Raw genomic sequence first — 82,154 nt, forward strand, 5'->3', positions numbered from 1 at the left:
ATGCAATATCGAAATCAGACCCTTGAAGCCCTAACCGCCTAGAATTAAACCAGTCCAACTTTCGGGGGGCAGTTCACACATTCACGCGGGGGACGGTTCAGCGATTGAGTCCTTTTACTTCGTGGCGTCCGCCAACGGCTGCTCGATCTTATCCAGCAGGTAGTCCAGACTCAGCACTGTTTGCCATCCAAAGGCTTTTTCTAGGTCGCCTTCCAAGTAGACACTGTGCCCATCCTTCACAGCGGGTAGCTTGCTCACGATTGGATCCTCGGTAACAGAAGCCTTGTCCTGCGTCGGAGCGTAGGACAACTGATCCCACACCAGTACGTCAGAATCAACCTGATCAGCGTTCTCCTTGGAGACCTCGCCGTAGAATTTATCCTTGGTGATTGCCGCGTAGGCGGGGTTGATCTTGAACCCCAGCTCGGTAAAGAAGCGGCTGCGCGGATCTTCTTCAGCAAAGACGGCCAGGCTGTCGGCAGAGACGGTGGCCACACCGAGTTCCTTCTCGGCCCACTCTGGGTGACGGTCCTTTAGGTCTGCAAACTTCGCTTTAACCTGCTCCACCTGATGTTTTGCCTCTTTAGGCTTGCCTACGGCTTGTCCAATCTCTTCCGTAGTCACGTCCCATGGCTGCTGCAGTTCTTTATATTCACCCTTTTGCACAACGACAGGGGCGATATCGGACAGCTTCTTGTATGTATTTTCATCAATATCCGAGTACACGGCAACGATGAGATCTGGCTTGTCCTTAGCGATAGCTTCCGCATTGACCTCTGTGTCTTTGTCGATTCGAGGAGTATCGCCCTCGATCTTGTCGTTAGACCAGTTGCCCGCAGCCTGCCCGTCTGGGGTCATGCTATCCCAATACTTCACGGAAACCGGCGTGATTCCGAGCGCCAGCAGCGCGTCCTGATCCGTATACCCTAGGGAGACCACGCGCTGCGGGACTTCCTTGATTTCGGTGGAACCATAGCGATGCTCGATGGTGGTGGGGAATGCACCTTGCTCGGCGTTGACCGCCTGGGAGTCTGCAGAGTTTTCGGATTGGTCATCAGTCGAACACGCCGTCACCGCGGTGCCCAGAGCCAACACAGTAGCAGTACCGACAAGAATTTTCTTGAATGTCATTTTTCTCCGTTATTACTGGTGACGGATCTCAGCGCAAGGCCTAGCCCGTTCACGAATGGGGAAAGGTCAGAATATTTGGTTGGTTATACCCAAATGGGGGGGGCAACCAAGTTCCCCAATCGTTGGAGACAATGACATATTCTCGCACGTTAAAAGGATAACTTAGGCTTGCCTAAATAATCAATGTTACGCTGGTCACCAAAAGATTTCCAGGCACCGCCTATGCGATGCACATGCAGCACACTCAACTTTGAGACAGGCACTACAAAAGGTGCCGCATAGAGTTTCACCTAAATAGTGGGCGCCTAGGGCCAGTTGCGATGACTTGCAGCCCTTCACTTTTACAGTCTTTTAATTAAATGAAGGCTTACCTTACATGAAAACGGTAATATGCTTGTCCATGATTGACAATCACACCCAGCAACTGCCTGAGCCACGCCTCGGGCGCAGCTCCTCTCCCCGCCCAGCGGGAGTAGCTAGGTACCTGTCTCCACCCCGCGGCTCAGGGATTCTCATCGCTACCTGTGAGCCGAAGCTCTCCAAGGCAACCCGCCGCAGCGCCGGTGCTCGCTGGGCACTATTGGCTGGGAGTGGGGGCATCGGCAAGCGGCAGCAGCGATTGGAGGCCACGCCATGAGTGTGCGCACTACCCGCCTCCTGGGCCTAGGAGCTCTGCTCTTGCTGGTCCTCGTTGGCACTATCTGCAGTTTGCTGTATGGCGCCCGCTCCATTCCTGCGGAGGACGTGTGGGCCGCGCTGCGGGAACTGCCGGCCGCACGCGGTGCCCAGGACGAAGTTTCCACCAACCAACGCGTGGTAGCTGAGCTGCGGCTGCCGCGCACCATCCTGGCCATAATCGTGGGGGCGGCACTGGGAGTCGCCGGTGCTCTAATCCAAGGCCACACCCGCAATCCCCTGGCGGATCCGGGAATCCTGGGTGTCAGTTCCGGCGCGGCGCTAAGCGTTGTAGTCAGCTTCGCGCTATTTGGCATCACCGCCCCGTGGGCCACCGCGGTGATAGCCTTCCTCGGCGCTATCGCTGCCACGGCACTGGTCTTCGGCCTCGCCTCCGCAGGCAAGGCAGCCGTCGATCCCTTGACCTTAGTGCTGGGCGGCGCCGCATTGTCGGCGGTCTTAAGCGCCATCACCAGCGCCTTCGTACTCACCAATGAGAATAACCTGGACCGGATGCGCTTTTGGACCGTCGGCTCCCTCGCCGGCCGGGATATGAACATCGCGCTAGGAATCCTGCCGTTCATAGTGGTGGGACTGATCCTGGCGTTCGCTACCGGCCCGCAGTTGAATATTTTGAACTTAGGCGACGACGTGGCCGCAGGGCTCGGCATCAATACCGCGGCCGCAAGGCTGGCCGGCATGGGCATCATCGCCTTGCTGGCTGGCGCGGCCACGGCTGCAGCGGGCCCGCTAGGCTTCATTGGCCTGGTAGTGCCCCATATCGTCCGGGCTCTTACCGGCCCAGATTATAAGTGGATTTTGCCGTACTCTGCGCTAGCCGGCGCGGCGCTGTTGCTATGTGCTGACGTAGTGGGCCGCCTCATCGCGCGCCCCGGCGAGCTCCAAGTGGGCATCGTATTGGCCTTCGTTGGCGCGCCGTTCTTCATCGCCTTGATCTACCGAAAGAAGGTGATGACGCTGTGATGCGACGAAACAAGGCTGCGCAGGCCGTACAAGATAAACAAAGCGCTTCGTGGCAGATGCCGGGCGGGGTACCATTCCGGGCTGGGCCCATCTCGTTCCTCTGGCGCCCACGGGTGGTGCTGGTATGCATCATCGCCGCGGCGCTCACCGTCTTTTTAGGCGCGCTTTCCATCGGGCTGGGTGACTACCCTATTTCCGTTCCCCGAGTACTAGAGGTGATTTTCCAAGGGCAAGGATCCCGCGTGGAAAAACTCGTGGTCTTGGAGTGGCGCATGCCCCGAGTGGCCACGGCCATCGCGGTCGGCTGCGCGCTGGGGCTTTCCGGTGCGCTCACCCAAACGGTCACCCGCAACGCGCTGGCCAGCCCCGATATCCTCGGCATCACTACGGGTGCCTCGGCCATGGCCGTAACGGTCATCGTCCTTGGCGCCGGCGGCAGTGGATTCGCCGGCTGGCTTGCCGGAATCGGAATTCCCCTAGCCGCATTGCTGGGTGCGATTCTTAGCGCCATGGTGATCTGGGCATTGGCTTGGCGACGCCAAGCTGATTCCTACCGCCTCGTGCTCGTAGGCATTATCATCACCGCGCTGCTGAGTTCCTACATCAATTTCCTCATGGTCCGCGCGGAACTGCGGGATGCAAGCCAAGCACAGTTCTGGCTCACAGGATCCCTGGCCAAGTCGGAGTGGAGCACCACCATTCCCATGGTTGTCCTTGTGCTTGTCTGCGCCCCGTTGCTGGCCTGGATCGCCTACCAAGCACTGGCCACCACTCTGGGGCCCGACCTCGCCCGAGCGCTGGGCCAGCGCGTCAACGCCGTGCAGGTGGCGATGTTGGCATTGGCCGTAGCTCTAGCTGCAGTAGCAGTTTCTGCTGCCGGCCCCATCGGTTTCATCGCCTTTGTAGCACCCCAAGTAGCACTACGGCTGTGCGGGGTACCCAGCCCACCGCTTGCGGCCTCGGCTCTTACCGGCGCAGTGCTACTGCTCGGTGCGGACATCGTGACCCAGGCTGTCCTGCCGGTGGAGCTTCCGGTGGGTATTGTCACCTCCGCACTGGGCGGCGTCTTCCTCATCTACCTACTCGTTCAACGCACTAGGAGCACAGACGCATGACCTCCCCCATCCCCCAGCCAAGCGCAGACCACCCGAATACCGCCGGTGGCGTGGATGCTTCCTCGGTCACCGTGGGCTACGGCCAGCGCACCATCATCCGGGATCTCAGCGCCACTTTCCCAGCCGGCAAAATCACCACCATCGTGGGGCCCAACGGATGCGGTAAATCAACCTTGCTGCGCGCCATGTCTGGCCTGCTCAACCTTGATACCGGAACCGTGAGCGTGGATGGCCAGAATATCTCGGACATGAAGCGCAAGGACGTCGCCCGCATACTGGGCATGCTGCCCCAATCCCCCGTGGCCCCAGAAGGGCTATTGGTCTCCGATCTGGTGGCCCGCGGGCGGCACCCACATCAGGCATGGTTCCGCCAGTGGTCCTCCACGGACGAAGACGCGGTCTTCGAGGCCCTAAAGCAAACCGGTTCTGCGGATCTTGCCAGCCGTACGTTGGATGAACTTTCCGGCGGCCAGCGCCAGCGCGTATGGATCTCTATGGTGCTGGCGCAAAACACCGACATCCTTTTCCTAGATGAGCCAACGACGTACCTTGACCTCGCGACCTCCGTGGACATCCTCGAACTAGTCGATAGCCTGCGCCAAGAGCTTGGCCGAACGGTGGTAATGGTGCTGCACGATCTGAACCTGGCGGTGCGCTACTCCGATTATCTCGTGATTATGAAGGAGGGGCAGGTCATAGCTTCCGGCGCACCCGCAGAAATCATCACCGCAGAGCTACTGCAGGACGCTTTTGATCTGCGGGCGCGGGTCATCGAGGATCCAGAGACTGGAGACCCGCTCATCGTCCCGCTCAGGAAACCGGCTTAGGCCCAAGGCCTAAGCCCACCCACTAGGGTGGCGCATAAGAAAAGGCCCTGACCGGAACTTAATCTGGTCAGGGCCTGGAAGTTGGTAGCGGGGGCAGGATTCGAACCTACGACCTCTGGGTTATGAGCCCAGCGAGCTACCGAGCTGCTCCACCCCGCGTCGAGATGACTTCCATCATCTGCGCTTTAACAGTGCGTTAACACAAAGTGTATTCGCTCTGTCCTGGCGACTCATGTAACTATACATAGGGAAAGGCACCTACCCAAATCCGCTGGGCAGGTGCCTAATCCATCGCGATTATAAGCCGGAACTACTTGTCCGTCTTCTGATAAGACTCCACAGCCTTATCGAGCTCATCTAGGGCGCGTCCGTACTCCTCGAAGGAACCATCGCGTGCATCCTCAAGGCCCTTCAAAGCCTTGTTGATGTCATCGATGGCGCCGGCCTGGTCGGAAGAGGAAGGCGCAGAGGCCGGGGCCGAAGGCTTGTCCTCCTTGGCATCCTTCTTATTCTTGTCGTCCTTGGCGCCATCCTTGTCCTCGGAATCGCCCTCGACTTCCTCAATGTTTTGGGCAGCCTTGGCGTCGATTCCAACTTGTTCAAGCGCATCACCAATAGTCGGAGCGTAGCCTACGCGGCCCTTATAGGACACGAGCACGCGCAACAGCTTCGGGAAGGCAGAGGCCTGGTCCTTGCGCTGCGAGTAGATCGGCTCGAGGTACAGGATTTCGCCGCCACCTACTGGCAGGGCTAGCAGGTTGCCATTGTGCAGGTCGTTAGTGCCCTCCCACAGGGTACGGTCGCGGGCGACCTGGTCGGAGGACATCATCGCATCCTGGGCCTGCTTCGGGCCCTGGGTCTGCGTATTGGTGGGCAGCACTCGCACGGTGATATCGCCGTAGTTTTCCGGATCGGAGGATACGGCCATGTGCGCAGACAAGAACTCGCGGTTGAGGCCACGATAGGACGTGGTCAGCTGGAAGGTCGGCTTGCCGGTCTTCGGATCTGCGGCCATTACGTAGTACGGCGGCTGATTAAGCTGGCGGGATTCCTCCGCAGTGGGGTCATTCGGCACGGACCAGAAAGCATCGTTATTGAAGAAGACGTTCGGGTCATCCACGTGATAGCGGGCCAACAGGTCACGCTGCACCTTGAACATATCCTCCGGGTAGCGGAAGTGCTCGCGCAGCTCATCGGAGATCTCCGCCTCAGGCTTAACGACGTCCGGGAAGACGCCCTGCCAAGCCTTGAGCACCGGGTCATTCTTGTCGAACTCGTAGAGGTCCACTGTGCCGTCATAGGCATCGACGGTGGCCTTGACCGAGTTGCGGATATAACCGACCTTGTCATTGACCAAGCGCTGGGTGGTGCCATCAGGGTTGAGGGTGTCCTGGGTGGCGTCGGAAAGCGAGGCACGCTGGGAGTAAGGCAGGGACTCCAAGGTGGTATAGCCATCCACAATCCACTTCAGGCGGCCATCAACCACTGCCGGGTAGGTAGCAGAATCGGTGGTCAGCCACGGAGCAACCTTTTCCACGCGTTCGCGCGGATCGCGGTCATACAGCAGCTTGGACTCGCTGCCGACGCGATCCGAAAGCAGGAAGTTCAGCTCGCGGTACTTGGCGGCGTACATGGTGCGGTCAAAGATATTGCCAATGTCAACGCCACCCTTGCCGTCATAGGTGTAGGTGGAGCTATCGGTGTCATACTCGACCGGGTTATCGCCGGTCTGGCCGGTGATCGCGTAGTCCATTCCGTCGGCCGCACCGGCAATGACCGGGCCGTAGTAGATGCGCGGCTGATCTACCTTAATGCCAAGGGACTTCTCTGCATCCTGGGTCTCGCCTTCGCCCTCGGACTCGCCGGCCTGAGTCTGTAGGTCAGACACGGTAAAGATGGGGAAACCACCGCGGGCAGAACCTGCATCGCGGGCCACCTCATCGACCTTATTGGCCTGGGCTGCCACGAAGCCGTTGCCGTGGGTGTAGACGGTGTGGCGGTTAATCCAGTCCGACTGATTCTCCCGCAGCTCGTTCGGATCCAGCTCGCGAGCGGCGACGACGAAGTCACGCTCCTTGCCGTCGATCTCGTAGCGGTCCATCGACAACGTCTCTGGGAAGCCATAGAAGTTCTTCAGCTGCTGCATCTGGGTAAAGGTAGGAGAAAGGATCTCCGGATCCAGCAGGCGGAGGTTATTGATGGTGGCGTTATCAGAGGCCACCTTGTCATCGGAGACATCATCCCCGCCCCAGTTGTCTTCATAGGTGACGTGTTCATCCGTGAGCCCATAGGCATAGCGCGTGGCCTCGATATTGCGAGCAATGGATTCTTCTTCCTTAGCCTGGCGGTTGGGCTGGACGGAAAAGCGTTCCATCAGCAGCGGCCATGCCTGGCCAATGACCAGCGAGGACAGCAGCATCAGCACCACGGCCAGTCCGGGGATGCGCAGGTCCTTGATGACAACGGCCATAAACAGGGCCACGGCCACAAAGACGCCAATGATCATCAAGATGATCTTTGCCGGCAGGTAGGCGTGAATATCGGTATAGGAACCACCGGTAAAGAGGTCGTGCTGGGTATTTAGCAGCTCATAGCGCTCCAGCCAGTAGCCGATGACTTGGACTACCATCCACAGGCCGGCGGTAATCGCCAGCTGCAGGCGAGCAGGGCGGGAGATGGAGCCGCGCACACCGGCGGCCTTATTGCCAATGCGGATGCCGCCCAGCACGTAGTGGCCGAAAAGCGCGATGAGGAAGGCCAGGATCAACAAGATGGACAGGGTGCTAACCACCATCTTTAGAACTGGCAACGTGAAGGCATAAAAACCTAGGTCGTGGTGGAACTGGGCGTCTTGTTCGCCGAATTCCTGGCCGTTGAGGAAGAGCAGTACCGTGCGCCAATTGGACTGGCCGATGAAACCGGCGATGACGCCCACGACGGCGGGGATGCCCTTGAAGAAGACGCCCATGGACTTCTCAATGGACTTGCGGTACTGATACACCGGCGAGTTCAGGTCTCCCAGGTCGAGCGAATCCGGGCGCCCGCGCCAGGCAAAGTAGCCGGCGGCCCACACCACTGCAGCGGCAACAAGACCAAAGATGATAAAGAGGACTATCCGCGCAATAATCGCGGTGGTGAAGACGTTCCGGTATTCAATTGCACCAAACCACCTCCAATCCGTGTACATGCCCACGAGCATGGGGCCGAAGAACAAGAGGACGGCAATGATGGCCGCAATGATTGTCGCGACCCTTGGGGGCCGCTTCAACGGGGCGGCTGGTGTGGATGACCCTAAGGACAACGCCAGCTCCAATCAAATAGTGCGAATTTAAAACCTGTAAACTTCTTCCAGCTTAAGGAAGCAATACACAGATAACGAATAAGGATGTTCATGAGTTCCCCCGAATTATCACAGCCAGCTTTAAACCGCGCGATGACCGAAGCCGTGGAATTCGTCCACGCCGAAGGCTGGGACGCTCGGCCCACCATCTTCGCGCTGGTTCCCACCCACTTGGTAGCCGATCAGCTTGCCGCGCTCGATGAAGAGGATGCCGCGCCGCTTACCCTTATCGTGCAAGATAATGTGCCCGAAAACATTGAGCCCGGTTCTGAGCAGCTGGCCGATTATGTCTCCCGCCTGGCCTGGCCGCGGGAGGTCGCCGGCGTCATCTTGGCCCAAGAAATTAAGTTCCGCGATACCTCCAGCGAGGACCCCTCCCCTCGCCCGGCGCGCCTTTATTCCGGTGCGCTGCGCGAGGAAGGCATTGAAACCACGTTGCTGCAGCTGCGCCCCACCGAGGAAGAGCTGGAAGCGGCCGGACCGTTCGCGGAAGATGACATCCAGCTGCGTGGCGGTCCCCAGGTAGCTCCGGGGGTTATTGCGGCCTTGCGCTATGGGCTGAACCAAGACCCGGATGAGCTAGATTAGACTGAAGTGACAATTCTCGCCTGCGACTAAGGAGCATTTTCCTACCGTGCGACGCCTTACTCTCACTCGCCTGACCGCCACCCGCGCCACCGCAGCAGCGCTTCTGCTGGGTGTAGGCGTGAGCACTGCCGCTTGTTCCTCGGACGATGCCGCGCCTGCCGACGCCCCCGTGGAGACCACCGCCGCCGGCGCCGAGACCACCGCCCCTGCGGCGGATACCGCTGAGGAAACCAGCACCGTCTCTAGCTCCTCCACCATTGAGTCCAGCGCTGAATCGAGCGCGGCGGAAAGCTCGGAGGCGTCGGAGGGGGCGTCGGCAAGCAAGGAGCCCGGAACCGAAAAGTTGGAAAAGTCTGTGGCCAAGGCCTATGACATCTTTGCTCCGGTAGCGCCCAAGGAGCTTTTCGCCCTCTTTGACCGCTGCGATTCCACGGGCGGGGACGATTCCTATAACTGCTCTGGGCCAGAGGTAGGCCAGTTCCAGTTCTTCCGCTCGCACTCCAAGGCGAAGCAAACCACGCAGGTGCTTACCGAGCTGCGCAGCTCGCAGGTCATTGAGGATGACGGCGACCGCGTCGTAGGCTGGTCCACCTTGGGAACCACCGCGGTCATTACCGTAGTGGACAATAAAGAAGGCATGGTCATGCAACAGATGATCTCCTCCGACCAGGAAGACCCGGAAGAGAAGATCAAGGAGCTGGGCCTCGCTAAGTAGGCCGGCTACTGGCAGGTTTTAATGTCCTTGCCGTCCGCGAAGTCCTTCATTGTGGACACTGCCTCTTCCAAGGTGGAAACTGCCGCGATGGGCATATCGCCGTGATCGCTCGCGGCGGCCTCGGAGCAATTATCCTTCGGCGCGAGGAAGAGCTCCGCACCCGCCTCGTGCGCCGCGGCTATTTTATGTTGGATGCCGCCAATGGGGCCTACCTCGCCGTCTTCCTGAATTGTGCCCGTACCGGCCACGAACTTGCCGCCGGTGAGATCTTCCTCGTTGAGCTTATCGATGACCGCCAGAGTAAACATCATGCCGGCGGAGGGCCCACCAATATCCTGCAGGTTGTATTTGACCTTAATATCGTCTTGCGGGACCGAGAGCATGGCGATGCCCAGCATTGCCTGCCCCTTCTGCTGAGGGTTTTCCCCTAGCTCTATTTCTTCTTCTTGCTTCTTGCCGCCACGCTGGACGGTCAGCGTGGCCTTATCGCCAGGGCTTTTCTTCTTGATGACGTCTTGGACGTCGCCTGGCTCCGAGACCTCCTTGCCGTCTACTGCGGTAATGACATCGTCCTTTTTCAGCGTGCCCTGCGCCGCGCCCTCATCCAAAACTTCCGCGATGGTGATCTTCACCGGTAGGTGGAGGTAATCCATTGCGGCGACGGTCGCGGCAGACTCGGATTGGGTAAAGGCCTGCTTATTGGACTCTTCTACCTCTTTATCGCTCATGTTCTGCGGAATGACGGTATCGATGGGCACGATGGTGTCATCGGTCATCATCCAGCGGCCCAGCGCCTGCGCCAGGGTCATATTGGTGCGCACAGAGACCGTGGTCATGTTGAGGTGGCCGTCGGTGTCATAGGTTTTCGGTGCCTGAACATCAACGACCTGGGTGCCGTCGACCTCCCCCAACGTGTCCACCGTGGGACCGGGCCCCTCAGCGGCATAAGGCACGGTCAAAGACACATCGGTGCCGGGGATATGGTCAAGCGATACCAACGCACCGGTGAGGACGACGGGGATGGCACCCCAGGCGATGGTGCGGACGCGACGGCTAGCAGGAGAATTCACGGATCAATACCCTACAACCTTTGCCGTAGTGTTCGCTGTCAGCGTAGCGGGGATCATGGAAAGTAGCCGGATGGTGCCGGTAGATTAGGACGCATGAGCAACGGATTCGGTTTTTCTTTCCCCAATAACGATGACGACGATAATGACGGACGTCGTGACCAGAACCCGTTCGGCGCATTCGGCGGCGCTAATGGTGGCGGCCTCGGTGACATGCTGAACCAGTTCGGTCAGATGCTGTCCGGCATGGGCTCTTCCATGAACTCGCCGGAAAACTCCGGCCCAGTCAATTACGACATGGCTAAGCGCATCGCCCTGCAGCAAATCTCGCAGTCCAAGGCGGTAAGCGCGGACGATACCAAGGCTGTAGAGGAATCCGTCCGCTTGGCGGAGCTCTGGCTTGATGACGCCACCTATTTGCCCACCGCCTCCGGCACGGCCAAGGCCTGGGATTCCAAGCAGTGGTTGGAAGAGACCATGCCGGCGTGGCAGCGCATGGTCACCCCGGTGGCCGAGCACATGAATGATGCTCAGCTGGATTCCATGCCGGAACAAGCGCGCGAGATGATGGGCCCCATGACCAAGATGATGAACCAGATGTCTGGCATGAATTTTGGCATGCAGCTCGGCCACGCCTTGGGAGATTTGGCCTCCCAGGCGCTGACCGGTTCCGATTTCGGCCTGCCCATCGCCCCAGCCAATACCGTGGCACTGTTGCCACAGACCATCCAGAAGGTCGCCCGCGAGCTTAATGTTCCTGGCCAGGAGGTGCTGGTTTATATTGCCGCACGCGAGGCTGCCCGCCAGCGACTGTTTAAGCACGTGCCCTGGCTGGTAGAGCGCATCGTCTCCTCTGTAGAGGAATATGCCATCGGCCTGGTTATTGATACCTCCCACCTGGAGGAAGTCACCCGCGAACTCAACCTCGAGTCCGGCGATCCACAGGCAATCCAGGATGCGATGAGCAAGTTGCAGGGCATGGACCTCTCCCCGCGCATTACCTCCAAGAACACTGCGGCCGCATCCCGCCTCGAGACCCTATTGGCCTTGGTGGAAGGCTGGGCCGAGCACGTGGTTACTGAGGCACTGGGCGAGCGCATCCCGTCGACCTCGAAGCTCACCCAGGCTTGGGCACACCGCCGCAGCACCGGCGGTTCCGCCGAGAATGCCTTCAGCAAGGTGGTTGGCATCGAGCTCAATGCCCCTAAGGTCTCTGAGGCCGCAGAGCTATGGCGCCGCGCCACCGTGGCCGTGGGCGCAGAAAAGCGCGATAAGGCTTGGGATCACCCGGACTTCCTGCCCACTGCGGAGCACCTCGATAACCCGGCCGCCTTCATCGACTCCCTGCTGGACGAAGGCCCGGATGAGGGCTTCGAAGAAGAGTTTGCCAAGCTGGAGGAAATGCTGAAGAACGGCGAGGATTCCTCTGCCGTGCAGGGCGACGAGTCCACGGATTCCGAGAAGCCGGAAGGCAAAGACGACGAGAAGGACAAGGGCAACGAGGACGGAGAGAACTAGCAGCCCCAGCGCTGATAGGCCTCAAGATAGCCCTTCGCCCGCTCAGCGTGGGGCGCCCTGTCCGCCCACTGCCAAAAATCCCGCCCATGGCGCGGGATGAAGGTGTGGGTGAGCTCGTGAATGATCACTGAATCCAGCACATAATCCGGCACGTGTTGCAGCCGGTCACTGAGCCGAATATCCGCGGTGGAGGTAGTACAGCTACCCCACCGCGTATTTTGGTTGCTCACCCACCGAATAGAGCCGATGGTTGCACGACCATCTAAATACGCCGCGTTGAGCCGCCGCGCACGTTCTTCGAGCTGGGCGTCTGTGCGGCGGCCACTGCCCTGTTTCTTCTCCACCCGCGCCAACATGTCTGCGACGGCATCGCGCTCATCCCGCACGGACATCCACGCGGGAATGCGTACCTCGAGCACCCCGGATACCATGCGCGCCTGCACGGTTTTCTTCCGCTTGGCAGAGCGAATGACTTTGACCTCTGGGGGCTGCGGTGCGGTGGGCTGCGTGCTCGACATGACAGGTGATTGTACCTGTGGTGCAATGGAGACCACATACTTCGGGGGAAGGGGTTAAAAGCGTGGGGATTTCTGCCACCCAAGTGGTCTTGGCGCCAGGCAGCGCCGTGTTGTGCCGCGAGGAAACGGTGATCCAATTTGGCATGGATGCCACCCGCGTTGGGGTTGCGGAAACTGGAAGCGCGCTCACCGTCGCGACGGCTTTCAACACCGCTCGCGAACCAGTGTCCCCGGAGGACTTATCTGAACGACTGCGTGCTGCAGGGCTTGAGAAGGCGGCGGCGCTGAGCCTCATTGAAGACGCGCTGGACTACGGCATCCTCTGGCCACACAACGAGGCCGATGCCAAGGCAGACGCCATTGTCCTCATGGGAGGATCCGCCTTGGCGGAGAGGCTCCGCGCGCGCCTTGAGACGGATGGCTTCCAGGTCCGCATCCCGTTGGAGGAAGACAATGTCTTTTCCTATATCCACGACCTCGACGGCATGTATCCAGTACTTGCTGTGGACCAGCTGCACTGCCCACTGGATTGTGCGAATGCACTCGCGGGCACAGACACTACGTGGATTCCGGTGTCTTTGCTGGACAATCGTGGCGTCATCGGGCCTGTACGGCTGCGGGGCCAAGGACCGTGCCCGTTGTGTGCGCACTTGGCCCGCGTGGATATGGACCCACTGTGGAATATCATCAGCACCCAGCTCACCCACGTGCGCCGCACTCCAGAAGCCGTGGTGCTCGATGCGGTCTCGGCGCACACGCAGGTGACTATAAGACGACTGATGGGGCGGCCGCTGCCGCCAGGCGCACCGACCACAAAGCCGCGCCCCGGACAGCAGTGGGAGGTCGATGTCTACGGACACCATCAGCAGCGCACCGTCATTGCGCATCCACGCTGCCCGGTGTGCTTCGGCGGCAAGACCAACCTGGCTAGCTGCGAACCGAACGAATAACCTCTAGTACTTGGGCGCCGTAGCGCTCCAGCTTGCTAGGGCCTACGCCAGAAATGGAGAGCATCTCTGCCTCATCGGAGGGCAGTTCCTCCGAAATCGCCTGCAGGGTGGCATCGGAAAAGATGACATAGGCCGGAACCTTTTCCTGGCGCGCAATCTGGGACCGCCACGAGCGTAAGGCGGCAAAGACCTCTTCATCGCCGCCGCCTTCACAATCTTCATGGCGGCCTATGACCTTTTCCGCCGGTGTTCCCAGCGGACCAGAGCACACGCGGCAGCGCTTCGGGCGGCGTGAGCGAGACCCACCGCCGGAGGCATCTTCGGCCGCCGGAACGATGCCATCGAGGAAGCGCGTGCGCTCGCGCGAAGCCCGCGAGCCGGTAGTCTTCGCCAGCGCCCATGACAGTGCGAGGTGCTCACGGGCGCGGGTAATACCCACGTAGAAAAGGCGGCGCTCCTCTTCCACCTGTTCGTCGCCAGCCTTGATGGCATGGTTGATGGGCATAAGCTTTTCCGTTAGCCCCACGAGGAATACAGCGTCCCATTCCAAGCCCTTGGCGGCGTGCACGGTAGCCAGCGTAACGCCTTCCATGGCTGGGGCCTGCTTATCGGTAGAGCGCCGGCGCAACTCCCCCAGCACCCCGTTGAGATCGATGCCAGGAGTGGATTCCACAATCTTTTCAATGAGCCCAACCAGTGCGTTGAGGGACTGCCAGCGCTCGCGGGCCTGGGCGCCCTGCGGCTCGGTGGAACTCAAGCCTAGCTCGACAAACGCGGCGCGGGCAATCGCCACTGGGTCATCCGGCAGGTCCTCGCGGCGGGTCGCGGCGATGAGCACGCGGATCGCCTCCAGGATTTCCGGGCGGCGGAAAAAGCCCTCGCCGCCGCGGACTTGGTAGACCACTCCGGCGTCGGCAAGCGCCTGCTCAAACTGCTCCGACTGGGCATTGATGCGGTAAAGGATGGCAATCTCGGAGGCCGGCACGCCCTGATCCAGCAGCGTGAGGACCTGGCCGGCCACCTCCTGGGCTTCAATCTCTTCGGACTCATAGGCTTTAAAGGTGGGCTCGGGCCCAGGCTCGCGCATGCCTTGCAGCTCCAAGCGCGTGCCAGCTGCGCGGCCGGTGGCCTTGCCAATGACCCGGTTGGCCAGGTCCGTTACCTGCGGCGTAGAGCGGTAGTCGCGCTGCAGCTTGACCACGGTGCCATCCGGGTACGTGCGCGAGAAATTAAGCAGATAGTCCGGGGAGGCGCCGTTGAAAGAATAAATGGTCTGGTTAGCATCGCCCACCACGGTAAGGTCATCGCGCTCGCCCAACCAAGCGTTGAGCACCCGCTGCTGCAGCGGGGTAACATCCTGGTACTCATCGACGACAAAGGTGCGGTACTGCTCACGGAAGGTCTCCGCAATCGCCGGCACATTCTCGATGGCACCTGCGATGTGCATGAGCAGGTCATCGAAGTCCAAGTGCATCATGTCCGGCGTGGCCTTGGACTGCTCGTAGCGGCGGAAGGCCTCTGCCACCTTGGCCGGATCGGCCGGCGCACTGCGGTCCGTATTGGCGATCACGGACTCATAATCCTCGGCGCTGACCAGCGCGGACTTAGCCCACTCGATCTCCGCCAGGACGTCTCGAATCATGTCTTTGGAATTATCCAGCCCCACCGAGCGCACCGCGCGGGCAACTAGCGGGAATTTATTATCCAGCAGCTGCCACGGCAGATCTCCTGCTACCTGCGGCCAGAAATACTTCAACTGGCGGCGCGCCGCCGCGTGGAAGGTCTGCGCCTGCACGCCGGCCACGCCCATAGTGCGCAGGCGGTCGCGCATTTCTCCGGCCGCTCGCGCCGTGAAGGTCACCGCAAGCACGCGCTGCGGGCTCACAAAACCCTGGTCCACCAAGTTGGCAATGCGATAGGTAATAGTGCGGGTCTTGCCCGTACCCGCGCCGGCCAAGATGCACACGGGCCCGCGCGGCGCCGTGGCCGCACGCAGCTGATCTTCATCCAGCAGGGACAAATCCGGCTTAGTCACCGTGATACCACTCCATAATCATCGTGTGTGCAATTGAACCCGGACGTGGAAGCTTAAGCTCAGGCAGCTCGGCGCGCTCCACCCACCGGATTTCTTCCAATTCCCCATCAGTATGGCAGGTGGGGTGGACATCAGCCGTGCGCGCACAAAAGCCCAGCATAAGGGAGCCACTCGGTGGCCACGCCTGCGAGCCCCAATAGCGAATATCATCCATCCTGCGCCCGGTTTCTTCCAGGGCCTCGCGCTCAAAAGCTGCTTCCGCGGTCTCGCCCGGCTCAACGTAGCCGGCGATCAGGGAGAAAAAGCTATTGCGGCGGCGATTGCGCGCCAGCAAAATCCGGTCGGTGTCGCTGAGGCGAATAAGCCCGATGACGGCAGGATCTAGGCGCGGGAAGACCATCCGGCGCTCGTCCACAGGATCGCGCCCAACGATTCCCGGTGCTGGGTAGTCCAGCTTGTGACCGGTGCGCGGATCAAAGCGCTGCTCGCGCCGGTTGCGGATCAGCGCAATGGCTTGCAAAATCACCGGCTGGTCCGCAAAGAACGTTGCGCTTTCCAGCCGGCCCAGTTCGCTAGCACCGTCTTCCGGATACGCGCACGCCTGCAGGGTACCTAGGTCCACTACTGCGTGCTTGCCGACGCCCCCGGGAACCTTCTCCACCAGCACCGGCTCCCCCACTGCTGTAACCGGAACCTGGCCGTGAGGGGTTACTGGGAGGAACATTTAATCCTCATCATCATCGTCCATGACCTCGATGGGCTGTTCCATCTCATGCTTAATGTAGAGCAGGCGATCACCCGGCTTCAGCGCGGAGGCATCTGCGGTATCCACGCGGTGCAGCTCGTTATTGCGTAGGACAGCCAGCACGATATCTGCCAGGTGGCGTGGGTTGGAGCCCACCTCGAATTCGCGCACGGCGCGCTCGGCTACGGAGAAACCCTCGTTGGGTGAGAGCAGGTCTTCCATCATCTCCACCACCGTCGGGGTGACGGTGGCCAGGCCTAGCAGTCGGCCGGCCGTCTCAGCGGAGGTGACCACGGAATCTGCACCGGATTGGAGCAACAGGTGACGGTTTTCGGACTCGCGCACCGACGCCACGATCTTGGCCTTGGGCGCAAGCTCTCGCACGGAGAGGCAGCACAGCACCGCGGTATCGTCCGTGGATGGGGTAACGACGATGGAGCTGGCGTGCTCTACCCCAGCGATCTTTAGCACGTCCTGCTTGGTGCCGGAACCAAAGATGGTGACCAATCCGTGGTGCTCGGCGTGAGCGAGGGACGCACGGTTGGTATCGATGACCACGATCTGGGAGGACGGAACATCATCGGCCAGCAGCGCGGCCACGGCTCCGGCACCCTTGGTGCCATAACCGATAACGACGGTGTGGTTACGCAATTGCTTTCTCCAGTTCTGGATTTGGAAAGTACGGCGGGCCTTATCCGTCAACACGGACAAGGTCGCGCCAACCAATAAAACAAGGAAGATCAGGCGGGCAGGGGTAATAAGCACTAAGTTAATGAGCCTGGCCTGCGGGGACACGGGCACGATATCGCCGTAACCCACAGTGGTCAGCGACACCGCCGCATAGTAGGCGGAGTCCAATAACGACATGTCCTCGCTATACCCACCGCCGTCCACATAGACCACGATGGTCACGAAGACAACGATGCCAAAAGCCCACAGCACACGCTTGCCCAGCTGACGCCACGGGCTGGAATTTTCATCCCTCGGCACCGTAATGACATCAATGAGCGCGTGATCCGGCTGCGAGGACAGCTCGACCTGCGGCAAGAAGCGACTTCTAAAGCGTGACTTCATTGCCTGCGCACGTTTTTTGGCCACTAGCCCAGCCTTCTTTTCTGGTCTCGAATGATTGCTCAAGAGATTGCGCGCTTACGCAACCGCCCACATACCTTAGCCCTTGTGGTGCTCAACTGACGATTCAAGGAGTTCCTTCAGCTCTTCCCCACGCGGCAGGCGGGCAGGCTCGAAGGTATAACCATCGTGCACATAATAAAATGCGGCACGAATCTTTTCCCCGCCGTGGATGCGGCGCCAAGCCTCTGCGTAGACCGCTAGCTGTATCTTGGCAGCATCCATGGCTTCTCCCTGGGGTGGGCGGCCGGTCTTCCAGTCCACCACCATCCAGGTGCCATCCTCCAAGCGGAATACCGCATCCATGCGCCCGCGCACCACGGACTCACCAATAGTAATTTCAAAGGGCGCCTCCACGTGCTCCGGTTGACGTTCGGCCCACTCGGAGTTCAGGAAGGCCTGCTTGAGCTCTTCCAAATCAAAGTCCTCCGGTTCATCGATTCCCGGAAGTTCTTCCTCGCCCAATAGCGCCGGGCTGCCGAAGCGGTCCTCCAACCACGCGTGGAAGGCGGTACCGCGCTTGGCATAGGAATTCGGCTTAAACGGCACGGGGCGGCGCTGCCTGCGGGCAAACTGAAGCGGGTCGGCCCGCAGCGCAACCATGTCGGAGGCGGTCAGCTCGCTGGGTAGCTCAACGTCTACCACCGGCTGTTGCAAGGCCTTGTACTCCTCAATGAGAGCGCCAGCTTCCTGCTCCCATAACTCAAAGGTTTCACCCCGGCTCAAATCTGGAAGTTCCTCCATTGCTGCAAGGACTAGGTCCGCACCGGCGACTGCCTCTGGGCTGGCCTCAAGTGCTGGGAATTGTGCGCTCTCTCCAAAATCATCCTCGGAAGGCTCGTCGGGGACGGACCACTCCACCACGTACTGCGGGAATTGCTCTTTCAGGCGCTCTAGGTATTCGTAGGGAACTTTCTTGTTCTTTCCATTGCCGTTATTGGTGCCCGAGCCGGTAACGGTCAGGGTAGATTCGGTACGCGTCAGCGCCACATAAAAAAGGCGCGCCGATTCTTCCGCCTTGATGGCGCTATCTGCTTTCTTAAACTCCTCGCACGCGTTTTGGAAATGCGAGCGCTTTTGGGCATCCTCTGGAACCTCAATATAGTCATCGTCTCCCGGGACCTTATCGATCCTGGACAGGAAGGTCTCTGCTTGTGCGCTATAGCTAGACGAATCCGCATGCACCACGCAGACGTGTTCCCATTCCAAGCCCTTGGCCTTGTGCGCGGTCATAATCTGCACGCGGTCAGTGGCGGCGGGAACCTCGCCGAGGTCTAGGCCATCTTCTTTTTCGAGCGCTAACGCAAAGTAATCCAAGAGCGCATACAAGGAATCACCGTGGAAGCCCGCGACAATATCGGCAAATTTATCCAGATGTGTTGCTCCCCCTGCGCTTCCACGAGCTAGTACCTCGGTGCGGATATTAAACAATGCTTCAATATCGGCGAAGATGTCCACCAGCGGTTTGGAAAGAGAATAAGTGCGCAGGTGCCGCAGTTTGGCAGAAACCTCTTCCATACGGGCGAGGCCTTGCGGGGTATAGCGGTCTCTTTCACCCAAATCTGCCAGGGCGTCAGCAAGGCCGACGCGCTGATCCGGCTCCTCAGCGGTGACATCTTCCAGCTGCGCACGCAAGTATTCTTCCGGGTCCATACCCGGCTCCCAGCGCAAGCGCTCCTCCCTCGCGCCGGCCAGGTTTCGTTGGCGGGAAGCGAGCGCTTGAATATCACTGATTCCCAGGCCACAAATCGGCCCTGCCAGCACCAGCACTGCCGCAGGCAAGTCTTCTGGGCGCACGAGCATGGTGGCAATAGCTACGAGGTCCTGGATTTCTGGCTGCCACAGCAGGCCACCGAGACCGATGATTTCATTGGGTACGCCCGCTTTGTCGAGGGCCGCAGCGATGGGTGCGGAGTGCCTATTTTTGCGCACCAAAACCGCCGCGCTGAAGGTATCTCCCTCGCGCTTTTCCCACTGCTCTTTCAGGTACTCGGCAACGAATTCACGCTCGCGAACCTCGCTGTCGAAGTACGCCAACTGGATATCGCCTTCGCCCTTATGCGGGGCGGCAGACAGCTCGTCCACGGGACGTTCAACGCCTTCGAATACTCCCTCCGCCACTGAGTTAGCCAAATCCAGCGCACCAGAGGGGTTGCGCCAAGAGGTGGTCAACTGGTCCTTCGGGGCGGGTGTGCCCGGCGCGACTGGGAAGTCTTCCACGAAGGCAGTGAGGTTTTCAGAGGTAGCACCACGCCACCCGTAGATGGCCTGCATTGGATCGCCCACGGCCGTAACCGACAGGTCCTCTTGGTCCCCTCCGAATAGGCTGCGTAGAAGCACGCGCTGGGCATAGGAGGTGTCTTGGTACTCGTCTAGCATGATGACCTTATAGCGCTGGGACTGCTGCTTTCCCACCACAGGATGGTCGCGCGCGACGCGGGCGGCGACGGCCATTTGCTCGCCAAAGGTGATGACTTGTCGCTCAGATTGTTCCTTTTTCAGGGCCTCCAGCAGCGGCACGTACTGCACGCGGCGTTCCTGTGTTTGGATATATTCCAGCAACTTTTGCGAGTATTCGGGGCCATTCTTTTGGGATTTATCGAGGTTATCGATGTCCGCCCGAAAATCGCGGGCATGCTGGGCGATGTGACTCGTGTCCTTGAGCCCGTTATCGATATCCTGGCTGAATTTCAGCAAGGTCTCGGTAATCGTGGCTAAGGCGCGATCGTCTTCCAGCTGGCCGGTGTAATTGCGCACCACATCGTAGGCCAAGGAATAGCGCTCGGCCTCGGTGATGATGCGTGCGGTGGGCTCTACTGGAACCAAGAGCCCGTATTCGCGAACGAGTTCTCCCGCGTAGGAGTCATAGGTGGCTACCTTCGGCGCAATGTTTTCTAGCGCTTCTGCCACCTCACCGCCTGGTGGGATGAGGCCGGAATCGCGCAATTTAATCAGCTGCCGGCGGATGCGCTGCTCCAGCTGCTGCGCGGCCTTACGGGTGAAGGTCAGGCCGAGAACCTGCTCCGGGCGCACATAGCCATTGGCTACAAGATAGACCACGCGCGAGGCCATGGTTTCTGTCTTGCCGGCACCAGCGCCGGCAACCACGAGTTTGGGGCTAAATGGGCCTTCGATGACGTGGGCTTGTTCCTCGGTAGGCGGAAAGTCCTTGCCCAAGGCTGCAGCGATCTGCTGTGGGGAAAAATTGCTCTTAGGCATCGGTGGTCATCCTTCCTTCTTCCTGCACGGGGCAGATAGAGCGAATTGGGCATTTATCGCAGTCTTTATTGGTGCGCGCAGTGATGCGCGGGCCACGCATCTCCTCCACCAGCGGGGGTAGAAGTGCGGCGAATTCTTCCAGGGCCTCCGGCGACTTATCGCTTTGCCAAATCTCACCAATCTTTTTGGTGGTCACCCCCGGATACACCAGCACACCGCCCTGGCGCGGCATGCCTTCGCCGTCGTGAACCTGGTGGCCGTCAAATGCGCCGTGGGCAAGCGCGAGCTGATAGGTCATCAGCTGCACATGGTCTTCGCCTTCCTTCTTAGCCGGCGTGCTTCTACCTGTCTTGAGGTCCACCACCAAGTAATTGCCCTCTTCATCGCGAAGCAGACGGTCCATATAGCCGCCGATGCGCACCTCCTCGCTGACGCGTACGCCTACGGGGATTTCCACACCGGCAAGCTCTTGATTGACCTCGGATTGGCGCGCCCATTCCCGGGCGCGGTCCAACAGGGTGGAAAACTCATCGAGCTTGAATCGCAATTGCCACTGCGGTACATCCTGAATGCGCTCGAAAGCCTCCATCACCAATAGCTTGGCCTTTTCCGCGTCCATGCCGCGGCCAAGGGCTTCAAAGAAGGCATGCGCCAAAGTACCGCGGAGCAGGTGCTCCTCGGTGCTTGGGTCCTCGGCCACATTTCCTAGCACGGCCTTGAGCGGGCAGTTGAGTAATGCTTCCACCCGGGAGGGTGACAAACTGCCGCTGGTATGCAGCGGCGTTTCAGCCGCAACGGAGCGCGCAGACCACCACTGCTCCGGGTGGGCGCCAGGGATATCGGCTGCCGCTAACCGAGCGAGCTGGCGCGCTGCTTGTTTGCGCTCGACCTCACCGGATTCCGGATTGGTAACTACGCGGCGCAATTGTGCGACAAAGGCCGGCACGGACAGCACCGCCACATCAAGGGGATCCACTTCGAGCCCATCGCGCAGTGACACGGGTGCGGGTTCGGGCACATCGAGGCCCAGTTCGCGCGGGAGTTGGGTGCGGCGCAGCGCCCGCTTTGCTTGCCGACGCGCAGCTTGACCGGGCACGTCCACGCCTCGGCCAGCGAATTCGCTGATGAAGCGCGAAGGCTCAGAGACCGTATCTCCTTCCGGGTTTTCCACGGCGGCAATGAGCAGGCGCTGTCGGTGGCGCGTGGTAGCGACGTGGAAGAGACGTCGCTCCTCTGCCAAGCGGGAGGCAACGTGGCTGACGGGGGTATCGGGATCAATATCGTGGTCGAGGAGATCGATGAGATCTTCTTGCCCAAAGATGGAGCCGGTCTCCCCTAGCGAAGGCCAGCTTCCTTCCTGTGCGCCGGCCACGATGACGGTATCCCATTCGCGGCCCACGGCGCCGTGTGCAGTCAGGATCTCTACTGCCTGCGGAATGGCGGTGCGGCGGTCACGTACACCGGTGGGAAGTTCCTGTTCGGTGATATGCGTCAGGAAGGCGCGCAGCGAGGAATCAGGGCGGCGCTCGACGTAGTCGCCTGCGGCGTCAAAAAGCGCCATCATTGCATCCAAGTCGCGGTCGGCCTGCGAGCCGGTCGCACCACCGCGCAGCGCCGAAGCCTGCAGCCGGTTATCAAGCTCAGTTGCGCTCCACACGGCCCAGAGGATCTCCTCCACAGAATCCCCAGAGGCGAGTGCGTCCCGGCCGGCACTTAGAACCGCGCGTACACGCTCCAGGATGGAGTATTCGCGCTCAGTGAGTTGTCCATTAAAGTCTGGGAGCTCGCCGTAGAGAAGACCGCGCAGGCTATCGATGCCCCGGGTAGTGGAATCCCAGCGGCGCAATCCACGGATCAGCCGGCGCAGGGTGACGGGATCGGCGCCACCCACGGGACCGGTGAGCAATTCTTCCAACTCTGAGTTTGATAGGTCTTCCTCCAAGGCACGCAGGGCGAGCAGCACGGCGGAAACCAAACGCTGTTCGGCCAAGACGACGTCGGTAGGGCTAATGTGCACGGGCACGCCGGCGGACAAAAGGGTGCGGCGCATCTGGCCGATATCACCGGTTGAACGAACGATGACGGCGATATCGCGCCAGGGCACGCCGTCTTCTAAGTGACGGCGCCGCACGGTATTGGCTACGACGTCACGCAGCCTGCCGCCCGAATCCACGATGGAGATGCACGCCGGAGCGGGTGTGCGGTGAGGCTCGGTAAGCTCAATGTCGTGGTCAGCTGGGAAGTCCCGCAGGAAACGCGAGCTAGCACCACGGAAGGCAAAGACGGATTGATCGGCATCGCCACCCACCACCACGAGATTAGCCTGCGGGGCCATATCGCGAATGAGCTTGCCCGCAGTGGGATCGAGCAATTGCGCATCATCGACAATGATGGTGTGGAAGGGGTGCTCGCGCAATAGCTGGGGGCGCTGAAGAACCGCGGTAACCAATTCCGCAGCGGAATAGGAATGGGCGCGGGAAAGGAGCTGCACGCGTTCGTACTCGCGCAGGAATTCACCCGCCGCGGACCACATGGGGCGGCCGTGCTCGGCACCGAGGCGCTCTAGGTCGCCCGGGCCCAGGCCGCGTTCAATGGAGCGCAAAAGGAAATCGCGCAGCTGCCGGGCGAAGCCCACATATTCCAGTGCGGGCCGCATCTCCGCGGGCCACGAGCCATGCCCGTCTTCTGCTTGGCCAGTAAGCAGCTCGCGGATGACGGCGTCCTGCTCCGCACCGGTAATAAGTCGGAGCTCCTCCTCGGCTGCTGTGCGCAGCAACGCGAATGCTAGGGAGTGTACGGAACGCACCATGGAGGTCTGTGCGGCGTAATCCTCGAGGCGCTCAGAGAGCTCGCGGCGCAGCCGGGCGCCGGATTCCTTCGAGGGAGCGATAACGAGGACGCCGGAGGGATCCGCGCCGGTCTCCCGGGCTTTATCCAAGGCATGAATGACGGTATCGATAAGGAAGCTGGACACGCCGGTGCCGGCGGCACCGGTTACCTTCCAGGTGCCGGATTCGGGCAGGTCAACAGGCCAACTGCGGGTCGTGGCGGACTGGGTACGGGGAACGAGGCGCACCTGCGGGGACGGTGGAAGGACCACTCCCGAACGCGCGGTGGAATGGGGGTCGTAACTCACCGCTCCAGTATGGCAGATGCCCGCGACACCAGATGCTGCTCCACCCGCTCAATGTGCGAACGCGTGTTTGAACGCGACGCGGGGTGCAGGTCATTGACATGACGGCGATACGACACAGCGCGCAATAGCAATTCCGGCATACCGGGTACATGACTAAAGCGCTGGCAGATCCCATCATCGACCGCTTGGCCAATGAGCCCATCCACAATAACCAAAGCGGCCGTCCAGCCGGCTGGGCGTGGGGATCCGCTCGGCACAATGTCCACAATGCCCGGCGGGTTGGAGCCGTGGTAAACCGTAGTGGTGAGAAGAGCGGTGTGGGCGGGGATAAGGGGGACGTCGGCAAGCAGGGCTGGGCGATAAGCCTCGCCCGTTTCCTCCCAGGCGGCGCGCTCTGCACGAGCGAAGGCATCGCTACGCTGCCCGTTGGGAAGGGGTACCTCGGCTATAGCCGCGTCGAGGCGCAACGCCATCTGTGCGGTTTCATCAATTCGCCCGCGTACTTGGCCCGGAATAAACTGGGTAGCTTTCCACCCTGCGGCCGTGTGCCGACCATCGCTAGACAGTACCGGCCGGGAAACGCGGGCCCCCTGCACGCTGAGGCGCTCGCGCACCTTAGCGGACCAGGCGGCAAACGGACCGGCCTGGGAATAGACCACGTCGCCCACCTTGATGCCGTTATCCCACACCGGGCCCAATTGATCGCCCTGCGCGCGGCGGGTACCAGTGGCACCGGTTTCCGCGTGGAAGGCGCTTAAAACATGCTCTGGGGGAAGCGGCATCCTTAACTCCTATTCGGGTTGGTGGGGATCCTTATTATCCGGATTCGGATAAGGCCACGGGTTTGGTGAGCAGGTCACGTCCTCATCAGGATAGACCTCGCTGGGCTTGCGATCGTGCAATTCTTTGTTGTTAAGGTCCAAGGTCTGCTGCATCATGATCGGCGCTAGCTTGCCCTGGCCACCACACGGCTGGTGGGCCGCATAGCCAATGGCATGACCCAACTCATGGTTGATGACATACTGGCGATAATTGCCCAAATCGCCTTCAAAAGGCGTGGCGCCGCGCACCCAGCGGGCCTCATTGATGATCGTGGTGGACTCGCCCGTAATAGTGGTGTGGCAGGAGGTTTCCGTTTCAATCTTCTCGCCGCAGCGCTCTGCGGCGGTGCCGAGCGAAGTCAGCTGGATGCGGGTATCCGGTTCCGCATCAGCGGCCACGTGCTCGAACTCGAAGTCCTTATGCGCGGTCCAGCCGCGCGGGTCAGACAAGGTGGCCTCCACCATGGCGGCAAAAGACTCATCGCCGCCATACGGTGCGGTATTAAGGCCATCTTCTACCTCGATGGAATAGCGCACCTTTTGCTTGCCGCCCTTACCCGTGACGGCGCCAGGCTCACCTACCTCGTGGAAGGTGCCCTTTCCCTGCTTGGTATAGGAACCACCGGGCGGCATCTCGCTGATTTCCCGCTTGACCGCTGCAGAATCGGCAGGATCAGGGCCCATCTTCTCCGTACTCGTTGGGGCAGCCTCGCTAGTGGCTTCCGCCTTTTCTTCAGGGGAATTTCCGGTAGCAATATCGACGATGAACCAAATGGTCAGCGCGATCATGAGGGGGATAGCCACCACGCGCCACCAGCCATATTGACGCGCAAACCGGACCACCGCATTGGGGTCGTCCGGCGAATGGCCCTGGCTCCGGTGGGCGTGGCGAATCTCCCTTTTTTCCATGGGGCCTTAGGTTACCCGCTTGTATTTAAAAAAGCTGAATCAGCAGCCCTATGTGCTCGCCTTAGGCGCCGGCGAATCCCACGGCGTGCTTCTTTGCAATGCCGACCTCGACGTAGACCACGCGGTCAGTGCGCACGAGGTACTTGCGACCCTTGTCATCTTCCAATTCCAAGGTGGAGTTATCCGCTAGGGCACTGTTGATCTTCTGCGTCAGCTCGGCTTGGTCACCTGCAGCGCTAATGACCAGCTCGCGAGCGGTATCCGCGAAGCCAAACTTGATATCCATGAAGATTCCTCCTCTAACTAGAGTTTTATTGTCAATGGCCCCACTATAACCATCCCGGCTACTATCAAGGTGTGTCTGACATAAAATCCCAGCCACCGAGCTTCGCGGAACTCGGCGTTGCGGCCGAAATCTGCGATGGTCTCGCCACTCGTGGCATCACGCGTACTTTTGCAATCCAGGAATTAACCCTGCCCATCGCGCTATCTGGCCAGGACTTGATTGGCCAAGCGCGCACTGGCATGGGCAAGACCTATGGCTTTGGCGTGCCGCTTTTGGACCGCGTCTTTGATGACGCCGATATCGACGAGCTCGATGGCACCCCGCGCGCCCTCGTGGTGGTCCCCACCCGCGAGCTTGCCCAGCAGGTCACCGAGGACCTGCAGGTGGCTGCCGCCCACCTACCCGTGCGCTTAGCCTCCATATACGGCGGCCGCCCCTACGAGGAACAGATCAAAAAGCTCAACAAGGGCGTCGATGTCATCATCGGCACGCCCGGCCGCTTGATCGATCTCCACGAACGCGGCGATCTGCAGCTCGATCGCGTGGCTATCTTGGTGCTCGATGAGGCCGACGAGATGCTGGATCTGGGCTTTTTGCCCTCGGTGGAGGCTATCCTCAAGGCACTCGATGGCAATGCCCACCAAACCATGCTCTTTTCCGCCACAATGCCGGGCGCAATTTTGACGCTCGCCCGCCGGTTTATGGAAAAACCCATCCATATCCGCGCCGAATCCGGCGAGCAGGACTTCACCCATTCCTCCACTCGCAAGGTCACCTTCCAAGCCCATCGCATGGATAAGGTTGCCGTTGTCGCCCACGCCCTGCAGGCCGCCGGCCGCGGGCGCACCATCATCTTTGCTCGCACCAAGCGCGCGGCCGCCCAGCTGGCCGATGACCTGGCCCGGCGCGGCTTCCACGTGGGCGCGGTCCACGGCGATCTGGGGCAGAAGTCGCGCGAGAAGTCGCTGCATGCCTTCCGCACCGGCCAGGTGGACATCTTGGTCGCTACCGATATTGCCGCCCGCGGCATCGACGTTGATGATGTCACCCACGTCATCAACTATCAGGTTCCGGATGATCCGATGACCTTTGTCCATCGCATCGGCCGCACGGGTCGCGCCGGCCATACTGGCACCGCTATCACCATGGTGGGCTATGATGAGCTGGCCAAATGGCAGGTTATTAATGATGAGCTGGATTTGGGTGAGCCGAATCCGCCGCAGTGGTTCTCCACGTCCCCGGAGCTGGCCCAGGCTCTAGATATCCCCGCGGAGGTAGAAGAAACTGTCGGCCCTGAGACCAAGGTCGTGGGCCAGGTGCCTGTCCGCGAAAAATCCCCCACCCGTACCACCGCGCGCCGCGGCAACTCCCGGCGCCGGCGAGGAGGCCGCCGATGACTAAAGCTCCCATTTTGCGCTCGACGCCCGCCGATTGGAAGGCTACCGGCATAATTGCCGTGGTCTGCGCCATCGCGGTCGGCGGGGCGGCTATTACCGCCAATATTAATCAAGCGCATCTTAGCCAAGCGGCCGTCCCGGGGGATAAGGATGCACCCGCGCTTGCCGACGTCCCCGAGACCCTCCACGAGTCCTTCAGCCTCCCCAACGAACCAGTACCCGGCCAATACCGGGCGGTTTCGGCACACGGCCTGACCATCACGCACGCCGATCACACGCTCACCGCCACCAATCCGGACGGCTCCGAGGCGTGGACTTATGAGCGCACAGACGCGGATCTGTGCTCGCTGTCTACTGCATGGGGCAAGATCGTGGCGTCGTATAAGACCGGTGTGGGCTGCGGGGATACCGTGGCGATTGAGGCTGCGACCGGTGAGTATGACAGCACCCGCAGCGCCGTCAGCTCGGAAAATGTAGTCCCCGTTTCCTCCAATGACCGGGTAGGAACGGTCTCCACCGACCGCATCGATCTGTGGCGCTCCGATATGGTGCGCACGGTGGAATACGGTGACGTGGAAGCAAAGCAGGAGCCGGACAAGCAACCGCATGAGGACTGCACCATTAGCTCCGCCCTCACCCGTACCGAGAATTTGGCGCTGACCGAGTCCTGCCCCGATAAACCGGGCACCACTTGGTTGCGCTTCCAAGACACCACCCCTGATGATTCCCGTGAGCCCGATATCGCTGCCGATGTGGACATAGCCACCGACGGCGCCCGGCTTGTCGCTGTGGGGCAAAAGGCCGCCGCCGTCTACCGCCCAGGCCCGAATCCCACGATCGAGTCCTATGACAATAAGGGCGAAAAGCTGGACTCTACTTCGGCAGAGCCCTCTCCAGATATTGACGCAGGTGCTTCCCCATTCGCCCCGGCAACCGCGGACCTGCCACACCATATGACCTGGTTTGATGGCTCCCGCCTCTACCTCTTCAAGCCGAGCGACCTCGCAGTGGATCACGTGGTAGACGATGCCATCGGCACCCCCATCGCCGTCGACGAGCACATGGTGGTCCCTACTCAAGCAGGCATTGCTGTCATGGATTGGTCCACCGGCAAAACTCTGCGAACCATCCCGGTTGATCGCGGCGGCTACCGCGGTCCCGTCTACCTCACCTTGGCGGGCGACACCATCGTGGAAACCCGCGGCGATCAGGTCGTGGGCCTAAGCGCCGATTAACCCCTCCACTACAGAAAGGGCCGCGCCTTCGGGATTTCCCGGGGCGCGGCCCTTTGTGTGCTTGGCAGCGAATTTAGAAGTTTGCTGCCGCCCACTCCGTGGAAGCGCGGACGAACATCAGCAGGAAGATGACTACTGCGGCGCTCGCCAAGGTCACCGCACCAAGTAGCGGCGATCCGCCGCTAAACATCTGGAAGGAGCTCGCTGCCAAGATGAGCTCCACCAAGATGATGGCTCCCCTACCCCAGCGCTTTCCCTTGACCATGGCCCAAGCACCGACGATGACAAAGCCAAAAACAATAAAGATAAATAGCGCGGTGCCCAGCCCTACAAAGCTTCCGGAGCCCGAGTCCGACACCATGGATTCATTTTCTGCGCCGGTCGCCTCGCGCACAATCAGGAAGATACCGAAGCAGATGACGGCAATGGACTGAACCACGGCGAGCGCTGCGGCCACGAGTACCGGCTGTGGCGCGCCCTGCTGGGCCTTCTCCTCACGCGCCGGCTGCGCGGAGGAAACACTTTGCTTTTTGTTTACCTGCTTTTTCTTCTGCTTAGACACAAACCCACAGTCTACTCACCGGCCAGCGCCGTTTCCTTCTGCGCCACTCAGGTTTCGCGGGGGCAGAGGTTAGCTGGGTAGATTTGACGCCTCTTCAGTCACCGCACTCAATGTTTTTTGGACAATACGCCAGTTCAGCGCGTTTCTCACAGGCTTCTTTCAACTCGATCATGGACTCAAATGACCCCCACACCAGTTTCAATCAAGTGAGGTTGGACACAATTTTGCCTCTACCCCTAGCGGAGTCTGAGTAAACATGTCATGATTCTGGGGTAGCAAAAAGAAAGAGGACGTAAACCTCTTCTTAACTTGAAGGAAACTTCAAGCAACCACAATGTGAACCATTGGCGGCGGCGACGCTGGCCCGACCTCGAGACCGGGCCCCACTGCACGCAGACCAGTTCACACAACCACCCACCCTGGCATTGGTTGCTTTTCATTTTCGTGAAAAGCGCTTGTGCTTACTGCTGTCGAATTTTTGTTAGGAGATATCAATCATGGATTGGCGCCACGAAGCTGTTTGCCGCGACGAAGACCCCGAGCTGTTCTTCCCAGTAGGCAATTCTGGTCCCGCACTTACCCAAATCGCTAAGGCCAAGCTGGTCTGCAACCGCTGCCCTGTTGCCTCTTCCTGCCTGAAGTGGGCACTGGAATCCGGCCTGGACGCCGGCGTCTGGGGCGGCCTGTCTGAAGAGGAGCGCCGCGCCCTCAAGCGCCGCCGCAACCGCGGCCGTGGCCGCGCCCGCGTTTCCGCTTAATAAGCAGCCCCCAATTTTCGTTTCGGCGCCCTTAGCCGCTACAGTTGAATAAAGTTCAGATACCCTCAACGAAGGAGTGCGCAATGAGCAAGCGTGGTCGCAAGCGCAAGGATCGCCGCAAGAAGTCCGCTAATCACGGCAAGCGTCCTGGCGCATAACGCACAGCATTACTCAAAGCCCGGTTCCCTCGGTCACTTAGACTGTAGAACCGGGCTTTTGCTATGTCAGACGCACATCGATGTCGTCTCCTAGCTCCCCGCTTGACCTCTCCGTGCCTTAAGTCCAATGTGATCGGGCCGAATTGAACACATTAGGGTCTCAATTCGGCCCTTCCGCCCTCAATTCGGCCCGATCAGTATGGACTCAAGCAAAAAGTTGGAAGATCATGAAACCAGACCCCACCACAGCGGGTGAGCAACAGTGCCTACCACGCCGTGTCGATGCGGGTAATCTCTACCGAAATGCGGCGGCGCAGCGCCTGCGGCGCCTTGGCCTGGCCGTTACAGCAGTTGCGCACCAGGGAGCGGATAATCTCCTCGCTCTCGAGGCGCTGTTGGCAGAAATCGCACTGGGCGATGTGCTCGCGGATGGCGAGTGCGCGGGCATAGGTGGTGGATTCATCGAGAAGCTCGCACAGGAGGGCCTGTACCTCTGGGGAGCTACACGCACCACAGTTGTGTTCCGTTGCGCGGTCCATTACTTCTCCTCCATGTCTGGGTGTTCTAATCCAATGCCTTGTTCTCGTGCCACGTCTTTCAACGCTTTCCGGAGCAATTTTCTTCCCCGATGCAAGCGAGACATCACGGTACCTAGCGGAGTATCCATGATCTCTGCAATCTCCTTATATGCAAGGCCTTCAACATCCGCGTAGTACACCACCATCCGGTAGTCATCGGGCAGGTCATTCATGGCCTCTGAAATGGTGGCGTCCGGCATGTCTTTAAGCGCTGATACCTCGGCGGATTCCAGGCCAGTGGAATCGTGCCCAGCAGTGGTATAGAGCTGAAAATCGCTCAAGTCATCGGCCGAGGACTCCGTGGGGCGGCGCTTCGCCTTGCGGTAGGAGTTGATGTAGTTATTGGTCATGATGCGATACAGCCAAGCCTTAAGGTTTGTACCTTGCTTGAAGGAATGAAAGGACTTATAGGCCTTGAGGTAGGTCTCCTGCACGAGATCCTCAGCATCTTGCGGGTTGCGCGTCATGCGCAGGGCACCGCCGTAGAGCTGGTCTAGCAGGGGCAGCGCTTCCGCTTCGAAGCGGCGCTGCAGCTCCTTTTCGCTGATTGTTTCTTTAGCCACAATTTCTATCCTAACGCGTAGCGTTAGAATCCCAGGCATGTCTAAAAAGTCCCCGCATGCAGCTACCCCAGCGCTCAAAGTCGTGGAAGATGCCGGCGTAGACCACCACGTGTATACCTTTGAGGCGGGCAAGGATCACTTCGGTGATCACGCCGCGGCTGCCCTAGAGGTAGAGCCGGATCGCGTGCTCAAAACCCTGGTCATCGATTTAACGGCGGGCAAAGGGCCCAAGCGGCAGTTGGCAGTGTGCGTCATCCCTACCACCCACCACCTGAGCCTCAAGAAGGCCGCGGCCGCCCACGGCGTTTCTAAGGCCGCCATGGCGGATCCGCATGACGCATCCAAGTCATCCGGATACATTCCCGGCGGCATTTCCCCGCTGGGCCAGAAAAACCCGCTGCCCACGGTCATTGAGGAAACCGCCGTCCTTTTCGATACTGTCTTTATTTCCGGCGGGCGCCGCGGGCTCGATATCGAGCTCAGTGCGGAGAGCCTCGCAGAGCTGTGCTCTGCTAGCTTTGCCGATCTACTCGCCCAGTAGCTCCGGATAATCGTTGGATACGCTGCCCACGGCCTTGTCGGCGGGGTGGGTGTGGAAGCCGCGCAGGGGCGTCGGCAAGAGCAGCTCAGCAGCTTCCTCGGGGCTGCCCTCCAGCCAGGTACGCATTTCTTCGGCCACCAAGAAGCGCGGCAGGCGGTGGTGCAGCCACTCCATTTCTTCCGTGGCGGCGGTGGTGACAATCGTGGCAGACAGGCGGTCCAGGCCGGTGTCCCATAGGCCCGCCGCCCACAACAGGCCCTCTTCCGCGCGAACGTAATAGGGCTGCTTGCCGCCTTCTTCCTGGTGCCATTCGTAGTAGCCGTTCATGGGGATAAGGCAGCGCTGCCCCTTAAAGGCATGCCGGAAGGAGGGTTTGGTGGCCACCGTCTCCGCCCGGGCGTTAAACAGCGGCGGGCCGTCCAGGTCCTTCTTCCAGTGCGGCAGCAGTGCCCACCGCGCAGGGTCGACTTGGGCGAGGCTTTCGTGCACGCGCACTATCGCCACCGGCTGGGTGGGCGCGATATTGTAGCGCGGGCCTGGGGTGCCTTGTGGGGCGTGGACCTCAGTAACTCCGGGCAGCGCGCCCACTTCATCGAGAAGGGACTCGGTAAAAAGAACGAATCTTCCGCACATGCCCTCTATTATGGACGATATGTCTCAACCTTGGTCCGCCCCGCAAGCGGCAGGCCCCATAGCGTGGGCCCAGCACGTGCCGGGCTCGAAGTCTATTACCAACCGCGCCTTCATTCTGGCGGCGTTGGCCGATGGCCCCTCTACCCTGCGCGCGCCGCTGGTCTCGCGCGATTCGCAGCTGATGGAAAACGCCCTGGAATCTATGGGCGTGCGCTTCGAGCACGAAGGCGAGGATATTCACGTCACCCCCGGCCCGCTTAAGGGCGCCACGGTGGACTGCGGCCTAGCCGGCACGGTCATGCGCTTTATCCCGCCGGTTGCGGCCCTGGCGGACGGCGCCGTGCTTGTCGACGGCGACGAGCAGGCCTACGCCCGCCCCATGTCCACCACCCTGGATGCACTGCGCCAGCTCGGCGTCGAGGTGGACGGCGATAGCTTGCCCTTTACCGTGCGCTCGCACGGCGTGCCGGAAGGCGGCGAGGTCACTATCGACGCCTCTGGTTCCTCGCAGTTCGTCTCCGGGCTACTGCTAGCCGGTGCACGCTTTAAAAAGGGCATCACCGTAACCCACGAGGGCGGCCCGTTGCCCTCTTTGCCGCACGTGGAAATGACCGTGGGCATGCTGCGCCAAGCCGGCGTACGCGTGGATTCCGGCGAGAATACCTGGACCGTGCACCCTGGCCCGATTGCCGGGCGGGAATGGGCAATCGAGCCGGATCTCTCCAATGCCACGCCCTTCCTTGCCGCCGCTGCCGTCACCGGCGGCCGGGTAACCATTAAGCGCTGGCCTGCCAATACCACCCAGCCGGGCGACGCCATTCGCCATATTTTGGTGGATATGGGTGTCATGGTCACCCAAGAGCCGGGCTTTGTCACTGCCAAGGGTGCCAAGGACGGCGTGCTGCAGGGGATCGAGCGCAACATGGGCGATATTGGCGAGCTCACCCCCACCGTCGCGGCATTGTGCGTCCTGGCGGACACCCCCTCTACCCTGACCGGCATTGCGCACGTGCGCGGGCACGAGACCGACCGTTTGAAGGCGCTGGCGGATAATATCAACGCCCTCGGCGGCAAGGTCACCGAGCTTGCCGACGGCCTACACATCGACCCCGCCCCTCTCCACGGCGGCGAGTGGCCGTGCTACGCGGATCACCGCATGGCCACCGCGGGCGCGATTATCGGCCTGCGGGTACCGGGCGTAGAGGTAGAAGACATTTCCACCACCGCGAAGACCCTGCCCGGCTTCGACCGCATGTGGGAGACGATGGTGGACCCCGAGCAACAGGAGAGCAATGGCTAGGCGTTTCGGTTCCTTCGACGAATCCGATGTGCGCGTGCGCCCCGGCAAGGGCTCGCGGCCGCGTACTAAGGACCGCCCCAAGCACAAAAATGCCAAGTTCGGTATGGTTATCACCAAGGACCGCGGGCGCTGGGGCGTTGCGCTAGACGACGGCCCCCGCGTCACCGCCATGCGCGCCCGTGAGCTGGGCCGCACCGCCATCGAGGTGGGCGACCGCGTGGGCGTGGTGGGCGATACCTCCGGCAAGAAGGACACCCTAGCGCGCATTGTGAAGCTGGAAGAACGCACCTCCGTCCTCCGGCGCACGGCCGATGACACCGACCCTTATGAGCGCATCGTGGTGGCGAATGCGGACCAGATGCTGATCGTCACCGCCGTGGCCGATCCGCCGCCGCGCTCTGGGTTTGTCGAGCGCGCCCTCATCGCTGCGTTTGTGGGCAATATCCACCCCATCCTGTGCTTGACCAAGACCGATCTCACCGATCCTGCCCCCTTCGCGGCCGAGTTCGCCGATCTCGATATCACGGTGGTGGAAGCCGGCGTCGAAGACGGACTTGAGGCGGTGCGCAACCACATCGACGGCCACGTCACCGCGCTCATCGGACATTCCGGCGTGGGCAAATCCACCCTGGTCAACCGGCTGGTACCAGACGCGGATAGGGAGACAGGGGAAGTATCGGGCGTCGGCAAGGGCAGGCATACTTCCACCCAATCGGTGGCGCTCCCCCTCCCCGCCGAGGATGCATTCACCGGCGGCTGGATTATCGATACCCCAGGCATCCGTTCCTTTGGCCTCGCACACGTGGATGCCGATGACGTGCTTGGCGTCTTTGAAGACCTTGCCGCCGCCATCGAGGACTGCCCCCGCGGTTGTACGCATATGGGCCCGCCTGCGGACCCAGAATGCGGCCTCGATGATCCTGCGCTGATTCCCCCTGATACCGCCAGTGCACGGCGGCGCGACGCGGTGCGCGGCCTACTCGAGGCCCTGCGCACCAACGTGGAGTGGGAAAATTAGAGGTGGAAGCCGGTGTCGGCCATAACACCCAAAATGCCATCCACGATGCCGAAGAATACATCGAGGATCTGGCCCCAGGTGCCCTGGGACGAAGTCTCCAGCAGCGCCAGCCACGGGGTGGTGGGCACGGCGTCGGCAGCCGCATCCGCAGCTGGGGTGGTATCTGCCAGGGCGGCCGGCGCGGCACTGAGGGCTGCGCCTGCGGTAACGGTGGCCGCAGCGAGGTTCTTGAAGCGCTGAGTCATATTGTCTCCTTAAGAAATTAGAGCAGTTCTACGAGGAACGGCAGCTCGGTGGGGTGATAAAAAGCCATGAACTTATCTAGTGCATCGCCTACAGCCAGCTCCGCATCCTCATCGCCAAGGTCTGCGGTATCGATAGCCTCGATGGCTTTCGCGGTGGTTTCCTCGGACTCCGCAATATCCACGTGGATGGCTGCTAGGTCATCCTTGCTGATCTGCGCTGGTTTGAGCTCTACCACCGGCTCGCCCATATCCGGGCGCGGGGTGAGGACAGAATCATCCAGGTCTACCGAGATAACCACGCGGCGGTGCGGGAACTTCTCTTCATCGCCAATGGCCAAAAGGCGCATGGAGGCCATAGAAGCCTCAAGGAAAGCCGAGTAGGCAATTTCTTCTTCATCACCCTCGGTATAAAACTCCTGCAGCGCAGGGGTTACCATAAAGCCCCAACCCGAGCGCGCGGACAGGGAGCCGGTTTCTTCCAGCTCCGCCAGCATGGCGTAGGTAGCAGGGATGTAAACGCGGGCTTTAGCCACTAAAACTCACCTTCAATATCGAAGACTGCCTGAATTTCTACGGACACGCGGTCGAAGCTCGTGTACAAGAAGCCGACCATGCCTGCCTCTACGGCCGCGCGAACGTTGAGAATGGAATCATCAACCATGACACAATCATTGAGCGGCAACTCAAGGGCATCCGCTGCCGCTTGGAAGGCTGCAACCTCTGGCTTTTCCGCCCCCACCTCGCCGGAGAGAACGACTGCGTCGACGTTTCCGCGGTACTCCCACTCGCGGATGTGCTCCGCGCCTGGTCCGCCTGGGTCATTGGACAGGATGGCGGTTGCTGCGCCATTTTCCTTGGCGGCGGCCAGCAGCGCCTTCCAGCGGCGGTTGTCTTCTTCGGTGCCGTCAAGGACGCCGACATAGTCAACGATTAGACCACGCATGTACTTAAATCCTTTGGTTACGATTCTATTTAACTCCCCGAGAGTATAGCGAACCACGCGCGCATTCGCGCCCACCCCTTTCAGGAAACCCTCAGAAATGGCGGGGTTGGGGCGGGCATGAGACAATTATCACGCGTCCGCCTCCTGTCCTTATGCAGGAGCATTACTTCCCCACCATGTACGAGCCCATCCCTGGCTACTCGCACCTCAAACTCTTCATTGCACCCCACCGCGTGCACTACGGCCGCTTGCCGACGTCCGCGGAAGTCGCCGCCCAACACCGCATCCAAGGCTGGGTAGTCTTCGCGCTCGAGGTAGCCGCCGGCTATCGCCCGCTAGCCCATCTCAATTCCCCGCGCTATTCGGATGCCATCCGCCTGCACATTGGCTCGTGGGTGCGCCGACGCACAAGCCCCTATGCCACGGACAGACTGCAATTGACCAGCCTGCACGCGCGGCCCAATGGCGAGTACTTTGGCTCCGCCCACATAGGCCAACAGCAGCATGCATTTACGGGATCGGCGAGCCCCACCGGTTTAACGTCGTTCCGCTTGCTCTAACCCAGCGGGCAGGGCTTGGCGCCTAGGAGAAGAACTGGCCCAATTGCGAAAGGATTTCGGACCAGTCGAGCGCGGACCATCCGAATCCGGCGGCGCTGGTCAGCGCCGCAATACCGGTGGCTAGGAGGCCACCTTCGAAGGCGGATAGACCGGAATGCTCGTCCGCCGTCGCATCCGCGGGCACGGATCCTGCAGTATGGTGCGACGCGGCGGCCCACTCTAGGGGTGCATTGACCTGCTTGGTGATGGTGACAATATCGCGCAGCGCCGCCGCATAGGCCGGAAACTCATATGGGAAGGCGGAGCCTGTATCCCCGATGGTCGGCAGCTGGGCACGCGGAGAGGGCGCCACTTTGCCGGCGGGGGCCTGCGGCACATCCTTGGTGAATTCACCCAGCTCGGCGCGAATTACCGCCTGGGCGTAATTGGCGCCCAGCATGTCGAGGTAATCCAGTACGGCCGCTTCGGTGTACTGCTTGCCGTCTAGGGATTGCGTCCGCTCCTCTGGCTCCCACGGGAAGTCCAGCGGCGTGGAATAAATATTGCCATCGGTGCGCGCGGTATTGAGCCGGGCATTGCCAAAGTAGTACTCGAAGGCGGCGTCCGCCTTATCCTGGGACAAAATTCCATCGGCTACCAATGCTTCCTTGCGCTGGGTAGCAATGGCCAGGATGGCCGCAACTGCGTTATCCTGCTCAATTTTTTCGCCCGAATCCAAAATGATGCGCAACGAGGTGGCAGAATCACGCTGCACCTCATAGGCCACGGCCGGCGTGGCGCCACCGAGCAAGGTGGCAGACAGGAGCGTCGTAATACCGAGACGCAAAGAGCGGCGGCGCATCGTCAGTGGAGTTCCTCACAGGAAATAAGCAGGATGGACAAGTTCCTTATATTCTACTCATTCTTTCCTGAAACGAAACCCGCCCCGCTCCCACTATCACAAGCGGGGGCGGGGCGGGGTTGGGAGGAAGGACGCCGAGGCCTAGGCTTCTACGGTGCCCTCACCGTTGCCGGAAGCGGTAGCAGCGGATTCGCCGGCCTGCTCCTCTTCCTGCTGCTTGAACTGCTTGCGCAGCATAAACAGCTGGCGGACGGTCTCTTCCTTCACGCCATCGTTCATGGCGTTGAACATCTCGCCGCCCTCCTTCTGGTATTCCACCAGCGGATCACGCTGCGCCATCGCACGCAGGCCAATGCCCTCCTTGAGGTAGTCCATCTCATAGAGGTGCTCGCGCCACTTCTGGTCAATAATCGGCAGAATGACCATGCGCTCGGTATTTCGCATCTGCTGCTCGCCGCCAATAGCGGTCACAGATTCTTCGAGCTTGTCGTACTCATTATTGGCGTCCTGCACCAGGGCGTCGCGAAGCTGCTCGGCAGAAAGCTCGCCTGGGGAACCATACTCGGAGCCTTCCACCAGCTCCTCATGGGAAATGGTGGGGCCGTAGAGGGAATCCAGCGCATTCCACAGTGCGTCTAGATCCCAGTCCTCGACGTAGCCGGTGGAAGTAGCACCGGCGACATAAGCGGACACGGTGTCATCAATCATGCCGCGAATATTGTCCTGAATATCGCCGGCATCAAGGATGTCGTAGCGGGTAGCGTAGACCACCTTGCGCTGCTCGTTGAGCACCTCGTCGTACTTAAGGACGTTTTTACGCATCTCAAAGTTCTGGTTCTCCACCTGCGCCTGGGCGCCCTTGATGGAGTTGGAGACCATCTTGGCCTCGATGGGGACATCGTCCGGAACATTGAGGCGGTTCATCATGTTTTCCATGGACTGGCCCACGAAGCGCACCATCAGCTCATCGCGCATGGACAGGTAGAAGCGGGTCTCACCCGGGTCACCCTGGCGGCCGGTACGACCACGCAGCTGGTTATCAATGCGGCGGGACTCGTGACGCTCGGTACCCAGCACGTAGAGACCACCGGCCTCGCGTACCTGGTCACCCAGCTTCTTGGAGCGCTCCCTCTCGGAATCGATTTCTGCTTCCCAGGCTTCCTGGTACTTCTCTTCATCCTCGAATGGATCGAGGCCCCGCTCGCGCAGCTTCTCATCGAGGATGACCTCAGGGTTGCCACCGAGCACGATATCGGTACCACGGCCGGCCATATTGGTAGCCACGGTGACGGTGCCGGGGCGGCCTGCACGGGCGATGATCTGGCCCTCTTCCTCGTGGTGCTTAGCGTTAAGCACGTTGTGCTTAACGCCGCGCTTAGACAGCAGCTGGGACAGGTACTCGGAGCGCTCCACGGAGGTGGTACCGACCAGAACTGGCTGGCCGGACTCGACGTGCTCTGCAATATCGTCCACTACGGCAGCAAACTTAGCTTCCTGCGTCTTGTAGATGCGGTCAGAGTGATCGGCACGCTGATTCGGCTTATTGGTAGGAATCGGCACCACATCCAGGCCATAGATGGAGTGCAGCTCGGCAGCCTCGGTTTCTGCCGTACCGGTCATTCCGGAGATCTTCTCGTACAGACGGAAGTAGTTCTGCAGGGTAACGGTAGCCAGAGTCTGGTTCTCGTTCTTGATCTCCACCTGCTCCTTGGCCTCAATGGCCTGGTGCATGCCCTCGTTGTAGCGGCGTCCGGCCAACACGCGGCCGGTGAAACCGTCCACGATCATGACTTCGCCATTGCGAACGATGTAGTCCTTATCGCGGGTGAACAGCTCCTTGGCCTTCAGGGCGTTGTTCAGGTAGGACACCAGCTGGGAGTGCTCGGGGGCGTAGAGGTTATCGATACCGAGCTGATCCTCGACGTATTCCACGCCCTCTTCCAGCACGCCGATGGTGCGCTTCTTGTGGTCCACCTCGTAGTGGATACCCTCGCGCATGCGCGGGGCCAGCTGCGCGAAGACGCTATAGAACTGGGAGGAACCATCTACCGGGCCGGAGATGATGAGCGGGGTACGGGCTTCATCGATAAGAATCGAGTCAACCTCGTCCACGATGCAGAAGTTGTGACCGCGCTGCACCACATCGTTGAGGGAGCGGACCATGTTATCGCGCAGGTAGTCAAAGCCGAGCTCATTATTGGTGCCGTAGGTAATGTCGCAATCGTAGGCAGCCTTGCGCTCTGGCGGGCGCATCTCGGACAGGATGACGCCCACGGACAGGCCAAGCCAGCGGTGGACACGGCCCATCATCTCGGCATCGCGCTTTGCCAAGTAATCGTTAACGGTCACGATGTGGACACCCTTGCCGTCAAGGGCATTGAGGTAGGCCGGCAGCAGCGAGGTCAGGGTCTTGCCCTCACCGGTGCGCATCTCAGCGACGTTGCCGAAGTGCAGGGCCGCACCGCCCATGATCTGCACGCGGTAGTGCTTCTGATCGAGGACGCGCCAGGCAGCCTCGCGGACGGTGGCAAAAGCCTCGAGCAAGATGTCATTCATCTCTTCGCCGTCTCGCAGGCGAGTCTTGAACTCGTCGGTCTTTGCCTTAAGTTCGTCGTCCGAAAGCTCCGCGTACTTATCCTCAAGGGCAATTACATCGTCTGCCATTTTGCCCAGGCGCTTGACCGTACGGCCCTCGCCCGCGCGCAGCAGCTTGGAAAGTCCAAACACGGTTAGTTAGTCCTTCTAGTCGCGACAATAAAGTTAACTCGTCGCTATTGTACTCACTCGCTTTCACAAAGCACCTCCCGCCTAGCACATAGGGCAGGCGCACAGCCTCCGTTCAGCCTGTATATCCCCCGGAACCTGCTTGCCGGCGCCCCCTCCCCTAACCAAAAAAATCGACCCCGCTGCATACACGCAGCAGGGTCATTAACTAAGAGAAGTAGAAGCTTCTTTAAGCTTCAGCGTCTTCCGAGAGGGAGATAATGCCGTAGTCGTAGGCATGGCGGCGATACACCACGGACGGCTTATTGTTTTCCTCATTGATAAAGAGGAAAAAGTCGTGGCCCACCAGCTCCATCTCGCTCAAGGCATCATCCACGCTCATCGGGGTAGCCGGGTGCTCCTTAGTACGGACGATCTGGCCTGGCCGAATGTCCTCAACGGTCTCAGCATAAGGGTCAACGTAGCGCTCTTCCTTTGCACGCTCAGCCTCGGCCTGAGCTACCATTTCAGCGGCAATCTCACCGGTTCCCTTCTGCGCACGGTGACCGCTCTTGACGTTTTCGCGGCGCACCTTCACCTTGCGCAGGGAGCGCTCCATCTTGCCCAAGGCGGTTTCGAGCGCTGCGTAGAAGGAATCTTCCTTGGCTTCAGCGCGGGCAATGTGACCCTTACCGGTAGCGGTGATCTGGATGCGCTCCGCTTCGGAGTCGCGGCGCGGGTTTGGTTCGTGCTGTAGCTCCACATGGAAGAAGGTCAGGGTGGGGTCAAGGCGTTCAATCTTGGCCAGCTTGTCATTGACTCGCTCTTGGAAGTGATCGGGGACCTCGACATTGCGGCCCGTAATCGTTACCTGAGCTTTGTTTGGCTGGGACATTGAGATGCCTCCCTTGAGTAGTGGGGACTAGAATCAATCACAGTAACTATCTCTCTGTGACACCCCTCATGATAGCACTGGTTATGACCTTTGCGAGAGATTTTTAGGCAACTCCCCTACCTCGAGGGTGGGTACCACCCCTATCTAGGCATCCGCAAAGACCAAAGCCCCGCAGACTTCTACACCCGCGGCCTGCAGGGCGGCGATGCTCGCGGCGAGGGTAGCACCGGTGGTAATGACGTCGTCGGCAAGCAGCGCAGGCGCCTGAGCACTGGGCACGCGCACGCGGACTCGGCCCTGCAAGTTTGCCCACCTATCCTGGGCACTGAGCTCGGACTGGTCCGCGGTGGACTGGCCCATAGCAAGCGCCGCGCACACGCCCACGCCCTGGTGCTGCGCCGCGGCGTGACACACAGCGGACACCGGATCTCCCCCGCGTGCCCGCGCCGAACGCGGCCGAGTAGGAGCGGGAACGAGAGTGAATTCGCGCGGGATATCGCCGCGGGCGCTCAAATGGGCCAGCCCGGCTGCGAAGACGGCCCCCACATACTCGCGAACCGGCCGATTGCCTCGCTCCTTCATACCAATGATGATACGGCGGCGAATATCGGAATAGGGGCCGAGAGCATAGACGGGCGCGCCCAGCGGCCGGGGTCGCGCCACCATGTAGGGCGGCTGCCGCAAGTGATCGCGGCACCGAGGACACAAAACCTCGCCCGGCGCGCCGCACCCAGCGCACGCGCGCGGAAAAATAAGCTCCCCCAAGCTCATAATTGCCTCTCCCCAGCCGCACAAGCCCTCTGGCGGCTAATTAGAAACGATAGGGGAAGAACGCCGACCCTGCAGACCGGAGACCTCGCGCCAATTGGTTTCGTCCATGACGGTGGAGGGAAGCTCCAGCATGGCGTGCGAATCAGTAATAAAGAGCTTGGTAGGCGAGGTTGCCACGGCCACCACAGGGGCGGTGATATTGCCGGTGGGCATGGTCGAGGCCGAGGAACCATCCTGCTCGATGCGCCATACGGGCGACTGGCTCGAGGAGGTACCCACGATAAGCGAGCCATCCGCATTCCAGTCCAGCGAAAGTGCCGAACCGGATACTTCAGGGCCTACCTCGCGGGCATTGACGATGCGCTTATCGCCGCTGCTGGATTGGGCAACGGCCGCGATATACACGTGGCCATCAATGATCATGGCCACGCGCGCACCGCTATGGGACAAGCGGATAACGGATATTTCGCCCTCGATATCGTCGATGCTGCGGGCATCCACCTCAGATTCGGAGATGCGGCCTGTGGTCTTGGAGCGCACCACGCGCACGATGCGATCACCATCGACCACGGTCCAGGCGGCTTGCCCGTTGTACTCGAAGGTCGGCCGTGCCAGTGTGGGGCCTTCCACCGAATCCTGCAGCTGGCCATCAAGCTCGCCAATCTGCAGCGAGAAGTCATTATTGGATTTGCGGCGCACTGCCGCTACGAGGCCGCTATCGGCAACATCTACGGATTGCACATCACCGCTGCTGCCCAGCGTGGATTTCACGGGCTCGGCCACACCATCGTCCACCTCGAGCAGGTTGCCCTCATTGAGGGCGTAGAGCTTAGACAAAGAGGTGCTGCTTTCCTCCGGGTTATAGTCCGCGAAGTCATCCACGCTCAGGCTATCCATGCCCTCCACCAAGTCACCGCCATCGGCCTTGACCTTGAAGGGGCCGGTATGGCCGGCTTCCGTAAGCGTCCACACCAACTGGGACGCAAAGAGCGTGCGATCATGGGAGTCCAAATCAGCAAGGCCCTCGAATTGGTAGCCCTGTTCACGGTCATAGCCGGCGAAAGTGACATTCTCCCCTGCTGCCCGCCGGGTAGCGGGCGCAATGCTGGCTGAAGGCCCCTCCATCAACAGCGTGATGAGCGTCGACTCCGATTGTTCGCCACCCTTGTACAGCCAGCGGCGGTCTGGAACCAGCACATCGTCACTCTGCTTAAAGAAGTACAGCGATTGCGGGGTGTAGTGATTGCGCATTTCATTGCGCTCCATTACTACTCCGGCCGGCAAACCATCGACGCGCCACCTATCGTCTTGCATTTTCATGTAGATGACGGCCTCGTAGCCCTCATTTTCCGGCACGTACGCACCGCCGGATTTCAGGCGGCCGATGATGGTGCCGCGCACCGTGAAAGCGCGCTCATTGTCCCTCGAGCTTTGCTTACTTGCGGGAGCGGTAACGATGTCCAGGCTATCGACTACCATCACATCACCGCTGGCGTCCCAGGCTTCGCGAGCGTTATCGGTCAGAAAGCCGCGCGCGACCTCATGGTCGTTTCCCGGCACGGCGGAAGCCTGGTAGAAATCGCGCAGCGTCAGGTCCGGGTCATCGCCGGGTTGCGGTGCAATGACTTCCTCAGGGCCATCCTCTTGCTGTTGGTAGGTACCGACTACTTGCGGGCCGGTGTTATTCGGCAGCGTGGAACAACCGCTGACGAACAGCACGGCCGCTGCGGTGCCGACAACCGCGGTCTTGCGATAGTTCGCTCTCAACACGCTTATTTCCTCCTACCCTCAAAGTCCGGGGCCTTATAGGCGCGCCTGTCCGGGGCGGCCGCGCCGCGGTTAAGCTCACGTTCCGAAGGCCAGAGGATGCCATCGCCTTCTACCTCACCATCGGCGTCCCTGTCACTCTTCTCGACGTGCGGTGAGCTCATGCCGGATGAAATGGCCGGCGTTGCAGAAGCGGGCCCGCCATCCGGCTCGGCGGCGCCTGGGCCCGGTGCTTCTGCAGCTGCAGCATCGGGTTCTGGTCGCGATTCTGCCAGCTCACTACCATCCGCAGTGCTGGTGACGGGTGCGCCGGGAATCTCCACAGCGATGGGAGCCTCGCCCACCTCGGTATTCGGGGTACGTGGAATAATGAGGCGGAAGCGAGAACCAAATCCCTCGTAACCGGTGGCATCTAGCGTGCCGCCGTGCAGGACGGCATCCTCGCGGGCGATAGCCAAGCCCAAACCGGTGCCGCCAGAATGGCGTTTGCGGGAAGAATCCGCACGCCAGAAGCGGTTGAATACCAGCTCTTCCTGGCCAGGTTTTAAGCCCACGCCATGGTCCGTAACGGTAACGCCCACCGCAGTGTCCGTGGCTGCGATGTCTACCGCCACTGGATTGCCCTCCGAGTGGTCAATGGCATTGGCCAGTAGGTTGCGCAAGATGCGCTCAAGGCGGCGGGAATCGGCCTCGACTCCGATGCGCTCCTCCGGCAGGTTGAGCTGGACCTCCACGTCGAGCTCGCGGGCCAAATGCTCCACCTGCCCGTAGGCCGCCTCCACACACGAGCGCAGATCAATGGCTGCCGTAGACAAATCCGCCACACCAGCATCGTGGCGAGAAATCTCCAGCAAGTCCGCGAGCAATTCCTCGAAGCGGTCGAGTTCGCTCGACATCAAGCGGGAAGCGCGCTGGGCGCCGTACGGCAGGCTATCGCTCTCCGCCTCAATCATGTCCGCGGCCATGCGCACGGTGGTCAATGGGGTGCGCAGCTCATGGGAGACGTCAGAAGTAAACTGGCGCTGCAAATCGCCGTACTCCTCCAGCTGTGCAATTTGGGAGGAAAGCTTATCGGCCATGTTATTGAAGGACGCGGCCAAGCGACCCATCTCATCATCGCTATCGACGGCCATGCGCTCCTTCAAATGACCCGCCGCCAAGCGCTGCGCAATGCGCGAGGCCGAGCGAATTGGCGTAATTACCTGCTGGGTAGCTAGCCAGGCAATGCCCACCAGCAGCACCACGACGACCACACCGGCCGCCGAAAGCAGACCGCGCATCAACGCCATGGTGGATTCTTCCGATTCCATGGACAACGCCAAGTAGACCTGCGTATGGGGAATATCGGTATCGGTAGGCGTGCCTACCAGCAAGGCGTTGTAGTGATCACCATTTTCGCGCGGCGCCGGGAAATACTGCTGCGCAATCTGGCCTTGATCCACCATCTCCCGCAACTGATCCGGCACCGGGAAATCCTCGGGCGAAGTGGTAACAGAGCCATCCTGGTTTTCCACTACGATGACTGGCTCATAAACCGTCTGGGTATCGCCCGGCTGGGCGGAGAGCTGGCCCAACGCAGCACGCGCAGAGTTAATACGTACCTGGACGGAGTTAGCAGAACTGGTGGCATCGATCTGCTGTTCCACGGCCGTGCGGGCGCGCTCCAGCTCCTGTTGGGCCACGTCTTCTTTCTGGCTGACCAGGCGCTGGGTGAGCACGGACACCAACGCGTAGGCCAAGATGATCATGACCACCGAGGAGGCGACCAAGATCATGCCAATGACGCGCGCCTGCAAAGAGGTGCGCCACGTTGTAATGAAGGCGTCTCGAATGCGCCTTAGCCGCTCAATGATGCCGATGATCCTTACTCCCCGGCGCCGGCCTTGCCGGTCTTATACCCCACACCGCGCACGGTCAGCACAATCTGCGGATCTTCCGGATCGTGCTCGATCTTGGCACGCAGGCGCTGGACGTGCACGTTTACCAAGCGGGTATCAGAAGCATTGCGATAGCCCCACACGGATTCCAACAGCGATTCACGCGTGTGTACTTGGCCGGGGCGGCGCGCCATCTCCAGCAGCAGGTCAAACTCCAGCGGGGTCAGGTTCAGCTCGGTGCCATCGGTGCGGCGAACGGTATGTTCCGGCACATCAATGACAAGGTCCGCAACCTCCAGGATTTCAGATTCCGCAGAATCGGTGCGACGCAGGCGCGCACGGATGCGGGCGATGAGTTCCTTGGGCTTGAATGGCTTGGTGATGTAATCATCCGCGCCGGATTCAAGGCCGAGTACCACATCAACCGTATCGGTCTTGGCGGTCAGCATAACGATGGGCACGGAGGATTCACGGCGGATGGCACGGCAAATATCTACGCCGTTCATGCCCGGAAGCATGAGGTCCAACAGGATGAGGTCCGGCTCGTGCTGCTCAAAGGCAGGCACGGCGTCATTGCCGTCCATGACCGGAATGGGCTTGAGTCCCTCGGACTCGAGCACAATGGTCAGCATCTCTGAGATAGCCGGATCGTCATCGACAACCAAAATCTTGGGCGCCACGTTCTATTCTCCTACAAGGTCTTTTATCGCTGAAATAATAGTATCCGCATCGGCGGTAGCGATCCAGCGTCCACCCCAGCCCGCATCTGCCAAGCGCCGGTAGGCTGCGGCGGTGCGTTCTTGCAACCCACCATCGCGTTCGTAGCGGTCGCGTTCCCGGCTGGCGTCTGCTTGGGCTCGTGCCTGCGCTCTTTCCGACGCCACCTCTACCGCCGTATCCAAATACACCTGCAGGTCCGCCTGCGGCAGGCCGAGAGTGCCAAATTCCAGATCGTGCACCCACTCCATCACCGCATCGTCTTCGAGCCGCGCCGCCGAATACGCGGCATTGGAAGCCACGTAACGATCCAGGAGCACCACAGTGTCCGAATCCTTGGCGCGCTGCAGCTGGTCCTTTACGCCATAGCGATCCAACGCGAATAGCGTCGCCATGGCATAAGCCGAATCCGTGAGGTCGCCCATCTTTCCATAGAGTGCCTTCTGCGCTAGCTGCGCGTGAATCGAGTCTGCATAGCGCGGAAAGGCAATAACCTCTACGGGCCGGTCCAACGACTCCTTAAGTGCGGAGACCAACGTATTTTTACCGGCACCGTCGATGCCTTCGATGCTGATCAGCATAGGTGTGGGCTATCTTCCCTTCTGTTATTTCACCCGCGGGGCCGCTCTCGCGCGGCCGCTGCCGCGGGCAGCAGGTTCGGCTTAGGACAGGGCCTCAATGAATGGCTCGAGGTCATATTCTTCCTCGACGTTTTCAAGCACCTCGAGGGCATTTTCCGTCAGGGTCTCGCTGCCAGAGCCCACCAGTTCCCTAATATAGGGGTAGTCTTCGACTACTTCGCCTGCGCTAAAGGGCGCACCAGCCCAAATGGCAGCAATGGTGGCCGCCGCTTGAGCATTCTGCTCCTCTTCTTCGCTGAGTTTTGGCTTGCTGTGTGCGACCTCGCAGGCATCCTCGACGGCGCGAATTACCCCTTCTTCATCGAGGTTTGCCATCTCGTCCAAGAAATCGACGTTGAGGTCCGTGCTGAAAATATTTTCGTCCCAAGTACTCACTTTTTGACTCCTTCGGTGCTTTCAGCGCCATTTATACACGCTTTCTTAGTGAAAGAAAGAAGACGATGAAAAGGTTTGCATGGCCTTCTACGCCCGTGAACTGCCTTTTTGTGTACTTATCACAGAATTGCGACGCCGTCGCAATGTTTCCCAAACATGATAGTCTCGTTACCAACTTGTTACCGGGGCGCTGTATCGCCCTCCTCCTTGGGCTGAAACCGCCCACCTCATAGAAAGGACAGCCACGATGAAGCCAGATTCGCGCCGCGTCTACGTGTTCATTGTGGCCGGACTGATCGCCGCGGCCGTCGTCGGAGTCGCCGTCTGGCGCATGAGCTCGCCGAGCGCTAACTATTCCAACGCCGCGGATCAGTCCGCGACCACCTCCGTCTCCCCGACCCACACCGCGGCCGAGGAGACCACCACTTCTTCCACGGACCGTTCCCCTTCAAAGCAGCACTCCACGCACGCTACGAGTTCCACCGCCTCGTCTGGCGATTCCAAGCATCAGCAGCCGCACAACAACGATCCGTTTCTCGCCCCTAATGCGGTAGTGCGCCCACAGGCGGCAACCCAGCCCACCAAGGTCTATCGTCCAGAAAACATCTCCCCGCAGGGCACCACCTCGCAAAGCAATAACACCACCCAAGGTGGTCAAGGTACCGGCCAAGGCAATCAGCGTCTGACACCCGATTACCCGGGCAACCAGAACGGCTCGCAGACTACTGGTGCCCCGCAGAACAACCAGGGCGGCACCACCCCGCCGGCCACCACTGGCCCGTCCACTCCACAGCCTTCGCCTGAGGAGCCTTCCGTGCATGAAGATGCGGGCAAGATTACCGACGCCCCAGCCCAGGAGCCAGCTGGCACGGAGCACCACACGGTCGAAAAGGCAAAGGAAGAGAAGCCCACCGGCCATGCCGCTGCGAAGCGACCTTCCGCCGATCAGAACCAGGAGCCAACCGACCTGGTGCCAACCAAGCAGGCACCGGTCACCGCCCAGCAGGCTCCGCGCGAAGCGGCGCCTACGCGCTAATTCGGAGCCAACTCTCGGCGTAGACGAACAAAACAAGCACGTTTCCTCGATTCTGAAGTCAGAAATCGGGGAAACGTGCTTGTCTTGTATGCGCTGGAATGCGGTCATTACGACGCAGCCACAATATGCGCCAAGAATTGGGCAGAGCAGGCCGCAACGCGGCTGTAATGAAGACTGAAAAGCACGCTTCGCTTGAAACCGGAGGGCGGCGGCGAAGCGTGCTGGTGTGGGCTAAACGCGGACTAGGCGCGGGCGACGAAGAGGTCCGCGGTGTCGGATTCCGCATTAGCAGTAACGAGGCCCTCGGCAGCTGGCAGCCAGACGGCTTGGCCTGGGGTCGCGGTGAGGGTCTTGCCCGCAGCATCGGTAAAGGTTACGGAACCTGCGGTGCACAGGGCGATGGTCGGGCCATCGTAATCAAGATCCACAGAAGACGAACCGGTGAGCTCCACGCGGTCCAGCAGGAATTCCTCGATGGGTACTGGGTAGGACCATGCGGCGGCATCGTGGACATTGTCCTGGGCGGACTTATCTTGTTGTTGCACACGCGGCTCGTCGGCAGCGGCGTAAGTCAAGACCTTGACCAGCTCTGGAACGTCAACGAACTTTGGCGTCAGGCCACCGCGCAACACGTTATCGGAGTTCGCCATGATCTCCACGCCGAGGCCGGAGACATAGGCGTGGAGCTGGCCTGCGTCTAGGTAGACGGCCTCGCCGGGCGAGAGCTCGATGTGGTTGAGCAGCAATGCGCCCAGCACGCCAATATCGCCTGGATAGCGCTGATTGAGATCCAGCACCGTAGACATGACACGGGACTTCCAATCGGCCGAGTCCGCGGCGATGAGGCGCTCGCCGGCGGCAACAATGGCGGAAATGAGCTCCTTGCGCTTGGCAGACGGAATGGTAATCCACGTGGTGAAAAGGACGCGCAGGTTGGCGGACTCGGTGGTTGCCGAGGGGTCGTCGTCCAGCATGGCAACGTAGTGGTCCAGCTCAGGGCACTCGAGGGCGGCAAAAAGCTCGCGAGTGCGTGCCAAGGGGCGGAAGCCGGCCATGGCATAGAAATCCGTGAGCGCAACAATCAGCTCGGGCTTGTGATTATCATCCTTGTAATTGCGATTAGACGCGGTCAGCTCGATGCCGGCGGCGTTTTCGCGGGCAAAGCCCTCTTCTGCCTGCGCCTTTGACGGGTGCGCCTGCAAGGACAGCGGCTCCTCGGCCGCAAGCACCTTGAGCAGGAAGGGCAGGCGCTCGCCGTACTCGGCAGAAACGCGGCCGCCTAGCTGCCCTGCCGGATCCTCTGCAATGACCTCATTGAGCAGGCGGCCATCCACCGTGGAAGGGTCGCCGGGGTGAGCGCCGAACCACAGCTCTGCGACGGGCTTATCGGCATCGGGCTGGCCCTGCAGGTGCGGGATAAGGGTACGCGAGCCCCAGGAATAGTTGCGGGTGGCGCTGTGCAACAGCTGCATGTGTTTCTATCCTTTAGAAATCTCGTAGGCGGTCGCGGCAAAACTCCGCGTAATAAGCTGCAGTGAGCGGGCAAGATGCCCCAGGCCCGGTTCCGGGTCGATACTGCGGACTGCAAGCGAGTTGGGCAGGTTCGCCTCTTCCTGCCCCCAGAAAACCACCTTCAAGGGTACCAAAGCGCCCTCGACACCATCGCCATCAATGAAGGGGTCATAAAAGAGATCATTAGCCGGGGAACTATCAGAATCCCGGTCGAGCGCGCGACGCAATTCGGCTGGGTCCACATAAGCGCTCGGCAGGCCGTGTACGGCCCAGATGGTCGTAGCCATGCGGGCCACGAGGGCGTCGAGCTGCACATGCTCGCGACGATCGGAATAGGAGTAGGGGTCGAGCACGCAGGAATGGACGATGCGGGCGCCGTCGATAAATTCGCGCAATTGGCGGCCTGGATTAGTAGTGGCATCGCGCTCGGGAGAAAGCTGCGCAAGCTCGCGGTCCACGGCCGCCGCAAGGTCCTCGAGGGTCTCCTTCACCACGGTCGGGCCCTGATAGAGCAGGCAGCACAGCGCATGCAGGGCGGCAATGCTGCGCGCGGGCGAGCTCCCCTCGGCCGTCGGCAAGCAAGGGGTGACGAGCGTATCCTCCGGGCAGTCCTCCACCAGCGGGCCCTTGGCCGGCCCGATGAGCACGGTGGTGGCACCGCGCTGGCTGGCAGTAATGAGGGCGCGCGACGCCCAGTCGCACTCGCCGGGCTCGCCGACAACCACCACCACGTCCAGAGCCCCCACGTAGCGCGGGAGTGATTCAGTGACCACAATCGGGATCCGCAGCGGCTCGGCTAGGCCAACGCCTAGGTGGGCGGCTTGGCGGGCAATCGCGTCGGTGGGGATAATGACCAGCGAGCGGGGATTGAGCCCGCTGAGAGCCTCGCCCCAGCGCTCCACTTCTCCAGCCACCAGGCGGATTTGGGCGCCTTCGTGCGCCACATCAAAAAAGCGCACGGTTTCGGCATCATAATTACCGGTATCCATGTGGCCCAAGCATAGTCGGGCGCCCACTAAGATGAAGTCCTATGACTTCCGCACAGATTCATCCCGTAACCCTGATTGGCGGCGGCCCCGGCGCGTGGGACCTCATCACCGTGCGCGGCATGCGCGCCCTGCAGGATGCAGAGGTTATTCTTGCCGATCACCTGGGACCTACGGCGCAGCTCGATAAGCTGTGTGATATTTCTTCCAAAGAGCTTATTGACGTCTCTAAGCTCCCCTATAAGAAGTCAATCTCGCAGGAAAAGATCAACGAGCTGCTCATCGAGCACGCCCGTGCCGGCCGCAAGGTGGCCCGCCTTAAGGGGGGCGATCCTTTCGTCTTTGGGCGCGGCTTTGAAGAGGTGCAAGCGCTGGCGGAAGCTTCGATTCCTACCACGGTCATTCCGGGCGTAACCTCCGCCATTTCCGTTCCTGCGGCCGTAGGAATCCCGGTAACCCAGCGCGGCATTGTCCACGGATTCACGGTGGTCTCCGGCCACCTTCCGCCCGGCCATGAGAGGTCCTTGGTGGACTGGGCAGCGCTCGCTCGCTCTGGCGCCACGCTGGCTGTCATCATGGGCGTGAAAAATGCCCCGGCGATTGCTAGTGCGCTTATCGGAGCCTCCCTCTCCCCCTCCACTCCCTGCGCCATCATCCAAGAGGGCACGCTTTCTACCGAGCGCGCCTATCGTTGCACCTTGGGTACCTTGGCGCAGACGATGGCCGAGCACGAGATCTCCGCGCCGGCGGTCTACGTCATCGGCGAGGTGACCGGGCTGTAGCACCCCTAAAGGCCTTCAGGGTCCGCGAGGCCAACTTGTGGCCGCGCTCTACCCCACCGCAGTTGGAGTTTGGCCCGTATCGTGGCCAAAGGTCGCGGCGGAAGTGCTACGCGCGGTCAGCAGCGGGGCTTTCGGGCGCCTTATCCTGCACGATGGTCACGTCGGACTTGCGCGAGCCGTGGACGCGGTGGGCGGCAGCGACGCGCTCCGGATAATCCGGGGCATGGAAATCCGCGTGGGCGGCTTCCTCAGCGTTTTCGGCTTCCAATTCCGCCGCACGCGCACGCCTGGTACGCAACGCGCCACGAATGGTGGCGGCTACGCCGGCCGCGACCACGACAGCGATGACAACCGGGGTAACTGCTGCAGGCACTGCCCAGCCAAAGTACGTCTCGGCACCGCCGATAACTTTGCTGATATTCAGGCCCACGATGGCCGTGCCCACCAGTCCGCCGAGCAGCACAGGGTTGATGCGGGAGATAAGCCACGCAGCGATGGGCGCGGTGATAGCGCCGCCGATAAGCAAGGCAAGGACTGCGGCCAAGTTAGCGACAATATCGTGCCAGAGCCCCACGATAAAGCCTGCGGTAGCGCCGAAGGTCACTAGGAACTCAGCGGCGTTGACCGTACCCACGATGCGGCGCGGCTGCTCGCGGCCGATGGCCATGAGCGTGGAAGTCGACACCGGGCCCCAGCCGCCGCCACCGGTGGAATCGACGAATCCGCCCACAAGGCCAAGGCCGGCCAGAAACGGCGTGGAGTGGGTGCGCTTATAGGCGGAGCCACGGCGGCGCGGTTGGGAGAAACGCCAAATGAGGTTGGCGCCGATGCCGACCAAGATGAGTGCGGTCACTGGCGCGGCCGCCGCGGTGGAGATATTCGACAGCAACGTGGCGCCCAAAAAGGCGGCGATCCCGCCCGGCACGCCGAGACGGACTACAGTTTTCCAATCCACGTTCCCGAAGCGCGCGTGGCTCAATCCGGAGATGGCCGTGGTACCCAGCTCGGCGGTGTGTACGACGGCCGAGGCCTGCGCGGGGCCAAGGCCGGCAAGAAGCAGCATGGTGGTAGACGTGACGCCAAAGCCCATGCCGATACCACCGTCCACGAGGTTGGCGGCCGCCCCGGCGAGCGCGATGAGGATGAGGGTTAGCATGGCGCGAACACCTCCTGTGCGGCGCGACGAGCGTGGTGAAAGCGATCTGCAACGAGGCCCGCGAGATCAGTGCCGAGAGGGCGGTCGACGGTCGCGGGAACACCCGCCAACCGGTCTAGGAGCAGGCCCTCGGTCACGAAGAGCGGAATAACGCGTACGCGAGAGGGGTCTTGATGCTCGCGGCACAAGGACACGATCCCTTCGCGACCACCGCGGGTGGCGAATTCCACCGCCGTGGGCACGCCGGTGAGCGCGAAGGTGCGGTGGGCTAGCTCACGGATGGCATCGTTAGCCGCGGTATCGGAGGAACCGACGGAGTAGATGACCACATGGGCATCGCCAGGCCGGGTACGGGAGGCGAGCACGCGGGCGAGGTCCTCGCCGGTGCCGAGCCCTGGGGCGAGGTGGAGGGAAAGGTGGGAGGTTTGGGAGGCGTCGGCAAGCGCGCGTGGGACGTCCACGCGCTGGTGATAGCCCTGGGTAAAAAGCAGGGGAACCACAATGGCCTCGGTCTCCCCTAGCTGGGCGAGCTCGAGCGCGGCCGTGGTGAGGTCGGGCTCATTGAATTCCAGGTGCGCGGCGCGGGCTGGGCGCAGACCCGCGACCTGGGTCAAACGCTCAATGCCGGCCGCGGCGCCCGGGTGCCGCGAACCGTGGGACAGGGTAATAAGTGCGGGCATGGGGCGCATCCTTAAGCCTGCGGTGCCGTGGAGTGTCCGCGGCGGGCAAGCGAGCGCTTCAATGCCTCGTTGGAGGACACGGCCGGTGCGGGGGCTACCGGGGCATCGTCTTGGCCGTGAAAGCGCACGGAGAAAATCCGCAGGCACTCCTGGCACTTCCAGGCAAAATCATCTTCCTCATCCGGGAAGAGGTCGGTGCCTGCGCAATACGGGCAGAAGCTGGGATGGTTGCGGTTGGGGTTGGGCTGGCGGCGAAAATTCACTGCAAGTCCTCCTCCTTGGCACGCAAGACCCAGTGGCGGAATTGCTCGCCGTCCTCGCGCTGCTCTTTGTATTTATTGACCAAGCGAATGACGTACTCGGGCACCTCATCGGCGACGACCTTGTGGCCGCGCAGCTTACGGCCCCAGTCCGGGGACAAGCCAAGGGCGCCACCCAGGTGGACCTGGAAACCCTCGACGCGGTTGCCCTCGGAATCAGTAACAATCTGGCCCTTCAAGCCGATGTCCGATACCTGCGAACGCGCACAGGCGTTGGGGCAGCCGTTGAGCGCGATGGAAATCGGCACGTCCAGATCGCCCAAGGTGTCTTCCAGAATGTCTACCAACTCGATGGCGCGGGCCTTGGTGGTCACGTGCGCGAGCTTGCAAAATTCCAGACCGGTGCAGGAGATGACGCCGCGGCGGAATTCGGACGGCTGGGAGTACAATCCGGTCTCATCCAACGCGCGGGAGAGCGCCGGAATGTCTTCTTCCTCCACATCGAGGAAGAGCAATTCCTTCATCGGGGTGGTGCGGATGCGACTGATGCCGAACTTTTCGGCCACATCCGCAATGGCGATGAGCTGCTCGCCGGTGGCGTGGCCCACGGTAGGTTTGACGCCGACGTAGAACTTGCCATCCTTCTGGCGGTGCACGCCAAGGTGATCACGGGAGCCAGGCTCGACCTCCAGGGGGATGCCATCCAATAGCGGCGCGTCTAGGTATTCTTCCTCCAGCACTTGGCGGAACTTCTCGATGCCCCACTTGGCTACCAAGAACTTCAGGCGGGCACGATTGCGATTGCGGCGGAAGCCGTAGTCACGGAAGATGCCGACCACACCGGCCCAGACCTCCGGCACGCGCTCTAGGGGAACCCAGGCGCCGAGGGACTGCGAGAGCATCGGGTTGGTGGATAGGCCGCCGCCAACGAAGCAATCGAATCCCGGGCCGTACTCGGGGTGGTTCACGCCCACGAAGGCTACGTCTTGAATCTCATGCGTGACGTCCTGACGGGAGTTGCCGGAGATAGCGGTCTTGAATTTGCGCGGCAGGTTATGGAATTCCTCGCGTGGCAGGTAGTTATTCTTAATCTCTTCGATGGCTGGGGTGGCATCGATAATCTCGTCCTCGGCCACGCCGGCAACCGGAGAGCCCAAAATGACGCGCGGCACATCGCCGCAGCCCATGAGCGTGCTCAGCCCCACAGACTCGAGCTTGTCCCAAATGGTGGGCACATCCTCGATTTGAATCCAGTGCAACTGGATATTCTGGCGGTCCGTAAAGTCCGCCGTGGAGCGGGCATAATCGCGCGAGATCTCACCGACGGCGCGCAGCTTGGCAGGATCGGCACGGCCGCCGTCGAAGCGCACGCGCATCATGAAGTACTCGTCCTGCAGTTCCGCGTTAGATAGCTTGGAGGTCATCTCACCGCCCAAGTTCTGGTTGCGCTGTGTATAAAGGCCCAGCCACTTGAAGCGAGGGGCTAGGTCATCGGCCGGGATAGAGGAGAATCCCTGCTTGGAATAGATATCGATGACGCGCTGCTTGGCAGAAAGCCCGCCGTCTTCCTGCTTAATGACCTCATCGTTATTGAGGGGCTCGGTACCGTCAATCTTCCATTGGCCTTCGGGCTTTTTGGCGCGGGGCGTGCGCTTGGTATTAGTCGCGGTGGTCATGGTGTAGATCTCAACCTGCCTTTCCAAAGTATTGAAAGACAACCTACCCGTCTAAAATGAGCAGACAAATCGGTCTTTTTTATTTTCAAGTAAAAAATCGCCGTGAACTGCATGAACGGCAGTATGTTTTTAGAATCTAATTCAACTCCTTGCCGCAACCTAGACTAAACGGTTCAATTGCCAGAAAGATAAGCCACAAAAATGAACCTAGCGGTCTAGACCCCGCGATAGAGAGAAAGGCATTCGCACAGCATGAATCAGCCCTTGAAGGTAGCCGTCATCGGCGCAGGCCCAGCCGGCATTTACGCCTCCGATATCCTGGTGAAAAAGACCGGCGGCGAGGTACAGATTGACCTCATCGAGCAGATGCCCGCACCCTTCGGCCTCATCCGCTACGGCGTAGCGCCGGACCACCCGCGCATTAAGGGCATTATCAAATCCTTGCACCGAGTGCTCGATACCGAGCAGATTCGCCTGTTGACCAACGTGCACATCGGCCGTGACATCACCGTCGACGAGCTACAGCAGCACTACGATGCCGTAGTCTTTGCCACCGGCGCCGTGGGCGACCGCCACCGCAATATCCCTGGCGCGGACTTGGACGGCGTGCATGGCGCCGGCGAGTTCGTGGGCTTCTACGATGGCAACCCGCGCTTCGAGCGCGACTGGGATCTCTCCGCCAAAGAGGTGGCGGTCATTGGCGTGGGCAATGTGGGCCTTGACGTCTCCCGCATCTTGGCCAAAACCGGCGATGAGCTGAAGGTCACCGAGATCCCCGATAATGTCTACGAGTCTCTGGCCAAGAACCAGGCTGAGACCGTTCGCGTCTTCGGCCGCCGCGGCCCGGCGCAGGCCAAGTTCACCCCGCAGGAGCTCAAGGAGCTGGACCATTCCGAGTCCGTTAATGTTGTGGTCTCCCCCGAGGACATCGACTATGACGAAGCCTCGCTGGCCGCGCGCCAGGAGAGCAAGTCCACCGATTTGGTGTGCCAGGTGCTCGAGCAGTATGCCATCCGCGATCCCAAGGAGGCGCCACACACCCTGCAGATCCACCTCTTCGAGCAGCCGGTAGAGATTTTGGGCGAGGAAGGCAAGGTCAGCGGCATCAAGACCGAGCGCACCGTCCTCAATGGCGATGGCAGCGTGCACGGCACCGGCAAATTCACCGAATGGCCGGTGCAGGCGGTCTACTTCGCCACCGGTTACCGCTCCGACGCGGTCGATGGCGTGCCCTTTAACCAGGACAAGAACGTCATCAATAACGATGGCGGCCATGTCATCGATGCGGCCGGCGCGGTAGTGCCGGGCCTCTACACCACCGGGTGGATTAAGCGCGGCCCAGTGGGCCTGATTGGCAATACCAAGTCCGATGCCACGGAGACGATTGGCATGCTGCTTGCCGACGCCGCTTCTGGCGCCCTCCCCTCCCCCTCCAGCGCCGCGGATATCACCGAAGTCTTTACCGAGCGCGGTATCGATTACCTGACGTGGCAGGATTGGCAGCGCTTGGACGCGGCCGAACGCGCGCTGGGTGAGCGCGAGGGCCGCGAGCGTAAGAAGTTTGTGGAGTGGGAGGACATGGTCTCCCACTCACGCGCCGAAGTTTAGCGGCGAATGATGGCAAGGACCTCGTCGACGATGGACTGCACCTCGTCGGCGGTCTTTGCCTCTACATTGAGGCGCAGCAGCGGCTCCGTATTGGACGCGCGCACGTTAAACCATGCCTCGGTTCCCTTGAGCTCGACGGTCACGCCATCGAGCTCATCGACGGAGTCAATCTTATCCGCCAGCTCATCCAGTACCGCCTGGGTAGCGGCCTTCTGGTCCTCCACGGTGGAGTTGATCTCGCCGGAAGCCTCATAGCGGGAGTATTCCGCCATGAGTTCGCTCAGCGGCTTATCGGACTGGCCCAGAGCGGCCAGCACGTGCATCGCAGCAAGCATTCCGGAATCGGCGTTCCAGAACTCCTGGAAGTAGTAGTGCGCGGAGTGCTCGCCGCCGAAGGCGGCCTTGTGCTCGGCCATCTGCGCCTTGATGAAGGAGTGGCCCACGCGGGTGCGCACCGGGGTGCCGCCCTTTTCCTTAATGAGCTCCGGCACGGTCTTGGAGGTAATCAGGTTGTGGATGATGGTAGCGCCGGGGAACTTCTCCAGGTAGCGCTCAGCCACCAGTGCGCAGATGGCAGACGGAGAGACCGGCTGGCCCTTTTCATCCACCACGAAGCAGCGGTCCGCATCCCCGTCGAAGGCCAGGCCAATATCGGCTTTCTGATCCACGGTGAACTTCTGCAGGTCTACGAGGTTCTTCGGGTCCAAAGGGTTAGCCTCGTGGTTCGGGAAAGTGCCATCGAGCTCGAAGTACAAATCGCGGACGTCGAAAGGCAAGCCATCGAAGACGGCCGGCACGGTGTGGCCGCCCATGCCGTTGGCGGCATCGACAGCTACGACAAGCGGCTTGGAATCCTCCAGCGGTACCAGCTTGCGCAGGAAGTCGGCGTAGCCGGCCAGAATCTCCTGCTCGGCAATTGCGCCCTCGGTGCCGGTGAACTCCGGGGTGCCGTCGATAAGCATCTGCTTAATCTGCTCTAAGCCGGTCTCCTGGCCCACCGGTACCGCGCCGGCGCGGCAGAGTTTAATGCCGTTGTACTTGGCTGGATTATGAGAGGCGGTAAACATAGCGCCCGCACACTCCAGGGAACCGGCGGCGTAGTAGAGCTCGTCGGTAGAGGTTAGCCCCAGCAGGGTCACGTTGAGGCCCTGCGAGGTCACGCCCTCAGCAAAAGCGCGCGCCAGAGACGGCGAGGACGGGCGCATATCGTGGCCGACTGCCACGGTATTTTCGCCTTCTTCCCGCAGGATGGCGGCAAACGCGGCGCCCGTATCGCGCACGAAGTTCTCATCGATATCTTCGCCCACCACGCCACGGACGTCATAGGCCTTAATTACTGCATCAAGATGCTCACGAGTTCGCATAACCTGCAATAGTACTCCCGCTCGCTGGGAAATTACCGCACCACGGGGTTCGTGTCAGTCCTGTTCCGGTTCCGCGGGCGCCGATTCATCGGGCACAACGGAAAGATGTGCGCGGCGCGCCTTTTTGGCATAAGCCACGCGACGGGTGCGAAAGACCGGGTGATTCGAATTGGCGGGGTCTGCCCCATCAAAGGTGGCGGAGTAGTCGATTGGGTCGGCACCGGAGCCGGCGCTGCGGTCATCAACCAAGCCGGTGGTCACGCGGCCGTCTTCCTTGACTGCCTCTGCCAAGGCCATCAGGTCATCTTCCTCATCCAGCTCGATGCGGTCCACGCGGACCAGTTCCCAGCCCACTGGGGCGGAGATGCGGTCGCGGTGGGTGGCGCACAGATCCCAGCTGTGTGGGTTCTCCTCTTCCGCCAGCGGGCCGACGACGGCCGTCTGGTCCGCGTAAGCGTAGGTCAATGTCGCCACGGCGGGGCGGCCGCAGCCTGGGCGGGAGCAATGGCGAGAAATAGTCACAGCGCATAAGTCTAAACCCTTGGTTGAGATTTAGATAGTCTTCGCCCCGGCGTGGCTCCGCTAAATCCAGCCCGGCAGCACCTTAGAATCAAGGTCATGACCGCCGCTCGCCCGCATATCCGCCCCGCCCGCGACCGCCACGGCCACGGCATGCGCGGACCTCTCCTTCCCCAGCAGACCCCGCGCTACCGCAGCGCGCGCGAGCACTTCGACATGGCCGTATTGGAGGCCTATGCCCCCATCCAAAACGCCTTCGCACCACAATTGCGTGGCCTCGACTTGGCCGTAGACACCATCCCGCGCATGCGGCTTTCTCCCGATATGACCGTACTACCGGATGAGATTATCGCCGATGGCCCAGTTCCCCTTGGCCGCGTGGTTCCCGCCGGTGTAGATTCCGAGGGCCAGCCCACCCGCGCGCGCCTGGTCATCTTCCGCATGCCCATTGAGCAACGTGCCTCTACCCCGTCCGAGCGTTCCGAACTCCTGGGCACCGTTATTACCGCGCTGGTGGCCAACTACCTCAACTTGGACCCCGAAGAAGTGGACCCGCGCTATAGCTGGTAGCCCCAGTAGGTTTCGCGGCAGCAGAAAAGCCCCTGGCTGCACATTGCGTGCTAGCCAGGGGCCTCACTGGACACCTCAATTATCCAATCTCGCGTTTGAGACGGCGGCGCTCACGGTCCGATAGCCCGCCCCAAATACCGAAGCGCTCATCGTGCTCCAGCGCGTACTCCAAGCATTCATCGCGTACCGCGCAGGCCTGGCAGATGCGCTTGGCCTCACGGGTAGAGCCTCCCTTTTCAGGGAAGAATGCTTCAGGGTCGGTCTGTGCGCACAGCGCCTGGTCCTGCCACTCCTGCTCGACGGCACCGAAGAGTTCATCGAGCGACATCTCTGCAGCAGCACCGCCACGGAGAATGGCGTTGTTATTAGCCATTTTGTCCACGCCTTTTCCTTTCTCCGAGGTTGGGTAATTCTCATCAGTGCGACCGACTGTACACCACATTCCCCTTGGGCAACCCCGCCGGGATGGTGTGGAAGTAACGGCGCCGGCCGCTGTTTCTTTCACTGATGTAATTTCACACCGGATCACTAAATATCGTCAACCCGAATTGGCGGCTTCTTCGCGCTTTCCGGCAAAAACGCAGCACACGATCCCCATCCGTCACATCTGTAACAACTGATCCCCTATGGGGGTGTAGGTAGGGGGTACTACATGTAGTGGTACCCCGTTTTTCTGTCAACAATTTTCAGGAAATTCCGGCGTGTCGCGCGCACAACGCCGCAAAGAAGGGATCCACCCCCTCCGCGCCCGCACTGATTCCGCACCATGTCGGCCGTTGCGGACAGGCGGGCTCGGTGGCCCATAAAAAGAGAGGCCGAACCGAGGCTCCATTGTCCTCAGTTCGACCTATGTCAGCTGGACCTAGTGCAGTGCCCAGACCACGGCGAAAGCGTTAAGCATCGGAGCTAAAACGCACGCCGGCATCGGGGATGGAAACGCCGGGGAAGACACGCATGCCGTCGAGAAGCTCGCAGCGTGCGCCGACGTGGGCACCTTCACCAATGACACAGTTCTCAATGACCGCGTTGGCGCCAATGTGGGCGCCGGAGGCAATGATCGAGTTGTGGATGATGGCGCCGGGCTCAATGCGCACGCCGTCGAAGACAACGGTGCCCTCCAGGCGGGAGCCCGCGCCCACCTCGGAGCCACGGCCCACGGCGGTACCGGATAGCAACAGCACGCCACCGGCGATTCCGGCGGAAGGATCTACCAGGGATTCACCAGTCTTGCCCTCAATCAGCGGGGAAGGCGCGATGCCGCGTACTAGGTCGGAGGAACCACGGGTGAAGTCATCCGGGCGGCCCATATCGCGCCAGTAGGAGTTGTCTACGTGGCCTACAACCAGCCGGCCTTCAGCCAAGAGCCCTGGGAAGGTTTCGCGTTCCACGGAAACAACGCGGTTGGCCGGGATGGACTCGATGACGGAGCGCTTGAATACATAGCAACCGGCGTTGATCTGGTTGGTTGGCGGATCCTCGGTCTTTTCTAGGAACGCAGTAACTCGGCCGTTGGAGTCGGTCGGCACGCAACCAAACGCACGCGGGTCAGCCACGTTGAGCAGGTGCATGGTGACATCGGCGTCTTTGTCATGGTGCGTGGTGAGGATGCCTTCCAGATCCATGCCGGAGAGCACGTCACCATTGAAGACCATGACCGTGTCATTGCGCAGCTTGTCGTAGACGTTGCGGATGCCGCCGCCGGTGCCGAGCGCGGTCTCTTCCACCACGTACTCGATTTCTAGGCCCAGCTCGGAGCCATCACCGAAGTACTCCTCAAAGACCTCGGCCTTATAGGAAGTAGACATGACGACGTGCTCGATGCCGGCGGCCTTGATGCGGGCGAGCAGGTGCTGCAGGAACGGGTAGTTTGCCGTCGGCAGCATCGGCTTCGGCGTACCGATGGTTAGTGGGCGCAGGCGGGTGCCGCGGCCGCCGACGAGAATCACTGCATCCGTGCTGGCACCGTGGGTGGTGGCTGCTTCAGTCATAGTCTTCCTTATGTATGCGGACAGTTTTATTCTGTGATTTTCTGAGGGACAGTGTAGAGCGTATGGCGCGCAATCCAGTTCAACGGCACGCGCACCGAGCCTTAAGAACGTGCCGAGGCTGAGGCAATAAGCCCGCGGACTCGCAGGCCCAACCACAACGCGCCGCGCAGTGGGGCCTGCCACCATGCGGGGTGGCGGTCTGCCTGAAAGCGATAGGCGGAGTTGTGGTGGGCGCGCAGCATCGCTCCGGCGTGCGCTTGGGTGGAATGCCCCTTAGCGTGGCTGATGACGGCCTCTGGGCAAAAGATGTTTTGGTAGCCGGCGCGCGTGAAGCGATCTCCTAGATCTACGTCTTCGAGATACATGAAGTAGCGCTCATCAAATCCGCCAATGGCGTCGAAGGCATCCCAGCGCACAAGAAGGCAGGAACCGGATAACCATCCGGCTGGGCGCTGGGAGGTCATATCGGCTTCATCGCGGTAGGCGCGCGACCATGGATTGGACGGCCAGATCGAAGAAAAGAGTGCGTGCCCAATGCCGGTAGCCACGGTGGGCACGGCGCGGGCCGAGGGATAGTTGCTGCCATCCGGCTCCACGATGCGCGGGCCCACGGCCGCAGCATCCGGCCACTGGCGGGCGCACTCAATGAGTTGATCAATAGATCCCGGGGTAAAGGCAACATCGGGATTAGAGATAAGGAAAAATTCCTCGTCCACGCCACCGTGCTCGCGGGCGAAGCGGGCACCCGCATTCATGCCAGCGCCGTAGCCGATATTTCCGCCAGTATCGAGAAAGTCCACCCCGGCACGTTCGCGGGCGGCGGCCTCGGGCACGCCGTCGGTGGAGCCATTATCCGCAAGCACAACATTGGTGCCGCGAGCGCAGGCGCTCGGCAGGGAGTCCAAAAAACTACCGAGGTATTCACCGGGACTATAGGTCACGGTAATCACGGCCAGCGGGGATTGATTTGGTGTAGTCACAATGGCCCCGAGCTTAGTCACAGACGCTCCTCGCACTGGGCAGGGACACTGCCCGAACACGCGAAATCGGACACGGATCACTAATTTTTGGCTTTTCTGCCCTAAACTGTCTCCAGATCCCCACCAATCTAGAAAGCCTCCACTTGTGACTTCTGAGAACACTCGCCGGGCGCGCACCATCCAGCCGGCGCCCTCTGCCGCTAGTGCGGTAAAGCAAAAAGGTTCCACGGCCATCAAGGCGATCGTGGCACTCCTGTCTGCCTTGATCCTGGTGGTATCTGGCGTGGGTTATGCCACCGTAGGCCGGCTGGATAGTGGCATGTCTTCGGCCACTGACTTGTCCCTAGACGGCCAGGGCTTGTCCGGTAACTCGCTCGATGGCGCAGTAGATATCTTGCTGGTGGGCAAGGATTCGCGCACCGATGCCAAGGGCAATCCCCTCTCCGAGAAGGAACTGGCGGACCTGCACGCCGGCGTGGCCGATGGTGAGGAAAATACCGACACCATGATGCTCATCCGCGTTCCGGAGGACGGTTCCCGCGCCACCGCCGTATCCATTCCGCGCGATACCTATGTCAAGGATCCGGACTACGGCAATATGAAGATGAATGCCGTCTTCGCCTCCCACAAGAACGCCAAGGTGGAAGAGCTCGAGCAGGAAAATGCCGAGGCGGAGGCCAAGGGCAAAAAGAAGCCGCATTCGGATAAGGACATCGAAAAGCAGGGCGTCGAAGCCGGCCGCGAAGGATTGCTGGCCATGGTGCGCACCCTGACCGGCGTGTCTATTGATCACTACGCCGAGGTGGGCCTGTTGGGCTTTACTTTGCTCACTGACGCCGTCGATGGCGTAGATGTCTGCCTCAACGATGATGTTGATGATGACATGTCTGGCGCTAAGTTCAGCAAGGGCAAGCAGACCCTCGACGGCGCCAAGGCCCTAGCCTTCGTGCGCCAGCGCTATAACCTCCCGCGCGGCGACCTCGACCGCATCGTGCGCCAGCAGGCCTTCATGGCGTCCCTGGTCAATAAGATCCTGGACAACGACACCCTGGCCAATCCTTCCAAGCTGTCCAAGATTGCCAAGGCGGTAGAGCGCTCCGTAGTCATCGATGAAGGCTGGGACATCATGGGCTTTGTTACCCAGCTGGCCGGTCTGGCCGGCGGCAATGTCACCTTCACCACTATCCCGGTAACCTCCATCGACGGCCAGGGCGATTATGGCGAATCCATCGTCACCATCGATTCCGCCGAGGTCCACCGCTTCATGGATGACCTGGCCAAGACCCACGATGAAGCCACCGATGAGTCCAAGGCCGAAGATAAGGACAAGCAAGAAAAGGCGGACAAGGACAAGGACGTCGATCCGAATATCAATATTCACGTCCTCAACGCCGGCAATATTGATGGCTTGGCCTCCGGCATCGGCTCTTGGCTGGAAGGCAAGGGCTACACGGTGGAGCGTTCCGCCAATGCGCAGCCGGGCATCTACAGCGAGTCGCAGGTGGTCGCCGCCGATCCGACGAGCAAGGAAGCTAAGGCCCTGGCCAAGAAGCTGGGCGGGGTGCCGGTGGCAGAGAATACGCAGCTCGATGACGACACCCTCATCGTGGTTGCTACCGATGATTACCAGGGGCCTTCCGATAAGGAAGCCAGCGACCAGCAGCCGGAGGAAGATAAGTCCAGCCAGCCGGTTGGCACCCCAGGCAACGACTTCGGTACCGCCAAGGTTTCCCCAGAGATCGATGCTGGTGGCGACGGCCCGCGCTGCGTGAACTAGCACTTCTCCCCTACGATGGGCGGGTATGGAACTACTCGCCCATCTTTTGCGTGCCGATGCCGCCTCCCCGCGGCTTACCGTATACAACGAGTCCACCGGCGCGCGCATGGATTTTTCCGCACAAACGCTCGACAATTGGGTGGCCAAGATCGCCAATATGCTGGAAGAAGAGCTCGACCTAGAGGCGGATTCCACCATCGCTATCGATCTTCCTTCCTCGTGGCAGGCGGCCGTTGTGGCCTTGGGCGCGCTCGCCTCTGGCCCTTCCTATAGCTTTGGCGAGTCTGCCGCGCTTGCCGACGTCGTCTTTACCTCCCCTTCCCGCTACGCGGCCGCCCACGAGCGCCAGCCCCAGGCCGACATCGTGCTCATTAGCGAGGACCCCTTTGGCCGCGGCGTGGTCGAGTCCGGCGGGGAGCTTCCCACCGGCGCCATCGATTTTGGCCCCACCGTGCGCTTCTACGGCGATCAGTACTTCGGAGAAACCCAACCACTGCCCCAGCTTGTCGATGCCCCCGCTACCGCCGAGCGCCTGCTTTCTACCGGCTGGTCCGATAATGAGTCTTTCTCCCGCGCCGTGCTCGAGCCCCTAGCCGCTGGCGGTTCCGCGGTCATCGTTGCCGGCATGTGCCCGGCCGAGCGCTTAGAGGAAATCGCCGCCAATGAGAAAGCCACCGCCCGCCTCTAATTGTTTCTGTATGCAGGCTAGACCCAGATATACTTAGCCCTCGTTATGTTTCTGGGAATCTCTGTGGACGCATGGTCCTCTATCTTCATCGGCGTCCTCATCCTCGCTGGCACCATTACTCAGGGCACCATCGGCTTTGGTTTAGGCACCATCGCCACGCCCATTATCGCGCTCATTCGACCTGAGCTCGTGCCCACGCTCATTCTGCTGCTGGCACTGTGCATTTCCAGCTATACGCTCGCGCGCACCTTCCGCGAGACGTCCTGGCGCGTGGTGGGCATTTCCTCCCTCGCCCGCATTCCCGGTTCCCTGGTGGGCGCGTGGGCAATCGCCAGCCTCTCTCCCGATGGGCTGTCCATCTTCATCGGTTGCGCCGTACTCCTTGCTATGACGCTATCCAGCTTGGGCTGGAGCCCTCGCCCTACCACCGCCAATACGCTCATCGCCGGCGTAGCCTCCGGCATCCTGGGCACCTCGACCTCCATCGGCGGCCCGCCCATGGCGCTCATCATGAAGCGCTTCGACCCAAACCGCACCCGCGGCACCTTGGCGGGCACCTTTGTCCTCGGAACCTTAATTTCTCTTATAATTCTGGCGTTTAATGGGCAGATCACCAGCACTCAGGTGACCGCAGCGGCGGCCTACTTCCCCCTCGTTGTCGTGGGTCTCGTTGCCGCCAACTACCTCAACCGTTTTATAGATAGGCGCCTCCTCAACCGCATCGTCATCATCGTGGCCATCTGCGCGGCGCTCATGCTTATTGCCGAAGCCGCCCTTTTCTAGCCCTACCCGCTACCCCTCAGCGGAAGGCCCCGGCAGGTTCCAGTTGCGGAACACGTCAACCTCTGCAATGTAAACGCCTTTAACTTATGTCACGTAACATTCACGCTTAGGCATTTTATAACCTCTTTCCACCCGCCTAAATGCAGCGTACGGCGCATATTGTGACATGTCCACAACTTTTCAACAGGGTGCCAATACCTTTCTCGCAGCCACAGGAACACCCCCACCTAGGGGTGTTACAAATTTAAGTCGATCGGCCATTGTATATACATCTATCCATCAATAATTTTTCACACACTGCCAGCCATCTAGCGGGAATAAATCCCAATAAACAGGTTGGTCTATATAAAAAATACCCACCCTCCGCTCCAGTAAATATATAGACATCTAAGAGATGACTTAATTATGAGCCTGTTTTAGCGTTTTCTTAGCGCAACACTGTGAGTTGCTGGATTTCATTCATAAGTTCATTCATTTTCTACCTGCCCAGGAGAAGTTCTATATGTCGATTCGTCGTCGCATGACCGGCCTGACCGCCGGCCTCATCGTCGCCGGCACCGCTTTCGCGGCACCGCTGGCTGGCGCAGCTACCCAGACCGAGTCCTACCCGGAGACCCCGGCTCTGAACCCGGATCTGCCAATCATCCACACCACCCACGGTTCCGACCACAAGAAGGCGAACGTCCTGAACCCTCGCCCGGTATGCAACCCGTGGGAGGACCACCGCACCGTGGTCTACAAGGTCTCCGATCGCTTCCTGCCGGCCGGCACCATCTCCACCACCAACCAGACCAAGAAGGACATCCCGCTGCAGCAGGATCTGTCCAAGTCTCAGTCCATCTCCCTTTCCGTCAACGGTGACCGCACCGAGACCACGTCCATGAACCTGGGCGGCAAGGGCTCCGGCAAGAAGGGTGAGGGCTCCTTCGGCATCTCCCACGAGATCGCCACCAAGATCGGCGCTAGCGCTTCCTACTCCCTGTCCTGGGAAGCTGGCCAGTCCATCGGACCATACGACGTTCCGCCAAACCACACCGGTGAAGCTACCTACGGCTTCCGCGTGCTGAACATGACCGGCACCCAGCAGTACTGCAAGCCTAACGGCACCTGGTCCACCCCGACCGCATGGAATGCAATGCAGCCGGTAAAGAACGAGGTTCGCGTCAAGCTGTACGACAAGCTGTCCGACTCCTACGCTCCTAACAAGGACGCTCAGAACACCACCGATGTCAATGACCCGAAGGTTGTTGAAGAGGACAAGAACCTCGAGGCTGACGCAGAGGTAATCAAGGACTCCGAGGGCAACGCCAAGGAAGCAACCGAGAAGGTCTCTGAGGCAGAGGGCAAGAACGAAGAGGCTGCCGACAAGAAGAAGCAGGAAGAGGTCGATGCCAAGGAGGACAAGAAGGACTCCAAGCACAAGCTCGACCTCGAGCCTTACCTGACCGTGTCCGGCGCTAAGCACGCTGGCTTCGCAGGCACCGTTGCTCTGCGCGCTAAGAACGTTGGCTCCGAGCGTTACTACGGCGAGTTCCCAGCTACCCAGTTCCGCGTTGACGTGAAGACCGTTAAGGGCCCGAAGGGCGTTGACCGCCTCATCACCCCGCGTTCCTCCAACGGCGCTCACATCCGTGACTTGGGCTTCAATGAGAAGACCTCCACCCGCTCCTTCGAGGTAACCCTGGCTAACCCGATTAACGCTGGCGAAGAAGCTCGCATCGCTAACCTGGACTTCGGCGACGGCAAGACCAAGGAAGGCCGCCTCATCAACAACATCGAGGTAACCCAGACCTCCCGCATCAAGGGTGATGACTCCAAGCACAACGACCAGAACGTTGACTCCCGCGAGCACACCATGAAGGACACCGGCAAGAAGGCTGAGGGCCTGTTCTAAGAACACCCTACTTCTGCCCTAGGGACACAGTTTCCTAGCCAGTCACTTCCAGAAGGCCGCTGCACCATCAAATGGTGCGGCGGCCTTCCTTCATGTCCCCCTCCCCATACATGTCATCACTCCGCTCCAGATGCCCCCACCGAGGCCCTGGACGAGCACCCAGAAATTGCAGAGCTCTTCGCTCCTCTTTCGCAGCTGCTTACCGACGAAAAGATGCAGGAACTCAACGTCCGCGTCGACGTCGATGGCGAGGACTGCACCACCATAGCGCTGGATTTCTTGAAGGAAGAAGACCTGATCGCGGACTAGCTGCGGCACCTTAACAAGATTCTCAAAGACCGCTGCACCACCCTCGGTGCGGCGGTCTTTAACATTTATTTAACGTAGATCACAAATTTGCTTTCGTTCGCTAACACCTTCAGATAGATTGTTTATGTTAGCTCATTCACAAGTACTGAAGGATGAATTCTATGTCTCACACTACTGCGAATGCGCCCGCTTCACCGGCCAGTTCACCCACTACCGGCGGCGCAGACACCCCCAACAACAGCCAGGTGACCGCCAATAAGGCCGTCAATAGCCAATGGACAATCACGCTCTTCGGCACTGCCGTGGGCGCAGGTATCCTCTTCTTGCCGATTTCTGCCGGCAGCTTCGGCTTCATCCCGCTACTGGTAGCCACTCTGCTCATCTTCCCGATGACCTACTTAGCCCACCGTGCCTTCTCCTGGATCATTAGCTACTCGCCGCTGCATGGCGAGGACGTCCTCGCGGTACTCACCCACTTCTTCGGCCGCGGCAACGGCATCATCCTCGCCATCATCTACTGGTTCACTATCTTCCCGGTGGTGCTCATTTACGGCGTATCGATTACTAATACAGTCGATAGTTTCATCGTCAACCAACTAGGCGGACCGGAAATTTCCCGCTACATCTTGGCACCGCTATGCGTGGGACTTATGACGCTGGCACTTGCCTTTGGCAATGCCATCATGCTGAAGATTGCCCAGTTCGTGGTTTACCCGCTCATCGTGGCGCTCGCAGCAGTATCGCTCTACCTCATCCCGCAATGGGACTTGGGTTCCTTCATGGAAGCCGGCGATCACAGCGCCGGCGGTGTGCTCAAGGCCATCATCCTTATCCTTCCCGTCTTGGTCTTCTCCTTTTCCTTTGTTGCCGCCATCTCCCAATTCTCCCTGGGCATGGAAAAGGAATACGGCGCGGACCACCACGCGCAGTCCGATAAGGTCATCCGCAACTCCGCCATCCTGCTGACCCTTTTCACCATGTTCTTCGTCTGGTCCTGCGCCCTGGCCATGGGCGCGGACGGCATGCAGGAGGCTAATGACAAGAACCTTCCGGTACTCTCCTACTTCGCCAATGAAACCGGCACCCCGTTTATGGCCTACATGGCGCCCATTGTTGTAATCTTCGCGGTGGCCTCCTCTTACTTTGGCCACGCCCTTGGCACCATCGAGGGGACCCAGTACCTCTTCAACCTGGCTGCACCGAAGGCCACAAAGAAGATGTCTACGCGCACGCTTGACCTGTGGACCTACCTCTTCATCTTCATCACCACGTCTCTAGTAGGAATTTTCAACCCCTCCATCCTGGATATGATTTCTGTCGTAGGCGGCGTCTTCTTCGCCTTCATGACCTACCTGCTGCCTATTTGGGTCATCTACCGCGTGGAGGCACTAGCCCGCTTCCGCGGTAAAAAGACCAACTACTTTGTGGCAGTCATGGGCTTAATCGTGCTCTTTGCCACCATCTGGGGAATGTTCCAATAATCGCACAAAAACGTGGCTCGACAAGGACTTTTCCTGTCTGGCAAGGTGGGAGACATCATGTCAGAACAGGAAAAAGATCCCGACCTAGAAATCAAGCTCGGGCAGAACAACGAAATCAAAATTAAAAACAAGTACGAGACGTTTTCCATTGCCAATGACATCGCCATCTCCGTGGTCTTCATCCTTGGCTCGGTGCTGACGCTGGCCGGCATGTCAATGGTCGCCACCGTCTTCTATCTTCTCGGCAGCCTAGGCATGGCAGCCCGCCCGGCCATCCGCCTGAAGCGCCGCACGCACCTGCAGCGCATTGGGGCAGATGCCAATACCGCCGAAAGTTACGACTACTAGGCGCAATGGGCAGACGGGGCTAACAGTAAACTTTCAGCAACTGGCAGCGACCTATCAGGCGCAATCCATTGCAGTAGCAGCCCCGTACCCCATACTTAAATCATGCGTTTGAGAGAGCGCATACGAGAGAGATAGAGAGAACCCCTCAGTTTCCAGAGGGCGGCTAAAGCCGATACATGGAAACACCTTGTAGAGAGAGACGCCTGCGGCCCTCGGTTCCTTTTAGGTTCCGAGGGCCGCAGGCGTTTTACACGGCTCCAAGGTACTACTCGTGCAATTTATTCTTCTTCGACGCGAAGAGAACCGCGATGCCGGTCACCAGCGCCGCGGCCACCAAGTAGAAGGCGGGGGCAAGCTGCAGACCAGTGACGTCAATAAGCCAAGTGGCAATCATCGGTGCGGTACCACCGAATACAGCGTTGGCCGTATTAAACGTCAATGCGAAGCCGGACAGGCGCACGTGCGTGGGGAATTGTTCGGAAAGGAAGGAGGGCAGGACGCCGTCGTTAAGCGCCAGTACGCCACCCAGGCAGACCTGAATGATAATGACGAGGAAGAGTCCGGCGCCATCGAGAAGCATGAAAGCCGGAATGATGGTCACGCCCATGAACGCGGCCGCGCACAGCATCGTCGTGCGGCGACCAAGACGATCCGAAAGCATGCCGGTGAGCAAGGCAAAGCCCACATAGAATGCGGACGCCACCGAGGATGCGATAAACGCCGGCGTCGCGGCCATGCCCAACTCCTCCGACAGGTAAGTGGGCAGGTAGGTCAAAATGACGTAGAAGCCAATGGCGTTGAGCACCGCTCCCGCAAAGGCAATGGCCAGGGCCTTGGGGTACTTCAGAACCTCGCGCAGCGGGGACTCCTCCGGCTCATCCTGGTCCTCAAAGTGGGAGGACTCTTCCGTGTTGCGGCGAATCCACAGGCCGTACAGACCCAAAGGCAGCGCAATCAGGAATGGCACACGCCAACCCCAGGAATCCAGGGCGGCATCATCAAGGACTCCAGTCAGCAGCGCCGCAATGAGCGAGCCCAAGAGCAAGCCCGAGGCCGTCGCGGACGGCACCACCGCCGAATAGATGCCACGCTTGCCGGCCGGGGCAATCTCAGCCAGGTGCGTGGCCGCGCCCGCATACTCGCCGGCTGCGGAAAAGCCCTGCACCATGCGGCACAGCAACAGCAAGATAGAGGCGGCAAAGCCAATGGTGGCATAGCCCGGCAGGAATCCGATGCACGCGGTTGCCACCGACATCATCACAATAGACACCGTCAGCGTGTGGATGCGCCCGTATTTATCACCAAAGTGACCCCACACAATGCCGCCCAACGGCCGTACCAGGAACGACAGCGCGAAGAGCGCAAACGTCATAATCAGCGCGCGGCGGCCTTCCATCTCCGGAAAGAACACCCGGGAGATAATCGCCGACATATAGATATAGGCCGCATAGTCGAACCACTCGATGAAGGTGCCAATAAACGCCGCCTTAATGGCCGAGCGATGCTGGCGTTGTGTATCTTTTGCCTCTTCCACCTGCGCCGGCAGGGCGTCCTTGGCTGGGGGTTGGGCTGTGAGAGGAGACATGCTCCTCACCTCAATTCTGTAGCTCTACAAGCATGTGAAACGGCGCAGCCTGACTGCGCGCATATCTTCCACCCTACAGAAACCAACTATGCTCTATGTCACTTTCACGCGCCAATGTTGCACACATCCACCTCTGCCCCGCTTTCCGACGCCCTCCCCACCCAATTCCCAGCCACTAACAGCAACCCAACAACCAGACCCCATGGGCACTACAGCCCAATGCCCCATACTGAAATCGTGCGTTTGAGAGAGCGCATATGAGAGAGATAGAGAGAGAACCCCTGCGGTTTCCACAGGGCGGCAAATGCCGATATATGGAAACGACATGAGAGACGCCTGTGGCCCCCAGCTCCTAAAGGAACCGGGGGCCACAGGCGTTTCACTGCCCTAGCTAGAGCCTTAACATTATGTGGCAGAAGGTCTCTGCGGAAGCTTTTTATCAAAATCAATTAGGCGGCCCAAGGCCCAATCCTTATCAGTAAGCAGGCGAGAAAAGACCAAACCGGCACCAATAGATCCAACTACCATCATTCCAGTTGCTACATTGGCCAATGCTTGATCCATCTGACCATCGTTCAAATAAAACACCGCCCGGAACATTGTCACCCCTGGGATCATAATCACCGCGGCCGGAACAGTGGTTGTAATACGGGGAAGACGCGCCTTTTTAGAAGCTACTGCCCCCAGCAACCCGATGATTAATCCACCCACAAAGGCTGCAAAGAAGATGGTTGTTCCCGCGTGAATTAGAATCAAACGAAGCTCATTTGCCACGGTTCCAACGCACGCCGCTACTAAGACCATGCGGCGAGAAGAGTTAAAAAGAAAAGCAAACCCAGCAATGCCCAGAAAACTTGCCAGCGGCGCCAACAGAAACCATTGCATATCCTGCGCAGGTGCAGGTGGGTCAGGACTAAGTTTAGTCAGCCAGCTAACCATAGAGACCGTGAAAGCGGCCGTAAATATAACGGTGAAAGCATACCCCAGCCTGACAATACCCGCATCAAGATCAAAGCGGGCTATGTCGATCAAAGCAGAGAAAAGTGGAAACCCGGGAATCAGGAATAAAACGGCCGCCACAAAACCCGAGGACAGTTCACTGGGTTCCACCGAACCTAAAGCTCCGAAGATCTCCGTCAATAAAAAGAAAACTATGCTTGCCGTCGCACCACCAGCAATCACTCCTCCAATTTGATGAACGTGACGGTGGAGAACTGTATAACGAACAAACTGGCCTGCAAACGCCGCCAAAGCAACCAACCCCACTGCTTCCAGCGGGAAAAAATTAAGATACGCAAACGCCGCACATGCGATCGCGGCCGCGAAAGAAAGAGTTAGACCGCCCCAGCGCTTTTTGACATTATGCTCAATAGTATCCAGCATCGCCGCTAATTCCTGAGCGGTGATCCCTGCGTAGAGGCGATTGTGGGTTAAATCTTCCAAGGCTTCAATCCGAGAGGCATCAACTGCAGGCGAATGTTGCCGAGCAATGACCGTCCGGAAGTATTCGCCGCGGTGAAACGTACAGGTAATCTGCGTCAGACCCACTGTGGCATCTAGATGGTCAAACCCCAATGCTCGCGCACTCCGTTTCATCCCTCTAAGTACGCGATAACCAGAGGTACCGGCACCCATTAGGAGCATTCCCACCCGCAATACAACGTCCGCCTCGACGCCCATTTGCCGATGCATTTCTGGATCAAATTGTTGTGCCATCTCTCCTCCTCTGACCTTGCTCATGGCGCACAACTAAAGACTTATCGACCCCAACCCGATAGCGCGCTTGTAGCATTCCTAGAATCTTACGCAAAAGGAGCCTCTTGTGAATCATGTTCAGCAATCCAAAGGCCTCCACCTTTATACCCGTAAGCTGATTGAGCCATTTTTACCCTCCGCCAAATGATTGCCACTATATTCACAGGCAAATACCATACCTATGGCAGCCGAGTGCGTTATCTTTAATTTACGTGTTCGAGAGAACGCAAGAGAGATAGAGAGAACCAGTTCCAGCGCCCTGTGGCCCCAAGCGAGGCCCGGGCGTTGGAGCTGTTTTAGGGGTCTGCAGGTTGGGGCGTGGAGGAAGGAATGGGCGTCGGAAAGCGATGCATGACCCAGAGCCGAATGCTGCGTTTCGGTTAGTTGTTTCCTAGGTAGCTCATCGCAGCGGCGATAAGGGCTTCGGTGCCGGTGCGCAGAGTGGGCTGGAGCAGCGGGGCGAAGTGAGGGCTGTGGTTGGGGACATCCTTTTCTTCTTCGCGGCCGGAGAATACCCAGAAGCAGTAGGGAACACCGAAGGCGCGGGCGATGGTGGAAAAGTCCTCCGAGGCGGTGAGGGGCTCAGCGTCGAGGACGCGGTCGGGGCCGAAGTAGGACGTAAACGTTTCCTTAAGGCGTTCCGTAGTGCCCTCATCGTTGCTGGTAAGCGGGTAGGAATCGTGGTAGCTGAACTCGGCAGGCTGCGGGCTGCCGGCAGCCTGACACTCGGCATTGACGATGCGCTCGATGGCGCCGGTGATTTTATCGCGTACCTGCTCGCTATAGGCGCGCACATTGATTTTCAGGTTGGCCTCGAAGGGGATGATATTTGCTTTCGAGCCGGCGTTGATGGCGCCCACGGTCAACACGCCGAATTCGGAGGGGTTGAGTTCGCGGGAGATGACCGTCTGCAAGCGCATGACAATGGAGCTGGCCAGTACCACGGGGTCAACGCTGAGGTGCGGCATAGAGCCATGCGAACCTTGGCCATAAACCTTGACGTCCATACTCACCGCGGTGGACATGAAAGGACCGGAGGCCAGCGCCACGGTGCCGGCGGGAAAGTTGCTGGCAAAGACATGTTGGCCAAGTACTACGTCCGGCGTGGCGACCTTATCCACAAGCCCGTCATCCACCATGGACTGAGCACCGGCGGCGATCTCCTCGCCCGGTTGAAAAATGAGCTGCAGCGTGCCGGACCACTGGTCGGTAGCCTGCGCCATGAGCGCGCCCATGCCCAGCAAGCTGGCGACGTGGGAATCATGGCCGCAGGCGTGCATGACGGGGACCGTGTTTCCTTCCTGGTCAACGGCGGTATCGGTGGAGGCGTAATCTAGGCCGGTGTCTTCCTCAACCGGTAGGGCATCGAAATCCGCGCGCAGCATGACGGTAGGCCCGGCACCGTTTTCTAGGACACCAACCACACCGCCGCCTACTTCAATTTGGTGGAAGCCGAGATCGGCAAGTTTGTCCTTGATAATGCCCAGCGTGCGCTCTTCCTGCATGGACAGCTCCGGGTGCTGGTGCAGATCCTTATACAGCGGCTCCTGCCACACCTTGACGGAGTCATAGTTGCTGCAAACAGTACGGACAGACATTGCTTCCTCCTGTGGGCTCGTGGTGGATTGTAGGGGCCAGTGTAGTGGGGTGGGAGGAAGGTGGGCGTCGGCAAGCGGGGCATCTTTGTAATGCCGGACATAGTTGGTCGGCGCTGCGACTGGCACCATAGTCCGTTACGCTGCGGCTTTATTGAATCTTTGATGACGCGTCCACCTTTAACTCATCGGCTTCTTACTATTCATCAGAAGTTTGTTTTCTGTGTAGCTGGGCGTCACCTGCCCGCCCTAGATTGACCGAGTGACTTTTCAGGAAGACTCTCTCGGTGCCGGTGGCGCCGGCACTACAACCGCATCTCCCGCACGCGCGGAAAGCCCCGGTGATTCCGCGGCGCTTGTCCGCAAGGCCAAGCGCAACCGCCACAAGGAATGGCTGCTGGCAGCAGCACTGCTTGCTCCCAACCTGATCCTGCTGGCCGTATTTACCTACCGGCCGCTGCTGGACAATATCCGCCTCTCCTTTTTCAATTGGAATATCTCCAGCCCCACCTCCACCTTCGTGGGCTTGGATAACTATGTGGAGTGGTTTAGCCGCGATGACACGAAGACCATCGTGCTCAACACCCTGGTCTTTACCTTCTTCGCAGTGATTGGCTCCATGGTCATCGGCCTAGCGCTGGCCTTGCTGCTGAACCAAAACATTAAGGGCCGCAACTTTGCGCGCTCGGTGGTCTTTGCCCCCTATGCCATCTCCGGCGCGGCCATTGGCATTGCCTTCCAATTCGTCTTCGACCCCAATTTTGGCCTCATCCAGGAACTCTTGGGCTGGTTCGGCGTGGACTCCCCCAACTTCTACGCCGTACCGGGCTGGGCCATGTTCATGGTGACCTTTACCTTTGTGTGGAAAAACTTAGGCTATACCTTCGTCATCTACTTGGCGGCGCTGCAGGGCCTAGATAAGGAATTGGATGAAGCTGCCGCTATCGACGGCACCGGACGCTGGCGCAAATTCTGGCGTGTGACCATGCCGCAGCTGCGCAATACCACCTTCTTCCTATCTATTACGGTGCTGCTTAACTCCGTGCAGGTCTTCGACATCATCAACGTCATGACCCGTGGTGGCCCGCAGGGCAATGGCACGCAGACGCTGGTCTTCCAGATCTACAACGAGACCTTCGTCAACTTCCGCGCCGGCTACGGTGCAACCGCCGCCACCATCTTGTTCCTCATCCTGCTCATCATCACCCTGATCCAGGTCCGCATCATGGATAAGCGAGGTTAACCCAACATGGCTACTTCTACCCTTCACATGGTCACGGATGAATCCCCCGCTACCCGCCGCGCCAAGCTCCTCGGCGGCTACCTGGGCATCCTAGCGGTCCTGCTGCTCATTGGCCTGCCGCTGTTTTGGATTCTGATGACCTCGTTTAAGGCCAAGGGCGATATTTATACCGACCCGGTCAATTGGCTCCCGCCAGTGTGGGAGACCGAGAACTATTCCGATGCCACCACCCGTGTTCCGTTCTGGACCTACCTGCGCAACTCGGTGCTCATTACCGCGGCACTGTCCATCATCAAGATTGTGCTGGGAGTCATCTCCGCCTATGCGCTGGCCATCCTGCGCTTCCCCGGCCGCCATCTGGTTTTCCTGCTGGTGATTTCCTCGCTCATGGTGCCGAGCGAAATCACCGTCATTTCCAACTACGCCCTGGTCAATTCCTTGGGCTGGCGCAATACCTTCGTGGGCATCATCGTGCCGCTAGCCGGTGTGGCCTTCGGTACCTTCTTGATGCGCAACCACTTTTTGTCCCTGCCCTATGAGCTGGTGGAAGCCGCCCGCATGGACGGTGCCGGCCCCATCCGCCTGCTGACCAAAGTGCTGCTACCGGTTTCGTGGCCCACGCTGACTGCTTTCTCCGTCATCACCATGGTCAATGAATGGAATACCTACCTGTGGCCGTTCCTCATGGCGGATACGGAGGACGTCGCCCCGCTGCAGGTGGGCCTGACCATGCTGCAAAACAACGATGGCGTGACCAACTGGGGTCCGGTAATGGCCGCCACCATTCTCACCATCATCCCGATGGTCATCATCTTCCTGGCCTTGCAAAAGTACATGATTCAAGGCCTTACCACTGGCGCCGTGAAGGGTTAGAAGGCTTCTTCCCCACCCACGCTCGCCGTTTCTGCTTGCTTTATTTTCCACCCCTTAACCACGCTTTTTAAGGAGAACTACATGCTACGCCGCAAATTCCTCGCCCTGGCCTCCACGGCCGCTTCTGCAACCGCACTCGCCGCTTGTGCCGGCACCTCTTCCACCAACCCGCAGGGTGGCAACGACAAGGGCGGCGACGGTGAAGTCACCGAACTGACCTGGTGGTCCAACCACCCGGGCACCTCCAAGGATATTGAGAAGGAGATCATCTCCCGCTTTGAAAAGGAGAACCCGGACATCAAGGTCAACCTCGTTGATGCCGGCAAGAACTACGAAGAAGCGGCACAGAAGTTCAACGCCGCTCTCACCGGCCAGGACCTGCCGGACATCGTGGTGCTGTCTGACGTCTGGTGGTACAACTTTGCTATCAACGGCCAGATCGCCAATGTAGACGACCTTGCCAAGGAAGCAGGCATCGACCTGTCTACCTATGTGCAGCCGCTCTATGAGGACTACAACTACGATGGCGGCCACTTTGCTCTCCCCTTCGCCCGCTCCACGCCGCTGTTCTACTACAACAAGGACGCTTGGAAGAAGGCCGGCCTGCCGGACCGCGGCCCGAAGTCCTGGGACGAGATGGATGAGTGGTCCAAGAAGCTGGCCGAGGCGGACTCCAAGATGAAGCCTTTCGGCTGGGGCGATGCCGTGGACTACCTGGGCTGGATCTTCCAGGGCCCGCTGTGGTCCAAGGGTGGCGCCTACTCCGATGAGTGGGACTTGAAGTTCACCGATGACAAGACCATCAAGGCCGTCGAGTGGCTCAAGGACATCACGGATGAGAAGAACGGTTACTCCTACGTGGGCAATGACATGGCCATGGAGTTCGGCACCGGCCGCGCCGCCGCCACCGTCCTGTCCACCGGCGACCTGGCGGGTCTGACCGATACCGCCAAGTTCGAACTCGGCACCGCCTTCTTGCCTAACCCGACTGGCGACGGCGCCTGCCCCACCGGTGGTGCCGGTCTGGCCATCCCGGCTGGCATCAGCAAGAACCGCCAGCTGGCTGCTATCAAGCTCATTGATTTCATCACCAATGAGGAAAACACCTGCTACTGGTCCCAGAACGTGGGCTACATGCCGGTGCGCTCCACCGCGGTGGACAACGAGGGCCAGAAGAAGTTCATGAAGGACAACCCGAACTTCGAAACCGCTATCAAGCAGTTGCCTGAGACACGCCCACAGGATAATGCCCGCGTCTTCCTGCCCGGCGCGGACCAGGAAATCGGCGGCGCCTTTGAAAAGATCGTCACCAACCGTGATGACGTCACCAAGGTGCTGACCGATCTGCAGAAGACCCTGCAGTCCATCTACGACAATCAGGTCAAGACCGTCATCAATAAGTAGGCTCTCGCAGCCCCTCCCCTTCCCCCACTAGTTTCTGAAAGGTAACCATGGCTACTGTCACCTTCGATGGCGCAAGCCGCATCTACTCTAAGGACGCGGAACGCCCCGCCGTTGACCGCCTTAACCTGGATATTGCCGATGGCGAATTCTTGGTTCTCGTCGGCCCATCCGGCTGCGGCAAGTCCACCAGCCTGCGCATGCTGGCAGGCCTCGAGCCCACCGACCGCGGCTCCATTCGCATCGGCGGCAAGGATGTCACCGGGGTCAGCCCATCGGACCGCGACGTGGCCATGGTCTTTCAGAACTATGCCCTCTACCCCAACATGTCCGTGGCGCAGAATATGTCCTTCGCGTTAGAAAACCGCAAGGTCCCCAAGGACGAGATTCAATCACGCGTGCACGAGGCGGCGAAGATCCTGCAGATGGAAGACCTGTTGGACCGCAAGCCAGCAAACCTCTCCGGCGGCCAGCGCCAGCGCGTGGCCATGGGCCGCGCCATCGTCCGCGAACCGGCCGTATTCTGCATGGACGAGCCGCTGTCCAACCTGGATGCCAAGTTGCGCGTTTCCACCCGCGCGCAGATCTCTAACCTGCAGCGCCGCCTTGGTACCACCACCGTATATGTCACCCACGACCAGACCGAGGCGATGACCATGGGTGACCGCGTCGCCGTTCTCAATGCCGGAGTCTTGCAGCAGGTGGATACCACCCGCACCATTTATGACCGCCCGCAGAACGTCTTCGTCGCCGGTTTCATTGGCTCCCCGGCGATGAATATCTACGACCTCACCCATAACTCCTCTGAGCTCACCATCGGCTCTACCCGCATCAATCTGGCCAACTACAACTTTGAGGGCGTGGAGACCGTTACCGTGGGCATCCGCCCGGAAGACTGGCAGCTAAGCGATACCGGCAACGGCGGGGCAAAGTTCACCGTCGCGCACGTCGAGGAGCTGGGCAACCAGACCTATGTCTATGGCGAGCTTAACGACGCCGCCGGCAACAGCTCCGCCGACGGCGTCCTCAAATCCTCGACCCGGATGGGTGGCCAGACCGGCATCCTGGTTGATGCCCGCGGTCGTTATGCGGTGGGCGATACTTTCTACGTTTCCCCCGACCCGGACCGCGTGCATTTGTTTAGTACCACTACTGGGGAGCGATTGAACTAGAAGGCGGTAAAAGGCAGTAAGTTCCTCAGTTTCTTATTTTTCCCTTTGCAGACAATAAGAAACTGATATATGCTCGCACGCATAAGACACCCACACAACGCCGTTTACCACGGATATTGCTGGGAACATCGCACTCTGCGAACCTTAAAATCAACCGAAAGGTAACTCACTGCCTATGCCTTCTTTCAAGAAGCTTTCTGCCGCCACCCTGGCCGCTTCCGCCATCCTCGGCACCGTCGCCGCACCGGCCGCTAGTGCTAAGAGCGACCCAGTTCGCTCCCTCATCTCCCCGGGCACCTGCAAGACCATCACCAAGCTGGCTAACGATGGCAAGCCGGTCCCGGATCCTTCTATCCTCCACGATGAGGACTCCGTAAAGCCCTACTTCCAGGACGGCGTGCTGGAGTACAAGGTGGTCGGCGATTTCCCGTACCGCAAGCAGCTGGATGCCGCGGTAGCCGAGTGGAACAAGGCCCTCAAGGGCAAGGCTTCCCTGAAGGAAGTAAAGCCTTCCGAGGCTGACGATGACACCGTCGCCATCATCTACAAGCCGGACCCGAACGGCTACGTCCAGGGCGCCGCCTACCCGGACCACAAGATGGTCTTCATCAAGATTCCTAATGCCCAGTACCCAGAGGCAGTCCAGGGCACCATCGCCCACGAGCTGGGCCACATGATGGGCGCGGGCCACTCCTGCGCCGGCGCGCTCATGGCCGGCGCCAACCAGAACCCCATCTCTTACCACGTGACCCCGCTGGATGCGGCGGCTGTCATTCAGGGACAGTTCGACTAAATCGCCTGACGCCCCCTTTCCCCTAGGCCCAGTACGGTGCCTAGGGGATTTTTCTGTCTTCACCCGTCTACGTGTTGGGTAGGTCGCATTTAGCCGATTGCTTTAGGCGGCACACAGGACCACTGCTAACGTTTCCATTATTCAAAGGTTTGCATAAGAAAAGGAGCCCGCTTTATGGATACGTGGGAACCCACCCTGTCGACCGGCCCGCTGCTAGGCATTGCGGTGGCCGCCATCGCCGTGATTTTGGTGCTGGTCATCTATTTCAAGCTCCACGCTTTTCTCACCCTGCTGGTGGTCTCGGCGCTCACGGCGCTGGCCGCGGGCATTCCACTCGAGGGCATTGTGCCCACCATGACCGAAAGCTTTAGCTCCACTCTGGGCTCGGTGGCGTTGCTGGTGGGCCTGGGCGCCATGATTGGCCGGCTTGTGGAAGCCTCCGGTGGCGCTAAATCGCTTGCCGACGCCATGGTCCGCCACTTCGGCGAATCCAAAGCACCCCTTGCGCTCGGCCTGGCTTCGCTGATCATGGGCTTTCCCATCTTCTTTGACGCCGGCCTGATTGTGATGCTGCCGGTTATCTTCGCCGTTGCTCGCCGTTTGGACGGTCCAGTCCTGGCCTTCGGTCTGCCGGCCGCCGGTGCGTTTTCTGTCATGCACGTGTACCTGCCGCCGCACCCAGGCCCTGTGGCGGCGAGTGAGTTCTACGGCGCTGACCTTGGCCTCGTCCTCCTCGTTGGCCTGCTGCTTGCGCTGCCTACCTGGTATATTTCCGGCTACCGCTTCGGCCTGCTATCCGGCAAGAAATTCCCCCTCAAGGTTACTGATGCCATCGCCGGCCCGGTGCTTTCTGAGGAAGAACAGCCGCTTAAGCCGGCCTCTGCCCCAACGGTGATTTCCCTCCTGCTCATCCCGATGGTGCTCATCTTCTTCAACACCGGCCTCAACGCCCTGGCGTCCTATGGCACCATCGATGCCGACGCCGCGTGGGTGCGGTTCTTTGTCATGCTAGGCCAGACACCTATCGCGCTGCTTATCACGGTGCTGGTCGCACTCGTAGTCCTGGGCCTGCGCCGTGGCGTGGACAAGACCGCGCTGGAAAAGCTCATCGATTCCTCGCTTGGCCCCATCTGTTCCGTTGTGCTCATCACCGGTGCCGGCGGCATGTTCGGCGGCGTTCTGCGTACCTCCGGCATTGGCGACGCCCTGGCTGATTCCCTTTCCGGCCTTGGCATCCCCGTTATCCTTGCCTGCTATCTCATCGCCGTGGCGCTGCGCCTGGCACAGGGTTCGGCCACCGTGGCACTAACCACGGCCGCCGCCCTCATGGTTCCCGCCGTGGAAGCCGGCGGATTCAATGAGCTACAGCTCGCCCTTATCGTCGTGGCCACCGCCGCCGGTTCCGTCTTCGGCTCTCACGTCAACGACTCCGGCTTCTGGCTCGTCGGCCGCCTGATGGGCATGGATACGGTCACCACGCTGAAGACCTGGACGGTCAACCAAATGCTGATTTCCGTAATCGGCTTCGCCCTGGTCTTGGTGCTCTACGGAGTAGCGGCAGTCTTTTAGACTCCAGCTTTTATCCAGGCAGTAGCTTCCTGGGCAATCTCCTCGACTGGCCGCGTCACATCAAAGACGCGGCCAGTTTCGTCTTCTTCCAGCGGCTCCAAGGTATCGAACTGCGACTGCAAGAGCGACGCCGGCATAAAGTGCCCCGGCCGGTGCTGCATCCGCTCATGGAGCACATCAAAGTCGCCGTGCACGTGAACGAACACCACGGCTGGGCAGTACTCGCGAATCAGATCCCGGTACTTGCGCTTCAGCGCGCTGCAGCCCACCATCGCACCTTCTGGCCTATCCGCCAGCCACTGACCAATCTGCTTCAACCACGGCTCCCGGTCCGCATCATTGAGCGGTATTCCAGCAGCCATCTTGTCGATATTGGCCTGCGGATGCATATCATCGCCATCGCGGTACTCCAGACCTACCAACGGCGACAGCGCCTCCCCCACCGTTGTCTTTCCCGAGCCGGATACTCCCATCACTACGATGTGGCGGAAACTGTGCTGGTTCATGGTGGCTCCTTGGGTTGGGGTTGTTCACTTCTAATTTTAGGCAGCCCAAATCTTCAGAGATGGACAAGTCTCAAATAGAGAGCTGTCCTACTATCATTGAAATTCCCCTACTCGAATTTCTAAGGATGCACTGATGACTACCCCGCAGCAATCTTTTTCTTGGAGAACCGTTCTTCCCGTCGTCTTAGAAACGATGCGGGGTTCGACAATCGTCTCTTATCCTGAGCTATTCGAACGCGTTCAAGAAATTGCTGAAGTGGACTTTCCAGGACAAGCTCACCGCCAGCTCAAGAGCAGATCAGTTGTGGAGGACCGGACACGATGGGCAGTGTTCAATGCAAGAAAAATAGGTTTTGTCAGTTCCTCTAAACCGGGGTCCTTTTCCTTGACTGCCGAGGGCGAGAGTGTCCGTTTCTTTGTGTGCGGGGGCTTGGTTTACAAGTAATCCGCGAATCGGTTGGGGTAAGCCACGGCTAG

The 82,154-nt window shown here is 60.2% G+C and carries 76 protein-coding genes, 1 tRNA gene and 1 pseudogene; 34 read left to right on the plus strand and 44 right to left on the minus strand.

What is annotated here, in order from left to right; genetic code table 11:
• Positions 1-114: 114 nt before the first annotated feature.
• Positions 115-1,131: an iron-siderophore ABC transporter substrate-binding protein gene (locus tag QP965_RS08740; protein ID WP_225745794.1), complete on the minus strand. Its 1,017-nt coding sequence runs from the start codon at positions 1,129-1,131 to the stop codon at positions 115-117.
• A gap of 400 nt (positions 1,132-1,531) precedes the next feature.
• On the opposite strand from QP965_RS08740, the gene QP965_RS08745 reads away from it, so the two are divergent.
• The 4 genes from QP965_RS08745 to QP965_RS08760 are packed head-to-tail and all read left to right on the plus strand — an operon-like array spanning position 1,532 to position 4,732.
• Positions 1,532-1,768, plus strand: a complete 237-nt coding sequence (locus tag QP965_RS08745; RefSeq protein ID WP_141745903.1) for a hypothetical protein — start codon at positions 1,532-1,534, stop codon at positions 1,766-1,768.
• On the plus strand, positions 1,765-2,790 hold the full coding sequence (locus tag QP965_RS08750; protein ID WP_049156169.1) for a FecCD family ABC transporter permease: 1,026 nt from the start codon (positions 1,765-1,767) through the stop codon (positions 2,788-2,790). Before QP965_RS08745 ends, QP965_RS08750 begins: the two co-directional genes overlap by 4 nt.
• Positions 2,790-3,905 (plus strand): FecCD family ABC transporter permease, encoded by a 1,116-nt coding sequence (locus QP965_RS08755; RefSeq protein ID WP_049156167.1) that lies wholly within the window; start codon positions 2,790-2,792, stop codon positions 3,903-3,905. The genes QP965_RS08750 and QP965_RS08755 overlap by 1 nt, the downstream gene beginning before the upstream one ends.
• Positions 3,902-4,732 carry an ABC transporter ATP-binding protein gene (locus QP965_RS08760; protein WP_225745795.1) on the plus strand — a complete coding sequence of 277 codons (831 nt, stop codon included), beginning with the start codon at positions 3,902-3,904 and terminating at the stop codon, positions 4,730-4,732. The genes QP965_RS08755 and QP965_RS08760 overlap by 4 nt, the downstream gene beginning before the upstream one ends.
• A gap of 82 nt (positions 4,733-4,814) precedes the next feature.
• Here the strand turns inward: QP965_RS08760 and QP965_RS08765 are convergent.
• Positions 4,815-4,891, minus strand: a tRNA-Met gene (locus QP965_RS08765).
• Between the two features lie 151 nt (positions 4,892-5,042).
• Positions 5,043-8,000, minus strand: coding sequence for a UPF0182 family protein (locus tag QP965_RS08770; protein ID WP_284844719.1), 2,958 nt, complete (start codon positions 7,998-8,000; stop codon positions 5,043-5,045).
• 123 nt (positions 8,001-8,123) lie between these two features.
• Here QP965_RS08770 and QP965_RS08775 point away from each other — a divergent pair, with 123 nt between their 5' ends.
• Together QP965_RS08775 and QP965_RS08780 are read left to right on the plus strand one after the other, a co-directional pair.
• Entirely contained in the window at positions 8,124-8,660 is a 537-nt protein-coding gene (locus QP965_RS08775) for a PPA1309 family protein (RefSeq protein WP_005322346.1), read from the plus strand.
• Between the two features lie 46 nt (positions 8,661-8,706).
• On the plus strand, positions 8,707-9,375 hold the full coding sequence (locus tag QP965_RS08780) for a beta-N-acetylglucosaminidase (protein WP_284844718.1): 669 nt from the start codon (positions 8,707-8,709) through the stop codon (positions 9,373-9,375).
• Positions 9,376-9,380: 5 nt separating this feature from the next.
• Here QP965_RS08780 and QP965_RS08785 read toward each other — a convergent pair whose 3' ends face one another.
• Complete coding sequence (locus QP965_RS08785) at positions 9,381-10,445, minus strand: YlbL family protein (protein ID WP_284844717.1); 1,065 nt, start codon at positions 10,443-10,445, stop codon at positions 9,381-9,383.
• 93 nt (positions 10,446-10,538) lie between these two features.
• Between QP965_RS08785 and QP965_RS08790 the strand changes: the two genes are divergently transcribed.
• Positions 10,539-11,960 carry a zinc-dependent metalloprotease gene (locus tag QP965_RS08790; RefSeq protein WP_225745799.1) on the plus strand — a complete coding sequence of 474 codons (1,422 nt, stop codon included), beginning with the start codon at positions 10,539-10,541 and terminating at the stop codon, positions 11,958-11,960.
• Here QP965_RS08790 and QP965_RS08795 read toward each other — a convergent pair.
• The gene (locus tag QP965_RS08795; RefSeq protein ID WP_150851870.1) at positions 11,957-12,478 is read right to left on the minus strand and encodes a M48 metallopeptidase family protein; all 522 of its coding nucleotides are present in this window, start codon (positions 12,476-12,478) and stop codon (positions 11,957-11,959) included. The genes QP965_RS08790 and QP965_RS08795 overlap by 4 nt on opposite strands.
• A gap of 62 nt (positions 12,479-12,540) precedes the next feature.
• On the opposite strand from QP965_RS08795, the gene QP965_RS08800 reads away from it, so the two are divergent.
• Positions 12,541-13,428 (plus strand): hypothetical protein, encoded by an 888-nt coding sequence (locus QP965_RS08800; protein ID WP_284844716.1) that lies wholly within the window; start codon positions 12,541-12,543, stop codon positions 13,426-13,428.
• Here QP965_RS08800 and QP965_RS08805 read toward each other — a convergent pair.
• From QP965_RS08805 to QP965_RS08840, 8 genes are all read right to left on the minus strand, one after another.
• Positions 13,406-15,463, minus strand: coding sequence for an ATP-dependent DNA helicase UvrD2 (locus QP965_RS08805; protein WP_284844715.1), 2,058 nt, complete (start codon positions 15,461-15,463; stop codon positions 13,406-13,408). The two genes, QP965_RS08800 and QP965_RS08805, sit on opposite strands and share 23 nt — an antisense overlap.
• Complete coding sequence (locus QP965_RS08810; protein WP_284844714.1) at positions 15,456-16,187, minus strand: NAD(+) diphosphatase; 732 nt, start codon at positions 16,185-16,187, stop codon at positions 15,456-15,458. The genes QP965_RS08805 and QP965_RS08810 overlap by 8 nt, the downstream gene beginning before the upstream one ends.
• Complete coding sequence (locus tag QP965_RS08815) at positions 16,188-17,306, minus strand: potassium channel family protein (RefSeq protein WP_431832410.1); 1,119 nt, start codon at positions 17,304-17,306, stop codon at positions 16,188-16,190.
• A 72-nt stretch (positions 17,307-17,378) separates the two neighbouring features.
• On the minus strand, positions 17,379-20,558 hold the full coding sequence (locus QP965_RS08820; protein ID WP_284844713.1) for an ATP-dependent helicase: 3,180 nt from the start codon (positions 20,556-20,558) through the stop codon (positions 17,379-17,381).
• Positions 20,551-23,658, minus strand: a complete 3,108-nt coding sequence (locus QP965_RS08825; protein WP_284844721.1) for an ATP-dependent helicase — start codon at positions 23,656-23,658, stop codon at positions 20,551-20,553. Before QP965_RS08825 ends, QP965_RS08820 begins: the two co-directional genes overlap by 8 nt.
• Positions 23,659-23,690: 32 nt before the next feature.
• Complete coding sequence (locus QP965_RS08830) at positions 23,691-24,476, minus strand: hypothetical protein (protein ID WP_284766724.1); 786 nt, start codon at positions 24,474-24,476, stop codon at positions 23,691-23,693.
• 9 nt (positions 24,477-24,485) lie between these two features.
• Complete coding sequence (locus QP965_RS08835) at positions 24,486-25,424, minus strand: DUF3152 domain-containing protein (RefSeq protein WP_284766725.1); 939 nt, start codon at positions 25,422-25,424, stop codon at positions 24,486-24,488.
• Positions 25,425-25,485: 61 nt separating this feature from the next.
• Positions 25,486-25,710 carry a DUF3107 domain-containing protein gene (locus QP965_RS08840; RefSeq protein WP_005322370.1) on the minus strand — a complete coding sequence of 75 codons (225 nt, stop codon included), beginning with the start codon at positions 25,708-25,710 and terminating at the stop codon, positions 25,486-25,488.
• A 71-nt stretch (positions 25,711-25,781) separates the two neighbouring features.
• On the opposite strand from QP965_RS08840, the gene QP965_RS08845 reads away from it, so the two are divergent.
• Both QP965_RS08845 and QP965_RS08850 read left to right on the plus strand, forming a co-directional pair.
• Positions 25,782-27,107, plus strand: a complete 1,326-nt coding sequence (locus QP965_RS08845) for a DEAD/DEAH box helicase (RefSeq protein WP_284844712.1) — start codon at positions 25,782-25,784, stop codon at positions 27,105-27,107.
• Positions 27,104-28,342: an Rv3212 family protein gene (locus QP965_RS08850; protein WP_284844711.1), complete on the plus strand. Its 1,239-nt coding sequence runs from the start codon at positions 27,104-27,106 to the stop codon at positions 28,340-28,342. The genes QP965_RS08845 and QP965_RS08850 overlap by 4 nt, the downstream gene beginning before the upstream one ends.
• 73 nt (positions 28,343-28,415) lie before the next feature.
• Here the strand turns inward: QP965_RS08850 and QP965_RS08855 are convergent, their stop codons facing one another.
• Positions 28,416-28,904 carry a hypothetical protein gene (locus QP965_RS08855; protein WP_269954204.1) on the minus strand — a complete coding sequence of 163 codons (489 nt, stop codon included), beginning with the start codon at positions 28,902-28,904 and terminating at the stop codon, positions 28,416-28,418.
• Between the two features lie 497 nt (positions 28,905-29,401).
• Here QP965_RS08855 and QP965_RS08860 point away from each other — a divergent pair, with 497 nt between their 5' ends.
• Together QP965_RS08860 and QP965_RS11600 are read left to right on the plus strand one after the other, a co-directional pair.
• Positions 29,402-29,662: a WhiB family transcriptional regulator gene (locus QP965_RS08860; protein WP_005322377.1), complete on the plus strand. Its 261-nt coding sequence runs from the start codon at positions 29,402-29,404 to the stop codon at positions 29,660-29,662.
• A gap of 83 nt (positions 29,663-29,745) precedes the next feature.
• Positions 29,746-29,820, plus strand: a complete 75-nt coding sequence (locus QP965_RS11600) for a 50S ribosomal protein bL37 (protein ID WP_100067784.1) — start codon at positions 29,746-29,748, stop codon at positions 29,818-29,820.
• Positions 29,821-30,086: 266 nt separating this feature from the next.
• Here the strand turns inward: QP965_RS11600 and QP965_RS08865 are convergent, their stop codons facing one another.
• Positions 30,087-30,359 (minus strand): anti-sigma factor, encoded by a 273-nt coding sequence (locus QP965_RS08865; RefSeq protein WP_005326557.1) that lies wholly within the window; start codon positions 30,357-30,359, stop codon positions 30,087-30,089.
• On the minus strand, positions 30,359-30,961 hold the full coding sequence (locus QP965_RS08870) for a sigma-70 family RNA polymerase sigma factor (RefSeq protein ID WP_200436091.1): 603 nt from the start codon (positions 30,959-30,961) through the stop codon (positions 30,359-30,361). Before QP965_RS08870 ends, QP965_RS08865 begins: the two co-directional genes overlap by 1 nt.
• Before the next feature lie 37 nt (positions 30,962-30,998).
• On the opposite strand from QP965_RS08870, the gene ybaK reads away from it, so the two are divergent.
• Entirely contained in the window at positions 30,999-31,502 is a 504-nt protein-coding gene (gene ybaK / locus QP965_RS08875; protein WP_284815959.1) for a Cys-tRNA(Pro) deacylase, read from the plus strand.
• On the opposite strand, the gene QP965_RS08880 is transcribed toward ybaK, so the two are convergent.
• A complete protein-coding gene (locus QP965_RS08880) occupies positions 31,488-32,135 on the minus strand; it encodes an SOS response-associated peptidase (RefSeq protein ID WP_284844710.1) in 648 nt (215 codons plus the stop codon). The two genes, ybaK and QP965_RS08880, sit on opposite strands and share 15 nt — an antisense overlap.
• Here QP965_RS08880 and aroA point away from each other — a divergent pair.
• Complete coding sequence (aroA, locus tag QP965_RS08885) at positions 32,134-33,435, plus strand: 3-phosphoshikimate 1-carboxyvinyltransferase (RefSeq protein WP_284844709.1); 1,302 nt, start codon at positions 32,134-32,136, stop codon at positions 33,433-33,435. The genes QP965_RS08880 and aroA overlap by 2 nt on opposite strands.
• A complete protein-coding gene (gene rsgA / locus QP965_RS08890; RefSeq protein WP_269954201.1) occupies positions 33,428-34,453 on the plus strand; it encodes a ribosome small subunit-dependent GTPase A in 1,026 nt (341 codons plus the stop codon). The genes aroA and rsgA overlap by 8 nt, the downstream gene beginning before the upstream one ends.
• Here rsgA and QP965_RS08895 read toward each other — a convergent pair.
• From QP965_RS08895 to QP965_RS08905, 3 genes are read right to left on the minus strand one after another with little or no spacing between them, the layout of a single operon-like run.
• Complete coding sequence (locus QP965_RS08895; protein WP_239278752.1) at positions 34,450-34,698, minus strand: hypothetical protein; 249 nt, start codon at positions 34,696-34,698, stop codon at positions 34,450-34,452. The two genes, rsgA and QP965_RS08895, sit on opposite strands and share 4 nt — an antisense overlap.
• 17 nt (positions 34,699-34,715) lie before the next feature.
• The gene (locus QP965_RS08900) at positions 34,716-35,231 is read right to left on the minus strand and encodes a DUF6912 family protein (RefSeq protein WP_448341378.1); all 516 of its coding nucleotides are present in this window, start codon (positions 35,229-35,231) and stop codon (positions 34,716-34,718) included.
• Positions 35,231-35,641 (minus strand): HAD-IA family hydrolase, encoded by a 411-nt coding sequence (locus QP965_RS08905; RefSeq protein WP_284844708.1) that lies wholly within the window; start codon positions 35,639-35,641, stop codon positions 35,231-35,233. Before QP965_RS08905 ends, QP965_RS08900 begins: the two co-directional genes overlap by 1 nt.
• A 152-nt stretch (positions 35,642-35,793) precedes the next feature.
• Here QP965_RS08905 and QP965_RS08910 point away from each other — a divergent pair, with 152 nt between their 5' ends.
• Complete coding sequence (locus QP965_RS08910) at positions 35,794-36,201, plus strand: hypothetical protein (protein WP_284852688.1); 408 nt, start codon at positions 35,794-35,796, stop codon at positions 36,199-36,201.
• A gap of 22 nt (positions 36,202-36,223) precedes the next feature.
• Here QP965_RS08910 and QP965_RS08915 read toward each other — a convergent pair whose 3' ends face one another.
• From QP965_RS08915 to QP965_RS08955, 9 genes are all read right to left on the minus strand, one after another.
• Positions 36,224-37,042 carry a hypothetical protein gene (locus QP965_RS08915; RefSeq protein WP_284844707.1) on the minus strand — a complete coding sequence of 273 codons (819 nt, stop codon included), beginning with the start codon at positions 37,040-37,042 and terminating at the stop codon, positions 36,224-36,226.
• 141 nt (positions 37,043-37,183) lie between these two features.
• Complete coding sequence (gene secA / locus QP965_RS08920) at positions 37,184-39,769, minus strand: preprotein translocase subunit SecA (protein ID WP_284844706.1); 2,586 nt, start codon at positions 39,767-39,769, stop codon at positions 37,184-37,186.
• Between the two features lie 226 nt (positions 39,770-39,995).
• On the minus strand, positions 39,996-40,640 hold the full coding sequence (gene hpf, locus QP965_RS08925; protein ID WP_284766734.1) for a ribosome hibernation-promoting factor, HPF/YfiA family: 645 nt from the start codon (positions 40,638-40,640) through the stop codon (positions 39,996-39,998).
• Positions 40,641-40,784: 144 nt separating this feature from the next.
• The gene (locus QP965_RS08930; RefSeq protein WP_284852689.1) at positions 40,785-41,306 is read right to left on the minus strand and encodes a ComF family protein; all 522 of its coding nucleotides are present in this window, start codon (positions 41,304-41,306) and stop codon (positions 40,785-40,787) included.
• 141 nt (positions 41,307-41,447) lie between these two features.
• Positions 41,448-43,181 carry an MtrAB system accessory lipoprotein LpqB gene (gene lpqB, locus QP965_RS08935; RefSeq protein ID WP_284844704.1) on the minus strand — a complete coding sequence of 578 codons (1,734 nt, stop codon included), beginning with the start codon at positions 43,179-43,181 and terminating at the stop codon, positions 41,448-41,450.
• Between the two features lie 2 nt (positions 43,182-43,183).
• Positions 43,184-44,953, minus strand: a complete 1,770-nt coding sequence (mtrB, locus tag QP965_RS08940; RefSeq protein ID WP_479957931.1) for an MtrAB system histidine kinase MtrB — start codon at positions 44,951-44,953, stop codon at positions 43,184-43,186.
• Positions 44,954-45,042: 89 nt separating this feature from the next.
• Complete coding sequence (gene mtrA, locus QP965_RS08945; protein ID WP_005322406.1) at positions 45,043-45,735, minus strand: MtrAB system response regulator MtrA; 693 nt, start codon at positions 45,733-45,735, stop codon at positions 45,043-45,045.
• 3 nt (positions 45,736-45,738) lie between these two features.
• On the minus strand, positions 45,739-46,353 hold the full coding sequence (locus tag QP965_RS08950) for a dTMP kinase (protein ID WP_284844703.1): 615 nt from the start codon (positions 46,351-46,353) through the stop codon (positions 45,739-45,741).
• 81 nt (positions 46,354-46,434) lie between these two features.
• A complete protein-coding gene (locus QP965_RS08955; RefSeq protein ID WP_179387511.1) occupies positions 46,435-46,788 on the minus strand; it encodes a DUF4259 domain-containing protein in 354 nt (117 codons plus the stop codon).
• 247 nt (positions 46,789-47,035) lie between these two features.
• Between QP965_RS08955 and QP965_RS08960 the strand changes: the two genes are divergently transcribed.
• Complete coding sequence (locus QP965_RS08960; RefSeq protein ID WP_284844702.1) at positions 47,036-47,824, plus strand: hypothetical protein; 789 nt, start codon at positions 47,036-47,038, stop codon at positions 47,822-47,824.
• A gap of 242 nt (positions 47,825-48,066) precedes the next feature.
• Here the strand turns inward: QP965_RS08960 and manA are convergent, their stop codons facing one another.
• The gene (gene manA / locus QP965_RS08965; RefSeq protein WP_284844701.1) at positions 48,067-49,296 is read right to left on the minus strand and encodes a mannose-6-phosphate isomerase, class I; all 1,230 of its coding nucleotides are present in this window, start codon (positions 49,294-49,296) and stop codon (positions 48,067-48,069) included.
• Between the two features lie 6 nt (positions 49,297-49,302).
• Positions 49,303-50,325 (minus strand): exopolyphosphatase, encoded by a 1,023-nt coding sequence (locus QP965_RS08970; protein WP_284844700.1) that lies wholly within the window; start codon positions 50,323-50,325, stop codon positions 49,303-49,305.
• A 41-nt stretch (positions 50,326-50,366) separates the two neighbouring features.
• Here QP965_RS08970 and cobA point away from each other — a divergent pair, with 41 nt between their 5' ends.
• Positions 50,367-51,104, plus strand: coding sequence for a uroporphyrinogen-III C-methyltransferase (cobA, locus tag QP965_RS08975; RefSeq protein WP_284844699.1), 738 nt, complete (start codon positions 50,367-50,369; stop codon positions 51,102-51,104).
• 106 nt (positions 51,105-51,210) lie between these two features.
• Here cobA and QP965_RS08980 read toward each other — a convergent pair whose 3' ends face one another.
• From QP965_RS08980 to QP965_RS08995, 4 genes are read right to left on the minus strand one after another with little or no spacing between them, the layout of a single operon-like run.
• A complete protein-coding gene (locus tag QP965_RS08980) occupies positions 51,211-52,260 on the minus strand; it encodes a sulfite exporter TauE/SafE family protein (protein ID WP_284844698.1) in 1,050 nt (349 codons plus the stop codon).
• A complete protein-coding gene (locus QP965_RS08985; protein ID WP_284844697.1) occupies positions 52,254-52,940 on the minus strand; it encodes a sirohydrochlorin chelatase in 687 nt (228 codons plus the stop codon). Before QP965_RS08985 ends, QP965_RS08980 begins: the two co-directional genes overlap by 7 nt.
• 11 nt (positions 52,941-52,951) lie before the next feature.
• Positions 52,952-53,203, minus strand: a complete 252-nt coding sequence (locus QP965_RS08990; protein WP_005322420.1) for a hypothetical protein — start codon at positions 53,201-53,203, stop codon at positions 52,952-52,954.
• Positions 53,200-54,876 carry a nitrite/sulfite reductase gene (locus tag QP965_RS08995; protein ID WP_284844696.1) on the minus strand — a complete coding sequence of 559 codons (1,677 nt, stop codon included), beginning with the start codon at positions 54,874-54,876 and terminating at the stop codon, positions 53,200-53,202. Before QP965_RS08995 ends, QP965_RS08990 begins: the two co-directional genes overlap by 4 nt.
• 252 nt (positions 54,877-55,128) lie before the next feature.
• Here QP965_RS08995 and QP965_RS09000 point away from each other — a divergent pair, with 252 nt between their 5' ends.
• On the plus strand, positions 55,129-56,484 hold the full coding sequence (locus QP965_RS09000) for an FAD-dependent oxidoreductase (RefSeq protein WP_284844695.1): 1,356 nt from the start codon (positions 55,129-55,131) through the stop codon (positions 56,482-56,484).
• On the opposite strand, the gene QP965_RS09005 is transcribed toward QP965_RS09000, so the two are convergent.
• Positions 56,481-57,848: a phosphomannomutase/phosphoglucomutase gene (locus QP965_RS09005; protein ID WP_284844694.1), complete on the minus strand. Its 1,368-nt coding sequence runs from the start codon at positions 57,846-57,848 to the stop codon at positions 56,481-56,483. The two genes, QP965_RS09000 and QP965_RS09005, sit on opposite strands and share 4 nt — an antisense overlap.
• 54 nt (positions 57,849-57,902) lie before the next feature.
• Positions 57,903-58,370, minus strand: coding sequence for a DUF3499 domain-containing protein (locus tag QP965_RS09010; protein ID WP_284821735.1), 468 nt, complete (start codon positions 58,368-58,370; stop codon positions 57,903-57,905).
• Between the two features lie 96 nt (positions 58,371-58,466).
• Here QP965_RS09010 and QP965_RS09015 point away from each other — a divergent pair, with 96 nt between their 5' ends.
• Positions 58,467-58,937 (plus strand): metallopeptidase family protein, encoded by a 471-nt coding sequence (locus QP965_RS09015; protein WP_005322429.1) that lies wholly within the window; start codon positions 58,467-58,469, stop codon positions 58,935-58,937.
• Positions 58,938-59,016: 79 nt separating this feature from the next.
• On the opposite strand, the gene QP965_RS09020 is transcribed toward QP965_RS09015, so the two are convergent.
• The 3 genes from QP965_RS09020 to QP965_RS09030 all read right to left on the minus strand — a co-directional run bounded on the left by QP965_RS09020 (position 59,017) and on the right by QP965_RS09030 (position 61,926).
• Entirely contained in the window at positions 59,017-59,265 is a 249-nt protein-coding gene (locus QP965_RS09020; RefSeq protein WP_005528147.1) for a WhiB family transcriptional regulator, read from the minus strand.
• Between the two features lie 565 nt (positions 59,266-59,830).
• Positions 59,831-60,925, minus strand: a complete 1,095-nt coding sequence (gene manB, locus QP965_RS09025; protein WP_239278732.1) for a mannose-1-phosphate guanylyltransferase — start codon at positions 60,923-60,925, stop codon at positions 59,831-59,833.
• Between the two features lie 101 nt (positions 60,926-61,026).
• Entirely contained in the window at positions 61,027-61,926 is a 900-nt protein-coding gene (locus QP965_RS09030; RefSeq protein WP_239278731.1) for a glycosyltransferase family 2 protein, read from the minus strand.
• A gap of 124 nt (positions 61,927-62,050) precedes the next feature.
• Between QP965_RS09030 and QP965_RS09035 the strand changes: the two genes are divergently transcribed.
• The 7 genes and pseudogenes from QP965_RS09035 to QP965_RS09065 all read left to right on the plus strand — a co-directional run bounded on the left by QP965_RS09035 (position 62,051) and on the right by QP965_RS09065 (position 69,185).
• Entirely contained in the window at positions 62,051-63,682 is a 1,632-nt protein-coding gene (locus QP965_RS09035) for an LCP family protein (protein ID WP_239278730.1), read from the plus strand.
• A gap of 25 nt (positions 63,683-63,707) precedes the next feature.
• Positions 63,708-64,370, plus strand: a complete 663-nt coding sequence (locus QP965_RS09040; RefSeq protein ID WP_284844693.1) for a TIGR03089 family protein — start codon at positions 63,708-63,710, stop codon at positions 64,368-64,370.
• A gap of 45 nt (positions 64,371-64,415) precedes the next feature.
• Positions 64,416-65,153, plus strand: a complete 738-nt coding sequence (locus tag QP965_RS09045) for a sulfite exporter TauE/SafE family protein (RefSeq protein WP_239278727.1) — start codon at positions 64,416-64,418, stop codon at positions 65,151-65,153.
• 502 nt (positions 65,154-65,655) lie between these two features.
• Positions 65,656-67,047: a hypothetical protein gene (locus QP965_RS09050; RefSeq protein WP_284766748.1), complete on the plus strand. Its 1,392-nt coding sequence runs from the start codon at positions 65,656-65,658 to the stop codon at positions 67,045-67,047.
• Positions 67,048-67,185: 138 nt separating this feature from the next.
• Positions 67,186-67,356, plus strand: a pseudogene (locus tag QP965_RS09055) (glycine betaine ABC transporter substrate-binding protein); the annotation flags it as partial.
• A gap of 161 nt (positions 67,357-67,517) precedes the next feature.
• Complete coding sequence (locus tag QP965_RS09060; protein WP_284766749.1) at positions 67,518-68,837, plus strand: amino acid permease; 1,320 nt, start codon at positions 67,518-67,520, stop codon at positions 68,835-68,837.
• Between the two features lie 12 nt (positions 68,838-68,849).
• Positions 68,850-69,185, plus strand: a complete 336-nt coding sequence (locus QP965_RS09065) for a YrhK family protein (RefSeq protein ID WP_284767917.1) — start codon at positions 68,850-68,852, stop codon at positions 69,183-69,185.
• A 265-nt stretch (positions 69,186-69,450) separates the two neighbouring features.
• On the opposite strand, the gene QP965_RS09070 is transcribed toward QP965_RS09065, so the two are convergent.
• From QP965_RS09070 to QP965_RS09080, 3 genes are all read right to left on the minus strand, one after another.
• Entirely contained in the window at positions 69,451-70,770 is a 1,320-nt protein-coding gene (locus tag QP965_RS09070) for an MFS transporter (protein ID WP_284815604.1), read from the minus strand.
• 405 nt (positions 70,771-71,175) lie between these two features.
• Positions 71,176-72,486 carry a threonine/serine exporter family protein gene (locus QP965_RS09075; RefSeq protein ID WP_284844692.1) on the minus strand — a complete coding sequence of 437 codons (1,311 nt, stop codon included), beginning with the start codon at positions 72,484-72,486 and terminating at the stop codon, positions 71,176-71,178.
• A 419-nt stretch (positions 72,487-72,905) separates the two neighbouring features.
• Positions 72,906-74,123 (minus strand): amidohydrolase, encoded by a 1,218-nt coding sequence (locus tag QP965_RS09080; protein WP_284837200.1) that lies wholly within the window; start codon positions 74,121-74,123, stop codon positions 72,906-72,908.
• A gap of 259 nt (positions 74,124-74,382) precedes the next feature.
• On the opposite strand from QP965_RS09080, the gene QP965_RS09085 reads away from it, so the two are divergent.
• The 6 genes from QP965_RS09085 (at position 74,383) to QP965_RS09110 (ending at position 81,171) form a co-directional block, all read left to right on the plus strand.
• A complete protein-coding gene (locus QP965_RS09085) occupies positions 74,383-75,363 on the plus strand; it encodes a carbohydrate ABC transporter permease (protein WP_284837201.1) in 981 nt (326 codons plus the stop codon).
• Between the two features lie 27 nt (positions 75,364-75,390).
• A complete protein-coding gene (locus QP965_RS09090) occupies positions 75,391-76,236 on the plus strand; it encodes a carbohydrate ABC transporter permease (protein ID WP_284766815.1) in 846 nt (281 codons plus the stop codon).
• A gap of 81 nt (positions 76,237-76,317) precedes the next feature.
• Positions 76,318-77,640: an ABC transporter substrate-binding protein gene (locus tag QP965_RS09095; protein WP_284815609.1), complete on the plus strand. Its 1,323-nt coding sequence runs from the start codon at positions 76,318-76,320 to the stop codon at positions 77,638-77,640.
• A 47-nt stretch (positions 77,641-77,687) separates the two neighbouring features.
• Positions 77,688-78,809: an ABC transporter ATP-binding protein gene (locus QP965_RS09100; RefSeq protein WP_284844691.1), complete on the plus strand. Its 1,122-nt coding sequence runs from the start codon at positions 77,688-77,690 to the stop codon at positions 78,807-78,809.
• 175 nt (positions 78,810-78,984) lie between these two features.
• The gene (locus tag QP965_RS09105) at positions 78,985-79,602 is read left to right on the plus strand and encodes a M48 family metalloprotease (protein WP_284766757.1); all 618 of its coding nucleotides are present in this window, start codon (positions 78,985-78,987) and stop codon (positions 79,600-79,602) included.
• A 174-nt stretch (positions 79,603-79,776) separates the two neighbouring features.
• Positions 79,777-81,171 carry a GntP family permease gene (locus QP965_RS09110; protein ID WP_284844690.1) on the plus strand — a complete coding sequence of 465 codons (1,395 nt, stop codon included), beginning with the start codon at positions 79,777-79,779 and terminating at the stop codon, positions 81,169-81,171.
• Here QP965_RS09110 and QP965_RS09115 read toward each other — a convergent pair.
• Positions 81,168-81,677 (minus strand): gluconokinase, encoded by a 510-nt coding sequence (locus tag QP965_RS09115; protein ID WP_284844689.1) that lies wholly within the window; start codon positions 81,675-81,677, stop codon positions 81,168-81,170. The two genes, QP965_RS09110 and QP965_RS09115, sit on opposite strands and share 4 nt — an antisense overlap.
• Positions 81,678-81,810: 133 nt before the next feature.
• On the opposite strand from QP965_RS09115, the gene QP965_RS09120 reads away from it, so the two are divergent.
• Positions 81,811-82,122, plus strand: coding sequence for a winged helix-turn-helix domain-containing protein (locus tag QP965_RS09120; protein ID WP_284844688.1), 312 nt, complete (start codon positions 81,811-81,813; stop codon positions 82,120-82,122).
• The last annotated feature ends 32 nt before the right edge of the window (positions 82,123-82,154 follow it).

The sequence above is a fragment of the Corynebacterium sp. MSK074 genome, assembly GCF_030229735.1.
In the GTDB taxonomy this organism is placed as follows: Bacteria; Actinomycetota; Actinomycetes; order Mycobacteriales; family Mycobacteriaceae; genus Corynebacterium.

Coding starts and splice junctions, on each gene's coding strand:
- QP965_RS08740 (WP_225745794.1), bottom strand. CDS start 1,131: ATGACATTCAAGAAAATTCTTGTCGGTACTGCTACTGTGTTGGCTCTG.
- QP965_RS08745 (WP_141745903.1), top strand. CDS start 1,532: ATGATTGACAATCACACCCAGCAACTGCCTGAGCCACGCCTCGGGCGC.
- QP965_RS08750 (WP_049156169.1), top strand. CDS start 1,765: ATGAGTGTGCGCACTACCCGCCTCCTGGGCCTAGGAGCTCTGCTCTTG.
- QP965_RS08755 (WP_049156167.1), top strand. CDS start 2,790: ATGCGACGAAACAAGGCTGCGCAGGCCGTACAAGATAAACAAAGCGCT.
- QP965_RS08760 (WP_225745795.1), top strand. CDS start 3,902: ATGACCTCCCCCATCCCCCAGCCAAGCGCAGACCACCCGAATACCGCC.
- QP965_RS08775 (WP_005322346.1), top strand. CDS start 8,124: ATGAGTTCCCCCGAATTATCACAGCCAGCTTTAAACCGCGCGATGACC.
- QP965_RS08790 (WP_225745799.1), top strand. CDS start 10,539: ATGAGCAACGGATTCGGTTTTTCTTTCCCCAATAACGATGACGACGAT.
- QP965_RS08795 (WP_150851870.1), bottom strand. CDS start 12,478: ATGTCGAGCACGCAGCCCACCGCACCGCAGCCCCCAGAGGTCAAAGTC.
- QP965_RS08810 (WP_284844714.1), bottom strand. CDS start 16,187: ATGTTCCTCCCAGTAACCCCTCACGGCCAGGTTCCGGTTACAGCAGTG.
- QP965_RS08820 (WP_284844713.1), bottom strand. CDS start 20,558: ATGCCTAAGAGCAATTTTTCCCCACAGCAGATCGCTGCAGCCTTGGGC.
- QP965_RS08830 (WP_284766724.1), bottom strand. CDS start 24,476: ATGCCGCTTCCCCCAGAGCATGTTTTAAGCGCCTTCCACGCGGAAACC.
- QP965_RS08835 (WP_284766725.1), bottom strand. CDS start 25,424: ATGGAAAAAAGGGAGATTCGCCACGCCCACCGGAGCCAGGGCCATTCG.
- QP965_RS08840 (WP_005322370.1), bottom strand. CDS start 25,710: ATGGATATCAAGTTTGGCTTCGCGGATACCGCTCGCGAGCTGGTCATT.
- QP965_RS08850 (WP_284844711.1), top strand. CDS start 27,104: ATGACTAAAGCTCCCATTTTGCGCTCGACGCCCGCCGATTGGAAGGCT.
- QP965_RS08860 (WP_005322377.1), top strand. CDS start 29,402: ATGGATTGGCGCCACGAAGCTGTTTGCCGCGACGAAGACCCCGAGCTG.
- QP965_RS08865 (WP_005326557.1), bottom strand. CDS start 30,359: ATGGACCGCGCAACGGAACACAACTGTGGTGCGTGTAGCTCCCCAGAG.
- ybaK (WP_284815959.1), top strand. CDS start 30,999: ATGTCTAAAAAGTCCCCGCATGCAGCTACCCCAGCGCTCAAAGTCGTG.
- aroA (WP_284844709.1), top strand. CDS start 32,134: ATGCCCTCTATTATGGACGATATGTCTCAACCTTGGTCCGCCCCGCAA.
- QP965_RS08880 (WP_284844710.1), bottom strand. CDS start 32,135: ATGTGCGGAAGATTCGTTCTTTTTACCGAGTCCCTTCTCGATGAAGTG.
- rsgA (WP_269954201.1), top strand. CDS start 33,428: ATGGCTAGGCGTTTCGGTTCCTTCGACGAATCCGATGTGCGCGTGCGC.
- QP965_RS08895 (WP_239278752.1), bottom strand. CDS start 34,698: ATGACTCAGCGCTTCAAGAACCTCGCTGCGGCCACCGTTACCGCAGGC.
- QP965_RS08905 (WP_284844708.1), bottom strand. CDS start 35,641: ATGCGTGGTCTAATCGTTGACTATGTCGGCGTCCTTGACGGCACCGAA.
- QP965_RS08910 (WP_284852688.1), top strand. CDS start 35,794: ATGCAGGAGCATTACTTCCCCACCATGTACGAGCCCATCCCTGGCTAC.
- QP965_RS08915 (WP_284844707.1), bottom strand. CDS start 37,042: ATGCGCCGCCGCTCTTTGCGTCTCGGTATTACGACGCTCCTGTCTGCC.
- hpf (WP_284766734.1), bottom strand. CDS start 40,640: ATGTCCCAGCCAAACAAAGCTCAGGTAACGATTACGGGCCGCAATGTC.
- QP965_RS08930 (WP_284852689.1), bottom strand. CDS start 41,306: ATGGTGGCGCGACCCCGGCCGCTGGGCGCGCCCGTCTATGCTCTCGGC.
- mtrB (WP_479957931.1), bottom strand. CDS start 44,953: ATGATCTTGGTCGCCTCCTCGGTGGTCATGATCATCTTGGCCTACGCG.
- QP965_RS08950 (WP_284844703.1), bottom strand. CDS start 46,353: ATGCTGATCAGCATCGAAGGCATCGACGGTGCCGGTAAAAATACGTTG.
- QP965_RS08960 (WP_284844702.1), top strand. CDS start 47,036: ATGAAGCCAGATTCGCGCCGCGTCTACGTGTTCATTGTGGCCGGACTG.
- manA (WP_284844701.1), bottom strand. CDS start 49,296: ATGCAGCTGTTGCACAGCGCCACCCGCAACTATTCCTGGGGCTCGCGT.
- QP965_RS08970 (WP_284844700.1), bottom strand. CDS start 50,325: ATGGATACCGGTAATTATGATGCCGAAACCGTGCGCTTTTTTGATGTG.
- cobA (WP_284844699.1), top strand. CDS start 50,367: ATGACTTCCGCACAGATTCATCCCGTAACCCTGATTGGCGGCGGCCCC.
- QP965_RS08980 (WP_284844698.1), bottom strand. CDS start 52,260: ATGCTAACCCTCATCCTCATCGCGCTCGCCGGGGCGGCCGCCAACCTC.
- QP965_RS08985 (WP_284844697.1), bottom strand. CDS start 52,940: ATGCCCGCACTTATTACCCTGTCCCACGGTTCGCGGCACCCGGGCGCC.
- QP965_RS08995 (WP_284844696.1), bottom strand. CDS start 54,876: ATGACCACCGCGACTAATACCAAGCGCACGCCCCGCGCCAAAAAGCCC.
- QP965_RS09000 (WP_284844695.1), top strand. CDS start 55,129: ATGAATCAGCCCTTGAAGGTAGCCGTCATCGGCGCAGGCCCAGCCGGC.
- QP965_RS09005 (WP_284844694.1), bottom strand. CDS start 57,848: ATGCGAACTCGTGAGCATCTTGATGCAGTAATTAAGGCCTATGACGTC.
- QP965_RS09015 (WP_005322429.1), top strand. CDS start 58,467: ATGACCGCCGCTCGCCCGCATATCCGCCCCGCCCGCGACCGCCACGGC.
- QP965_RS09020 (WP_005528147.1), bottom strand. CDS start 59,265: ATGTCGCTCGATGAACTCTTCGGTGCCGTCGAGCAGGAGTGGCAGGAC.
- manB (WP_239278732.1), bottom strand. CDS start 60,925: ATGACTGAAGCAGCCACCACCCACGGTGCCAGCACGGATGCAGTGATT.
- QP965_RS09040 (WP_284844693.1), top strand. CDS start 63,708: ATGGAACTACTCGCCCATCTTTTGCGTGCCGATGCCGCCTCCCCGCGG.
- QP965_RS09045 (WP_239278727.1), top strand. CDS start 64,416: ATGTTTCTGGGAATCTCTGTGGACGCATGGTCCTCTATCTTCATCGGC.
- QP965_RS09050 (WP_284766748.1), top strand. CDS start 65,656: ATGTCGATTCGTCGTCGCATGACCGGCCTGACCGCCGGCCTCATCGTC.
- QP965_RS09060 (WP_284766749.1), top strand. CDS start 67,518: ATGTCTCACACTACTGCGAATGCGCCCGCTTCACCGGCCAGTTCACCC.
- QP965_RS09070 (WP_284815604.1), bottom strand. CDS start 70,770: ATGTCTCCTCTCACAGCCCAACCCCCAGCCAAGGACGCCCTGCCGGCG.
- QP965_RS09075 (WP_284844692.1), bottom strand. CDS start 72,486: ATGGCACAACAATTTGATCCAGAAATGCATCGGCAAATGGGCGTCGAG.
- QP965_RS09080 (WP_284837200.1), bottom strand. CDS start 74,123: ATGTCTGTCCGTACTGTTTGCAGCAACTATGACTCCGTCAAGGTGTGG.
- QP965_RS09090 (WP_284766815.1), top strand. CDS start 75,391: ATGGTCACGGATGAATCCCCCGCTACCCGCCGCGCCAAGCTCCTCGGC.
- QP965_RS09095 (WP_284815609.1), top strand. CDS start 76,318: ATGCTACGCCGCAAATTCCTCGCCCTGGCCTCCACGGCCGCTTCTGCA.
- QP965_RS09100 (WP_284844691.1), top strand. CDS start 77,688: ATGGCTACTGTCACCTTCGATGGCGCAAGCCGCATCTACTCTAAGGAC.
- QP965_RS09105 (WP_284766757.1), top strand. CDS start 78,985: ATGCCTTCTTTCAAGAAGCTTTCTGCCGCCACCCTGGCCGCTTCCGCC.
- QP965_RS09110 (WP_284844690.1), top strand. CDS start 79,777: ATGGATACGTGGGAACCCACCCTGTCGACCGGCCCGCTGCTAGGCATT.
- QP965_RS09115 (WP_284844689.1), bottom strand. CDS start 81,677: ATGAACCAGCACAGTTTCCGCCACATCGTAGTGATGGGAGTATCCGGC.
- QP965_RS09120 (WP_284844688.1), top strand. CDS start 81,811: ATGACTACCCCGCAGCAATCTTTTTCTTGGAGAACCGTTCTTCCCGTC.